This is a genomic window from Pseudomonas sp. Ors-4-3C (assembly GCF_055755035.1).
This window is the reverse complement of the sequence record NZ_CM146900.1, coordinates 291948-407290: the sequence shown is the minus strand read 5'-3', so window position 1 is coordinate 407290 and position 115343 is coordinate 291948. Positions and strand designations below refer to the sequence as shown.

102 protein-coding genes and 1 tRNA gene (2 of these 103 cut by a window edge) are annotated in these 115343 nt (G+C 57.9%); 58 read left to right on the top strand and 45 right to left on the bottom strand.

The window, feature by feature from the left end; genetic code table 11:
* From rimM to ffh, 3 genes are all read right to left on the bottom strand, one after another.
* On the bottom strand, positions 1-507 hold the 5' portion of the coding sequence (gene rimM / locus ACVHNU_RS01820) for a ribosome maturation factor RimM (RefSeq protein ID WP_003221979.1). Its footprint begins 30 nt before the window's first position; 507 of the gene's 537 nt are visible here — the first part of the coding sequence; the start codon lies at positions 505-507; the stop codon falls past the left edge of the window.
* Between the two features lie 5 nt (positions 508-512).
* Positions 513-764, bottom strand: coding sequence for a 30S ribosomal protein S16 (rpsP, locus tag ACVHNU_RS01815; RefSeq protein ID WP_003185073.1), 252 nt, complete (start codon positions 762-764; stop codon positions 513-515).
* 261 nt (positions 765-1025) lie between these two features.
* A complete protein-coding gene (gene ffh, locus ACVHNU_RS01810; RefSeq protein ID WP_003221977.1) occupies positions 1026-2402 on the bottom strand; it encodes a signal recognition particle protein in 1377 nt (458 codons plus the stop codon).
* A gap of 195 nt (positions 2403-2597) precedes the next feature.
* Between ffh and ACVHNU_RS01805 the strand changes: the two genes are divergently transcribed.
* From ACVHNU_RS01805 to ACVHNU_RS01795, 3 genes are all read left to right on the top strand, one after another.
* On the top strand, positions 2598-3410 hold the full coding sequence (locus ACVHNU_RS01805; RefSeq protein ID WP_045122309.1) for a cytochrome C assembly family protein: 813 nt from the start codon (positions 2598-2600) through the stop codon (positions 3408-3410).
* 12 nt (positions 3411-3422) lie between these two features.
* Positions 3423-4655, top strand: a complete 1233-nt coding sequence (locus ACVHNU_RS01800) for a transporter associated domain-containing protein (protein WP_473018884.1) — start codon at positions 3423-3425, stop codon at positions 4653-4655.
* Positions 4656-5019: 364 nt separating this feature from the next.
* Positions 5020-6336, top strand: coding sequence for an MFS transporter (locus tag ACVHNU_RS01795; protein ID WP_473018883.1), 1317 nt, complete (start codon positions 5020-5022; stop codon positions 6334-6336).
* A 105-nt stretch (positions 6337-6441) separates the two neighbouring features.
* Here ACVHNU_RS01795 and purT read toward each other — a convergent pair whose 3' ends face one another.
* From purT to ACVHNU_RS01770, 5 genes are all read right to left on the bottom strand, one after another.
* Complete coding sequence (gene purT / locus ACVHNU_RS01790; RefSeq protein WP_003221968.1) at positions 6442-7623, bottom strand: formate-dependent phosphoribosylglycinamide formyltransferase; 1182 nt, start codon at positions 7621-7623, stop codon at positions 6442-6444.
* Positions 7624-7722: 99 nt separating this feature from the next.
* A complete protein-coding gene (locus ACVHNU_RS01785) occupies positions 7723-8190 on the bottom strand; it encodes a hypothetical protein (protein WP_003221966.1) in 468 nt (155 codons plus the stop codon).
* 165 nt (positions 8191-8355) lie between these two features.
* A complete protein-coding gene (locus ACVHNU_RS01780; RefSeq protein WP_473018882.1) occupies positions 8356-8571 on the bottom strand; it encodes a DUF1289 domain-containing protein in 216 nt (71 codons plus the stop codon).
* Positions 8568-9092 (bottom strand): gamma carbonic anhydrase family protein, encoded by a 525-nt coding sequence (locus ACVHNU_RS01775; protein WP_003221962.1) that lies wholly within the window; start codon positions 9090-9092, stop codon positions 8568-8570. Before ACVHNU_RS01775 ends, ACVHNU_RS01780 begins: the two co-directional genes overlap by 4 nt.
* 45 nt (positions 9093-9137) lie before the next feature.
* Positions 9138-9737: a CoA pyrophosphatase gene (locus ACVHNU_RS01770; RefSeq protein WP_003221960.1), complete on the bottom strand. Its 600-nt coding sequence runs from the start codon at positions 9735-9737 to the stop codon at positions 9138-9140.
* A gap of 146 nt (positions 9738-9883) precedes the next feature.
* On the opposite strand from ACVHNU_RS01770, the gene ACVHNU_RS01765 reads away from it, so the two are divergent.
* From ACVHNU_RS01765 to nagE, 7 genes are all read left to right on the top strand, one after another.
* Positions 9884-10435 carry an NUDIX hydrolase gene (locus ACVHNU_RS01765; protein ID WP_400499027.1) on the top strand — a complete coding sequence of 184 codons (552 nt, stop codon included), beginning with the start codon at positions 9884-9886 and terminating at the stop codon, positions 10433-10435.
* Between the two features lie 48 nt (positions 10436-10483).
* Positions 10484-10999, top strand: coding sequence for a L,D-transpeptidase family protein (locus ACVHNU_RS01760; protein ID WP_003221956.1), 516 nt, complete (start codon positions 10484-10486; stop codon positions 10997-10999).
* A gap of 283 nt (positions 11000-11282) precedes the next feature.
* Positions 11283-12014, top strand: a complete 732-nt coding sequence (locus ACVHNU_RS01755) for a GntR family transcriptional regulator (protein ID WP_045122308.1) — start codon at positions 11283-11285, stop codon at positions 12012-12014.
* A 32-nt stretch (positions 12015-12046) separates the two neighbouring features.
* Positions 12047-13153, top strand: a complete 1107-nt coding sequence (gene nagA, locus ACVHNU_RS01750; protein ID WP_473018881.1) for an N-acetylglucosamine-6-phosphate deacetylase — start codon at positions 12047-12049, stop codon at positions 13151-13153.
* On the top strand, positions 13146-14156 hold the full coding sequence (locus ACVHNU_RS01745; RefSeq protein WP_473020046.1) for an SIS domain-containing protein: 1011 nt from the start codon (positions 13146-13148) through the stop codon (positions 14154-14156). The genes nagA and ACVHNU_RS01745 overlap by 8 nt, the downstream gene beginning before the upstream one ends.
* 34 nt (positions 14157-14190) lie before the next feature.
* On the top strand, positions 14191-16704 hold the full coding sequence (ptsP, locus tag ACVHNU_RS01740) for a phosphoenolpyruvate--protein phosphotransferase (RefSeq protein ID WP_473018880.1): 2514 nt from the start codon (positions 14191-14193) through the stop codon (positions 16702-16704).
* Positions 16705-16739: 35 nt separating this feature from the next.
* Entirely contained in the window at positions 16740-18455 is a 1716-nt protein-coding gene (nagE, locus tag ACVHNU_RS01735; RefSeq protein WP_473018879.1) for an N-acetylglucosamine-specific PTS transporter subunit IIBC, read from the top strand.
* Positions 18456-18577: 122 nt separating this feature from the next.
* On the opposite strand, the gene ACVHNU_RS01730 is transcribed toward nagE, so the two are convergent.
* The 3 genes from ACVHNU_RS01730 to purL all read right to left on the bottom strand — a co-directional run bounded on the left by ACVHNU_RS01730 (position 18578) and on the right by purL (position 24685).
* The gene (locus tag ACVHNU_RS01730; RefSeq protein ID WP_210558946.1) at positions 18578-18940 is read right to left on the bottom strand and encodes a DUF6124 family protein; all 363 of its coding nucleotides are present in this window, start codon (positions 18938-18940) and stop codon (positions 18578-18580) included.
* A 1531-nt stretch (positions 18941-20471) separates the two neighbouring features.
* Positions 20472-20783 carry a YqfO family protein gene (locus tag ACVHNU_RS01725; protein WP_047601396.1) on the bottom strand — a complete coding sequence of 104 codons (312 nt, stop codon included), beginning with the start codon at positions 20781-20783 and terminating at the stop codon, positions 20472-20474.
* A gap of 5 nt (positions 20784-20788) precedes the next feature.
* A complete protein-coding gene (purL, locus tag ACVHNU_RS01720; RefSeq protein WP_473018878.1) occupies positions 20789-24685 on the bottom strand; it encodes a phosphoribosylformylglycinamidine synthase in 3897 nt (1298 codons plus the stop codon).
* A gap of 285 nt (positions 24686-24970) precedes the next feature.
* On the opposite strand from purL, the gene mltF reads away from it, so the two are divergent.
* Positions 24971-26431: a membrane-bound lytic murein transglycosylase MltF gene (gene mltF / locus ACVHNU_RS01715; RefSeq protein ID WP_080593223.1), complete on the top strand. Its 1461-nt coding sequence runs from the start codon at positions 24971-24973 to the stop codon at positions 26429-26431.
* 127 nt (positions 26432-26558) lie between these two features.
* Here the strand turns inward: mltF and pdxJ are convergent, their stop codons facing one another.
* The 8 genes from pdxJ to lptF all read right to left on the bottom strand — a co-directional run bounded on the left by pdxJ (position 26559) and on the right by lptF (position 34977).
* On the bottom strand, positions 26559-27302 hold the full coding sequence (gene pdxJ, locus ACVHNU_RS01710) for a pyridoxine 5'-phosphate synthase (RefSeq protein ID WP_003221938.1): 744 nt from the start codon (positions 27300-27302) through the stop codon (positions 26559-26561).
* A gap of 39 nt (positions 27303-27341) precedes the next feature.
* On the bottom strand, positions 27342-28031 hold the full coding sequence (gene recO, locus ACVHNU_RS01705; RefSeq protein ID WP_103484915.1) for a DNA repair protein RecO: 690 nt from the start codon (positions 28029-28031) through the stop codon (positions 27342-27344).
* Between the two features lie 169 nt (positions 28032-28200).
* Entirely contained in the window at positions 28201-29103 is a 903-nt protein-coding gene (era, locus tag ACVHNU_RS01700) for a GTPase Era (RefSeq protein WP_003221935.1), read from the bottom strand.
* Positions 29096-29785 (bottom strand): ribonuclease III, encoded by a 690-nt coding sequence (gene rnc, locus ACVHNU_RS01695; protein ID WP_024011703.1) that lies wholly within the window; start codon positions 29783-29785, stop codon positions 29096-29098. The genes era and rnc overlap by 8 nt, the downstream gene beginning before the upstream one ends.
* 183 nt (positions 29786-29968) lie before the next feature.
* Entirely contained in the window at positions 29969-30823 is an 855-nt protein-coding gene (gene lepB / locus ACVHNU_RS01690) for a signal peptidase I (RefSeq protein WP_003221931.1), read from the bottom strand.
* Positions 30824-30832: 9 nt separating this feature from the next.
* On the bottom strand, positions 30833-32629 hold the full coding sequence (gene lepA, locus ACVHNU_RS01685) for a translation elongation factor 4 (RefSeq protein WP_003221926.1): 1797 nt from the start codon (positions 32627-32629) through the stop codon (positions 30833-30835).
* A gap of 172 nt (positions 32630-32801) precedes the next feature.
* A complete protein-coding gene (lptG, locus tag ACVHNU_RS01680; RefSeq protein WP_003221924.1) occupies positions 32802-33863 on the bottom strand; it encodes an LPS export ABC transporter permease LptG in 1062 nt (353 codons plus the stop codon).
* Positions 33856-34977: an LPS export ABC transporter permease LptF gene (gene lptF, locus ACVHNU_RS01675; RefSeq protein ID WP_003221922.1), complete on the bottom strand. Its 1122-nt coding sequence runs from the start codon at positions 34975-34977 to the stop codon at positions 33856-33858. The genes lptG and lptF overlap by 8 nt, the downstream gene beginning before the upstream one ends.
* 308 nt (positions 34978-35285) lie before the next feature.
* Here lptF and ACVHNU_RS01670 point away from each other — a divergent pair, with 308 nt between their 5' ends.
* The 5 genes from ACVHNU_RS01670 (at position 35286) to rlmF (ending at position 42037) form a co-directional block, all read left to right on the top strand.
* Positions 35286-36776, top strand: coding sequence for a leucyl aminopeptidase (locus ACVHNU_RS01670; RefSeq protein ID WP_473018877.1), 1491 nt, complete (start codon positions 35286-35288; stop codon positions 36774-36776).
* Positions 36777-36836: 60 nt separating this feature from the next.
* Positions 36837-37265 carry a DNA polymerase III subunit chi gene (locus ACVHNU_RS01665; protein ID WP_226500582.1) on the top strand — a complete coding sequence of 143 codons (429 nt, stop codon included), beginning with the start codon at positions 36837-36839 and terminating at the stop codon, positions 37263-37265.
* An 8-nt stretch (positions 37266-37273) separates the two neighbouring features.
* Positions 37274-37669 carry a hypothetical protein gene (locus tag ACVHNU_RS01660; protein ID WP_003221916.1) on the top strand — a complete coding sequence of 132 codons (396 nt, stop codon included), beginning with the start codon at positions 37274-37276 and terminating at the stop codon, positions 37667-37669.
* A 267-nt stretch (positions 37670-37936) separates the two neighbouring features.
* On the top strand, positions 37937-40783 hold the full coding sequence (locus ACVHNU_RS01655) for a valine--tRNA ligase (RefSeq protein WP_007965170.1): 2847 nt from the start codon (positions 37937-37939) through the stop codon (positions 40781-40783).
* A gap of 234 nt (positions 40784-41017) precedes the next feature.
* A complete protein-coding gene (rlmF, locus tag ACVHNU_RS01650) occupies positions 41018-42037 on the top strand; it encodes a 23S rRNA (adenine(1618)-N(6))-methyltransferase RlmF (RefSeq protein ID WP_103519983.1) in 1020 nt (339 codons plus the stop codon).
* A 186-nt stretch (positions 42038-42223) separates the two neighbouring features.
* Here the strand turns inward: rlmF and ACVHNU_RS01645 are convergent, their stop codons facing one another.
* The gene (locus ACVHNU_RS01645) at positions 42224-42505 is read right to left on the bottom strand and encodes an HU family DNA-binding protein (RefSeq protein ID WP_003221909.1); all 282 of its coding nucleotides are present in this window, start codon (positions 42503-42505) and stop codon (positions 42224-42226) included.
* Between the two features lie 395 nt (positions 42506-42900).
* Here ACVHNU_RS01645 and yejK point away from each other — a divergent pair, with 395 nt between their 5' ends.
* Both yejK and ACVHNU_RS01635 read left to right on the top strand, forming a co-directional pair.
* On the top strand, positions 42901-43905 hold the full coding sequence (gene yejK, locus ACVHNU_RS01640) for a nucleoid-associated protein YejK (protein ID WP_003221908.1): 1005 nt from the start codon (positions 42901-42903) through the stop codon (positions 43903-43905).
* Positions 43905-44255 carry a glutaredoxin family protein gene (locus ACVHNU_RS01635; protein ID WP_473018876.1) on the top strand — a complete coding sequence of 117 codons (351 nt, stop codon included), beginning with the start codon at positions 43905-43907 and terminating at the stop codon, positions 44253-44255. Before yejK ends, ACVHNU_RS01635 begins: the two co-directional genes overlap by 1 nt.
* A gap of 143 nt (positions 44256-44398) precedes the next feature.
* Here ACVHNU_RS01635 and ACVHNU_RS01630 read toward each other — a convergent pair whose 3' ends face one another.
* On the bottom strand, positions 44399-45334 hold the full coding sequence (locus ACVHNU_RS01630) for a glutathione S-transferase family protein (RefSeq protein ID WP_103484918.1): 936 nt from the start codon (positions 45332-45334) through the stop codon (positions 44399-44401).
* Positions 45335-45566: 232 nt separating this feature from the next.
* Here ACVHNU_RS01630 and ACVHNU_RS01625 point away from each other — a divergent pair, with 232 nt between their 5' ends.
* The 8 genes from ACVHNU_RS01625 (at position 45567) to ACVHNU_RS01590 (ending at position 53439) form a co-directional block, all read left to right on the top strand.
* Positions 45567-46718, top strand: coding sequence for a tyrosine-type recombinase/integrase (locus tag ACVHNU_RS01625; RefSeq protein WP_473018875.1), 1152 nt, complete (start codon positions 45567-45569; stop codon positions 46716-46718).
* A complete protein-coding gene (locus ACVHNU_RS01620; protein WP_473018874.1) occupies positions 46715-48382 on the top strand; it encodes a hypothetical protein in 1668 nt (555 codons plus the stop codon). The genes ACVHNU_RS01625 and ACVHNU_RS01620 overlap by 4 nt, the downstream gene beginning before the upstream one ends.
* A complete protein-coding gene (locus ACVHNU_RS01615; RefSeq protein ID WP_473018873.1) occupies positions 48379-50262 on the top strand; it encodes a site-specific integrase in 1884 nt (627 codons plus the stop codon). Before ACVHNU_RS01620 ends, ACVHNU_RS01615 begins: the two co-directional genes overlap by 4 nt.
* Positions 50259-50687 carry a TetR family transcriptional regulator gene (locus ACVHNU_RS01610; protein ID WP_108592621.1) on the top strand — a complete coding sequence of 143 codons (429 nt, stop codon included), beginning with the start codon at positions 50259-50261 and terminating at the stop codon, positions 50685-50687. The genes ACVHNU_RS01615 and ACVHNU_RS01610 overlap by 4 nt, the downstream gene beginning before the upstream one ends.
* Positions 50688-50921: 234 nt before the next feature.
* Complete coding sequence (locus ACVHNU_RS01605; protein WP_473018872.1) at positions 50922-51473, top strand: TnsA endonuclease N-terminal domain-containing protein; 552 nt, start codon at positions 50922-50924, stop codon at positions 51471-51473.
* Positions 51470-51784, top strand: a complete 315-nt coding sequence (locus ACVHNU_RS01600; protein WP_473018871.1) for a hypothetical protein — start codon at positions 51470-51472, stop codon at positions 51782-51784. Before ACVHNU_RS01605 ends, ACVHNU_RS01600 begins: the two co-directional genes overlap by 4 nt.
* A 154-nt stretch (positions 51785-51938) precedes the next feature.
* Positions 51939-52739 (top strand): alpha/beta fold hydrolase, encoded by an 801-nt coding sequence (locus tag ACVHNU_RS01595; RefSeq protein ID WP_108592731.1) that lies wholly within the window; start codon positions 51939-51941, stop codon positions 52737-52739.
* Between the two features lie 436 nt (positions 52740-53175).
* Positions 53176-53439, top strand: coding sequence for a DUF1652 domain-containing protein (locus ACVHNU_RS01590; RefSeq protein ID WP_108592730.1), 264 nt, complete (start codon positions 53176-53178; stop codon positions 53437-53439).
* A gap of 47 nt (positions 53440-53486) precedes the next feature.
* Here the strand turns inward: ACVHNU_RS01590 and ACVHNU_RS01585 are convergent, their stop codons facing one another.
* Positions 53487-53927, bottom strand: a complete 441-nt coding sequence (locus ACVHNU_RS01585; protein WP_473018870.1) for a low affinity iron permease family protein — start codon at positions 53925-53927, stop codon at positions 53487-53489.
* A 336-nt stretch (positions 53928-54263) separates the two neighbouring features.
* On the opposite strand from ACVHNU_RS01585, the gene ACVHNU_RS01580 reads away from it, so the two are divergent.
* The 4 genes from ACVHNU_RS01580 to ACVHNU_RS01565 all read left to right on the top strand — a co-directional run bounded on the left by ACVHNU_RS01580 (position 54264) and on the right by ACVHNU_RS01565 (position 57701).
* On the top strand, positions 54264-55148 hold the full coding sequence (locus ACVHNU_RS01580) for a manganese catalase family protein (RefSeq protein ID WP_034139796.1): 885 nt from the start codon (positions 54264-54266) through the stop codon (positions 55146-55148).
* Between the two features lie 234 nt (positions 55149-55382).
* The gene (locus ACVHNU_RS01575) at positions 55383-56312 is read left to right on the top strand and encodes a ZIP family metal transporter (RefSeq protein WP_473018869.1); all 930 of its coding nucleotides are present in this window, start codon (positions 55383-55385) and stop codon (positions 56310-56312) included.
* Between the two features lie 146 nt (positions 56313-56458).
* Positions 56459-56959: a YciE/YciF ferroxidase family protein gene (locus ACVHNU_RS01570; RefSeq protein WP_034139794.1), complete on the top strand. Its 501-nt coding sequence runs from the start codon at positions 56459-56461 to the stop codon at positions 56957-56959.
* A 205-nt stretch (positions 56960-57164) separates the two neighbouring features.
* The gene (locus tag ACVHNU_RS01565) at positions 57165-57701 is read left to right on the top strand and encodes a hypothetical protein (RefSeq protein WP_034139914.1); all 537 of its coding nucleotides are present in this window, start codon (positions 57165-57167) and stop codon (positions 57699-57701) included.
* 22 nt (positions 57702-57723) lie between these two features.
* Here the strand turns inward: ACVHNU_RS01565 and ACVHNU_RS01560 are convergent, their stop codons facing one another.
* Positions 57724-57972, bottom strand: a complete 249-nt coding sequence (locus tag ACVHNU_RS01560) for a hypothetical protein (protein WP_187601152.1) — start codon at positions 57970-57972, stop codon at positions 57724-57726.
* Positions 57969-58226: a DUF6555 family protein gene (locus ACVHNU_RS01555; RefSeq protein WP_034139792.1), complete on the bottom strand. Its 258-nt coding sequence runs from the start codon at positions 58224-58226 to the stop codon at positions 57969-57971. The genes ACVHNU_RS01560 and ACVHNU_RS01555 overlap by 4 nt, the downstream gene beginning before the upstream one ends.
* 197 nt (positions 58227-58423) lie before the next feature.
* Between ACVHNU_RS01555 and ACVHNU_RS01550 the strand changes: the two genes are divergently transcribed.
* Positions 58424-58675: a hypothetical protein gene (locus tag ACVHNU_RS01550; protein WP_473018868.1), complete on the top strand. Its 252-nt coding sequence runs from the start codon at positions 58424-58426 to the stop codon at positions 58673-58675.
* Between the two features lie 287 nt (positions 58676-58962).
* Here the strand turns inward: ACVHNU_RS01550 and ACVHNU_RS01545 are convergent, their stop codons facing one another.
* Positions 58963-59373, bottom strand: coding sequence for a response regulator (locus ACVHNU_RS01545; RefSeq protein WP_473018867.1), 411 nt, complete (start codon positions 59371-59373; stop codon positions 58963-58965).
* 334 nt (positions 59374-59707) lie between these two features.
* Between ACVHNU_RS01545 and ACVHNU_RS01540 the strand changes: the two genes are divergently transcribed.
* From ACVHNU_RS01540 to cydB, 3 genes are all read left to right on the top strand, one after another.
* Complete coding sequence (locus ACVHNU_RS01540; protein ID WP_473018866.1) at positions 59708-61285, top strand: sensor domain-containing diguanylate cyclase; 1578 nt, start codon at positions 59708-59710, stop codon at positions 61283-61285.
* Between the two features lie 281 nt (positions 61286-61566).
* On the top strand, positions 61567-62943 hold the full coding sequence (locus ACVHNU_RS01535) for a cytochrome ubiquinol oxidase subunit I (protein WP_473018865.1): 1377 nt from the start codon (positions 61567-61569) through the stop codon (positions 62941-62943).
* A 12-nt stretch (positions 62944-62955) separates the two neighbouring features.
* Positions 62956-63957: a cytochrome d ubiquinol oxidase subunit II gene (cydB, locus tag ACVHNU_RS01530; RefSeq protein ID WP_473018864.1), complete on the top strand. Its 1002-nt coding sequence runs from the start codon at positions 62956-62958 to the stop codon at positions 63955-63957.
* Between the two features lie 14 nt (positions 63958-63971).
* On the opposite strand, the gene ACVHNU_RS01525 is transcribed toward cydB, so the two are convergent.
* A complete protein-coding gene (locus tag ACVHNU_RS01525) occupies positions 63972-65144 on the bottom strand; it encodes a PAS domain-containing sensor histidine kinase (RefSeq protein ID WP_473018863.1) in 1173 nt (390 codons plus the stop codon).
* The gene (locus ACVHNU_RS01520; RefSeq protein ID WP_034139786.1) at positions 65134-65949 is read right to left on the bottom strand and encodes an alpha/beta fold hydrolase; all 816 of its coding nucleotides are present in this window, start codon (positions 65947-65949) and stop codon (positions 65134-65136) included. Before ACVHNU_RS01520 ends, ACVHNU_RS01525 begins: the two co-directional genes overlap by 11 nt.
* Positions 65950-66382: 433 nt before the next feature.
* On the opposite strand from ACVHNU_RS01520, the gene ACVHNU_RS01515 reads away from it, so the two are divergent.
* A complete protein-coding gene (locus ACVHNU_RS01515) occupies positions 66383-67609 on the top strand; it encodes a zinc-dependent alcohol dehydrogenase (protein WP_187601156.1) in 1227 nt (408 codons plus the stop codon).
* A gap of 135 nt (positions 67610-67744) precedes the next feature.
* Here the strand turns inward: ACVHNU_RS01515 and ACVHNU_RS01510 are convergent, their stop codons facing one another.
* Both ACVHNU_RS01510 and ACVHNU_RS01505 read right to left on the bottom strand, forming a co-directional pair.
* Entirely contained in the window at positions 67745-67897 is a 153-nt protein-coding gene (locus ACVHNU_RS01510; RefSeq protein ID WP_473018862.1) for a hypothetical protein, read from the bottom strand.
* A 405-nt stretch (positions 67898-68302) separates the two neighbouring features.
* On the bottom strand, positions 68303-69130 hold the full coding sequence (locus tag ACVHNU_RS01505; RefSeq protein WP_473018861.1) for a hypothetical protein: 828 nt from the start codon (positions 69128-69130) through the stop codon (positions 68303-68305).
* 503 nt (positions 69131-69633) lie between these two features.
* Between ACVHNU_RS01505 and ACVHNU_RS01500 the strand changes: the two genes are divergently transcribed.
* The 5 genes from ACVHNU_RS01500 (at position 69634) to ACVHNU_RS01480 (ending at position 75824) form a co-directional block, all read left to right on the top strand.
* Positions 69634-69849, top strand: coding sequence for a hypothetical protein (locus ACVHNU_RS01500; RefSeq protein ID WP_473018860.1), 216 nt, complete (start codon positions 69634-69636; stop codon positions 69847-69849).
* Between the two features lie 400 nt (positions 69850-70249).
* Positions 70250-73612, top strand: a complete 3363-nt coding sequence (locus tag ACVHNU_RS01495; RefSeq protein ID WP_473018859.1) for a histidine kinase — start codon at positions 70250-70252, stop codon at positions 73610-73612.
* Positions 73560-74000: a response regulator gene (locus ACVHNU_RS01490; protein WP_108592616.1), complete on the top strand. Its 441-nt coding sequence runs from the start codon at positions 73560-73562 to the stop codon at positions 73998-74000. Before ACVHNU_RS01495 ends, ACVHNU_RS01490 begins: the two co-directional genes overlap by 53 nt.
* Position 74001: 1 nt before the next feature.
* Entirely contained in the window at positions 74002-75177 is a 1176-nt protein-coding gene (locus ACVHNU_RS01485; protein WP_473018858.1) for an alpha/beta hydrolase, read from the top strand.
* A gap of 158 nt (positions 75178-75335) precedes the next feature.
* A complete protein-coding gene (locus tag ACVHNU_RS01480) occupies positions 75336-75824 on the top strand; it encodes a hypothetical protein (protein ID WP_108592614.1) in 489 nt (162 codons plus the stop codon).
* A 315-nt stretch (positions 75825-76139) separates the two neighbouring features.
* Here ACVHNU_RS01480 and ACVHNU_RS01475 read toward each other — a convergent pair whose 3' ends face one another.
* From ACVHNU_RS01475 to ACVHNU_RS01440, 8 genes are all read right to left on the bottom strand, one after another.
* Complete coding sequence (locus ACVHNU_RS01475) at positions 76140-76442, bottom strand: GIY-YIG nuclease family protein (RefSeq protein WP_003221903.1); 303 nt, start codon at positions 76440-76442, stop codon at positions 76140-76142.
* 39 nt (positions 76443-76481) lie between these two features.
* On the bottom strand, positions 76482-76952 hold the full coding sequence (locus tag ACVHNU_RS01470; protein WP_003221901.1) for a nuclear transport factor 2 family protein: 471 nt from the start codon (positions 76950-76952) through the stop codon (positions 76482-76484).
* A 236-nt stretch (positions 76953-77188) separates the two neighbouring features.
* Positions 77189-78475, bottom strand: coding sequence for a CynX/NimT family MFS transporter (locus tag ACVHNU_RS01465; protein WP_003221898.1), 1287 nt, complete (start codon positions 78473-78475; stop codon positions 77189-77191).
* Complete coding sequence (locus ACVHNU_RS01460) at positions 78465-79124, bottom strand: FadR/GntR family transcriptional regulator (RefSeq protein WP_338800873.1); 660 nt, start codon at positions 79122-79124, stop codon at positions 78465-78467. Before ACVHNU_RS01460 ends, ACVHNU_RS01465 begins: the two co-directional genes overlap by 11 nt.
* A 136-nt stretch (positions 79125-79260) precedes the next feature.
* Complete coding sequence (locus ACVHNU_RS01455) at positions 79261-80025, bottom strand: amino acid ABC transporter ATP-binding protein (RefSeq protein WP_003221897.1); 765 nt, start codon at positions 80023-80025, stop codon at positions 79261-79263.
* 13 nt (positions 80026-80038) lie between these two features.
* Positions 80039-81136, bottom strand: a complete 1098-nt coding sequence (locus tag ACVHNU_RS01450) for an amino acid ABC transporter permease (protein WP_003221895.1) — start codon at positions 81134-81136, stop codon at positions 80039-80041.
* A 10-nt stretch (positions 81137-81146) separates the two neighbouring features.
* On the bottom strand, positions 81147-82328 hold the full coding sequence (locus ACVHNU_RS01445; protein ID WP_103484922.1) for an amino acid ABC transporter permease: 1182 nt from the start codon (positions 82326-82328) through the stop codon (positions 81147-81149).
* Positions 82329-82393: 65 nt separating this feature from the next.
* A complete protein-coding gene (locus tag ACVHNU_RS01440; RefSeq protein ID WP_047292688.1) occupies positions 82394-83425 on the bottom strand; it encodes an amino acid ABC transporter substrate-binding protein in 1032 nt (343 codons plus the stop codon).
* Positions 83426-83893: 468 nt separating this feature from the next.
* Here ACVHNU_RS01440 and ACVHNU_RS01435 point away from each other — a divergent pair, with 468 nt between their 5' ends.
* The 5 genes from ACVHNU_RS01435 to ACVHNU_RS01415 all read left to right on the top strand — a co-directional run bounded on the left by ACVHNU_RS01435 (position 83894) and on the right by ACVHNU_RS01415 (position 89197).
* Positions 83894-84550 carry an alpha/beta hydrolase gene (locus ACVHNU_RS01435; RefSeq protein ID WP_473018857.1) on the top strand — a complete coding sequence of 219 codons (657 nt, stop codon included), beginning with the start codon at positions 83894-83896 and terminating at the stop codon, positions 84548-84550.
* Positions 84551-84646: 96 nt separating this feature from the next.
* The gene (gene rhlB / locus ACVHNU_RS01430; protein ID WP_473018856.1) at positions 84647-86119 is read left to right on the top strand and encodes an ATP-dependent RNA helicase RhlB; all 1473 of its coding nucleotides are present in this window, start codon (positions 84647-84649) and stop codon (positions 86117-86119) included.
* A gap of 137 nt (positions 86120-86256) precedes the next feature.
* Positions 86257-87201, top strand: a complete 945-nt coding sequence (locus tag ACVHNU_RS01425) for an ornithine cyclodeaminase family protein (RefSeq protein ID WP_473018855.1) — start codon at positions 86257-86259, stop codon at positions 87199-87201.
* A gap of 149 nt (positions 87202-87350) precedes the next feature.
* Positions 87351-88478 carry an NAD(P)/FAD-dependent oxidoreductase gene (locus ACVHNU_RS01420; protein WP_473018854.1) on the top strand — a complete coding sequence of 376 codons (1128 nt, stop codon included), beginning with the start codon at positions 87351-87353 and terminating at the stop codon, positions 88476-88478.
* A 92-nt stretch (positions 88479-88570) separates the two neighbouring features.
* The gene (locus ACVHNU_RS01415; protein ID WP_003221883.1) at positions 88571-89197 is read left to right on the top strand and encodes a helix-turn-helix transcriptional regulator; all 627 of its coding nucleotides are present in this window, start codon (positions 88571-88573) and stop codon (positions 89195-89197) included.
* A gap of 109 nt (positions 89198-89306) precedes the next feature.
* Here ACVHNU_RS01415 and ACVHNU_RS01410 read toward each other — a convergent pair whose 3' ends face one another.
* From ACVHNU_RS01410 to ACVHNU_RS01385, 6 genes are all read right to left on the bottom strand, one after another.
* Entirely contained in the window at positions 89307-90083 is a 777-nt protein-coding gene (locus ACVHNU_RS01410; RefSeq protein ID WP_201135742.1) for an ABC transporter substrate-binding protein, read from the bottom strand.
* A gap of 270 nt (positions 90084-90353) precedes the next feature.
* Positions 90354-90806, bottom strand: a complete 453-nt coding sequence (gene moaE, locus ACVHNU_RS01405; RefSeq protein ID WP_103484926.1) for a molybdopterin synthase catalytic subunit MoaE — start codon at positions 90804-90806, stop codon at positions 90354-90356.
* Between the two features lie 3 nt (positions 90807-90809).
* Positions 90810-91052, bottom strand: coding sequence for a molybdopterin converting factor subunit 1 (moaD, locus tag ACVHNU_RS01400; RefSeq protein ID WP_003221876.1), 243 nt, complete (start codon positions 91050-91052; stop codon positions 90810-90812).
* Positions 91049-91522, bottom strand: a complete 474-nt coding sequence (moaC, locus tag ACVHNU_RS01395) for a cyclic pyranopterin monophosphate synthase MoaC (RefSeq protein WP_095138249.1) — start codon at positions 91520-91522, stop codon at positions 91049-91051. The genes moaD and moaC overlap by 4 nt, the downstream gene beginning before the upstream one ends.
* A 236-nt stretch (positions 91523-91758) precedes the next feature.
* Positions 91759-93153 (bottom strand): PhoH family protein, encoded by a 1395-nt coding sequence (locus ACVHNU_RS01390; RefSeq protein WP_003221872.1) that lies wholly within the window; start codon positions 93151-93153, stop codon positions 91759-91761.
* 337 nt (positions 93154-93490) lie between these two features.
* The gene (locus tag ACVHNU_RS01385) at positions 93491-94567 is read right to left on the bottom strand and encodes a polysaccharide deacetylase family protein (RefSeq protein ID WP_400507140.1); all 1077 of its coding nucleotides are present in this window, start codon (positions 94565-94567) and stop codon (positions 93491-93493) included.
* Between the two features lie 313 nt (positions 94568-94880).
* On the opposite strand from ACVHNU_RS01385, the gene yaaA reads away from it, so the two are divergent.
* Positions 94881-95660 carry a peroxide stress protein YaaA gene (gene yaaA, locus ACVHNU_RS01380; RefSeq protein ID WP_003221868.1) on the top strand — a complete coding sequence of 260 codons (780 nt, stop codon included), beginning with the start codon at positions 94881-94883 and terminating at the stop codon, positions 95658-95660.
* A gap of 811 nt (positions 95661-96471) precedes the next feature.
* Complete coding sequence (locus tag ACVHNU_RS01375; RefSeq protein ID WP_003221866.1) at positions 96472-97788, top strand: nucleotide sugar dehydrogenase; 1317 nt, start codon at positions 96472-96474, stop codon at positions 97786-97788.
* Positions 97789-97796: 8 nt separating this feature from the next.
* On the opposite strand, the gene ACVHNU_RS01370 is transcribed toward ACVHNU_RS01375, so the two are convergent.
* A tRNA-Leu gene (locus ACVHNU_RS01370) sits at positions 97797-97862 on the bottom strand.
* Positions 97863-97895: 33 nt separating this feature from the next.
* On the opposite strand from ACVHNU_RS01370, the gene alg8 reads away from it, so the two are divergent.
* The 11 genes from alg8 (at position 97896) to ACVHNU_RS01315 (ending at position 113057) form a co-directional block, all read left to right on the top strand.
* Positions 97896-99377, top strand: coding sequence for a mannuronan synthase (alg8, locus tag ACVHNU_RS01365; protein ID WP_207198942.1), 1482 nt, complete (start codon positions 97896-97898; stop codon positions 99375-99377).
* Positions 99378-99413: 36 nt separating this feature from the next.
* A complete protein-coding gene (locus tag ACVHNU_RS01360; protein WP_003221862.1) occupies positions 99414-100583 on the top strand; it encodes an alginate biosynthesis protein Alg44 in 1170 nt (389 codons plus the stop codon).
* A gap of 15 nt (positions 100584-100598) precedes the next feature.
* A complete protein-coding gene (gene algK, locus ACVHNU_RS01355) occupies positions 100599-102104 on the top strand; it encodes an alginate biosynthesis TPR repeat lipoprotein AlgK (RefSeq protein ID WP_473018853.1) in 1506 nt (501 codons plus the stop codon).
* A complete protein-coding gene (locus ACVHNU_RS01350) occupies positions 102101-103582 on the top strand; it encodes an alginate export family protein (RefSeq protein WP_003221858.1) in 1482 nt (493 codons plus the stop codon). The genes algK and ACVHNU_RS01350 overlap by 4 nt, the downstream gene beginning before the upstream one ends.
* 26 nt (positions 103583-103608) lie before the next feature.
* A complete protein-coding gene (gene algG / locus ACVHNU_RS01345) occupies positions 103609-105180 on the top strand; it encodes a mannuronan 5-epimerase AlgG (RefSeq protein ID WP_103484933.1) in 1572 nt (523 codons plus the stop codon).
* Positions 105181-105190: 10 nt separating this feature from the next.
* Positions 105191-106642, top strand: coding sequence for an alginate O-acetyltransferase (locus tag ACVHNU_RS01340; protein ID WP_003221844.1), 1452 nt, complete (start codon positions 105191-105193; stop codon positions 106640-106642).
* A gap of 8 nt (positions 106643-106650) precedes the next feature.
* On the top strand, positions 106651-107775 hold the full coding sequence (locus tag ACVHNU_RS01335) for a mannuronate-specific alginate lyase (RefSeq protein ID WP_103484932.1): 1125 nt from the start codon (positions 106651-106653) through the stop codon (positions 107773-107775).
* Between the two features lie 194 nt (positions 107776-107969).
* A complete protein-coding gene (locus tag ACVHNU_RS01330; protein ID WP_473018852.1) occupies positions 107970-109535 on the top strand; it encodes an MBOAT family O-acyltransferase in 1566 nt (521 codons plus the stop codon).
* A 10-nt stretch (positions 109536-109545) separates the two neighbouring features.
* Positions 109546-110718, top strand: a complete 1173-nt coding sequence (locus ACVHNU_RS01325; RefSeq protein WP_473018851.1) for an alginate O-acetyltransferase — start codon at positions 109546-109548, stop codon at positions 110716-110718.
* A 15-nt stretch (positions 110719-110733) separates the two neighbouring features.
* Positions 110734-111390: an alginate O-acetyltransferase AlgF gene (locus tag ACVHNU_RS01320; RefSeq protein WP_473018850.1), complete on the top strand. Its 657-nt coding sequence runs from the start codon at positions 110734-110736 to the stop codon at positions 111388-111390.
* A gap of 215 nt (positions 111391-111605) precedes the next feature.
* Complete coding sequence (locus ACVHNU_RS01315) at positions 111606-113057, top strand: mannose-1-phosphate guanylyltransferase/mannose-6-phosphate isomerase (protein ID WP_003221833.1); 1452 nt, start codon at positions 111606-111608, stop codon at positions 113055-113057.
* 109 nt (positions 113058-113166) lie between these two features.
* Here the strand turns inward: ACVHNU_RS01315 and ACVHNU_RS01310 are convergent, their stop codons facing one another.
* Positions 113167-115343: the 3' portion of an RHS repeat domain-containing protein gene (locus tag ACVHNU_RS01310; RefSeq protein ID WP_473018849.1), read on the bottom strand. The gene runs 547 nt beyond the window's last position; only the last 2177 of its 2724 coding nucleotides appear in the window; its start codon lies beyond the right edge, outside the window; its stop codon occupies positions 113167-113169.

Genomic DNA, 115343 nt, shown 5'->3' with positions numbered 1-115343 from the left:
CACGCCTGCATCCAGGTCGATGGCCAGCACGCATTGCTCTGTATAGGGCAACAACCGCTCGCGATCATCCAGGCTGCCCGCGCAGGGCTTGACCACCAATACATCGTTCGCGCCGGTCTCCAACAGGTGATCAACCTTGCCGAACAATTGCTCGTCCTGGTTGATGACGCTCAGACCCTGCAACTGGTACCAGTAGTACTCGTCGCCTGTCAGGTTGGGCAAAAGGCTTCGCGAGATGCAGATCTCATAACCGCTCAGAAGACGGGCTTCATCGCGATCGTCGAGGCCTTTGAGCTTGGCAACCAGATCCTTTTGAGTGGATCGGCCGCTGACCAGCTCGACCTGTTTCACCACGCCTTCGCGCCGAAGCGTCCAGTTGCGGTAGTCCAACAGGTTTTCAATCGGATCGGTAAAGGAAAAGACCTTCACCTCGCCGCGAACGCCGTGAACCGAAAAAATCTTGCCGACAACGATCAGGTCATCAGCTTTTTCTGGCGTCGCGCTCATACTGCTCAGGCTGCAGCCTTGGCAGATTCCTTCAGCAACTGAGCAACACGCTCAGAAGGCTGTGCACCAACGCTCAGCCAGTAGGCTACGCGCTCTTGGTTCACGGACAGACGGATTTCCTGACCACGGGCAACAGGGTTGAAGAAGCCAACCTGTTCTTTGTGGGAGCCGTCACGCGGGTTACGCGAGTCGGTTACGGTCAGGTGGTAAAACGGGCGCTTTTTGGAGCCGCCAAGGGCAAGACGGATTGTTAGCATGTGAACATCGTTCCTGTAGTCGGTGCTGCAAATCTAAATGCACAGCGGGCATGGGTGCCCGAAAGGCCGCATATTCTAAGGAATATCCGGACTTTTGCAAATGACTTTTTCCGGCGCCTATGGCATGCCGTGCGGATTTGCATATAGAGCCGTCGATGAAAACGGCCAGTCAGCTCCCGCCGAGTGCGGGTTTGCTGTTGATCCTGCGTCCTTGCAGGGTCTGCGCCGGTGCGACGACCGGCGAAGTCTTAGTGTCCTGAATCACATTTTCGGCATGCCGCCGCCGGGCAACATACCGCCCATGCCGCGCATCATTTTCGCCATTCCGCCTTTGGCGGTGAATTTCTTCATCATCTTCTGCATCTGCTTGTGCTGCTTGATCAAGCGGCCGATGTCCTGCACCTGAGTGCCGGAACCCATGGCGATCCGGCGTTTGCGCGAACCGCTGATCAGCTCAGGGTCGCGGCGCTCGGCCGGGGTCATGGAGTTGATGATGGCTTCCATCTGCTTGAACTGCTTCTCTGCCGCGTTCTGGGCATTGCCCATCTGCGACAGGTTGACGCCGCCGATGCTCGGAAGTTTGTCCATGAGCCCGCCGAGGCCGCCCATGTTCTTCATCTGTTGCAGCTGATCGCGGAAGTCTTCGAGGTCGAAGCCCTTGCCCTTCTTCAGCTTCTTGGCCAGTTTGTCGGCCTTGTCCTTGTCGAGGGTCGCTTCAGCCTGTTCGATCAGGCTGAGCACGTCGCCCATGCCGAGGATCCGCGAAGCGATACGCTCAGGGTGGAACGGATCGAGCGCTTCGCTCTTCTCGCCCATACCGATGAACTTGATCGGCTTGCCGGTGATCGCACGTACCGACAGCGCGGCACCGCCACGGGCATCGCCGTCGACCTTGGTCAGGATCACACCGGTCAGCGGCAGCGCATCACCGAAGGCCTTGGCCGTGTTGGCCGCGTCCTGACCGGTCATGGCGTCGACCACGAACAGGGTTTCAACCGGGTTGATCGCGGCGTGCAGCGCCTTGATCTCGCCCATCATCTCTTCGTCGATGTGCAGACGACCGGCGGTATCGACGATGACCACGTCGATGAATTTCAGTTTTGCTTCTTTAATAGCAGCGGTCGCGATGTCGACCGGCTTCTGGCTCAGATCGGACGGGAAGAACGTCACGCCGATGTCGTTGGCCAGGGTTTCCAGCTGTTTGATAGCCGCAGGACGGTAGATGTCCGCCGACACGACCATCACCGACTTCTTCTTGCGCTCCTTGAGGAAGCGCGCGAGTTTGCCGGCGGTGGTGGTTTTACCGGCACCCTGCAGACCTGCCATCAGAATGACGGCGGGCGGCACGGCGCTCAGGTTCAAGTCTTCGTTGGCCGCGCCCATCAGGCTTTCGAGTTCGGCCTGGACGATCTTCACGAACGCCTGGCCCGGCGTCAGGCTGCGCGACACCTCGGTGCCGACAGCGCGCTCCTTGACCGAATTGACGAAGTCCTTGACCACCGGCAGGGCGACGTCGGCTTCGAGCAACGCCATGCGCACTTCGCGCAGGGTGTCTTTGATATTGTCTTCAGTCAGCTTCGCCTTGCCGGTGACATGGCGCAGCGTCTGCGAGAGACGGTCGGTTAAGTTTTCAAACATTGCGCGATCCTTTCAGGCCCTGTGTAGACCGGGATAATGGCGGCCCAGACCGGATTCAACATGTGCTCGGCGAGCCTGCGGCGTGGGCAGGTCGCGGATTATAGCGAAGACTGCGTCGGGCGGACACCTCGCACTTTCGTGGTGTGGCGGTTCTATGCCAAACTCAGCGCCTTTCGGGCCTGCCTAACAGGATTTATGCTCCCCTTGTCACCCAGTTTGCTGACCACGCTCGCCGCCGCTCTCCTTTATGCCGCTGCGACCCTTTATCAGGGCACCCGCCTGGCCTCCGGCGCCAAGGCGAACAAGCGCCTGCTGGTTACGCTCGGCATCTTCGCCGTGCTCGCCCACAGCGCCAGCCTGCTCACTCACCTGCTGACGCCGATCGGCCTGGGCCTGGACTTCTTCAGCGCCGCCAGCCTGATTGCCGCGGCCGTCATCGCTCTGACGCTGCTGGCCTGCTCGCGGATCCCTGTGGAAAACCTTTTGGTGCTGCTGTTTCCGCTCGGCGCGGCCACGGTGTTGCTGGCGCAGTTCGCCCCGGCCGGCACGGTGCAGATCATCGACGAAGAGCCGGGCATCCTCGCCCACATCCTGCTGTCGATCCTCGCCTACGGCATGTTCACCATCGCGGTGTTCCAGGCCTTGTTGCTGCTGGTGCAGGATCACCAGCTCAAGCACAAGCACCCGTCGGGCCTGATCAAGAACTTCCCGCCGCTGCAAACCATGGAAAGCCTGTTGTTCGGCTTCCTCTGGGCTGGCTGGACGCTGCTGTCGCTGTCGCTGATCTCCGGCTGGCTGTTCGTCGAGAACCTGTTCGCCCAGCATCTGGTGCACAAGACCTTGCTGGCGTGCCTGGCCTGGATCGTGTTCAGCGTGCTGCTGTGGGGCCGCAATCGCCTCGGCTGGCGTGGCCACAAGGCGATTCGCTGGACCCTCGCCGGTTTCTGCCTGCTGATGTTGGCGTATTTCGGCAGCAAACTGGTTCGTGAATACATCCTGCACATCTGACGGGCGGCATAAATGGACGGTTTGCCCATAGGGCCGATGCTCGCGGTATTTGTCCTGCTGATTTTATGGTCGGGGCTGTTTACTGCCGTCGAAGTCGCTCAGCAGCACCTGCTGGCGCAACGCACGGCCTCGCGTGCCAGCGACAAGCCGCTGGCGAAGCTGAGCTTTCCGCTCGATAGTCTGATCCTGTGCAACACCCTGTGCCGAGCGCTCGCGGTGATCATCGCCACACTGTTGGCGATCTTTCTTTGCGAAGGGAACGGCCCTTGGGCTGCCTGCCTGGGCGCCGGCGCCGTGCTGCTGGTGTTTGCCGATTACTTTCCGCGCAGCGTAGCCCAGCGTTATCCCGATGCGGTGCTGTCGTTCGGCAATACCCTGCTGACCGTTCCACTGAAAATCCTTTACCCGCTGGCCTGGCTGCTGAGCAGCCTCAGCGGTTGGCTGCTGCGCCCCTTCGCGCGCAAGCCCCAAGTGGTCCAGCAGAGCGAAGACGAAGATCCCGCTGAGCACAACGACGACCCGGAACACCCGTCTCGCACACACCCGGTTTCGGGAATCCACGCGCTGGACAACATCACGGTCAACGACATTCTGGTGCCGCGCAGCGATGTCGACGGTATCAACCTTGACGACTCGATCGAAGAGATCATCGAACTACTGCGCCAGAACAAGCGCACACGCCTGCCGGTGTTCCACAGCGACATCAACCAGGTCGAAGCGGTGCTCAACACCCGGCAGATCCGCCATCTGCTCAACGATGGCAACCTGACCCGCGAAGCGCTGCTGGCCGCCAGCTACGAACCGTATTTCGTCCCGGAAAGCACCCCGTTGCAACTGCAACTGCTGAACTTCCACAAGCAGCAGCGCCGGCTGGGCATGGTGGTGGACGAGTACGGCGAAGTGCTGGGCATCGTGACTCTGGAAGACATTCTCGAAGAGATCGTCGGCGAATTCGAAAGCGAGCACAGCCTCGACAACCCGCACATCCATCCGCAGCCCGACGGGCGCATGGTGATCGACGGTACCGCGTCGATCCGCGAGTTGAACAAATGCCTGGGCTGGCATTTGCCGAGCGACGGGCCGAAGACCCTTAACGGCCTGGTGACCGAAGCACTGGAGACCATTCCCGACAGCGCGGTGTGCCTCAAGATCGGCCGCTATCGGCTGGAAATTCTCGAGACCGAAGACAACCGGGTGAGCAAGGTGTTGATCTGGCATACGACCTCGGTGCCCGCCAAGATCTAAGCGCTGTTGTGGCGAGGGAGCTTGCTCCCGCTGGGTTGCGAAGCAGCCCTGGCTTTTGATTTACCCACAGATTCATGCGGCCGCTGCGCGCCCGAGCGGGAGCAAGCTCCCTCGCCACAGAAAGCCCAACGGCTGCGATCCTTTGCTCTTGTTTGATTGTTAGCCCCCTTCCTATAATCGAACCGCTTACCCAAGCGCCGCCGAGCCCTGTGCTTACCCCGCACGCCAACGGTTTCGGTAATTTTCCGCACCACCCCGACGACTGTTCCTACTCGAAACAGCGCTCGCGCCTGATCCCACATCCCTGGGTGTTCGACCATAATAATTCGCTCCAACGGAGCTCATGACTGTCAGGGATCACCGCATGACGACCAGTACCGCTTACAGCGACACCGCGCCTGCCCAACCGACCAACTCCGCCACCCGCGTGGCGACGGCGAGTTTCATCGGCACCGCCATCGAGTTCTACGACTTCTACGTCTACGCCACTGCCGCCGCACTGGTGATCGGGCCGGTGTTCTTTCCGCAGACGTCCGGCACCGCGCAGATGCTTTCGGCGTTTCTCACCTTCGGCATCGCCTTCCTCGCCCGCCCGCTGGGATCGGCGCTGTTCGGCCATTTCGGTGACCGCATCGGGCGCAAATCGACACTGGTCGCCTCGCTACTTCTGATGGGCGTGTGCACCACGCTGATCGGCGTGCTGCCGGGTTACGACAGCATTGGCGCCTGGGCACCGATTCTGCTGTGCGTGCTGCGTTTCGGTCAGGGGTTGGGACTGGGTGGCGAATGGGGTGGCGCGGCGTTGCTGGCCACGGAGAATGCGCCCAAGGGAAAACGGGCGTGGTTCGGCATGTTTCCGCAGCTTGGCCCGTCGATTGGGTTTCTCGCGGCCAACGGGCTGTTCCTGACCCTGGCCATGACCCTCAATGACGAGCAGTTCCGCAGCTGGGGCTGGAGGATTCCGTTTCTGCTCAGTGCGGTACTGGTGATGGTCGGCCTGTACGTGCGCCTGAAACTCCACGAAACCCCGGTGTTCGCCCACGCCATTGCCCGTCAGGAACGAGTGAAAGTGCCGCTGGTCGAGCTGTTCAGCCAGTACTGGGCGCCAACCCTGCTCGGCGCGGCGGCGATGGTCGTGTGTTATGCGCTGTTTTACATCTCGACGGTGTTTTCCCTGAGCTACGGCGTATCCACACTGGGTTACAGCCGTGAGACGTTCCTTGGACTATTGTGTTTTGCCGTGCTGTTCATGGCCGCGGCAACGCCATTGTCCGCCTGGGCCAGCGACCGTTACGGGCGCAAACCGGTGCTGATCGTCGGTGGTGTGCTGGCGATCCTGTCCGGATTCCTGATGGAGCCGCTGCTGACGCAAGGTTCGACCTGGGGTGTGGCGCTGTTCCTGTGCATCGAGCTGTTCTTGATGGGCGTGACGTTTGCCCCGATGGGCGCGCTGTTGCCGGAACTGTTTCCGACGCACGTGCGCTATACCGGCGCATCGGCGGCCTACAACCTGGGCGGCATCGTCGGCGCCTCGGCCGCCCCGTTCTTCGCGCAGAAACTGGTGGCGATGGGCGGTTTGAGTTATGTCGGCGGGTATGTGTCGGCGGCAGCGGTTCTCAGCTTGATTGCTGTGCTGTGCCTGAAGGAAACGCGCAATAACGATCTGAATCAGGTTGCCTGACAGAAGATCAAAAGCTTCGCGAGCAAGCCCGCTCCCACAATTGGTTTTGTGTACGCCACAGATCCAATGTGGGAGCGGGCTTGCTCGCGAATGCCGCGCCTCGGTTTACAGTTCTACAACAACAGCCTGAGCAGCCCGGGTCGCCTTGGCACGCGCAGCTTCGATCGACTCATCCCGCGCCAACGCCACGCCCATCCGGCGCTGACCATTGACTTCAGGCTTGCCGAACAGACGCAATGCCGTATCCGGCTCGCTCAATGCAGCGCCCAGGTTGGCGAACGCGGTCTGGGTCGACTGACCTTCCACCAGAATTACTGCCGAAGCCGAAGGGCCGAACTGACGGATCAGTGGCACCGGCAGACCGAGAATGGCGCGCGCGTGCAGCGCGAACTGCGACAGATCCTGAGAAATCAGGGTCACCAGACCAGTGTCATGCGGGCGCGGCGAGACTTCGCTGAACCACACCTGATCGCCCTTGATGAACAGTTCGACGCCGAACAGACCGCGACCGCCCAAAGCCTCGGTCACAGCCTTGGCCACGCGCTCGGACTCAGCCAGGGCAATCGGGCTCATGGCCTGCGGCTGCCACGACTCCTGATAGTCGCCCTTCTCCTGACGGTGACCGACTGGTGCGCAGAACGTAGTGCCGCCGATGTGGCGCACGGTCAGCAGAGTGATTTCGTAGTCGAAATCGATGAAGCCTTCGATGATCACCCGACCTTTGCCGGCGCGACCACCCTCTTGTGCGTAATCCCAGGCTTTCTGCACGTCATCGGCGCTGCGCAGCAGGCTTTGACCTTTGCCCGACGAGCTCATGACCGGTTTGACCACGCACGGGAAACCCAGGTCCTGAACGGCTTTGCTGTAGTCCTCGAAGGTGTCGGCAAAGTGGTACGGCGAGGTCGGCAGGTCCAGCTCTTCAGCGGCCAGACGACGGATGCCTTCGCGGTTCATGGTCAGTTGCGCGGCGCGCGCGGTCGGGATCACAGTGAAGCCTTCGGCTTCCAGTTCGACCAGCGTGGCGGTGGCGATGGCTTCGATTTCCGGCACGATGAAGTGCGGCTTCTCGGCTTCGATGACGGCACGCAAGGCCGCGCCGTCGAGCATGTTGATCACGTGGCTGCGGTGCGCAACCTGCATGGCCGGCGCGTTGGCGTAACGGTCGACGGCAATCACTTCAACGCCCAGGCGTTGCAGCTCGATCACCACTTCCTTGCCCAACTCACCACAGCCACACAGCAATACGCGGGTCGCGGTTGGCGACAATGGAGTTCCGATACGGGTCATCTCAGGTCCTCAAAGAAGCGGATCATCGAGGAAAGCAACGCCAGACGCGCTTTCCATGGGGAGAAAGCGCGGCATTTTACATGAACCGGAGGGTTTGGCTTAGCTGGCGACAGCCTGTTTGCGCTCGCGCCAGGCCATGATCAGCCAAACGGCAGTGACGCCAGCGAACTTCGAGACCAATGCGGTGATGATCACCGGTGGCGTCATCAGGTCGATCATGCCGAAAAAGATGAAGGTATCGAGGGGAATGCTCAGTGCCGAACTGATCCACAAGCGGTCACGCAACGGGCGTTTGGTGACGCTGAACACCAGCCAGTCGATGCACTCGGAGATCGCGAACGCGGTGGCGCTGGCCAGGGCGATCGACGGATCAGAGGTGACGTAGGACAGCACCAGCGCCGCCAGCATCGCCACGATGGCGCCGTGGCCGAAACGGGTTTGCACCATGTCGCGCAACACGAACACCAACCCGCCCCAAGCCGACCAGATGATGTCCAGGTGCGGCGCGGTGGAGAAAGCGAAGTTGATCAGCACGACGCTGCTGATGTAGGCGATGAGGAAAATCATGGGGGCGACCTGTCAAATTGGCGCACAGGTTACTTCAGGCTTTGAGTTGGGCCAATAAGAAGTAGCGACTGTTCTGGCCTCTTCGCGAGCAAGCCCGCTCCCACAGTTGATCGAAGGTGAACACAAATCCAATGTGGGAGCGCGCTTGCTCGCGAAGGCGGTTTGTCAGACGCCAGATTTCCCGGGGATCATCCACACTAACCCGCTCGCCTTCGCCCGCTCATGGCACAACCCGAGCACCGCCCGCCGCTCATCGTTGGTCATCCGCCCCCAGCGTGTGATCTCCGCGACCGTACGCTGGCAGCCGGTGCAAATATCGTCCTCATCCAGTGCGCAGATATTCACGCAAGGCGAGGCAACGGGTCTTTCAGGCGTGTTCATTCTTCCTGCTCGACCAGGTCACGCGCATAGCGCTGCGAGTTGTGCACATAGTGCGCGGCGCTGGCTTCGAGCATTTTCTTCTGCGGCTCGGTGAGTTCACGCACTACCTTGCCCGGCGAGCCCATCACCAGCGAGCCATCGGGAATTTCCTTGCCTTCGCCGATCAGCGAATTGGCGCCGATGATGCAGTTCTTGCCGATTTTCGCGCCGTTGAGGATCACCGCGTTGATGCCGATCAGGCTGTAGTCGCCGACGGTGCAGCCATGCAGCATGGCGTTGTGACCGATGGTCACGCCAGTGCCGATGGTCAGCGGATAGCCCATATCGGTGTGCATCACGGTGCCATCCTGAACATTGCTGTTCTTGCCGATCAGGATCAGTTCGTTGTCACCGCGCAGCACGGCGTTGAACCAGACGTTGGCGCCCTCTTCGAGTTTGACCTTGCCCACCAGCACGGCATTGGGCGCGACCCAGCTCTGTGGATGGGTGTCGACGCGGGCGTCGCCCAGGCGGTATTTCATCTTGTTTTCCTCAGGGCTCACGAACGGGCCATTCGAGCGATGGCTTCAGGTATTGATAAAACTTTTGGGCGGGTGATGCAGGCTGATCTGTTCGTCATAGAGCAGATTGATCAGCTCGACGATCATGATAGCCGTCAACCCCCAGATCTTGAACTCGCCGTACCGATAACTCGGCACGTACCAGCTGCGACCCTGATAGTCGATACGATGCGTGTGTTCGCGCGGGTCTTTGCGGAAGAACTCCAGCGGCACGTTGAATACTGCGGCAATCTCGGCATCGTTGGCCTGGTATTCGACAAAGTCCGGGATCACCCCGACATACGGCGTAACCTTGATGCCATGCAGGGAGATCAGCGGGCTGAGCGGGCCGATGACCTCGACCAGCCCCGGTGGCAGGCCGATTTCTTCCTCGGCTTCGCGCAGGGCGGTAAAAATCAGGTCGGGGTCTTCCGGGTCACGGCGTCCGCCGGGGAAGGCGACTTCGCCGCCATGGGTCGAAAGGCCGCTGGCGCGCAGGGTCAGTACCAGCTCGGGCTCGTCACTGCGGGTGATCGGCACCAGAACAGCGGCCTCGGGGAAACGTTTATCGGTCTCCAGCGTGCGCGGTGTGTGGTTGCTTACCCTATGCAGTAGCTCGTCCAGCATGAGTGTTCTCGATCTGTGCCTTACCCTGCATCATGCACCAATCATGGCAGCCGCCCAAGCCCCTCGCCCGGCCATGTCGCGAAACGACAACTTGCCGACCGGCACCGCTGCACGCCAAGATAGGCGCAGCATTCAGGAACCCCAGCATGAAATTTTGCAGCCAGTGCGGCAACCCGGTGACCCAGCGCATTCCCGAAGGCGATTCGCGGCTGCGATTTGTCTGTGACAGCTGTCAGACCATTCACTATCAAAACCCCAATATCGTCGCCGGTTGCGTCGCGACCTGGGGCAGCCAAGTGTTGCTCTGCCGCCGCGCCATCGAGCCCCGTCTCGGCTACTGGACGCTACCCGCCGGTTTCATGGAAAACGGCGAGACCATCGAGCAGGCCGCGATCCGCGAAACCGCCGAGGAAGCCTGCGCCCGGGTGCGCAACCTGAGCATCTATACGCTGATCGATGTGCCACACATCAGCCAGGTGCACGTGTTCTTCCGTGCCGAACTGGTCGATCTGGACTTTGCCGCCGGCCCCGAGAGCCTCGAAGTGCAACTATTCGACGAAGCCGACATCCCGTGGGACGAGCTGGCTTTTCGCACGGTGGGGCGTACTTTAGAATGCTTCTTCGCTGATCGCCGCCGCGAGACCTATCCGGTTCGCTCCGAATCGATTCCGCCGCTGGCCCAGCCCGCCATCACCTGAAAACATCTATAAATAAAATATCTGCATCACTCCTGGGGAATCGTTTCAATGCGCTGGTTGCTTGCCCTGCTCTGCCTGTCGTTCGTCACCGTGTCCCAAGCGTCATTCGTGACCACCGTGACGCCATCGAATAGCCCCCGGATCGACAAAATACTGGTGTTCAAATCGGCGCATCAACTGCAATTGATCTCCGACGGCAAGCCACTCAAGACCTATCGCATCTCCCTGGGCAAGGGCGCGAAGAAAGGTCCGAAACTGATTGAGGGCGACAAACGCACCCCGGAAGGTCTGTACTGGATCGACTGGCGCAAGGTCAGCGAAAAATTCAACCTGGCGATGCACATTTCCTACCCGAACATCAGCGATTCGGCCCGCGCTCGCCGCGAAGGCGTCGAGCCTGGCGGGATGATCATGATCCACGGCACGCCCGACACCGAGGACACGCCCGAAGACCTGTTCCACACCCTGGACTGGACCGACGGTTGCATCGCCATGCGCAACATGGACATGCGTGAAGTCTGGGGCCTGGTGCCGGACGGCACGATGATCGAAATCCGCCCTTGACGCCCCACCACTGGTCACCTGAAAAAAAATAAATCAAAAGATCGCAGCCTGCGGCAGCTCCTACAGGGTTGATACCACTTCCCACTGTAGGAGCTGCCGCAGGCTGCGATCTTTTGCTTTCTGCATTCCACCTCTAATACCACTTCAATACATCACACCCGAGACCCGCCATTTCATTGGCCTACAGGCCAATTCCCTGCGTTGACATGGTATTCAAGTGGTATTAATTTCCGCCCCACAAGCGAGCAACAACAATCCTATACTCGCGTCGGAAATGACCTACATGAACGACCTCCAGGCCCTACGCCCAGATGACTCCCAGCCGACACCGCTGTACCTGCAGCTGGCGCGTAATCTGGAATCGGCGATCCATTCCGGGCAGTGGAAGGCCGAGCAGGCGATGCCTTCCGAGCGCAACCTCAGCGAGCAACTGGGTATCTCCCGGGTCACCGCCCGCAAGGCGCTGGAAGTGCTGCTGGATCAAGGTCTGATCCGCCGCCTGCAAGGTTCCGGCACCTTCATCACGCCCCGTCTGGAACAACCACTGTCGCGCCTCTCGGGCTTCAGCGAAATGCTCCGCCTCAAGGGTTTCGTGCCCAGCTCGCAGTGGCTGGAGCGCGAAATCACCCTGCCGACTCACGAAGAACTGATCCGCCTGAGCCTGTCGCCGAACGACAAGGTGGCGCGCATGAAACGCCTGCGCAAGGCCGACGACACCGTGATGGCCATCGAGATGAGCACCCTGCCCGCCTCGATCATGCCCAAGCCGCAATTGGTCGGCGATTCGCTCTACGAATACCTCGACGGCATCGGCAAACCGATCGTCCGCGCCCTGCAGCACATCCAGGCGATCAACGCCTCGGACGAGTTTGCCGCGCTGGTCGGCATCGCCCCCGGTACCGCCATGCTACTGATGACCCGGGTCGGCTATCTGGAAGACAACACGCCGATCGAAGTCACCGACACCTATTGCCGCAACGACTACTACGACTTTGTTGCAGAGCTGCGCCGCTAACCGGGCGAAGCCGTCAAACAGCGAGAACCGAAATGTCCGAAGACAACATCCTCACCGCTCACGGCTGGGTTCGCGGCCGGCTGATCCACGAACACGGCAAAGTCGTGTCGATCGAAGGCGTGCCCTGCGATCCAGCCGACAATGACTTGCCCTACCTGCTGCCGGGTTTCATCGACCTGCACGTCCACGGCGGTGGCGGCAAAGACATCATGGAAGGCGCCAGCGCCTTCGAAACCATCACCCGCACCCACGTGCGCTTCGGCACCACTTCGCTGCTGGCCACCACCATGACCGCGCCGAGCGCCGAGATCTCCAGCGTGCTGAAAGAGGTCGGCGAGTTCTGCGAACAGCGTCCGCAAGGCGCCGCCCGGGTACTCGGTGTGCATCTCGAAGGCCCGTACATCAACCCCGGCAAACTCGGCGCGCAACCGAACTTCGCCCACACCGCGTTGATGGCCGAAGTCGAGGAATACCTGGCGCTGGCGCCGATCCGGGTGATCACCATCGCTCCGGAAATCGCCGGCCACGACGTGTTGATCCGCGAACTCAGCAGCCGCGGCATTCGCATGCAGATCGGCCACACCCTCGGCAGTTACGAGGAAGGCGTCGCCGCTCTGGAGGCTGGCGCGACCAGTTTTACTCACTTGTACAACGCCATGAGCCCGCTGCATCACCGCGAGCCGGGCATCGTCGGCGCCGCGTTGGCTCACGCCAAATTCGCCGAGCTGATCCCGGATCTGCTGCACGTGCACCCCGGCGCGATCCGCGTGGCCCTGCGATCGATCCCATGCCTGTATTGCGTCACCGATTCGACCGCGGCCGCCGGCATGCCCGACGGTGAATACAAGCTCGGCAGCCACACCGTGACCAAATGCCTGGGCGGCGTGCGCCTGCCCGATGGCACGTTGGCCGGCAGCACCCTGACCATGGATCAGGCCCTGCGCAACCTGGTGAAGATCGGTTTGCCGATCAGCGAGGCCTCGCAGCGTCTGTCGCAATTTCCCGCCGACTACCTCGGCATCACTGAACGCGGGCGCCTGCAACCAGGAGCCTGGGCCGACTGCGTGCGGCTGGATCGCTCACTCACACTGACCGCCGTCATGGTCGAAGGAGAAGACATTGACTTCAAAAATGCTTGAAGAGGCGCTGTCCTCGTTCGAGGCCGTGCAAGCCCAACTGCTACAGCTCGACCCGCAAATGATCGAGATCGCCGGGCGCCTGCGCCGCCAGCCGCCGCAAGTGGCGATGACCGTCGCGCGCGGCAGCTCCGACCACGCGGCGAGCTACTTCGCTTACCTGACCATGCAGCAACTGGGTGTGCCGGTGGCGTCGTTGCCGATGTCGGTGGTGACCATGCAGCAGGCGCCGCTGAAGGTCAGCGGTCAGGTGGCGTTCGCCTTTTCGCAATCGGGGCAAAGCCCGGATCTGGTCAACAGCCTGCGTCTGTTGCGCAAGCGTGGCGCTCTGAGCGTATCGATGGTCAACGCTGCCGATTCGCCGTTGGAAGCCGCATGTGAATTCAGCCTGCCGCTGCTCGCCGGTACCGAAAGCAGCGTCGCCGCGACCAAGAGTTTTATCGCCACCCTGAGCGCCAGTGCCCGCCTGATCGCGCACTGGAAAGAAGACAGCGAACTGCTGGAAGCGCACAACGCCCTGCCCGAAGGCCTGCGCGAAGCGGCGCAGCAGGACTGGAGCGCAGCCATCGAGGCCTTGCGTGGTTGCGAACGCCTGATGGTCATCGGCCGTGGTGCCGGTTTTGCCATCGCCCAAGAGGCCGCGCTGAAATTCAAGGAAACCTCGGCGATCCAGGCCGAAGCGTTCAGCAGCGCCGAAGTCCGTCACGGCCCGATGGCACTGATCGACGAGCATTACCCGCTGCTGGTGTTCGCCCCGCGCGGTGCCGAACAGGCCGGTCTGATCAGCCTTGCGGCAGAGATGCGTCAACGCGGCGCCCGTGTGCTGCTGGCGGCGCCGGACGACATCCTCGAACGCGACCTGACCCTGAGCCGCGCCGAACACCCGGCCCTTGATCCGATTCTGGCGATCCAGAGCTTCTACGTGATGGCCGCCAACCTGGCCGTGGCCCGAGGCATGGACCCGGATCAGCCGCGCCACCTGAGCAAAGTGACGCGTACGCACTAAGTCCGAATGACTGCACACCTGATGAGACCGAGCCATGCACAACAACAATAAAGAGCTGACCCTCAGCGCCCCGCTCAGCGGCCCGGTGCTCACGCTCGCCAAAGTCCCGGACGCGGTGTTCGCCAGTGGCGCGATGGGCGACGGTATCGCCATCGATCCGCTGAACGACACCCTGTATTCGCCCTGCGCCGGGGTAATCATCCACGTCGCCCGCACCGGCCACGCACTGACCGTGCGTGCCGACAACGGCGCGGAAATCCTCCTGCACCTGGGCCTCGACACCGTTGAACTGAACGGCGAAGGCTTCTCGATGCTGGTCAAGGAAGGTACGCGGGTCAGCAACGGCCAACCGTTGTTGCGCTACGACCTGGACAAGGTCGGCCAGCAGTGCAAGAGCCTGGTCAGCCTGCTGATCCTGACCAACAGCCAGGACTTCCAGGTGCGCCCGATCACGCTCAAACCGGTAAAGGTCGGCGATCCGTTGCTGCACATCGTTGCGCGCAACAGTTCGGTGGCAAATGCTGAAACGCTGGACGGACCCGAGGTTCACGGTCATGTGCTGGTGGCGCATCGCGGCGGCTTGCATGCACGCCCGGCCGCACTGATTCGGCAGACCGCACAAGGCTTCAAGAGCCAGTCGCAGCTGCACTTCGCTGGTAAGTCGGCGCCGTGCAACAGCCTGATCGGGCTGATGGGACTGGCGGTTGGCGAGCAGGATGAAGTGCAAGTCAGCTGTCAGGGGCCGGACGCCGAAGCCGCGCTGCAAGCCTTGCTCAATGCATTGGCGACTGCCCTGCCCGAAGACCACCACGCCGCAGCACCGGTCAGCGCCGCACCGCGCAAACGTCCGGCCGAAGCCGGTGTGCTGCACGGTGTGTGCGCGGCACCGGGACTGGTCGGCGGGCCGCTGTTTCGCTTGAGCGCGATCAGCCTGCCAGTCGATCCCGGCCATCATGATTCAACCGAACAACTACAACGCCTCGACACCGCCCTCAATCAAGTGCGCAGCGAAATCGACGGCACCCTGGCCGAAGCCAAGAGGTACAAGAATGCCGACGAAGAAGCGATCTTCGCCGCGCACCTGGCACTGCTCGAAGACCCGGCCCTGCTCGACGCTGCGCAGCATGCTATCGACCAAGGCACGGCGGCGACTCACGCCTGGAGCCAGTCGATCGACGTGCAGTGCGAAGTCCTGCAACACACCGGCAGTGCACTGCTGGCCGAACGCGCCAACGACCTGCGCGACCTCAAGCAACGCGTCCTGCGCGCCCTGCTCGGTGAAGCCTGGCATTACGACGTGCCGCCCGGCGCCATCGTCGCTGCGCATGAACTGACGCCGTCGGATCTGCTGCAACTCAGCGCGCAGGGGGTCGCCGGGTTGTGCATGGCCGAGGGTGGCGCGACGTCGCATGTCGCGATTCTGGCGCGCGGCAAAGGCCTGCCATGCCTGGTGGCGTTGGGCGCCGCTCTGCTCGATCAGCTGCAAGGTCAGTCGGTGGTGCTGGATGCCGATGGCGGCCGCCTCGAACTGACGCCGAACGCCGAACGCCTGGCCGAAGTTCAGCAAGCGCAAATCGACCGTCAGCAACGCCGCGACGCGCAACAAGCCAAAGCTCATCTGCCCGCCGAAACCCGCAATGGCGTGGCGATCGAAGTGGTCGCCAACGTGGCCTCCAGCCATGAGGCAGCGGACGCCTTTGCCAACGGCGCCGATGGCGTCGGCCTGCTGCGCACCGAGTTTCTGTTCGTCGACCGGCAGACCGCGCCAGACATCGAAGAGCAGCGCGCCGCCTATCAAGCTGTGCTCGATGCCATGGGTGAGCACTCGGTGATCATCCGTACCATCGACGTCGGCGGCGACAAGCAACTCGACTATCTGCCGCTGCCCGCCGAAGCCAACCCGGTGCTCGGCCTGCGCGGCATTCGTCTGGCTCAGGCCCGTCCGGAAATCCTCGACCAACAACTGCGCGCATTGCTGCAAGTCAGCCCGCTGCGCCGTTGCCGGATCCTGTTGCCGATGGTCACCGAAGTCGACGAACTGCTGCACATCCGCCAGCGGGTCGATGCGCTGTGCCTGGAACTGGGTATCAGCCAGCACCCGGAAATCGGCGTGATGATCGAAGTCCCCGCCGCCGCGCTGCAAGCCGAACAACTGGCCGAGCACGCCGACTTCCTGTCGATCGGCACCAACGATCTGTCGCAATACACCTTGGCGATGGACCGCGACCACGCAGGTTTGGCCGCTCGCGTCGATGCCCTGCACCCGGCGCTGCTGCGACTGATCGCCATGACCTGCGCAGGTGCGGCGGTGCACAAGCGCTGGGTCGGCGTGTGCGGTGCCCTCGCCTCCGACCCACTGGCGACGCCGGTGTTGATCGGCCTTGGTGTGACCGAGTTGTCGGTGAGCCCGGTGCAGATCGGTGAAATCAAGGATCGCGTGCGCCAGTTGCACGAGGCCGAATGCCAACGCCTCAGCCTCGACCTGTTGAAACTGAACAGCGCCGCTGCGGTTCGTCACGCCTGCCACCAGCATTGGCCTCTGCACTAACAACAAGCTCTCTATAAAGAGCAGGGAGAACCACCATGTACCAACTCTTCATCGAAGGCCTGCAACGCCTCGGCCGTGCGCTGATGCTGCCGATCGCGATCCTGCCGATTGCCGGCCTGCTGCTGCGTCTGGGTGACACCGACCTGCTGAACATCGCGATCATCCACGATGCCGGGCAAGTGATCTTCGCCAACCTGGCAATGATCTTCGCCATCGGCATCGCGGTCGGGTTCGCCAAGGACAACAACGGCACCGCCGGCCTCGCCGGGGTGATCGGTTACCTGGTGATGATCTCCACCCTCAAAGTGCTCGACCCGAGCATCAACATGGGCATGCTCGCCGGGATCGTCAGCGGCCTGATGGCCGGCGCGCTGTACAACCGCTTCAAAGACATCAAGCTGCCGGAGTACCTGGCGTTCTTCGGTGGCCGACGTTTTGTACCGATCGTCACCGGTTTCGCCGCCGTCGCGCTGGGCGTAGTGTTCGGCTACATCTGGCCGCCGATCCAGCACGGCATCAACAGCTTCGGCACCTTGATGATGGAAAGCGGCAGCTTCGGCGCCTTCGTCTTCGGCGTGTTCAACCGCCTGCTGATCGTCACCGGCCTGCACCACATCCTCAACAACATGGCGTGGTTCGTGTTCGGCAACTTCACCGATCCGACTACCGGCGCACTGGTCACCGGCGACCTGTCACGCTACTTCGCTGGCGATCCAAAGGGCGGCCAGTTCATGACCGGCATGTTCCCGATGATGATCTTCGGCCTGCCCGCCGCGTGCCTGGCGATGTACCGCAATGCGCTGCCGGAGCGGCGCAAGGTGATGGGCGGGATATTCCTGTCGATGGCCCTGACCTCGTTTTTGACCGGCGTGACCGAGCCAATCGAATTCGCCTTCATGTTTTTGGCACCGCTGCTGTATCTGCTGCATGCGCTGCTGACCGGTTTGTCGATGGCGATCACCAATGCGCTGAACATCCACCTCGGCTTCACCTTCTCCGGCGGCTTCATCGACATGGTGCTGGGTTGGGGGCGCTCGACCAATGGCTGGCTGGTGATTCCGGTCGGGCTGGCGTACGCCGTGGTGTATTACGCGGTGTTTGATTTCTGTATCCGCCGCTTCAATTTAAAAACGCCGGGGCGTGAGGATGTTGCGGCGGCTGACCAGGCTGTTCTCACCGAGAACGAGCGCGCGGCGGCTTACATCAAGGCACTCGGTGGTGCGGAGAATCTGGTGACTGTCGGTGCCTGCACTACCCGGTTGCGTCTGGAAATGGTTGATCGCAACAAGGCTTCCGACGCTGATTTGAAGGCACTGGGTGCGATGGCCGTGGTACGCCCGGGCAAGGGCGGCAGCTTGCAGGTGGTGGTTGGGCCATTGGCCGACAGCATCGCCGACGAAATCCGCCTCGCCATGCCGGCGCTGGGGCGTGCGTTGGTGGCAGCGCCTGCGGTGGTGGTCGAGGAATCGAAAGCCGTATTGGTCACAGCACCGGAAGCCCAACAATGGCTGACTGCCTTGGGCGGTAGCGAGAATGTGCTGCAACTGGACTGCATCGCCCTGACCCGTATTCGCCTGCAACTGGCCGATGGTAAAGCGTTGTCCGAGGCGCAGTTGAAAGAGTTGGGTTGCCAGGGTGTCAGCCCGTTGGAAGGTGGGGTCTGGCATTTGTTGATTGGCGAGAAAGCGGCGAGTTTGAGTGGGGCGATTGAGGCGTTGGTTAATCGGAGTGAGGTCAGCGCCAAGGTTTGATTCGCCGGCGTCTGGGCGGCCTTCTTCGCGAGCAAGCCCGCTCCCACATTGACCTGTGTACGCCGGTCAAATGTGGGAGCGGGCTTGCTCGCGAAGAACGATAACGCGGTGATCCTGAGAGATCAGGTCTGTGGATCGACTCGGTCCAGCGCCCGGTTTACCGCCAGTTCGGCGAGCATGATGATTTGCTGGATCGCCAGAGCGGTGCTGCGTTGCAGGCCGCTGAGTTCGTTGGCGAAGTTGCTGGCCATGGCACTGGCAGAGGCCAACGATTCGTAGGCGTGGGCTAGCAGGGTTTCGGTGTCGACGTTGGGGTGGACGAGGAACATCGTGCTGGGTTGTCGGGGTTTGGCGGGTTGCGGGGTGAAGTAGAAATCGACAGCGCGCTTGATGGCTTCACGGTCTTTGGCCAGGTCTTCGACCCGGATGGCGTCGACGGGTGGCGTTGTAGCTTCGTGGGGTGGGTCGGGGATCAGTTTGTCCATCGAACAAGTCCTTTTAAGTGTTGCAGCCACTTGCTCCCGATCTCACTCGGAGAAGAGGTGGCAGCCATGTACGGAGTGAGATTACCGGTAAGGACCCCAAATCCGGCCGGACCGAAGTCCGCCCGTACATAGCCGCCATAAGGAATTGCTGACAGCGAAAGCTGACCGCAATTATGGGGGCACTTGTCTGGGGATCCAAATCGGGTATCTCACCTCCCGGTCGCTGAATTGGCAGCGACAAGCAAAGCCTAGAGACCGGGCGTCCGAGGGACAACCTGAAAACCTTGTGGGAAGGTTCTGGTTATTTGACACAGATTTAAACAGGACCAATCTCCTTGGTGACCGGACTAACCCCATCGCCAGCAGGCTGGCTCCCACAATTTCAACCCGGTTTATTCAGATAGAAATTGGTCGGCTATCAGGCCGCCATCGCTGGCAAGCCAGGCTCCCACAGGGGTTGAGTACATCTGCAATGGATCAGTGAGCTGGCAGGACGCCTTCGCGAGCAATCCCGCTCCCACAATTTCAACCCGGTGTATTCAGGTAGAGATTGGTCGGCTGTCAGGCCGCCATCGCTGGCAAGCCAGGCTCCCACAGGGGTTGAGTACATCTGCAATGGATCAGTGAGCTATCAGGACGCCTTCGCGAGCAAGCCCGCTCCCACAATTTCAACCCGGTTTATTCAGATAGAAATTGGTCGGCTGTCAGGCCGCCATCGCTGGCAAGCCAGGCTCCCACAGGGGTTGAGTACATCTGCAATGGATCCGTCAGTTGGCAGGACGCCTTCGCGAGCAAGCCCGCTCCCACAATTTCAACCCGGTTTATTCAGATAGAAATTGGTCGGCTGTCAGGCCGCCATCGCTGGTGAGCCAGGCTCCCACAGGGGTTGAGTACATCTGCAATGGATCAGTGAGCTGGCAGGACGCCTTCGCGAGCAAGCCCGCTCCCACAGTTTGAACCCGGTGTATTCAGGTAGAGATTGGTCGGCTGTCAGGCCACCATCGCCAGCAAGCTGGCTCCTACAATTTAGCAAGCGCACACCCCATGCGGCGAAGCCGCCCCACTCCAGGATGAGCGCAAGCTCGGCTGCAGCTCTTGATCTTGATCCACGGGCGACGTCGGAAGGCTGAGTGGAGGGATTGATCCGGGGGTGGGAGCGCAGCGACCGTTTGGCGAAGCCAAACACAGCGAGAGGAGGTGCAGCGAAGCAAACCGTAGGCGCTGCCCCCGGATCAATCCCGCAGCGAAGGGACCCCGAGCCCCAGCGAGCGGGCCGAACGCAGGAGCAAGCGTTTTTGGTTACTTTTGAGGCGTTTGTCAAAAGTGACCCGCCGTAAGGGCGGAACCCTAAGCAGCCGTGACCGCAGCAATGGATATGTACCCGGTCAGCCAGAACATCATTGCCCGACCCAACGCTTTCGCGAGCAAGCTCGCTCCCACAGTTGAATGAAGTCGCCAACCAAATCGCAGCCAACAAAAAACCCGCAGACAATCACTCATCTGCGGGTTTCCCGTTCCAGCGGAAGGAAGATCAGAAATCCTCCAACCGCCACACCTCATAAGCCGGCGTCTCGTAAGGGTGACTCAACTTCAAAGCCGCCACCACATCACGAATCAACGCGTCACAAACGACAAGCTCAACCTTCCACTCCTCAACCCGCTCAACCTGCCCCGCCTCGCCAATAAACGGCTGACTGCCGTCCAACGGTCGAAACTGACCCAAGCCAAGCACCTGCCAAGCACAGTGGTCATAGTCCCCGATCCGCCCACCACCGGCAGCGAATACAGCGTCCTTGACCACCTCGACATGGCTGTCGGGAACAAAAAACCCGAGCTTGTACACGACGCTTAGTTCACCCAGACGCGAGCATTACGGAACATGCGCATCCAAGGAGCATCCTCGGTCCAGTCTTCCGAACGCCACGAGTTCTGCACCGCACGGAACACACGCTCCGGGTGCGGCATCATGATCGTCACACGACCGTCGCGGCTGGTGAGACCGGTAATCCCGCGCGGCGAACCGTTCGGGTTGGCCGGGTAGGCTTCGGTGACCTTGCCGTGGTTGTCGACGAAACGCATCGCCACGCAACCGGACAGATCGGCTTCCAGCAACGCCTCTTCGCTTTCGAATTCGGCATGGCCTTCACCGTGAGCGATGGCGATCGGCATGCGCGAACCGGCCATGCCCTGCAGGAAGATCGAGTTCGACTCCTGGATCTGCACCATCGCCACACGCGCTTCGAACTGCTCGGAGCGGTTGCGCACGAAGTGCGGCCAGAACTCGCTGCCCGGGATCAGCTCGTGCAGGTTGGACATCATCTGGCAACCGTTGCACACGCCGAGGGTGAAGCTGTCGTTACGCTCGAAGAACCCCTGGAACGCATCGCGGGCACGGCTGTTGAACAGGGCCGACTTGGCCCAGCCTTCACCGGCGCCGAGGACGTCGCCGTAGGAGAAACCACCGCAGGCCACCAGACCTTTGAACTCGTTCAGGTCGACACGGCCGGCCAGAATGTCGCTCATGTGCACGTCGATCGCGTTGAAACCGGCGCGGTCGAATGCTGCCGCCATTTCCACCTGACCGTTGACGCCCTGCTCACGCAGCACGGCAACCTGTGGGCGGATGCCCTTCTTGATGTAAGGCGCGGCGATGTCCTGGTTGACGTCGTAGCTCAGCTTGACGCTCAGGCCCGGGTTGTCTTCTTCCAGCAGCGCGTCGAACTCTTGCTCGGCGCAGTCGGCGTTGTCGCGCAGACGCTGGATCTGGTAGCTGGTCTCGGCCCACTGACGTTGCAGCAGACGACGCTGGCCTTCGAACACGGTGTCACCGTTGAAGGTGATGTTGATCTGGCCATTGTTCATCGGCTGACCGATCACCGACACGCAGTCACCCAGACCGGCCGCGCTGAACTGCGCGAGGATGTCCGGCGTGGCGTCCTGACGAACCTGGATCACTGCACCCAGTTCTTCGTTGAACAGGATCGCAGCGATTTCGGCCGAGTTTTCGGCAACGCTGTCCAGGTTCAGGCTCAGACCGCAGTGGCCGGCGAACGCCATTTCCACCACGGAGGTCAGCAGACCACCGTCGGAACGGTCGTGGTAAGCCAGCAGGTGACCGTCGGCGTTGAGGCCCTGGATCACCGCGAAGAAGGCTTTCAGGTCTTCGGCGTCATCGACGTCCGGAGCCTGCTTGCCGAGCTTGCCGTGAACCTGAGCAAGGATCGAAGCACCCATACGGTTCTGACCACGACCGAGGTCGATCAGGATCAGGTCGGTGGTGCCCTTGTCCATGCGCAGTTCCGGGGTCAGGGTCTGACGGATGTCAGCCACTGGGGCGAAACCGGTCACGATCAGCGACATCGGCGAGGTCACGGTTTTTTCTTCACCGTTGTCATTCCAGCGGGTGGCCATGGACATCGAGTCCTTGCCGACCGGGATGGTGATGCCCAGCTCAGGGCACAGTTCCATGCCGACCGCTTTCACGGTGTCGTACAGACGCGCGTCTTCGCCCGGGTGGCCGGCAGCGGACATCCAGTTCGCCGACAGTTTGATGTCGGAGATCTTGTTGATGCGCGAGGCGGCAATGTTGGTCAGGGTTTCGCCGATGGCCATGCGGCCCGACGCCGGAGCGTCCAGCAACGCCAGCGGAGTCCGCTCGCCCATCGCCATCGCTTCACCGGTGTAGACGTCGAAACTGGTGGCGGTAACTGCGACATCGGCCACCGGAACCTGCCATGGGCCAACCATCTGGTCACGGGCCACGAGGCCGGTGATGGTGCGGTCGCCGATGGTGATCAGGAAGCTTTTGCTCGCCACGGCCGGGTGATGCAGGACGCGCTCGATGGACTCGGTGATGTCGAGGTTCGACGGATCGAAATCATCGCCCAGCTCGGCTTCGCGAACCACCGAACGGTGCATGCGCGGGGCCTTGCCCAGCAACACTTCCAGCGGCATGTCCACTGGGTTGTTGCCGAAGTGGCTGTCAGTCACGGTCAGTTGCGGCTCGGCAGTGGCTTCGCCGACCACGGCGAACGGGCAACGCTCGCGTTCGCAGATCGCCTTGAAGCGCTCGAAGTCGGCCGGACCGACCGCCAGAACGTAACGTTCCTGGGATTCGTTGGACCAGATTTCGTGCGGGGCCATGCCCGGTTCGTCGTTGGGAATGTTGCGCAGTTCGAAACGGCCACCGCGGTCGCCGTCGTTGACCAGTTCCGGGAAGGCGTTGGACAGACCGCCCGCGCCCACGTCGTGGATGAAGCTGATCGGGTTCTTGTCGCCCAGTTGCCAGCAACGGTCGATGACTTCCTGGCAGCGACGTTCCATCTCAGGGTTTTCACGCTGTACGGAAGCGAAGTCGAGATCCGCCGAGCTGGTGCCGGTGGCCATCGAGGAAGCGGCACCGCCGCCCAGACCGATGAGCATGGCCGGGCCGCCAAGCACGATCAGCTTGGAGCCGACCAGAATCTCGCCTTTCTTGACGTGTTCTTCACGGATGTTGCCCATGCCGCCGGCGAGCATGATCGGCTTGTGGTAGCCACGAACTTCGTCACCGTGCGGGGTGGTGATCGACTGTTCGAAGGTACGGAAGTAGCCGGTCAGGGCCGGACGCCCGAATTCGTTGTTGAACGCGGCGCCGCCCAGCGGGCCTTCGATCATGATGTCCAGCGCGGTAACGATGCGCTCAGGCTTGCCATACGGCACTTCCCACGGCTGTTCGAAGCCCGGGATCTGCAGGTTGGATACGGTGAAACCGGTCAGACCAGCCTTCGGTTTGGCGCCACGACCGGTTGCACCTTCGTCGCGGATCTCGCCACCGGAACCAGTGGACGCGCCCGGGAACGGGGCAATCGCGGTCGGGTGGTTGTGGGTTTCGACCTTCATCAGAATGTGCACCGGCTCCTGCACCGCGCCGTACTGGCGGGTTTCCGGATCCGGGAAGAAGCGACCGGCGACGTTGCCGACGATCACCGAGGCGTTGTCCTTATAAGCGGACAGCACGCCTTCGCTGTGCATCTGATAGGTGTTCTTGATCATGCCGAACAGGCTTTTTTCCTGGCTCTCGCCGTCAATATCCCAACTGGCGTTGAAGATCTTGTGGCGGCAGTGCTCGGAGTTGGCCTGGGCGAACATCATCAGTTCGATGTCGTGCGGGTTGCGCTTGAGACCGTTGAAGGCGTTGACCAGATAGTCGATCTCGTCTTCGGCCAGGGCCAGACCGAGTTCGGTGTTGGCTTTTTCCAGCGCGGCGCGACCGCCGCCGAGGATGTCGATCGCGGTCAGCGGCTTCGGCTCGGCGTGGCTGAACAGACCGGCGGCCTGTTCCAGGTTGCCCAGAACGATCTGGGTCATGCGGTCATGCAGCACGTCGGCGATTTGCTGGGCTTCGGTGTCGCTGAACTGGCCGGCCACGTAGAACGCGATGCCGCGCTCCAGGCGCTGGATCTTGCTCAGGCCGCAGTTGCGGGCGATGTCGCTGGCCTTGCTCGACCATGGCGAGATGGTGCCGAAACGCGGCAACACCAGAAACAGACGACCGGTCGGCTCTTGTACCGGAACGCTTGGGCCGTACTTCAGAAGGCGCGCAAGCACCTGCTGTTCGTCGCCGGTCAGGACGCCGGTGACTTCGGCGAAGTGAGCGAATTCAGCATACAGGCCACTGACAGCTGGAACCTTCTGGCTCAGTTGCTCAAGGAGTTTGCTGTGGCGAAAGGCAGAAAGGGCAGGAGCGCCGCGCAGGATCAACATCTTCGGGACAGCCTCGGGAAGGGGTGTGCTTTGAGGCCGTGCATTCTAGCCTAAACCGCCCTCAACATCACCCGAAACGCTACGCACGGTTGCACTCGGATATCAATCTGTGTTTCTGCCTTTGAAGTCAAATTTCGAGGGTGTGCGGGCAGCGCTTATTTTTTCTGTCACAAAATGCCGTTCAGCCCCATTCCTGCGGGGTTTCGTGCGGTTTTGTGATCTCTAGCAGACAAGCCCTTCACTGTCGAGATATGGCGCCCGCAGCCGTTTGCGTATACTGCGCAGATGTTTTTCCCAACGGCTTTGCGTCCGCGGTACGCCAAATGGCTGATCGCAACCGGACTCTTCCTGATGCTCGGTGGTTGTGTTGATAAACCCAACACACTCGAGCGCGTAAAGGAGGATGGTGTGCTGCGGGTGATTACCCGTAACAGCCCCGCCACCTACTTTCAGGATCGCAGCGGTGAAACCGGCTTCGAATACGAGCTGGTGAAGCGCTTCGCCGACGATTTGGGGGTCGAGCTGAAGATCGAGACCGCCGACAACCTCGATGACCTGTTCAACCAGATCGGCAAGCCGAACGGCCCGGTGCTGGCCGCCGCCGGCCTGGTCAGCAGCGAGGAGCGCAAGAAACAGGTGCGTTTCTCCCACTCCTACCTCGAAGTGACCCCGCAGATCATCTATCGCAACGGCCAGTCGCGTCCTACCGACCCGGCTGATCTGGTCGGCAAGAAGATCATGGTGCTCAAGGGCAGCACCCACGCCGAACAGCTGGCCGAGTTGAAAAAGAAATTTCCCGGCATCGAATACGAAGAGTCCGACGCCGTTGAAGTGGTCGACCTGTTGCGCATGGTCGATGAAGGCCAGATTGACCTGACGCTGGTCGACTCCAACGAAGTGGCGATGAACCAGGTGTACTTCACTAACATCCGCGTGGCCTTCGACCTCGGCGATGCGCGCAGCCAGAGCTGGGCGGTGGCCGCCGGCGAAGACAACAGCCTGCTCAACGAGATCAACGCCTACCTCGACAAAGTGCAGAAGAACGGCACCCTGCAGCGCCTGAAAGACCGCTATTACGGCCACGTCGATGTCCTCGGCTACATGGGCGCCACCACCTTCGCCCAGCACCTGCAGCAACGTCTGCCCAAATACGAACAGCACTTCAAGACCTACGCCAAGAAAGAGAAAGTCGACTGGCGCCTGCTCGCGGCTATCGGTTATCAGGAATCGCTGTGGCAACCGGCGGTCACGTCGAAAACCGGCGTGCGCGGCCTGATGATGCTGACCCAGAACACCGCTCAGGCCATGGGCGTATCGAACCGCCTCGATCCCAAGCAAAGCATCATGGGTGGCGCCAAGTACCTGGCCTACATGAAGGATCAGCTCGACGAGTCGATTCAGGAGCCGGACCGCACCTGGTTCGCGCTGGCGGCGTACAACGTCGGCAGCGGTCACCTCGATGACGCACGCAAACTGGCGTCCCGCGAAGGCCTGAACCCGGACAAGTGGCTGGACGTGAAGAAGATGCTGCCGCGCCTGTCGCAGAAGCAGTGGTACAGCAAGACCCGCTATGGCTACGCCCGGGGCGGCGAACCGGTGCATTTCGTGGCGAACATTCGTCGCTACTACGACATCCTGACCTGGGTGACCCAGCCGCAGCTTGAAGGCGATCAGGTTGCAGAGGGCAATCTGCATGTGCCCGGTATCGACAAGACCAAGCCGGCGCAGGAGCCTGCGCCGCTCTAATCAGCCCCCTGAATCCCCTGTGGGAGCGGGCTTGCTCGCGAATGCGGTGTATCAGTCAAAGAATATGTCGACTGACACACCGCATTCGCGAGCAAGCCCGCTCCCACATTGGGTTCTGGGTTGTTGATTAGTGCTTGGCGGCCGCCAGGATCAGCGCCTTCATCTCGGACACTGCCGACTTGAACCCCACAAACAACGCATGCGCCACCAGCGCATGGCCGATGTTCAGTTCGTTGATGCCCTTGATCGCCGCCACGGCTTCGACGTTGTGGTAATGCAGGCCATGCCCGGCATTGACGATCAGGCCCTGCGCCAGACCAAACGCCACGCCGTCCGCCACGCGTTTCAACTCTTCAGCCACTTCGGTCGGGGTTTCGGCGTCGGCGTAGCGCCCGGTGTGCAGCTCGATGGCCGGCGCACCGATGCGCTTCGACGCGGCGATCTGGCGTTCGTCGGCATCGATGAACAGCGACACTTCGCTGCCGATCTTCGACAGGCGCTCGACCGCTGCCCTGATGCGTTCCTCCTGCCCCGCTACGTCCAGGCCGCCTTCAGTGGTCAGCTCCTGACGGGTTTCCGGCACCAGGCAGATGTGCGCCGGACGGATGCGCTCGGCGAACGCCATCATTTCTTCGGTGACGCCCATTTCAAAGTTCATGCGAGTCTGCAGCACATCCTTGAGCAGCAGCACGTCGCGCTCCTGAATGTGCCGGCGGTCTTCGCGCAGGTGCACGGTGATGCCGTCGGCGCCCGCCTCTTCCGCGTCCAGCGCAGCCTTGACCGGATCCGGGTAGCGCGTGCCACGGGCCTGACGCAGGGTGGCGACGTGGTCGATGTTCACGCCAAGAAGAATGCGATTGCTGGTGGTCACGGATGCGCTCCTGAAGGGAAAGATTCGGCGCACAGCATATCAGGGCTTGCGAAAGAGCTCGCGGCTGACGAGGGGGCGACCGCCCAGATGAACGGCCAGTGCCTGACGCATCAGACGCTTGGCTGCCGACAGTGCGCCGGGGGCGGACCAATCGGCTTCAGCCATGGCCAGTAATTCAACGCCGTTGAACAAGCCCGGTTGCAGCAGGTAGACCCGCTCAAGCCCGGCATCCACTTGCAGGCGATAGAGACCGTCCGGCGCGACCGGTTCGCTGTGGATATCGGTGTTCAGGGAGAAGCCGTAACCGAGATCGTCCAGCAGGCGCCATTCGAAGGAGCGCAACAACGGCTCCAGCGGGCGACCTTCGGCGAGCGCCAACAGCGTGGCAGCGTAGTGATCGAACACCGCCGGGTGCGGGTCTTCGGCGGGCAGCAGGCGGATCAGCAGTTCATTGAGATAGAGGCCGCTGAACAGCGCCTCGCCGACCATCCAGGTCGCATTACCGGCACTTTCCATGCGCCCGACATTCTTCAGCTCACCCTTGCCACGAAACTCGACTTCCAGCGGCACGAACGGTCGCGCCAGTGTCCCGGCCTTGCCCCGCGCACTGCGCAGCACCGCCCGCAGCCGACCTTGCGGCGTGAGGAAGTCGACCAGCGCGCTGGTTTCGCGGTAGGCGCGCGAATGCAGGACGTAGGCGAGTTGGGCGGGAGGCGGGGTTTGCGACATGAAGTTCTCGATGAAGAAACGCGGTTTTGCACACAACCCAAAAACTACTGTGGGAGCGGGCTTGCTCGCGAATGCGGTGAATCAGTCAAAGTATATGTCGACTGACACTGCGCATTCGCGAGCAAGCCCGCTCCCACAGGGGGTTCTCTGAAGGATCAGAAAACCGCTATTACAAGTCGCCGTAACCCAGCGAACGCAGTGCACGCTCGTCGTCGGACCAGCCGCCCTTCACCTTGACCCACAGGTTGAGCATGATCTTGGAGTCGAACAGCAGCTCCATGTCCTTGCGCGCTTCGGTGCCGATGCGTTTGATGCGCTCGCCCTTGTCGCCAATGATGATCTTCTTCTGGCCGTCACGCTCGACGAGGATCAGCGCATGGATGTGCAGGGTCTTGCCCTGCTGCTTGAACTCTTCGATCTCGACGGTGATCTGGTACGGCAGCTCGGCACCCATCTGGCGCATGATTTTCTCGCGCACCAGTTCGGCGGCGAGGAAACGGCTGCTGCGGTCGGTGATCTGGTCTTCCGGGAAGAAGTGATCGTTCTCCGGCAGATGATCGGCGATGACCTTTTCCAGCGCGTCGAGGTTGTGCCCGTGCTGCGCGGAAATCGGGATGATCTGCGCGTTCGGCAGCTGCTCCTGCAACCACGACAGGTGCGGCATCAGCTCGGCCTTGTCTTCGATGCGGTCGGTCTTGTTCAGCGCGACGATCAGCGGGCCGGTCACGTACTGCACGCGCTCCAGCACCATCTGGTCTTCTTCGGTCCACTTGGTGCGGTCGACCACGAAGATCACCACGTCGACGTCTTTCAACGCCGCCGAAGCGGTCTTGTTCATGTAGCGGTTCAGGGCCTTTTCGCCACCCTTGTGCATGCCGGGGGTGTCGACATAGATCGCCTGCACGTCACCCTCGGTCTTGATCCCGAGCATGTTGTGGCGAGTGGTCTGCGGCTTGCGCGAGGTGATTGCGAGCTTCTGGCCGAGGATGTGGTTGAGCAGCGTCGACTTACCGACGTTGGGACGGCCGACGATGGCAACGTAGCCACAGCGAGTTGCGTTTGTATCAGTCATTGCCATTCTCCACGCCCAGGGCAATCAGTGCTGCGGCGGCCGCTACCTGTTCGGCAATACGACGGCTCACACCCTGACCCCGGCTTTTTTCATTCAATAAGACAACTTCGCACTCGACGAAGAAGGTACGGCAGTGCGGCTCACCCTGGATGTCCACCACTTCGTAGCGTGGCAGTTCGCAACCGCGCGATTGCAGGTGTTCCTGCAGACGGGTCTTGGGATCCTTGTTGGTGTCGACCAGCGTCAGACCTTCGAACTCGCCGGCCAGCCAGGCCAGTACGCGCTCGCGGGCGACATCCATGCCGGCATCGAGGTAGATCGCACCGATCAGCGCTTCGAGGGCATCGGCCAGAATCGATTCGCGACGGAAGCCACCGCTTTTCAGTTCGCCCGAACCCAGACGCAGGTAATCGCCCAGGTCGAAACCACGGGCCAGCACGGCCAGTGTCTCACCCTTCACCAAGCGTGCGCGCAAACGCGACAACTGGCCTTCGCGGGCCAGCGGGAAGCGATCGAACAGCGCTTCGCCGGCGACGAAATTGAGGATGGCATCGCCGAGGAATTCCAGGCGTTCATTGTTACGCCCGGCAAAGCTGCGGTGCGTGAGGGCCAGCAGCATCAGCTCCTGATCCTTGAAGGTGTAACCGAGCTGGCGCTCGAGACGGCTTAGAGAAACGCTCACGGTTTACCCACGCTGAGTTCGTGGCTGGATTCCACCGCCATCGCCGGGGTACGGCGCAGGCCTGGGACAATTAACGCTGTGTTCAAAAATTACATCCTGAATATCGTGGCTTCATGCCCTGGTGCCGATTTGTGTCGACTCCAGAAATGCATTCGGTGCTGTGGTCAACAGCGCCGTATTTGATTACTTGATCAGGCCAACCCGCGAGAAATTCGGCAGGTGGCTGAGTTTCGGTTCCGGCCAGCTCATCCAGACAGCGAAGGCTTTGCCGACGATATTCTGGTCGGGAACCATGCCCAGCAGATCCTTGGGAATGTTCGGGTCATCCCAGTAGCGACTGTCGTTGGAGTTGTCGCGGTTGTCGCCCATCATGAAGTAGTGCCCGGCCGGCACGGTCCAGGTATGGTCCGGCGTAGCGCGGTAGCGGCTCATTTCCTTGCGGATCAGGTGCTCGGCGGCGCCGAGTTTTTCCTTGTAGAGTTCCGCGCTGCCCAGCGTGCCCGGCTCGGAGCCGACCAGTTGCTCGGCAATCGACTCGCCATTGACGAACAGACGCTTGTCGGCGGTGTAACGCACCGTGTCGCCCGGCAGGCCGACTACACGCTTAATGTAGTTGACGTTAGGGTCGCTCGGATAGCGGAACACCATCACATCGCCACGCTGTGGATCACCGACTTCGATGACTTTCTTGTCGATCACCGGCAGGCGGATCCCGTAAGAAAACTTGTTCACCAGAATGAAGTCGCCGACGTCCAGAGTCGGTTTCATCGAGCCGGACGGGATCTGGAACGGTTCCACCAGGAACGAACGCAGCACCAGCACGATGAACAGCACCGGAAAGAACGACTTGCCGTATTCAACCAGCAACGGCTCTTTGTTCAGCTTCTCGACCACCACGGGCTCGGGCTGGCTGACACTGCCTTGATAAGAGGCAATGGCAGCACGCCGACGCGGCGCCAGGAACAGCAGATCGAGCAACGCCAACAGGCCGCAGACGAACACGGCGATGACCAGCAACAGCGGGAAATTTAGTGACATAGGACCTGACTATTCCAACCTGAGCACGGCAAGGAAGGCTTCTTGTGGAATTTCCACGTTGCCGACCTGCTTCATGCGTTTCTTACCGGCCTTTTGCTTTTCAAGCAGCTTTTTCTTACGGCTTACGTCACCGCCGTAGCATTTGGCCAATACGTTCTTTCTGAGTGCCTTGACGGTGGTTCGGGCGACGATCTGACCGCCAATGGCAGCCTGGATGGCCACGTCGAACATCTGACGAGGAATCAGTTCTTTCATCTTCTCGGTCAACTGGCGACCTTTGAAGTGCGAATTGTCACGGTGCACGATCAACGCCAGGGCGTCGACCTTGTCACCGTTGATCAGCACGTCCAGTTTCACCAGATTAGCCGATTGGTAACGATCGAAATGGTAATCCAGCGAAGCATAGCCGCGACTGGTGGATTTGAGGCGGTCGAAGAAGTCCAGGACCACTTCGTTCATCGGCAAGTCATAAGTGACCTGCACCTGATTGCCGAGGAACAGCATGTCGACCTGTACGCCGCGTTTCTCGATGCACAGGGTGATGACGTTACCCAGGTGCTCCTGCGGAACCAGGATGTTGGCACGCACGATTGGCTCGCGCATGTCTTCGATCGCCGACACATCCGGAAGCTTGGATGGGTTGTCGACGTAAATCGTTTCACCGGTTTTCAGCACCAGCTCGAAAATTACCGTTGGCGCGGTGGTGATCAGGTCCAGGTCGTATTCGCGCTCGAGGCGCTCCTGGATGATCTCCATGTGCAGCATGCCGAGGAAGCCGCAACGGAAGCCGAAGCCCAGTGCATCCGAACTTTCCGGGGTGTACTGCAGCGACGAGTCGTTCAGGGTCAGTTTCTGCAGCGCTTCGCGGAAGTCCTCGAAGTCGTCGGAGCTGACCGGGAACAGACCGGCGTAAACCTGTGGCTGGATGCGTTTGAAGCCGGGCAGCACCGGGACATCCGGAGTCGAGCTCAGGGTCAGGGTGTCACCGACCGGCGCACCGTGAATGTCCTTGATGCTGGCGATGATGAAGCCCACTTCGCCGGCCTTGAGGTCAGCGGTGGCGGTGTGTTTCGGATTGAACACACCGACGCTGTCGACCAGGTGGATCTTGCCGGTGGATTTCACCAGGATCTTGTCGCCCTTCTTCACGCGGCCATGACGCACGCGCACCAGGGAGACAACGCCCAGGTAGTTGTCGAACCAGGAGTCGATGATCAACGCTTGCAGCGGATCTTCGATGTTGCCGGTCGGCGCAGGAATGGTCGCGACCAGACGCTCGAGCACTTCGTCGACACCCAGGCCGGTTTTGGCGCTGCAGGTGACGGCGTCGGTGGCGTCGATGCCGATGATCTTCTCGATCTCGTCCTTGACGCGATCCGGCTCGGCCTGTGGCAGGTCGATCTTGTTCAGCACCGGCATGACCTCGAGGCCCTGCTCGATCGCGGTGTAGCAGTTGGCCACGGACTGGGCTTCAACACCCTGACCGGCATCGACCACCAGCAACGCACCTTCACACGCCGCCAGGGAACGGCTGACTTCGTAGGTGAAGTCGACGTGGCCCGGGGTGTCAATGAAGTTCAGCTGGTAGGTGACGCCATCTTTGGCTTTGTAGTAGAGGGTAACGCTGTGGGCCTTGATGGTGATCCCGCGTTCGCGCTCCAGATCCATGGAATCCAGTACCTGGGCTTCCATTTCACGCTCGGCCAGGCCACCGCACATCTGGATGAAACGGTCAGCCAGCGTCGACTTGCCATGGTCAATGTGGGCGATGATGGAGAAATTGCGGATATGACTCAAATCACTCACGGATCAACACTCAAAAAGGCTGCAGGCTTGGCCCGCCGAAAAATAGCCGGGAATTGTACCTGATACACGGCGCAAGCGTCACGTTCGCCTGTCACCCGGATTGCATACGAAAACGCCCCGATCTGTCGACCGAGGCGTTTTCGCGATTAAAGCATTGGCAACAACGCGGCCATCAACCGGCCCGTCGCAGCAACCAGACGCCTGCCAGCGCACAGACCGTGGCCGGCACCAGCACCGCGAACAGCGGCGAGAAACCGAACACCAGGCTCGATGGACCGAGCAAATCCTGGACGATGCGGAAGGTGAAGCCCACCAGTACACCGGTGAACACCCGCTGACCGAGGGTGACCGAGCGCAACGGACCGAAAATGAAGGAAATCGCCATCAGCACCAGTGCGGCGGTGACCAGCGGCTGCAACACCTTGACCCAAAATGCCAGCCAGTAACGACCGTTGCTCAGGCCCTGATCCGCCAGATAGTGGATATAGCCCCACAGACCGGAAATGGACAGTGCTTCAGGCGCCATCACCACCGTGTTGAGCAATTGCGGACTCAGCGACACGTCCCACTCCTCGCTCGGCGCGTTCACCACTTCGGTACTGCGTTCGTGGAAAACCGTGGTAGCTACGTCGGTGAGCAGCCAGCGCTTGCCGTCGAAATCCGCACGTTTGGCGAAACTGGAGCTCAGCAGGTGGCGTTCTTTGTCGAAGTGATAGCGGGTCACGCCATACAACAGGCCATTGGGTTGCACGGCGTTGATATGGATGAACTCCTCACCCTGACGGTGCCACATGCCGTGCTTGGCGCTTTGCGCGTCGCCGCTGCCTTGCGCCAGCGAGCGATTGGCCTGGGCCATGCTTTCGGTGGCCGGGGCCACGTACTCGCCAATCAGCACGCCGGCCAGCATCAGCACCAGCATTGGCTTCATGACCGCCCAGACGATGCGCCCGATGGACACACCCGCCGCACGCATGACCGTCAGCTCACTGCTGCTGGCCAGACTGCCGAGGCCGATCAGACAGCCGATCAGCGCGGCCATCGGCAGCATTTCATACAAGCGACGTGGCGCGGTGAGGATGACGAAGCTCAGCACATCGGTCAGCGTATAGGTATCGCTGACGTCGCCCATCTCGTCGATGAAAGCGAACAGTGTCGCCAGACCCAGAATGATCGCCAGCACGGCGATGATCGCCATGAACACACTGCTGCCGATGTAGCGGTCGAGTTTAACCACGGGCCACCTCCAGCGCAGCGCTGCGACGGCTGGCCAGTTTCAGGCGCATGGGCTCCCAGTACAACAGGCCGAGACCGATGACCAGGAAGATCCCGTGCACCCACCACAAGCCGAGGCCCGACGGGATCTTGCCTTTTTCGAGGGCGCCGCGGGCGGCAATCAGGATGGTCAGGTAAGCCATATAAAGAAGAATCGCCGGCAGCAGCTTCAGGAAACGGCCCTGACGCGGATTGACCCGCGACAGCGGCACCGCCATCAGAGTCACGATGAATACCAGCAACGGCAGCGAAAGGCGCCATTGCAGTTCGGCCTTGGAGCGTACGTCGTCATTGCTCAGCAGGGTCGAAGTGGGGATCGCATCACGGTCGGTGACTTCGTCACTGGCATCAGGTTTGGGCAGCAATACGCCGTAGGTGTCGTATTTGATCGCACGATAATCGGCCTGGCCCGGACTGCCGTCATAGCGATAGCCATTGTGCAGGATCAGGTAGCGGTTGCCGTCCGGACGGATTTCCTGACGGCCCTTCTCGGCCACCAGCACGGAAATCCCTCGGTCTTTCTGATCGGAACCGAGGTTCTTCTGCGAGATGAACACGCCGCTGAGGTTGACGCGATCATCAGTCAGCGTTTCGGTGTAGGTCACCCGGGTGCCGTCACGCAACTCCTGAAAACGGCCAGGCTCTAGGGTATCGAACTCGGTCAGGGCGTCCTGCTTGTTCAGCAACAGCTGAAACTGGGTGGCGCCCTGCGGGGCCAGGCTCAGGCTCAGCCACGCGACCACCAGTGCCACCAGCGTTGCCGGGAACAGGGTCATGCGCAGCAGACGCTGCTGACTCATGCCGGTGGCGGAGAGCACGGTCATTTCGCTTTCGAGGTACAACCGGCCGTAAGCCAGCAGGATCCCGAGAAACAGCCCCAATGGCAGGATCAGTTGCATGAAACCCGGCAGACGGTAACCCATGATCAGGAACAGCGATCCCGGATCGAGTTGGCCCGCAGCGGCCTGGGCAAGGTATTTGATGAAGCGACCGCTCATGATGATGACCAGCAGCACGGCGCTGACGGCGCTCAGGGTCAACATCACTTCACGGGACAGATAACGGAAGACGATCAAACCAGACACTCCAGGGTTGTCAGGCTAAGGCGGCCAAACAAGCAAACGTTTCGAGCGGCCCGCAAGGCAGAGCCGTCGAAAAAAGATGCGGCATTATCCTGTGATTGAGGGCGCCTGTCACTGCGCACACTCACCCAAGCGTGTAATCGGTTGAAGATCGTGCCGCCGAGGGTTGTCAGGCGCAGGGAGCGAGGTTCAAACTGCCGCCTTTGTCGCAGGCACTGGCCTGCGTCTCTTCTATCTATAAGCAGGCGACTGCGGACACCGTCGAACGCCTGTGTGTTGACCATTCATTCAGGGATCCGGACATGGAACTGGTTGTAAAAAGCGTTAGCCCAGAAACGTTGAAAACCGCCACCCTGGTGGTTGCCGTCGGCGAAGGCCGCAAACTCGGCGTGGCCGCCAGACAGGTCGACGAGCTGAGCGGCGGCGCGATCAGCGCCGTACTCAAGCGTGGCGATCTGGCCGGCAAGGTCGGTCAAAGCCTGCTGCTGCACAGCCTGCCGAACCTCAAGGCCGAGCGCGTGCTGCTGGTCGGCGTGGGCAAGGATGAAGAACTGGGCGACCGTCCGTTCCGCAAAATCGTTGCCGGCATCCTCAATACCCTGAAAGGTCTGGGCGGCAGCGACGCCGTACTGGCTCTGGATGAAATCATCGTCAAAAACCGCGACAGCTACGGCAAGACCCGTCTGCTGGCGGAAACCCTGGTGGACGGCGAATACACTTTCGACCAGTTCAAGAGCCAGAAAGCCGAACCGCGCGCCCTGAAGAAAATCACCCTGCTGACCATCAAGGCTGCCCAGGCTGAAGTGCAGCGCGCCGTGACCCACGCCACCGCGATCGCCAACGGCATGGCCTTCACCCGCACGTTGGGCAACCTGCCGCCGAACATCTGCCACCCGACGTTCCTTGGCGAGCAAGCCAAGAACCTCGGCAAAGAGTTCAAGGATCTGAAAGTCGAAGTCCTCGACGAGAAGAAGATCAAAGCACTCGGCATGGGTTCGTTCTACGCCGTCGGCCAGGGCAGCGCCCAGCCGCCGCGCCTGATCGTCATGCAATACAACGGTGGCAAGAAGTCCGAGAAGCCTTACGCGCTGGTCGGTAAAGGCATCACCTTCGACACCGGCGGCATCAGCCTCAAGCCGGGCGCCGGCATGGACGAGATGAAATACGACATGGGCGGCGCCGCCAGCGTGTTCGGCACCCTGCGTGCGGTGCTCGAGCTGAAGCTGCCGATCAACCTGGTGTGCATCCTCGCCTGCGCCGAAAACATGCCAAGCGGCACTGCTTCGCGTCCGGGCGACATCGTCACCACCATGAGCGGCCAGACCGTGGAAATCCTCAACACCGACGCCGAAGGCCGTCTGGTGCTGTGCGACGCCCTGACCTACTCCGAGCGCTTCAAGCCGCAAGCCGTGATCGACATCGCCACCCTGACCGGCGCCTGCGTCGTGGCACTGGGTGCACACACTTCCGGCCTGCTGGGCAACAACGACGAACTGATCGAGCAACTGCTCAGCGCCGGCAAGGCTGCTGACGACCGCGCCTGGCAGCTGCCGCTGTTCGACGAATACCAGGAGCAACTGGACAGCCCGTTCGCCGACATCGCCAACATTGGCGGGCCGAAGGCCGGCACCATCACCGCTGCGTGCTTCCTGTCGCGCTTCACCAAGAACCTCAACTGGGCGCACCTGGACATCGCGGGCACCGCGTGGACCAGCGGCGGCAAGGACAAGGGCGCCACCGGTCGTCCGGTGCCGCTGCTGACTCAATACCTGCTGGACCGCGCCAAAGCCTGAAACCGATGAACCTGGGCGGCGTCACTTTACGGTGACGCTGCTCAAGGCTCAGGAACCGCAATGACCAAAGTCGACTTCTATATCCTGCCCAGCGCCGACCCTTCGGCTCGTCTGGACTTTGCCTGCAAGCTCACCGAGAAAGCCTGGCGCATGGGTCATCGCATCTACCTGCATTGCAGCGATGCTGCCCAGCGTGACGATCTCGATGCGCGCCTGTGGGCGTTCAAGGGCGAAACGTTCGTGCCCCACGGCCCTGCCGAGAGCGAACCGGACGGTTTGATCGTGCTGGGAGTGGGCGCTGACTGCGGCGCGCATCAGGACCTGCTGGTCAACCTCGACCTGAAAGTCCCGGCCTTCGCCAGCCAATTCGCCCGCGTGGCGGAAGTGGTGGTGGAAGATCCGGTGATTCGCGCGGCGGCACGGGAGAGTTTCCGTTTCTACCGCGAACAGGGCTATCCTCTGCAAGATCACCGTTTACAGCGACTCTGAGTACGCCGATGGACACTCCAAAACCGCTGCAAAAGCCTGCGCACCTGCTGGACGATCTCGAATCGATCCGCCAGTTGCTCGGCGATGACAACCTGCAACCGCCACTGCTGACCGACACGGTCGATGACGGTGAACAGGAACAGATTCCGATGTTGTTCGAGGCCGTCGACACCGCGCCGCCCGCCATCGAACCGCCCCAGGCTCCGGCCCCGGCGCCTGCTGCCAAACCGGCAGCACCTGTGGATAAAGGCCCGGACGCCCTGCTGCACCTGGACAGCGAACTGCGCGCCGCCGCGCAATTGATCATGCAGGACGTGATCGACGACTTCGCGCCGCACATCGAAACCGAAATCAAACGCCGCCTCGAGGCGCGGATGGAGCGGTTGCTGAGCCAATACGAATAACCCGGCCTTCGGTATTTTTTGTGGCGAGGGAGCTTGCTCCCGCTGGGGTGCGAAGCGCCCCCAAAACCATTCAACAGTGTTTTGTCCGCGAAGCCTGCGTGGCAGTTTTTACGACTGCTGCGCAGCCGAGCGGGAGCAAGCTCCCTCGCCACAGAGTTCGCGATCACATTTAGATCTCCACCCGGCCCGCCCCGCTCGCCCTCGGCCCCATGCCCCGCTATACTTCCCGGCTTTTCCTGAATAAATGCCAATAGGGTCCCGCCGCGCATGGATAAGACCTACCAGCCGCACGCCATTGAAACTTCCTGGTACAACACCTGGGAGTCCGAGAACTATTTCGCACCGCAAGGCGCGGGCGATTCCTACACCATCATGATCCCGCCGCCGAACGTCACCGGCAGCCTGCACATGGGTCACGGTTTCAACAACGCGATCATGGACGCCCTGATCCGTTTCCGCCGCATGCAGGGTCGCAACACCCTGTGGCAGCCGGGCACCGACCACGCCGGTATCGCCACGCAGATGCTGGTCGAGCGTCAACTGGAAGCCACCGGCCAGAACCGTCACGACCTGGGCCGCGAGAAATTCCTCGAGAAAGTCTGGGAGTGGAAGGATCAGTCCGGCGGCAACATCAGCCGACAGATCCGCCGCCTCGGCTCGTCCGTGGACTGGAGCCGCGAGCGCTTCACCATGGACGACGGTCTCTCGGAAGCGGTTAAAGAAGCCTTCGTGCGCCTGCACGAAGACGGTCTGATCTATCGCGGCAAGCGTCTGGTCAACTGGGACACCAAGCTGCACACGGCGATTTCCGACCTCGAAGTGGAAAACCACGACGAGAAAGGTTTCCTGTGGAACCTCAAGTACCCGCTGGCCGACGGCGCGAAAACCGCTGAAGGCAACGATTTCCTGATCGTCGCGACCACCCGTCCGGAAACCATGCTCGGCGACTCCGCCGTCGCGGTTAACCCGAACGACGAACGCTACAAAGCCCTGATCGGCAAGTTTGTCGAGCTGCCACTGGTTGGCCGCCGCATCCCGATCATCGCCGACGATTACTGCGATCCAGAATTCGGCACCGGTTGCGTGAAGATCACCCCGGCGCACGATTTCAACGACTACGAAGTCGGCAAGCGCCACAACCTGCCGCTGCTGAACATCTTCGACAAGAACGCCAACGTGCTGCCCGCCGCCCAGGTGTTCAACCTCGACGGCACGCTGAACGACAGCATCGACGGCAAGATCCCGGCGGAATACGCCGGTCTCGAGCGTTTCGAAGCGCGCAAGCAGATCGTCGCTGCGTTCGACGCCGCCGGCCTGCTGGTCAGCGTCGACGATCACAACCTGAAAGTGCCGAAAGGCGACCGCTCCGGCACCGTCATCGAGCCGTGGCTGACCGACCAGTGGTACGTTTCCACCAAGCCGCTGGCTGAGCCGGCTATTGCCGCCGTTGAAGACGGCCGTATCCAGTTCGTGCCGAAGCAGTACGAAAACATGTACTTCTCGTGGATGCGCGACATCCAGGACTGGTGCATCAGCCGTCAGCTGTGGTGGGGCCATCGGATTCCGGCCTGGTACGACGAGTCGGGCAAGGTCTACGTCGGTCGCGACGAAGCCGAAGTGCGTGCCAAGCACAACCTAGGCCCGGACGTTGCGCTGCAACAGGACAACGACGTGCTCGACACTTGGTTCAGCTCGGGTCTGTGGACCTTCTCCACCCTCGGCTGGCCGGAAAAAACCGAATTCCTGAAGAAATTCCACTCCACCGACGTGCTGGTCACCGGTTTCGACATCATTTTCTTCTGGGTTGCCCGGATGATCATGCTGACGATGCACCTGATCAAGAACGAGGACGGCACCCCGCAGGTGCCGTTCAAGACCGTTTACGTGCACGGTCTGGTGCGTGATGGCCAGGGCCAGAAGATGTCCAAGTCCAAGGGCAACGTCCTGGACCCGCTGGACATCATCGACGGTATCGAGCTGGAAGCCCTGGTGCAGAAACGCACCTCCGGCATGATGCAGCCGAAACTGGCGAAGAAGATCGAGAAGCAGACCCGCGACGAGTTCGCCGACGGCATCGCCAGTTACGGCACCGACGCCCTGCGCTTCACCTTCTGCTCGCTGGCGTCCACCGGTCGCGACATCAAGTTCGACATGGGCCGCGTCGAAGGCTATCGCAATTTCTGCAACAAGATCTGGAACGCCGCGCGTTATGTTCTGGACAAGGGCGAAGACTGCGGCCAGAACGGCGAAGCCTACGAGCTGTCGCTGGCGGATCGCTGGATCATCTCGCAGCTGCAACGCACCGAAGCCGAAGTGACCCGTCAACTGGATCAATTCCGTTTCGACCTCGCCGCGCAAGCGCTGTACGAGTTCATCTGGAACCAGTACTGCGACTGGTACCTGGAACTGTCCAAGCCAGTGCTGTGGGACGAGAACGCCCCGGTCGAGCGTCAGCGCGGCACCCGTCGCACGCTGGTGCGCGTCCTGGAAGTGGCGCTGCGTCTGGCGCACCCGTTCATGCCGTTCATCACTGAAGAAATCTGGCAGCGCATCGCGCCGCTGGCCGGTATTCAGGGCAAGACGATCATGCTGCAACCTTGGCCGGTGGCCAACGAGGAGCGCATCGATCCGGCCGCCGAAGACGACATCGAATGGCTCAAGGGTCTGATGCTCGGCACACGCAACATCCGTGGCGAGATGAACATTGGCCCGGGCAAACCGCTGCCGATCTACCTGAAGAACGTCAGCGCTGAAGATCAGCGTCGTCTGACCGAGAACGAAGCACTGTTGAAGAAGCTGGCGCGTCTGGAATCGATCACCGTTCTGGCCGCTGGCGAAGAAGCGCCGCTGTCCGCCACCGCGCTGGTCGGCGAGATGGAAGTGCTGGTGCCGATGGCCGGTCTGATCGACAAGGGCGCCGAACTGGCGCGTCTGGACAAGGAAATCCTGCGTCTGCAGGGCGAAGTTCAGCGCGTTGGTGGCAAGCTGTCGAACGCCGGTTTCGTTGACAAGGCCCCGGCCGAAGTCATCGAGAAGGAACGCGCCAAGCTGGCCGAGGCTGAACAAGCCCTGGGCAAACTGGCCGAGCAGCACGCGCGGATTTCCAGCCTGTAACGGCAAGCCGCAATGAAAGAGGGAGGCCCGCAACGGCCTCCCTTTTTTATTCAAGAATCGCTACAAATTTCCTGTGGGAGCGGGCTTGCTCGCGAATGCGGTGTGTCATTCAACCTATGTGTTGGCGGACACGCCGCTTTCGCGAGCAAGCCCGCTCCCACAGTTTGAACGGTGTTGCCTTTAGATGTGGGACAATACCCGCCACTTTCAGCCATACCCGAATCGATCACACCCATGAACGCCCCCCGCACCCCCAAACCTGCGCGCAAGAAGCCTGATGCCGCGACCCCGACCAAAGCCGTTGAGTCGCGTGAAAAGGCCAGCCTGCACCCGCGCAATCGCCACCAGGGTCGCTATGACTTCCCGGCGCTGATCAAGACCACGCCGGAACTGGCGAAGTTCGTGATCACCAACCCGTACGGCAAGGAAAGCATCGACTTCGCCAGCCCCGATGCGGTGCGTGTGTTCAACCGGGCGCTGCTCAAGTCCTTCTACGGCATCGAGCATTGGGACATTCCCGCGGATTACCTGTGTCCACCGGTCCCGGGCCGTGCCGATTACGTGCACTTCCTCGCTGACTTGCTGGCGAGCATGAACGACGGCAAGGTCCCGCGCGGCGCGATCGTCAATGTGCTGGACATCGGCATGGGCGCCAACTGCGTTTATCCGCTGATCGGCAACAGCGAATACCGCTGGCACTTCCTCGGTTCGGAAATCGACCCGACGGCCGTGGCCGCCGCCCGAGCCATCGTCCAGTCCAACGACCTGAACAAGGTCATCAAGCTGCGCCAGCAGGAAAACCGCAAGCACATCCTGATTGGTCTGCTGGAGCCGGGCGAGCGCTTTGACCTGACCATGTGCAACCCGCCGTTCCACGCTTCGATGGAGGAAGCGACCAAGGGCAGCGAGCGCAAATGGCGCGCACTGGGCAAGGCCGATCCGAAACGCAAGCTGCCAGTGCTGAACTTCGGTGGTCAGTCCGCCGAGCTGTGGTGTGAGGGCGGTGAAGCGCGTTTCGTGACGCAACTGATCGCCGAGAGCGCGAACTTCCAGCACAAGGTGCTGTGGTTCAGCACCCTGGTGTCGAAAGCCTCGAACCTGCCCGCCATCGAAACCGCGCTGAAAAAGGCCGGCGTGCTGGAAAGCCAGGTGGTGGAGATGTCGCAAGGGCAGAAGCAGAGCCGCTTTGTGGCGTGGACCTTCCAGACCAAGTCGGAGCAGCAGATCTGGCGTCGCGAGCGCTGGGTTCGCTGACACTGAGCTACTTGTGGGAGCGGGCTTGCTCGCGAAAGCGGTGGATCAGTCAATAAACATGTCGACTGACACTCCGCTTTCGCGAGCAAGCCCGCTCCCACATTTGATTTATGGTGTCAGTAAAAAACGGACACAAAAAAACCGTGCCCGGATCGCTCCGGTGCACGGTTTTTTTATCGCTGCGTCTTACTTGTTCACAGCGTCGGTCAGGCCTTTGGCCACAACCAGCTTGATCACTTTCTTGGCAGGGATTTCGATGGCAGCGCCAGTCGAAGGGTTACGGCCAGTGCGGGCAGGACGCTCGGTCACTTTCAGCTTGCCGATACCTGGCAAGGTGATTTCGCCGCCGTTTTCCAGCTGATCGGCAACGATTTGGCCCAGTTGGTCCAGAGCGTTACGCGCGGTGGTTTTCGGCGCGTCGATAGCTTCAGCGATGTCGGCGATCAGTTGGTCTTTAGTAAGAGCCATGTAGTGTTCCTTCCCTATCAAATTCATATGGATTGCAGAGTGCAGTGTCAGCCATCGAGCCCGATCTTCTGGATCTGGCACCCTCGGCGATAACCACGACGAGTCGGGTTATAGATGCCGAAATCAGGGTTTGGTTCGACCTGACAAATGCTGATTGCACGCTTAACGCAGTGACTTCGCGTAAGACCGGGCAAAACTAGCACAGAGACGGGGAAATATCCGCCTCTAGCTACCCATTTGGTCAGGTTTATTGCTCTAAATCGGTAAAAAACTGCATAAGGACCGCCACCCGCCCCGGATTTGCCCTTCACCCCGCGCCAAAACCAGTGGTTGCGGTACACTGGGCGCTTTTTCGGGGGAGCCTGCCCTCCTCCCTTCCACCAGCCGAGAAGCCCATGCCGATCCGTCATTGCATCGTCCACCTGATCGACAAAAAACCCGACGGCACGCCCGCAGTTCTGCACGCCCGTGACTCTGAACTGGCTGAGTCCGCGGCCATCGAGAACATGCTCGCCGACCTCAACGAGAGCTACAACGCCAAACAGGGCAAAGCCTGGGGCCTGTTCCATCCGGAATCCGGCGCGTTCCCGTTCAGCGGCTGGCTGAAGGAATACATGGACGGTGGCAAGGATTTCGCCGCGTTCAGCAAAGTCGCGGTCGAGCATCTGCAGAAGTTGATGGAAGAGTCGAACCTGTCGGTCGGCGGCCACGTGCTGTTCGCCCACTATCAGCAAGGCATGACCGACTACCTGGCGATCGCCCTGCTGCACCACAGTGAAGGCGTGGCGGTGACCGATGAGCTGGACGTGACCCCGTCACGTCACCTCGACCTCGGCCAGTTGCACCTGGCGGCGCGGATCAACGTGTCCGAGTGGCAGAACAACAAGCAGTCCAAGCAGTACATCTCGTTCATCAAGGGCAAGAACGGCAAGAAGGTTTCGGAATACTTCCGCGACTTCATCGGCTGCCAGGAAGGCGTCGATGGCCCGGGTGAGACGCGCACCCTGCTCAAAGCCTTCAGTGACTTCGTCGAGAGCGAAGACTTGCCGGAAGACTCCGCCCGCGAAAAAACCAAGACCCTGGTCGATTACGCCAGCAGCCAGGCCAAGCTCGGCGAGCCGATGGGCCTGGAAGAGCTGTCGGAGCTGATCGACGAAGAACGCCCGAAAGCCTTTTACGACCACATCCGCAATAAGGACTACGGTCTGTCGCCGGAGATTCCGGCGGACAAACGCACCCTTAACCAGTTCCGCCGCTTCACCGGCCGCGCCGAAGGCCTGTCGATCAGCTTTGAAGCGCACCTGCTGGGTTCGAAGATCGAGTACGACGAAGAGGCCGGCACCCTGATCATCAAGGGCCTGCCGACCTCGCTCACTGATCAGCTCAAGCGTCGCAACTGATGCTCGGTAATGTGCTGAAGAAGGTCGCACTGGTTCTGCTGGTGGTCGTGGTCTATCAGAACTGGGGCAAGATCGAGCGGGTGTTCAACCCGTCGCAAATGGTCTCGGAGCAGGTTCGTGCCAACGCCAGCGTCGTGCTGTATTCCACCGACTGGTGCGGCTACTGCAGGCAGACCAAGCGTTTTCTCGACAGCAAAGGGATTGCGTTCCAGGAGTTCGACATCGAGAAGGATGCCGAGGCGCGCAAGGCGTATGAAGCGCTGGGTGGACGCGGGATTCCGTTGATTGATGTGAATGGCACGTTGATTCGCGGGTTTGACCCGGACGAGATCCTCGCTGCCCTGAAATAACGCACACACCTGTGGCGAGGGAGCTTGCTCCCGCTGGGCTGCGAAGCGGCCCCCGCTTTTCAGAGCGAGCGCGCGTTCGCATATTTTGCGACTGCTACGCAGTCGAGCGGGAGCAAGCTCCCTCGCCACAGGGTCGGTCGCAGTTACTTGGCTTCGATGCGGAAACCAAAGCGCGGGAAGTGCACATGCACCACGCCGCCACGCGGGTCTTCGCGGCGCAGGATCAGCTCTTCGCGGCCGGCAAACAGCAACTCGCCCACCACCGGATCAACCCCGTAGTCTGTGGCGGCAATCGCCACCTGCTGCCCGGCCTTGAAGCCGTTCGGATCTTCAAACCGCTCATCCGGCAACGCCGCCGGCGTCGAACTGCGCGCGACTTCCAGCGCCTCCTCGGCCGTCATCTCACTCGCCGCACCATGACCAAAGCCCAACACGCGCCCCAGCCACGCAGCGACGGCCGGATACTCGTCCACCAACGGCGCAGTGACATGCGTCGCCTTGAGGAACCACAGCGGATGCGCCAGGGCGAAGTCGGCAATCGACGGCTCACCGAACAGGAAGTCGCCCTGCTCACGCTGCAACTGCTGCTCCAGCCGCGCCATGAGCGTTGGCCACTGATGCTTGGCCTGCTCGGCCGACAGCCGCGTGGCGCTGCCGCCACTGAACAGCCCGGCACGGTCAGCGATAAAGGCCTTGATCGCTTCCGGCGGCAACTTGCCGAAACGCACGGCGACCGATTCCGGCTGGAACACCAGACTGACCGCGTGCTGGAACACCACCGAATCCGCCCATGCTGCGAAGCTGGCACTGGTCATTTCCTGACCTTCAGGGAAGAACGCCGGCAGGGCTTTTTCCTGCTCCAGACGACGGGCGATCAACGACGTGTCGCAATAGATATCGGCACCGATCTGCAGCACCGGGGTTTTGCGGTAGCCGCCAGTCAGCGCGGTCAGATCCGGCTTGGGCATCACCGGCGAGATATGCACCGAACGCCAGGACAAGCCTTTGAAGCCCAGCAGCAGGCGGGCCTTTTCGGCAAATGGAGAGGTCGGGTAATGATGCAGAATCAACTCGGACATGCTCGGCTCCGCCGCACAAAAAGTGAGTCAGCAGCTTAGCGTGCATTTGGATAGCAGCCTACAGATCTGGCTGATGATCTGACACCTTGCAGGCGTTAAATTCGCACTATATTTGGTTTTACAGCTGATCGGCTCGCAGCCTCAGATGGCGATTTACGGATGATGAGATGGCGCTGAGTCCGTTAAAGCACACTAAAAAGACCTGAGTTTGGGTCATTGCGGGGGTTTGCGGATGGAGCTTGTAACATCAAAGAACAATTTAGTAATCGCAGGGCAACCATACGAGGGCTTCCCTATTCTTCTTTGGAGCTCGATGGAGAGTTGCGTTCCGGTAAATAAATTCTTTCGCCACTACTTGCTCCGCGGCGCAATAGGGTCTAAGCGTTCGTGGATTAGCATCGGGCGCGCTCTTTACGATTTCTTCAGTTTTCTTCAAGCGCATGAATTGGACTGGCGCGATGTTGATCGTGGCGAGGCGAAGAGCTTAGTGGCAGCCTACCGAGACTATTGCCTGATGACGTGCAAATTAGCACGCAACACCACTCGTCAGCGTCTGACTTATATCTGCAAATTCTACGAATACGCCCTAAAAGAGGGATGGGTGAAACGACTTCCCTTTGCTCATGAAGAGCGCACCGTAAAACGTAAACCAGGCTTCTTAGCGCATCTCGATATTAATGGTGGAAGGGTTATGGCGAATAACGTGATGCCCCGAACTGATAGGACTCTGCCCAAGTTCCTTATTATATCTGAAATACAATCACTCCTGGCCGCAACGGAAAATATACATCACCGAATGATGATGCGACTGGCTCTACATACTGGCCTGCGCCGTGAAGAAATCGCCTCCTTCCCGCTCGCCTATGTCTTCGACCCAGACAAGGCGAAACGAACCGAGCGCAACATTCGAGTTAGGCTCGATCCGTTCGATGGCAGCGGCATGGTGACCAAAGGTAGTAAGTCACGAACTATTTTCGTCAGCAGGCAGTTCATGGGCGAACTCTACCGCTATATGACGAAGATGCGCGGTGAGCGCTCATTAACAAACAACCGCTCGCCGCAATCGCTGTTCCTCAACCAATGTGGGAAATCCTATAGCGCCGACGGCAAGAGCCTCAACCGGATAATCAAAATTTGCGGAAAACGTGCTGGAATTAACGTCCATATGCACATGCTCCGGCATTCCTACGCAACCCATACCTTAGTCAGCCTCCAGCGTAACCCCGCGAGCGGTCTAGAGCCACTGGTATTTGTTCAACGCCAACTTGGCCACAGTTCAATTCAAACGACCATGGTTTACCTTCACTTAATAAACGAAATGGCAGACGAGGCAGTGTTGGCGTATGACGATGAACTGAACGCGTTGGCGGAGGCTCTACAATGAGCAAACGCAAAATTTTTACTAAGACAGACATCGATGTCCCTGAAATCGATCACACCCACGATTTGAAAGGGAATGTGGTTATTTTGTCCGAAGTAGTACCTCCTAACAACACCCGAGTCCTATTCGGGCGAAACGCCTCAAGTCGTCGTAGTTTTGATTTTGCTCGTTGGTATGGCGTTGGCATTGACCCTATTACCTACGCATGCCAACGCCAGGTTGAGCGCTTCTTATTTGGCCAAGATGGCGCTCCCACAAGAAGCAGCGTGGCCAACATCTGTCACGCGGGGCTAAACAAATTCCTTGAATTTTGCGCACTACGCAGTAGGGCTTTTTGCCGTGATTTGGCCTTGTCCGACGTCAATCGAAATTTGATTGACGGTTTTCTCGGTCACTTGGCACTACAAACTGTGGTAGTTAATACACAGAGAACTTATTACACAAAAACAAAGTCGGTGTTGGTAGCCTTGGGACAGCGCGGGCTAATACCTCTGGTCATCTCCGGTGATGATGCAACGTTTCCGCGTAGCCCCTTTCCTAACAGCAATCGCACAGCGAACGGCGAAAGTGCACTCAGCAAACGTGAGCGGCAAGAATTTATCGTTGCATTACAGCAGGCTATAAAACCCATATGGAACGAAGATGTTACAGTAACCGGAGAACTCTTAGCGTACGCGCTTCTCATCGTGGCGCTGTTCACAGGACGCAATACCACGCCATTATTGGAAATGGACCGTCTCTGCCTGCGTCCACATCCTAAAGCTAATATGGTCTTCCTAACTCTATGGAAACGACGTGGCTATAACACTAGCAAGGTGGCTCTCCGCACCGCGTCATCCGAACGAACTTTGGAGTTCACACCTAGCATTAGAACTAATGTAGAGCAATTAATTCGCCGAGTGATTGCTCTAACTGAATCGCTCAATGAAGAAGCTCCCAACGACCTTAAAGGCCGAGTATGGCTGTATCGAAGTCGGCGTGATAAGCAGGTCACTGCGTTGATTGAAGAGGTTTTGAGAGCCTCGATTATTCGACTTGTAAGAGAGCACAATCTAAAAAATGCCGATGGAAACCCATTGCACGTCAATATCTCGCGCCTGCGTAAGACGTTTGCCAACCGCATTTACGAGATAGCCAACGGCGATTTAGCAATTACCGCCGCCAGCCTCGGCAATACTCCTCAGGTGACAGATCAAAGTTATTTATCGATCGGCGAAAATGCTCGCTGTAACTGGAAATTCATGGGCGAGATACTTGTTCAGGAGTTGCTAACGGGAAGCATCGGCGCCACCTACAAAGAGACTCCTATGGGGCGCTGTACAGATCCCGTGGAAGGTCAATATGCACCAAAGCGCGAAGGCGCAACCTGCATGAATTTCATGAATTGCCTGCGTTGTAAACATTACGCAGTAACAGGTGAAGACTTATACAAGTTATTCAGCTTCTATTTTCGCGTCCTGGCGGAGCGATCACGCATGGAGAAGCGACGCTGGGCGAGAGAGTACGCACATATACCCCGTTTGATTGATCACTACATCGTGGCTGAGGGACTTCGGCGTGGCACTTTCAATACAGTGGCCGTGGAGGCAGCCCGTGAGCGCGCGCGAATCTCGCCGCATCCATTCTGGTCGGTTGATCTAATCGATAGTCTGGAGGTGTTTGCATGAACGACGACATGTTGGCGAAACCCTGGCAAAACCTTGCTATCCAGCCGGAAGATGTGCGCGAAACCCCAAAATCCGATCTCGATGCCCTAATCATCAGCGCGATTCAAGTCGATGGGGATTGGGTCATCCTTAGTCGTTATGAGGATGACATTTGGCAGCTAACCGGATTTACCACCAATGTGACTATCAACAGAACACGTCTTAACTTTAAGACCCTGCCTCCGGCGTTTCGGGCATTAATGAAGGCGATTCTTTACCGTTATCTGCGGCGCGGACGCCGAAGTGCAGATAAGCCGAAAGGCAATATGGTTAGACAACTTTTCAACGACGCAAGGCCATTTCTTCGTTACTTGGAGCAGCAGGGAATCGAACATTTTGGAGCGGTGCCCACCCTTATATGCGCATCCTATGTGAATGCCAGCAAAGCGCAGTTTCAAACAAGAGGATCCACATGTAAGCCCCTATCGGCGCGTGCGCTTCAAGCACGTTTCGTCGCAGTTGAGGCGCTCTATGAACTAAGCCAGTACACAAACGACAGGATGCTGGAACACCCATGGCCCGATACCTCCGCGAAACAAATTGCGGGGCTTATCGGTAGTTCACAGGGAGGCTTGACCCCTCTAATTCCAGACGATGTGTTCTGCACTCTATTCAAGCGGGCCTACGAAAAAATTGAGAATGGCAAGCAGCTGCTTGAACTCCGTGACACGCTTTATGAGGTCGCGTTACGACGACAATCACAATCAATCGCGTCCATCAATCAAGCTAAGAACCGCCGTCTAAAGATACTGGGTTGGGAAGGTGGCCTAAGGTCATTGAACAGAGCGCTGATCGATCTGCGAACGGCATGCTACATAGTTCTGGCTAGTACATCAGGCTGCCGCCAACATGAGTTGACGAATCTCCAACTCGGGGCCTCCCACCGCACTCAAGACGATGATGGCAATATCTATCACTGGATGCGATCACGGTCGGAAAAAACATATGTCGGAATCCATAACTGGATGATACCGGAAGCCGCTGTGCGCGCGTTGCGCATGATGGAGCGATGGTGCGCACCTTATCAGACCGCTATCGTAACCGAAATTCTGCAGAGGCGGCGTGCAAACCCTCGTGACCCGCAAATAACCGAGGCACAAAAGCATCGCCATGCGCTCTTTCTTAGTGAACATCACAGCTTGGGCAATCAAGTGAGAACGCTAACAAATGTGGCCCTAGGGATGAATCTCAAAAAATTTGCCAAGGATTGCGGACTGAGCTGGGATCTCGCTAGCCACCAATTTCGCCGCAAATTCGCCAACTACGCTGCGCACAGCCGCTTCGGCGACTTACGTTACCTCAAAGAGCATTTCGCGCACTGGACACTGGACATGACCTTGGGCTATGCCTATGACGACAGTTGCGGACAACAGTTAGATCTTGAGCTTTACGCAGACGTCCAAGCTGAGATCGAGGATATAAAACTAGGCGTCGTAAACAACTGGCTAGAAAATACCACCCTAGCGGGAAACTACGGCCGCTCTATAGTGCAATGGCGTCGAGAGCCGAAAAATCTATTGATTTATAAGGATCGCGCCTCAATGGTGAAGTCCATTGCCGAGAGCACCGCGATTCGAAGCAACGGCCACGCTTATTGCACCGCGGACAATGACGGATGCATAGGCAATACTCTTGAGCGAACACGATGTGCGAACTGCAACAACGCCGTAATCGAGCCACGTCATGCAGTAATTTATCAGCGACTCTACGATGATCTTAAAGAGCTGCTGCATTGTCAGAATATTGGTGAGAGCGGGCGCCTCCGAGTTGAGCGCGACCTAAATCGCTGCCGTGACGTGCTCATTCATCTGGGAATAAAACCGGAATTATTAATTATATGAAACCCAAAACTTATTCCGCAAAACACAAACAGGCAGAGGATCGCGAGAAAGATCTTAAACTCGCCCTCCTGCGTATTCGAAAGGGCCGTTCGCGTATTAATGAAACCAAGGTAACTATTGCCGCAGTTGCTCGCGAGGCAGGAGTATCCGCAGCTTTGATCCACAACTATTATCCAGGCATCGCCGAAGCCATTCGTGAAGCCCAGAGCAACACCAGTGAATCTATGCAAAATGTAAAGCAGCGAGACCTGATTGCTGAACGCGAGAAATCCGCCAACTACCGCAATGAGATTAAAGAATTGCGGACGAAGGTCGCTCTTCTCGCATCCATAAATGAAGTTTTATTGGACGAGAATCGCGCCCTTAAAGAAAAGATGACGGACCTTACAGTTGTAAATCTAAAACTTAGAAGCACCTCTACTTGACTCCTGTGACATTCGGGAATAGATGCAACGCACTTACGCTGTGCTCCGCATTCTGTCGTATGATTCGCCCAAATATTACGCAACTCAAACATGCTAATAGGTGCAACTGGCCGCATTATGGATAGCAATAGCTGCAACCAGCCTCGGTTCTCAGTTGCGAGGCGCATAAAATCTACGACGCGTAGCCTTTCCGGAGTGTTTGCTTTTCGCGGACAAGGCGTTGCCTTCGAGTCCATGTTGGAGCGTGACTTCCTCAGTCGGATGGATTTCAGGAAGGATGTTCTGACTGTGGTCTCGCAGCCGGTTCAACTGGATTTCGTTGCTCGCAGCGGCCGATCCTATACTTATACCCCGGATTATCTGGTTCATTTCCATTCTCACACCCATCTGCGCCCCATGCTCGTGGAGGTCAAACCGGCAGAGAACTGGCGTGAGAACTGGCGCGACCTGCTACCAAAATGGAAGGCAGCGTTGCGTTATGCGAAGGAGCGAGGTTGGCGCTTCCATACCTATGACGAATCGCGGATCAGAGGCCAATCACTGAAGAACATCCAGTACTTAGAACGATTCAAGAACGCGGATTACGCGGATCAGGATCTGGACGCCATCATTCGCACGGTCGCTTTCAAGGGCATTGCATCAATCAGCTATCTCGTGGCGCTGCACTTTCAAGGCGCTGAAGCTCTGGGCAAATCGCATATCTTTCATCTCATTGCGACCCGTCAGTTGGATTGCGATATTTCCGGGCCTCTGAGCGATTCGTTAGAAGTCATGGTGGCCGAATGAATGACTTCGTTAGTGAACAGCCTAAGAGAGGCAAGATTGCCCGGTCTTTCGTAAATATCGCGCCCGGCCAGGTTGCTTGCTATCAGAAAGAGACCTTCCGGATTAGCCAGATATTAGATTTCCAATCCGTGCTGGCGATCAATGTCGAAACCGGGCAACCGAAGGTGGCTCAAATCGGCGAGCTCAAGCCGTTTCTTGGAGACAAGGTAAGAGGGCCCTACGCAGATTACGATTTAGAGGATATCGGTGCTGAGGAATGGGCCATCGCCATTGCAGAGCCCTTCCACAATTCGACTATTGGAGCTTTGTGATTACCTTGAGTCTCAAATACAGCGAGGATCGTGTGCGAGAGGGACTTGCAACTGGACTTCCTTCAAGCCGGGGGCATGCGCGGGATCAGTGTTTCCGCTCCATACACGGACTGCATACAGTGATCCGTCAGGATGGGGGCAACAAGGGAGCATCATGACAACTCAGAAATTATCCATTTACGATTTGCAGTTAAACGTTTCAATCCGTGGCCAGGGTTCACCGCTGCTTCTGCTCAACGGCATGGGTGGCTTAATCCGTGCGTTCGACCCTCTGCGAAATGAACTGACCGACTACACGACCATCACGTTGGACGTTCCCGGCATCGGCAAATCGCAGACGCCGCGTTGGCCAATGCGTCTGCCGCGTTATGCCGACACGATCGCTCAGATGCTCAAGCAATTGGGGTTCGACCAGGTCGATGTATTCGGCGTGAGTTGGGGCGGTGCTTTGGCACAGGAATTCGCTCTACGTTATCCAAGCATGGTGCGTCGCTTGATACTCGCTGCGACCTCGGCCGGCCCAGCAATGTTGGTAAAACCCGCTGATATCTTGGATTTTTTTAGCATGGCTAAAAGCGCCAAACCGCATAAGCAAAAGGACCGGCGCAATTCGACAAAGGCGCTTATGCATTTCGGGGTTGCGAATGGGATGCTCTCGGTTAATCCCCAAACCTATTACCGTCAATTCACGGCATTGGTCGGCTGGACGAGCCTGTTACGTCTGTTCCGCCTTCGCCAGCGGACGCTAATTATCGCCGGCGATCGCGATCCGCTGGTGCGGCTTTATAACGGGCACATTTTGCGTCACGGCATTCGCCGTGCCGAACTGCATGTTCTGCGTGGCGAGGGTCATTTCTTCGTGTTGACCAGTGCTAAGCAAACCGCCGAAGTCATACGCGAATTCCTTGAGCGACCGCACGACGATAAAAAGCCCGCGATCGCCAACCTCACCTAACTGGCCACGTGAGCAATCAGCTTCAGTAGACCTCTTCGTAATTGCCCGCTCCCTCCGTTTTATACATCTCTGCAAACAACAGATTCTCGCAATCAATTTGGGCCGGTCTACAGGAATCACGCGTTTCGCTCGATTTGCTTGAGTTCCTTGCGTCGGCATCCTCAAGCCTTTCATTTGGGTAACCTAGACTTCATCAGTAAGGTGCTGACCCCACCTGACTACGGGTACGTAGGCGCGTTTACATCCAACGGGTTAACTGACGCTCGATTAAATACCGTGAAAATGTGAACCAGTCATTCGTTTCGGCCTTGAAAGCCAAACTTTTGTCGCCAGAAATGTATCGTCTTGATCGCAATGGCTCGAAGGGATCCTAGGGTCTGCAACTGCCACTCAACACTACATGTCTTGCTTCGGGATACGACACTGGAGGAAATGGATGATTTCAACCCTGGAGCTGCGCAGGATCATTGAAGAGAGCTTTCGACCGCTGGAGTGCCAATGCACTTTAGTGACTGGAAATTCACTACAGGTCCGAGTGACTGATCCCGCGACGGGCAGAGTCGATCTGCTTGTCACTGGGATTTCGACGAATACATTGGTCAGTCCTCGAGCCATCTCAGAGCTGATCGCTGAGCTTCGGTACGACCTGGCGACAAACAAACAAAAAAACCTGACAGGTATCGCTGCTACCCGTCGATAGTTGGAGGTGCCGAGGGCTTAGCCAATCCTAAGCCCTCATCGCGTCTGTTAGGGCATTCGCGTTTCCGCCGGAGGCAGCGCGGCGGGCGTTTGGATGTCCTGCGTTACGGATGCAGTTTCCGTGCACTCAAGATTCACCTCTTCCTCTTCTCCCATCGTGCTGTAACGCTTGCGTAACTCACGCAGCTCCTTGGTATCCAGATGATCCAATGACATGAAGGCGTTCTGCGCGTCCTTTGTTGCTCGGATCAGTTCATCGAGTTTCAGGTGCAAGATGTCGTTATCCCTGTTCTGTGTGTTCTGGATGAGGAACACCATCAGGAAGGTGATGATCGTTGTTGACGTGTTGATGATCAGTTGCCAGGTGTCGTTGTAGTGAAAATACGGACCCGTTAATGCCCAAGCGATGATCAGCAGAATAGCTATCAGAAAGGTTTTCGAGCTGCCGGCCCAGTTCGAGAGTGCTTGGCAAAACTTTGCGAATTTCATGACCATAAATCCAAGTGGGAGATGCCATTCGACCACGCAAACTCTCTGAAATTCTTTGTTACATATGTCTTCTCTCTCCTCGCAATTCCTCCATCGGAAACGCTCCTAACTCTGATAGCGGTTGAGCTGACTGATCACGCAAAAGTTTGCGAAGCTTCCGAGGAAGGCCGACGACTGGCGATTAAAGTCTCAAAAAAAGTCATTCCGCGCCGCTTGTCGCCGTGACTGAAAACAAATTGCAATTACTCACACGGAATTCGCTTCAGATGTCTGTGAGCTCGCATTCGATCTTTCTCGAATGAGCATCGAGCCTCGTCTGACCTGAGGAGATTTGTCATGTTTCTACATAACAAGCGACTTCAATACACCGTGCGTGTCGCCGAGCCCAATCCAGGCTTGGCCAATCTATTACTTGAGCAATTTGGGGGCGCACAGGGAGAGCTCGCGGCGGCTTCGCGATACTTCACCCAAGCGCTGGCCGAGGATGATCCGGGCCGTAAAGACCTGCTGATGGACATCGCGACCGAGGAGCTAAGCCACCTCGAAATCGTTGGCTCCATCATCGTTATGTTGAACAAGGGTGCCAAAGGCCGAATGGCCGAAGGCGTTGAAGAAGAAGGTGAGTTGTACCGGGCCATCAATGGTGCGGGCAACGATTCGCACATCACCAGCTTGCTGTATGGCGCCGGCGCACCGCTGACCAACTCCGCCGGCGTGCCTTGGTCGGCAGCCTATGTCGATACGATCGGTGAGCCGACGGCCGACTTCCGCTCCAACATTGCTGCGGAGGCCCGCGCAAAAATCGTCTATGAGCGGCTGATGAACGTGACGGACGATCCTGGCGTTAAAGAAGCATTGGGCTTCCTCATGACCCGCGAAATCGCCCACCAACTGTCCTTCGAAAAAGCACTCCACGCAATCCAGCCGAACTTCCCGCAGGGCAAGCTCCCCGGTATGCCGGAGTTCACCAACGTGTACTTCAACATGTCGCAGGGGGAAGGCAGCACCCGTGGTCCGTGGAACCAGGGCGACGACTGGGAGTACGTGGAAAACCCCGCGCCTGCCGTGGATGGCGGTGACGGTACCGCCAGTGTCCAGCTTAGCGCTGAAGAAGAGGAACTGCTGCTGGATATGAAGGCACGAACCATGTCCGACCCGGACAGCAATCCCATCACCGGCGCCGATCTTGGCGCGGGTGTTCAGGGTGAGCCGAACGCTTGATGACCAATACCGCACGCTACAACGGCGTGCGGTTTCTTTATCCATGCAATCCGAGGTACACGGCATGAATTCGAATACCGGCGTTTTCAACAATGACCTGGCGCAGTCCTTGTCCGATCGCTTCAACGCAACCGCTGCATCCTTTGATCGGACCGCTATGCGGATCGCCCAGACGTTGCGTCACTCGACCGCCAACGCCACAGGGAAACATCCAGCCGGACGATAGGAGGCGACATGTCACTTTCCTCATCGTCTGCGAGACCCTCACTGCGCAATTGGTTGGGCATGGCATCCAGTGGCGGTTGGCCTGGGGTGCTGTTTTGGTCGACGCTCTTGCTGGTCACTGGTTTGCTGTTGTTCAGTGGTTACTCGGCGCTGGTAGGGGCTGAAAAGGAAAATCTGCGTCTGGCGGCATTAGGAGGGTTGTCTGGATTCGCCGCGACCGCCCTGGGCGCTGTGGTGGCGATCATCCTTCGCGATATTGCCTCGCGTACCCAAGACATCATGCTGGGGTTCGCCGCGGGCATGATGCTGGCAGCGAGCTCTTTCTCGTTAATTTTTCCGGGCATTGAGGCCGCTCAGGCACTGTGTGGAAACCAGCTACTGGCCGCCTGTGTTGTGGTGTTTGGACTGGCTCTGGGTGTGGCATTGATGATCGGTCTAGATCGTTTCGTGCCTCACGAGCATCAGGAAAGCGGCAGGCGCGGACCGGACTCTCAACGGTTCAATCGGGTGTGGTTGTTTGTCCTGGCCATCACCCTGCACAACCTGCCGGAGGGCATGGCCATCGGCGTCAGCTTTGCCAATGGCGATATGAAAGTGGGCCTGCCGCTGACGACGGCCATCGCCATTCAAGACATCCCGGAGGGGCTCGCCGTTGCGCTGGCTTTGCGTGTCACCGGTATCTCTGCTTGGCGGGCGGCGTTGATCGCCATCGGTTCCGGTTTGATGGAACCCTTGGGCTCAGTGGTCGGACTTGGCGTATCGAGTGGTTTCGCCTTGGGTTATCCAATTGCCTTAGGTCTCGCAGCCGGCGCGATGATCTTTGTGGTGTCCCACGAAGTCATTCCTGAAACACACCGTAACGGCCACGAGACACCTGCGACCCTCGGTCTGATGTTGGGATTCGGGGTGATGATGTTCCTCGATACCGCACTGGGCTAATGGGATGAACACTTCATCCGGGAAGCGAAAAAATCTTGGAACGCCTCTTGAAAGAGCTTGGTCAGTTTTCATGATCACCACGATGGCGGACGAGCAATCCTCATCACGCCTCGGGTAAACATCCATTGACCAGAAGGAAGTTAGAAATGGCTAGGAAAACTGTTGAAGACTTGTTCATCCATGAACTCTCCGATGTTTACAGCGCCGAGAAACAGATCACTAAAGCGTTGCCGCGCCTAGCGCGGGCGGCGACCAATCCGCTGCTTGCCGAAGCCTTCACCTCGCACCTTGAAGAAACACAGGGCCAAATCGAACGTATCGATCAGTTGGTCGAGCTGACTGGACTGAAGCTCAAACGCATGAAGTGCGTTGCGATGGAGGGCCTGGTCGAGGAGTCCAAAGAGCTACTGGACGAAATCGACAAAGGTGCGGTGCTGGATGCAGCACTGATCGGCGCTGCGCAAAAGGTCGAGCACTACGAAATCGCCAGTTACGGCACGCTGATCGCGATGGCCAAGCACCTGAAACTCGACGATGCCGCTGCATTGCTGGAGGCCACCCTGGCTGAGGAGAAAGGCGCCGACGAGAAGCTGTCGAAGATCGCGGAGCAAGGCGGTAACCAGGCTGCGACCCTTGAGAAAAAATAAAGATTCAAATTGAGGCGGTAAGAACGCCACGGCGACTTTCGTTACCGTGGCGTTCTTTTAGCCAAGCTGACCGCGCCTTATCCAAGCCGGATACCTTATGGAACTCCGGTGCAGCGGTTGCGCTGCTTCTGGACCTTTATGGGCCATCCCACTGGAACACAAAAATAGATGATCATCGTTGCAGGTCATTTCTGAGGTAAACGCGTTGCCAAGAATCCTGACTTCACCGACCAGCGAGGCCGAGTTGACCGAACACAACGCCAAGATGTTCGGATCGCCCAAAGAACGGTTGGAATTTTATCGTCGCGAAATTCATTACGAGACCTCGATCCTGGCCAACCGGACTGACGCCTATCTGGCGGCGCAATCCTTTCTGGTCATCGCGTTCGCGTCCTGCATGGGGAATCTCAACCCTGAGTGGGGCAAGCTCTTCACGCTGATCGTGCCTCCCTTTCTCGCGCTGTTGGGATTACTCAGCACGCTCAACGCATGGCCCGGCATTCGGGCGGCCTACGACATCATCGATCATTGGTACTACAAGCAGAGCGAGCTATTGAGGAGCGAGCCGGTGATGGGCATGGCTTACGATGAATCACCGCTGTTTTGCGAGCGAGAGTCCACCCATAAGGGGTACCGAAAGGCGCTGTTGTTCTCGGTGCGCACCCCTTGGATTTTTGCGACGTTCTGGATCCTGCTGGGTTTCTGGTCGGTGCTCATCCAGCTCACGAAGCCGTTCGGTTAACCTTGAGGACCCATGTACATGCTCACGTCCCCGGAGAATTTATGAGTTGACCGCGAATGCGCAGGAGATCCTGCTGCGCTTCGATACGCTTAGCATCGGCCTGCGCTTTCGCTTCAGTAAAGCGCTCCCAGGACACTGCACTGGTAGAGTCGCCCTCAAGCATGCTGTAGGCATGCGCCTCCAGCCGGTCCGCCTCGAGGAAAAGAGCTGCATTTCGCGCTAGCTCATCGTCGGCCGATGATACCGCTGATTGCGTTGTGTCTTGGGTCATATTGAAACTGCCTCCGTCCACGCTACTTTGGTGGTTTCCCGCCATCTAACATCTGTCACGCCGAACCTCTCAGCCATAGGCTTGCTGAACACCTTGAGCGGAGCCTTCCCCGGTTTTGGGATAGGCGCCAAATCCGCGTCGCAACATGCCCAATGCCAAGCATCCGCGTTTCGCATTTTGGGCGATCGAATGACGAACGACTTTGGCTTCCCGTGAAGCCGATATTCAATGACGTACAGATCAGTGCGATTCATGAGGCCCTCCTTTTGCTCATATGCAAAGGAGCAATGCGCTGCCGAAAAATTCCAAAAAAATATGTAGGGCTGTGGCTGTCAGTACACCTCGGTGCAAAGCGCTCCCCATCGAGAGGTATTTGTCCTCTGGTCGGCTCCTCTGAACTGTCTCCAAAGCAGTTGGCTCAACTGGCAAACCATGTCGCAGAGTCATCACCATGAACAACTGCAAAATCCTTTTCTCTCCAGAGCAAGAGGCCAAGCTACGTGCCTACGATCGCTGGCATAGCGCAATGGATGATTGCACGCTGCGAATGGACTGCCCGGATGCTTACCATGACGAACTTTTGCGTCTAGCTGATGAAATGGATCGGTTGGGCGTCGTGACCTGGCAGGAATGGCGTGAGCTGCGTATTGAGGCCGATCAGGCTTATCTTCGTGCCGTCGCTGGCGCTGACTACCATGATTGAGTCGATATCAATTCTGGCTAAACATCTGCCACGTTCAATCGCTTGATCGCAGGCGTGCGCCCAGCACATTGTTCTCGATCGACTACTGAAAGCGGCGGTCGAGGCCGTCCACCGACTCCGCTCCTAGCAATCAGGCCTTCGCAAAATTGCCCGCTGGCAGCGTCGACACCTGGTCAATACAAAGACAAAGAAATAACACCTTTGTAGCACTACCTACCGCGATGGGAGATCGGTGTAAAGCCACTGAAGTAGCTCGGCAATCCGCGCGATCGCCGAAGCGCTGCGAGTCAGTTTTTACGCAACGGATAGCCTGGCTGTAAAACCGCTGCCACCGCCACGACAAAGTCATCCAATGACCACGGCTTTTGCAGGTATTGGGTCGAACGGGGGATAGTTGAGGGCTCCAGCAAATAGCCAGAGATCAGGATGGATCCCGTGGAAGGCCATTTGCCCTCCACCATCTCGATAAATTCAGCACCCTGAATCTGTCCCGGTAATGCATGATCCACCACCACCAGAGGGCACGGCACATGCGCCTCAAGCAAATATGTCAAAGCATCGTCAGCTGTCTCAAAGGCTAGGGACTGGGCGCCGATTTCCTTCAGGATATCGCCCATGAGCATACGAAGCGTCGGATCGTCTTCAATCACGATGACTTTGCCAGAAATTGGCAGTAGACCTTCCCAAGTGAGCTTCAATCTCCGGATCCTTAACGTCTGGCGAGTTCAAAAGAATTTCACGTCCGTCAGTGTAGTACCGGAACTGAATCGTCCAGGAATTAATACCCACCGGTCGACCGCCGCGGCATTGGAGACTTAGATCTACGACATGTTCCCGCATGAGAAAAAATCAGCGTGTCCCAATTCGCCTGAGGCCTAGAACTTTTAATCCATGGGACCTTGATGCCCTCCCTTGCCAGTTCACCCGATTTTCTTGGAGTATGGTCGAATGGCGTCAGGCGCCTGCGGGTGCACATTGAGTCAAAACGAGCTAAGGGAATGTCTCGCCGCTCAATATTATAAAGGGCAAATTATGCCTCATGAGTCTTTCGCAGCTGGTCTTGCAAAAGTTAAGGAAGCAGAGCTCACCACGTCTGAGCACGGGGTGACGAAAGACAAGGTTCGCGCAGCGATCGGCTTTCTCCTGGCAGTTTGCCTTTCGCTAGTGGTGGTTGCCATCTGGGAGGGCTGGAGTTCGCGTGAGTACCGGTTGCACGACAAGGAAGTGTCAATGGCCAACCTCGCGCAAACCCTGGCGTCACAAGCTCAGGCATCCATCAAACAAGCCGACACCGTGCTGTTCAGCTTGGTCGATCGAATTGAAACGGAAGGAATGAGCTCTGAGCATTTACCTCCTCTAAGACGTCTGCTCAACGCGCAACGAAATGAGCTGCCACAGTTACATGGGTTATTTATCTATGACCAGAACGGAGCTTGGATAGCGGACTCGAGCGGCATCCTGCCGCCGAACGCAAATAACTCCGATCGTGAGTATTTTATCTACCATCGCGATCATCCTGACCGAGGCCCGCATGTAGGGCTGTCCATCAAAAGTCGCTCAACGGGCGATTGGGTCCTGCCAGTTTCGCGCCGGATCAATAACCCTGATGGCAGTTTTGCCGGCGTGGCATTGTCAACCATCTATCTTGATCATTTTCTCAAGCTCTACAACAGCATCGATATTGGCAGCAATGGCGTCATCAACCTGATTTCCTCCGACGCCAGAATCATCATCCGACGCCCCTTTAACGATGCGATCATTGGCAGCAGCGTTGCGGACGGCCCGCTATTCACCCAGTTGCTACCAAAGGGGCCATCTGGAACGGCCACGGTCAGATCATACGTAGATGGTGTAGAACGCGTCGTCGGGTTTCGACGGGTCAGTGGGTATCCTCTCGTGGTGTTTTCAGCCATGAATAAAGAGGAGGTATTGGAAAGCTGGCGGCAGGAAACATTGATGAGCTCCGCCATCGTAATTTTGCTGATGAGCGTTTTGGGTGGGATCGGCTATCGCTTCATCCGGTTGATGAAACAACAGAACCGAATTCAAAACGAATTACTGGGCGCTCAAGACAAGCTGCTTGATGTGAATCGAACCCTCGAACTGCTCGCCTTGGAAGACGCACTGACCGGGCTCGCAAACCGTCGCCAGTTCGACTTGTTCACGCAGGCTGAGATGGGAAGGGCCAAACGTGGTCACACCACCCTGGCCTTGCTGATGATCGACGTCGATCACTTCAAGCGTTTCAATGATCGGTATGGCCACTTGGTCGGTGACGAGTGTCTACGCAGGCTGAGTGGGATCATCCTTGAAAACATTAAGAGACCAGGTGATCTCGCTGCACGATTTGGCGGCGAGGAATTCGCAGTTGTTTTGCCGGCAACCGATTACGTTGGGGCTTTTATCGTCGCGCAAAAGATCCGCAACGCAGTAGAACAAGCCCAGATTGCACACAAAGACAGCGAGCAGGGGATAGTGACGGTCAGCATCGGTGTAAGCGCCTGTAGCCCAAGAACTGAGGACACCCCGGACGATCTGATTGGTGCTGCTGATAAAGCGCTCTACATTGCCAAGACCAGCGGCCGAAACATGAGCGTGATCGCTGACTGAAAGGCGAACAAGCGAGCGCAAAAAACACTTCAAGCGTGCACCCTGAAAAGCATCCTCGGTATCTGCTCGCCACAGGCACCACAGCAGTGCTCCTCGCCCGCCTACAAAACGACAAATGGGTGCGCTATCACTGTTGGTAGGCGCAACTATGATGAATAGGTCGGCTCGACATTGAGTGGAAACGTTCCAATTCTCGAGTGAGAAAGCGAAACGCCATAGCGGCAAGCGCTCACAGAAGTGTTGAGCAACCTAATCGTCTGATCACAAGCCGGGAGTCATACGTGGAAGCCCTCGACTCAGTCCTCACGGCGGCGCGTGCCCAGTTCGCGATCACCATCAGTTTTCACATCGTGCTGGCGGCGTTCACCATCGGTCTGTCGAATTTTCTACTGGTACTCGAGGCGTTGTGGCTCAAGACCGGTCGCGAAGTCTATCTGGATGTCTATCACTACTTGCTCAAGATATTCGCCCTGAATGTGGCGGTGGGTACGGCGTCAGGGCTGATTCTGGAATATCAGTTTGGGCTGAACTGGTCGCGTCTGGTGGTACAGGCGGGCGATATTCTTGGACCGTTGATGTTCTACGAAGTGTTGGCGGCGTTTTTCCTCGAGGCCGGGTTCTTGGGCATCATGCTTTTCGGATTGAAGAAGGTCGGCCCACGACTGCATTTCTTCGCCACTGGTGCCGTAGCCATGGGTTCGTTGATCAGCGCATTTTGGATACTGTCGGCCAACTCCTGGATGCACACACCCGCAGGCTATTCGATGACAAGGGAAGGGCGCTTTCTGGCCGAAGACTGGTGGGCGATCATTTTCAATCCCTCGTTCCCCTATCGCCTGGCGCATATGACATTGGCCGCGCTGCTGGGTTCGGCAACGCTGGTGGCCGGCGCCAGTGCCTGGCAGTTGCTCAAAACCTCGCACAATCCCCGCGCACGCCTGCAATTGTCCATGGCCTTATGGACGGTCGTGGCTCTAACTCCCGCGCAAATTGTGGTCGGCGACCTACATGGCGAACACACTTTGAAGGTTCAACCGCAGAAGGTAGCCGCCATTGAAGGTTCGTGGACGCGTCCACCCGCAGGTGCGGGTGAACCGCTGCGCCTATTCGGCTGGCCGGATATGTCCGAAAGACGCAATCACTGGGAAGTGGCTATTCCGCGGATCGGCTCGCTTTACCTTCGTCACGACCTGAGCGGCACCATCGCCGCACTGGACGAGTTCGCGCCTGAGGACATTCCGCCGGTGCCGCCAGTATTTTTCGCATTTCGCCTGATGGTCGGGCTGGGGTTGATGATGTTGGCGCAAGGCATCGCCAGCCTCGTTCTTCGCTTTCGTAAGCGTCTGTACATTGCACGCGGGTGGTTATGGAGCTGTGTGCTGATGGCCCCAACGGGATTTGTAGCGATGCTCAGTGGTTGGATCGTCACTGAGGTCGGGCGTCAGCCCTTTACCGTCTACGGGCTACTGCGCACGGCCGACAGCGTGTCACGGTTCTCACGCGAGCAGGTGGTGACTTCTACGTGGGGAATTCTGCTGTTCTATCTGCTGGTATTCGGCATCGGCTTGTGGGTGCTGATGCGTTTGCTACGTGAGCCACCGCGCCGTGGGGAGCCGGGTCCGCAACCAACATTGCCTGACGAAACTGGACGGTCTTGAGGAAACGAGTCGATGGACACTGACTGGCTGACCCTGTTGTGTGCAGCAGCTCTGGCATTCTCGGTGATGAACTATGTGTTGCTCGACGGAACCGATCTGGGTGTCGGCATACTGCTGGGCCTGACGCATAGCAGCCGCAATCGACGCGCCATGGCTGTGACCATCCTGCCGATTTGGGATGCCAACGAAACCTGGCTCGTTCTCGGTGGCGGCGGGCTTCTGGCTTTGTTTCCGCTGGCCTACGCCATTCTGCTCCCCGCGCTGTACGTGCCATTTATCGCCATGTTTCTGGCATTGATACTGCGTGCAATGGCGCTTGAATTTCGTGATCACGCGCCCAGCGAGCGCGTTAAACGGCTGATCGACGGCGTGTTGCTGTGTGGCTCCCTGTGCACGGGACTGATTCAAGGTATTGTGCTCGGCACCCTGGTCAAAGGCGTCCCCCATCTGGGCAGTCAGTACAGTGGCGATGGCCGCGAGTGGCTCGAACCCTTTCCGCTATTTTGCGGCCTCGTACTCGTGCTGGGCTATACTTGGCTGGGCGCTTGCTGGCTGTATTGGCGAACCGTTGATGAACTGCAGCACCGTTCTGCGCGTCAGGCGAAGCAGCTGGCTTGGGGCACGGCAGGGCTTCTGCTGGTTTTAGTCGCTTGGACCACCACCTTGCACGATCAGTACTCGCAGCGGCTGACGGCGCCGGTGGTGTGGGTACCCGCGGTTTTGATTCTGATGGCTTTGCTGGTGGTATTCCGATCAGGGTTTCGCAGTCGTTTTGACTGGGTACCGCTGTTCTGCGCCCTGGGTGTATTCGTACTGGCGTTCGCCTTGATGCTCGTCGCGCTTTACCCGCTGATCATTCCCCCGGGTCTGACGCTGCAAGCCGCCACCTCAAAGCCCAATAGCCAGGTCTTCATGCTCGTCGGCTTTGCCGTGTTGATACCGGTGACGTTGATCTACAACACTCATGGATTCAGAGTCTTCAGCGGCAAGGTACGTGTGGGAACAAAAAGCTGAAAAATTGCGGGTTTCTAAGACTGAATTTGTGGAAAAAAGACTTCAAACGTTGTGCCTTCTTCGGTATTGGAACGCACCATGACGTTCCCTCCATGGGACCTGGCGATTTCCCTCACGATGAACAATCCAAGCCCTACGCTGCGCGCGTTACGGTCGTTGGTGCCGCGGATCATGGGTTCGAATAGAGTCGCCATCAATGACTCAGGGATAATCGCGCCCTGGTTGCGAACGGACACAATGGTTTGATGCTCTTCAAAAGATGAAGTGATGATGATCGGCTGCTTCAAATCTCCATATGCAACGCTGTTAGCAACCAGGTTGCCAATAACTTGCTGTACCCGATCTGCATCAATGTATGCGATACCCGATCCATTGCATTGATGCTGCAAATTTGCAGCGGGAAAAGCGACGCGCAATTCATCGACACTCAGGCTGACTAAAGTATGCAGATCAACCGGGGCCGGCGTTACTGCTATTCCTCGGCCGACCCGGGCCAAGGTAAAGTCCAACAGATCGGCAATCATTCGTTCAGCGCGGCCAGCTGACTGGCTGATATGGCCGAGCATTTTGAATTGCTTAGCAGACAGTTCGTCTCGGGTTAACATGTCAGACGCCATTTTTATCGCAGTCAGCGGTGTTTTCAGGTCATGGCTGACGATAGCAACCATCTGCTCGGCGAATGAGGCACGACGTTCGGCCTTTTCGTAGGCTATTTTCAACTCGCTTTGAGCAAGCTGAAGCGCAGTTTCCGCAACGGTTTTCTCGTGCAGTAGACCTTCGGCGACTTTTCGGGAGCTGAGTAGTTCGCGCTCATATTTGTCGCGATCGCTTATCGTGAATAGTGCCAGTTCAAAAAAAGCACCATCGGCATTTTCGCGCCTTACACCGTTAAGCAGCATTGTGACGCAATGTTTGTCCTTGTGGACCAGATCGAGCTTCACCTCGGCTACTGAGCCTTGCATACGCATCAGCGGCGCCCAATGGGTTTGGTGAAATATACGGCCGCCTATTGTCAACAGGTCTTGGAAACGCCGCCCGATCAAAGAGCAGGCGTCGAAGCCGATCCAACAGCAAAATGTCAGGTTGGCGAGCAAAATCGTCCCGTCCTCTTGCGTAACCACGAGGCCGCAAGGCGCGCCTTCAAATAGTGTCTGCGAGTCGGGACCTGGCGGTGCGTCAGTCGACATCCGCACCTGCCCTCAGCGTCAGGAAGCTGTCCATGGCTTCCGAACAGGCACTCGGTGCGCTCATGTGTGGGCAATGACCAACGTTAGCCACCAAGCTGAGTGTGCTGTTGGGAAGTACAGCATGCAGATATTCACCTACGGCGATGGGAGCGATGAAATCGTCGGTGGATTGCAGAATCAAGGTTGGTGTGACCAATCCCGCAACGTCCTTGCGATTGTCTGACATGAACGTCACGCGTGCGAATTGCTTGGCGATCTCAGGGTCGGTACGGCAGAAGCTATTGGTCAGTTCTTCTCCCAGTGCAGGTTGCCCGGGCGCGCCCATGATTACCGGTGCCATATTGCTGGACCAGCCAAGGTAGTTGCTGTCCAGCGTGTCGAGCAAGGACTGGATGTCTTCGAGTTTGAATCCCCCCACATAGTCATCGGAGTCAATGTAGCAGGGTGAAGGGCCAATCATCACATGCGCCGCAATTTTTCCAGGGCATAGGCGGTCCAGTAGGACACCTATCATGGCGCTAACAGAGTGGCCGACCAGAATTACTTCACCAGTGGCAAAATGATCGACGATTTCGCCCAGATCATGGGCGTATCCCATCAAGGAACTGTATTTTTCCCGATCATACGCGCCGATATCTGACTGCCCCGACCCGACAAGGTCATAAAGGACAATCTTAAAACGAGACGTGAAGTGGTCGACCAAATAGCGCCACATGCTCTGGTCACAGCCAAAACCGTGGGAAAAGATCAGTGTCGAAGGACCTTCACCCATCACTTTTATGTTGTTGCGGTATCGCAGGTTCATGCGCGTCATCCCGAGAGTATCTAAGGTGTTTTGGCATTTTCGGCATTGTAGATAGCGCGGGTTGCGGTCACGCAGACCATTACAATAGCTACCTGTTAAGAGAGTATTCAGAAAACACGTGCTGCGATCTATCAGTACTATGGGGTCGGATGGCGGGGGAGGTGATTTTTATTCAGTATGTTAAGCGTATGATTTTGGCAGCCTCTGCGGCTTTTGGTTCAAATCATGCCGGGTGGAATCCATGCGATGAAAGTCACCACCCGGTGGATGTCTATGTCGAATGATCGGATTACCGTTTAAATCGGACTTGCGTCCTGAATTCCTTCGTTATCGTCCGCTGATCTGACTTTAAGAAAGCTTACTGAACTCCAGTGTGCCCGAGTCCTTCGGTATGAAGACCAACGTCTTTTATTGAACGTACGAGGACATCACCATGCGAGCAATGACCTATCACGGCGCCCATGACGTCAGAGTCGAGAGCGTGCCGGATCCGGTACTAGAAGCGCCGGACGACATTATTCTGCGCGTCACCGCCACAGCCATCTGTGGTTCTGATTTGCACCTGTATCGCGGCAAGATTCCCACCGTCGAGCATGGCGATATCTTCGGTCACGAGTTCATGGGCATCGTCGAGGAGACCGGTTCTGGCGTGACTGCGGTCCAGCGCGGTGATCGGGTGGTGATTCCGTTTGTCATCGCCTGTGGTGATTGTTTCTTTTGCCAACAGGAGCTTTACGCCGCGTGTGAGACGACGAATACCGGCCCGGGCGCGGCGATGAACAAAAAACGGATTCCGCCGCCGGCGGCACTGTTCGGTTATAGCCGAATGTATGGCGGCATTCCGGGAGGTCAGGCTGAACTGGTTAGGGTGCCTAAAGCCAACACTGGGCCATTTAAGGTTCCAGGCACGCTGGCGGATGAGAAGGTGCTGTTTCTCTCCGATATCCTGCCAACCGCCTGGCAGGCGGTTCTCAATGCAAATATCGGTCAAGGTTCAAGTGTGGCCATCTACGGCGCTGGCCCGGTGGGACTGCTGAGCGCCGCCTGCGCCCGCATGCTCGGTGCTGAGCGCATCTTCATGGTCGATCATCATGCGTATCGCCTTGAGTATGCGCAGCGTACTTACGGTGTTATCCCGATCAACTTTGATGACGATGATGATCCGGCCGACACCATCATCCGGCAGACTCCGGGTAGCAGGGGGGTGGACGGGGTGATCGACGCCGTGGGGTTCGAAGCCAAGGGCAGCACCACCGAAACAGTACTCGCCACTCTCAAGCTGGAAGGCAGTAGCGGCAAAGCACTGCGCCAGTGCATCGCCGCGGTACGGCGCGGCGGCGTGGTGAGTGTGCCCGGCGTGTACTCAGGGTTCATTCACGGTTTTCTATTCGGCGATGCGTTCGACAAGGGCCTGACGTTCAAAATGGGTCAGACTCATGTGCAGCGGTTCTTGCCTGAGCTGTTGGAACACATTGAGACGGGTCGGTTGCAACCCGAGGCCATCATCACCCACAGGATGTCGCTGGAACAGGCAGCGGAAGGTTACCGGATCTTCGACAAGAAACAGGAAAACTGTCGCAAGGTTATCCTGACACCTGGCAGCAGCGACGTACCACTGGCTGACGTGAATGAGACTCCGCCAATGGTCCCAGTCGCCTAACGGTGACCCTTATCCTGCTGGCCGCAGATAGTGCCAAAACTTAAGCCGTGACTGTTGGAGTGAAGCCTGTCCTCACCATTGGATGACAGGCTTCATACTTGCAGCAGGCTACCGTCGCCATAAACCAGAATAGCCCTAGGTTCCTTGGCCCATGCCTTCAACTGCCCGCCGATAATTCGCCGTCGCTTTCTCAATCATCGCTCTGCGCTCCTCTTTGGTGATGAACCCCTCTTCGCAATACTCCTCGGCAAGGCGCAGTAATTCATCGTATTGCTCAGGAGCGCTCATTCGAATTTCAGGATGAGTGAATAGTCGCTGCTAGGTTTCCAGTGCCTGTGCTTTTCTGTCTTCATACATGACATGACCCTCCAAGTATGGACGGTAGAAAGGTCTGCACGTTTACGGTTCAATACCGGTGACGAGTGGGTGGCTAGAGTTTAAAACGCCGAGCCGCACGAGAGTCTGTTGAGAAACACCCGCAATACTTGGCTTTGAAGCATAAACACTTAAAGATCCGCATCACATGTGAGTTGCATCAATTTCCAATCAGTTGCATTTATTGTCAAATGTCACAACTCCCTTCAACCACGCATGGAAATACCTTTTGCATACGAACTACCATTTTTGAAGCACCACGGAAACCTTAAAGACAGTTTGGAGTTTCATACAGCAGGCATAGTCCTGAGACAGACATTACCCCCAGAAACCACTCTCAATCTTAACCAAGTTTTCAAAAACCTCCAATTCATAACCAGATATCACCGCTACACGTGGGGGTAAACCACCATATTTTATTGAAGGCTTGCTCAACCAGCGATCCGCTAGCTCTCGATTGCCGAACACATGCATAGTGCGCCTTAAAAGCGAGCTTTCAATTTCATTTATAACTTTTGGATTACAACCTAAAACCACAATGGCTGCTTGAACATAAAGTGAAAAATAATCATAGAAAGAAGGGCAATATTTATCTGAGACTGATTGCACTAATTGCGATTGAAATTTCCCACAAAAAAGTGTTGCGGGAAACTCTCCCCCCTGGATAAGAATTAGCGCCGAATACAAACTTGCTAAAACCCATCCCAAAGGAATATCTTTCAGCCGCTCATTAAGCAAAATATAAATATAAGCAGCTCGCTGTAGCGGGCAGATTATACTTCGCGACCTTACTATATAAAACTTTATCGCATCTTTTACCTCAACTTTACCGCCAACCAAAAACCCATCCAAATATTTATAAATTTCCGCCTCACCATTAAATCTCAAAACCTTTAAATATAGTCTTTTTACCTCCTCTACAAAATCATCTCCACCCCTCCCCTCAAGTGCGTTAGCCGACATTCTTAAAAAGTTGGAGGGACCCCAACAAAAACTAAAGTCTCCCTCCTCAGCCAAAGAGGAATAACCTCTAGGATCTACAGCCTTATCGATCCATAAACCTCCTACCTCAATACTAATTTCGCGCAGAACTTCCAATCTGCGTGTAACCATCGAAACTGAAAAAAATCCGAACTCATACTTCACACATCACCTCCTTGCTAAAGCAAAGAAAAGCAACAAAATCCAAAATATATTAAATCCAATTTTAATATTGAAAATCAATACACAGTATACGTAAACCTGTAGCCTTTTCAAAAAACATCCAAAATAGTCAATTCACAGTTCCTTTAACTGATATTCCGTTAATTCGATTGGACGTGCGCACTCCGTCCATGACACAAGTCTGCATCGTATTTTTCTGCATCTAGGCCCTGCGGCTAACACCCTGGAGTCCAAAGAAACCTTCCAATTCACTTCAAGCAATAGTCAGTACGCTCAGCGTACTCATGCACGGTACATCCACGACTGAGTGAGACACTGCTCCAGCTGGGGCAACCAATTGTTTTTTATAGACATTATTAAAATAACTCAAAACCTCCGCCATAGATGCGTCGTTTGACGTGATGCAAATTCGAAAATAATTTGCTCTAATCTGGTGAAATCGGACTCGGATTGCCCCCCTCCTCAGCCTGAATGGAATCGATAGCATGCACAGCGAATACTCACTGACCGACGTTTTAGAAAGGATTTATCACAATCAACTCGCACTAGAAGCGGCTCTCATGGAACTAACCCTATGGGTGGAGCAACGAGAGCCAGGAGACGTCGGTGAGAACGTGCGGGCATCACTTGAGACCATTGGTGAAAATGCAGGCTATATCAAGCAAGGATTGGCACGTCTAAAGGCCCTAGAATCGCGCTAATCACCTGCTGCAACCGTTATCTTGACATGCACTGGGAGTACCACGAGGCATAGGTGTTCAAAACCCTAGTAACTCATATCACGCTATCGTCACCCAGCTTTGTAGGTTATGCGTTACGCCTTTGTGGTAAGGAACCTATGGACAAGGCACAGTCCGCAGTTCAGATCTCAGATCAGGATCTACTGCTGCCATTGGCCACACCCGACGCTCAAGCCACAACATCAATGTGCCATCAAGGCGATTTGGGTGTAATCTAAGAGTAGGCGTGATTGCTGCAATGGATACCAAACTGAGATCTGCATTTGCAGAAGTTCAGAAAAGAAAAATTCACTATCGACAAAAATTTTGTCTTAAGTATACATTCTTCACAACTTGTATATGATCTAGGGACGCTTATAAATTGGCTAAGAAAAAAGTTAAAATAAAATCCCGCACAAGGATATCAAGCGACCCTAACATCTACATGAGGCGGCATGGCGAAACAATGGCTAACGTTGGGTACAGAATTGTAACTCAACTCAAAAAACTTAGTGACGCCCGCAGACTTGATCAGATTCTAGAGCTCGCCAAGAACAAACAACTGCCATCGATGTTAGTCCCAATTTACGAAAGTAAGAATCACTACCACATAGTAAGTGTCAAAAATTTTGTTTCTCAAGAGAACTATATTTATTGGGCTTTAGGCTTATTTCATAGATGCGCTACACAACTTAAAAGCTTTAACGAAGCACGCATTAACTTTAATGCTGAACTGCTAGCGGGAAATGCAAATAACGCACTGGACCACCTGAATACAGTTGACTCCATTAGTATCAGTTGGTGGGCAATAGAAAACAAAGTACACATTTTAAAAGAATTAAACAGGGAATCTGTTAAAGAGTACATCCAAAACATCAAAGATAGCTTTCCCAACCATGATGTCTCCAGCAGAATTAAAGAAATTCTGCTCATGTCCGAAAGCAGTTCTATTGGAGTTTTTGCGGGAATTTTAGATTCACAACTCAATGAGTACCGAGCCTCGGGCATTCAAAGCGCCATAGAATATGGCGCTGTTATTTCGTGCATGCAACTACCTATCTCGTTCGACCCAGATAGAAGGCTGACGCTAGATCAACTATACCTTTACCGGATGGAATCAGTAATTGATCAATATATACTTTTCAAAACAATAATATCAGAAATTTATTTAAAAGATGGCACTATTGACACATTCCTTATAGAAAAGATTCGACAACTTGCTGATTTTCTCGATGATGGAGAACTCAAAAGGCTAGTAGATAATAGTTCAACTTCAGACGACCAACTGCATCCAAAAATACTTAAAATAGTGGATGACTACACTCACGGTGCTTACGACAATGTAATCAATTCAGTAGTCGATCTTGTAAATCAAAGATCACAGCTACCTGTTGGACTAATAGAGATTTTTGCGAGATCAAAGCTTTACAACAATGACCGCTCCGAGAAAACCTTATACGATCATCTATCTAATAGCTTTGCAAGCATCCTTATGCTTGAACCGAATAGCGATGAGCGGATTGAATATCTACATAAGATGTGCGTTAAATTCCGAAATGAATTGTGGTCAAAGTCGTTAATGTTCCATCTTTCGTGCGTACTAGAGGAGATTGTTGATAGCTCCGTGATAGAGCTGAGTAGAAAGGATACACGCGCGCTAGGACCTTTCAATACGCCTAAAGCAAATTCTCAGAATCACACGCTACAAGTGGTACTTGACTCACGCGCAGACCAAATTCCTATTGAAAGGACAATCAGGCACCAACACGACGCGCATTCAGTCAAAGACCTAGATCGCACGCAGTTCCCAATTTTATCAGACTTCCTTAAGGTTCAGTCGAGACAATATAAAAACACCAAGAGTTGGATGAAGCTCATAAACTTCGCCATCGACAACTATTTTTTAAACAAATTTTCCTTTTATCATCTCCCTATGAATGTCATCTGCAGAGAGGTTTCTGACTTAGAAAAATCTGACAATGCGACTATGATCTCATGCCTGATAATACTGGACATTTACGGCAAAGAGATAAATGGAGCATACGATGAGATAAAGTCCGAGTTATTCGTTGACCTATTAGATGCGAACAGCACGCACAAACCGACTGACTTATTCCATAAAAATAACATAGACAAGAACGAAGCTTACTACCTAAGAAATATTTGCATATCATCTCAGCTAGACAATGTCGGCGCTTACAAAAATAATGATGAAGTCATTCATGAACGAGTGGCCATATTAGACAAATTAATTCTAACTTTCCCCAGCGATAGTGAAGAACTCAAATTGGAGAAGGACAAAGTCCTTGAAACTTTATTCTCGGACAAACTGAGAGCAAAAATTGAAACTGGTAAACTTTTTGTAGATGTACAAGCGCTAGAGACGCACAGAAAACAATCATACAAAACTCTTTTTGAACAAGCGAAGTCTATAGAAGGGGGCACGGTACTTGACCCTATAAACCTAAAAGAAGATATCAACAGACACTCTGCTGATATTCTAGAAATCACAGCTGACAATTCTGGCCTGCCCAGGGCAGTTACGTCCAACGAAAAAACAAGCATTTTATATAAGATATTTAACAATACCGCCAGAGACTTTGCCTTAAATGAAAATTACGGTCTTGATAAATATCTCAGTGCAGAAATCAGACACACTGTATTCATTACACAACTTAGAGCATGCTTCGAAAAAGCACACTTGATTACGGTGGAAAAAAACGGCGAATACTTGCCCAATATTTTTTGGGATGACAAATACTCCTACTTATCAACGCCTATCAAGGATGAAGTTGATCAGCATTTTAAAGATTTCTCAAGAAACATAGATACAATACTTAAGAAAACAAACAATTTTTTCAGAGTAACAGTTGATGGCTTCGGAATCGACGAATATATCTTTGATTTCTCGGCGTACTATCACCGCCTAGTCGAGATCTCTAAGCTAATTGATGCGCACAGTAACTTTGAAAGCTTCTTTAATGCTTTGATTGACTTTATGTGGGAGCTGTCTGCTGAGCATGCAAAAAAGGCGCAAACGTTAATTAATGATACTCTTCACCCACAAATACTTAATGAAATACAGCTCCTTGAAAACAACATAACCTTTACCAAGGCTGGCGCCCCTATGGGCGAATTGATGCAAGAGATTAAGAATTGCAGATCCAACTTCAGCAAAGAAATAGAATTAGTTCTTAATTGGTTTCGATTCGTAGGAGCAGACGGAGCAAACACTCTTGAAAAATTGGCAGTAGTCGTTGACGCATCGGTGACTTCTTTTAAATCAATTTACAGCCATAAAGGAGCACAAATTAATTTCAACCAACCGAGAAAAGAACTTACCTTAAACTATCGCGAAAGCCGATCACTTTTTATTGCACTATTCACTGCAATTGAAAACGCAGTAAAGTATCGTAAATCAAACTCTATTGTGAGTATCGACTGCTACTCTGAGGAAAATAAGGAAATCATACAAATAACAAACCTTATAGAGCCGGAAACATTTGGTGATAGAAATGAGTTCATGACCAAACACAGGTCGACCTGGAACGAAAAAAACTCTAATCTAAGTAGAGAAGAAGGTGGTAGTGGACTTTATAAAATATACAACCTCCTTCACAATTCCTCCTCAGGATTTTCGTTCGATATCAATATAGATGACAATAAATTCTACGCAGTAGTGGAGCTGAATCATGAAAGTTTTAATAATAGAAGACAACCACCTGAAGAGAGAAAAGATATTTGATTATCTTACACAAGAGTTTGAAGTCGAGATATCTGAGGCAGCCTCTTATAACAGCGGCCTTGCCATTGCTACTGAGCGACAGTTCGATTTTATAGTCTTAGATATGAGCATGCCGACATTTGACCGGACAGATACAGATAGGGGCGGCCGTTTTAGGACTTTGGCAGGAAAAGACATCGTCACTAGATTAAAGAAACTTAATCGCCTGAGTCCCTTTGCTGTACTAACAGGCTATACAGACTTTAGTGACGAAACAAAAAACCTTAACATTGATGAAATCAATGACTTACTAGCAGTTATGGGTGAACATTATAAAGGGATAGTTTTTTTTGATTCAACAAACTCAGTGTGGAAAGAAAAGCTTTCAGGGATCATAGAGCGCTTATAAATTGATAAAAATTTTGATTGTTGACGACAGCGAAACAAGAGTTGAATTGATCGTAGACTCCATAGAAAAGGCCCATCCTCCAGGCTCGCTCTATATTAAAGTCTGCGAATCTTCGGATTTGGCACGTCAAGCGCTACTTGAACATTTCGACCTTCTTGTACTAGACGTTCTGTTACCGAAAAAGCTCAAAGGCACCCCATCGGCGGTGAATAGTACAAAGCTTCTCTCAGACATATGCGATCCAAATAAAAAGTATATTCGACCGTCTCTAACAGTAGGACTCACCGCGGATATCGAGTACCTACAAAAGCATCAAGGAGAGTTTCAAAAGAACGCCATAGTTGTTTTAGATGGTTCAGTATCTAACATTGATTGGCTGGATACTTTAGGGGAGCAGATACAAAGCCTTATAGGTGCCAAAAGAAAAATTGTTCGTCACGAAGTAGACAGACTGTTAATTACAATTCATGGCATCAGAACTTTCGGAAAATGGCAAGAAGCTTTGGGCAGTTCAATGCAAGCCTATTCCAGGGATTTTGAGTTTGTAGATGTAAAATATGGATTTTATGACATTGTTTCTTTTGCGATACCATATTTAAGAAATCGAAAAGCAAAGCAAGCATCACAACAGGTAATATCGGCTTTAGAAGCCAATCCAGGCAAACATGTATATATCGTCGCTCATAGCTTTGGTACATATGTCTTGCTGGAAGCGCTAAAAAAAATTAAAACGGCCGAAGTAGTAAAGTGCGTCATAATGTGCGGGAGCCCCCTACCTCATGATACTGACATTAGCCCCATATTAAGATGTTCAAAAATAACTATAAATGAATGCGGTATTAACGATGCAGTTCTATTATCTTCTAGGTTGCTTCTCTGGGGCACGGGAGACGCTGGCAGAGTGGGATTCAGAACTCAACACTCACGGAAGTTTATGAATCGTTACTATAAAGGCGGACATTCTTTATATTTTGAAGACTATGAAAATTCTTCGTTCTACAATAGATTTTGGACGGAAACGTTGACATTGGACGTTGCGCCTATACCTCACGATGATCGTAACCACTACTTTGGCCACGACCTTGTTGACCTTGCTGTAAAGATAATCACCATAATAAAACCACTCTTTTATATTGGCGGCGCAGCTGCGATAATTTACGCTTTAACTATGCGATAAAACTTTAGACCAATTAAACAACATATCGCCATCAAATACCACATGTACTCCACTATCGATGGCGAGAGAATCAAAAGAGACGTTGATGTTAAATTTTCCACATACTCGCCCATATAAATAACTTACAAATATTTCCAAACCAACCATGGATATGCAAGATGCTTAAGATACCATCGCTTGATTCAAACACTATTTGCGCTCAAATAAAGCTTGCAGAAGATATGCTATTGGTAACTCAAATGGAGCTCAAAAATGTGCGACATCAAATGATTGAAGCCAAGGCGGATGAGCTGAGAGCCAAAGCTTTAATCGAATTTCTGGGGCGTACTGATGAACGTAAAAACAACTTGTATCCGTTTAGTTCATTTCGAGACAACTACATGTCCGCGGGTTTCGGCGGAATTAAAGTCGAAGAGTTAGACGAACACATGGATTACCTTAACCTAGTTATTTCCAATGCTCGCTCGAAAGAAAATGAAGCGCAGAGCCTAGAAAATTTGGAGATCTTGCTTAAAAAGGATATCGACCAATTGAGAACAGTCGCTAGCGTAGGTTTCAGGAATTACTATAACTATCTGGCAGTGAAAGACATTTGGTGGGGACAAAGTGCGCTGTGTAATCCTCATAAATACTCCCGGGCGACCTGAGATATTTCCGTCTTAGCGAAGGTGTACTTCCGGTCTAGAACTGTGACAAAGGCACACCATTCAGTTCAGTCTTTGCGGAGTCCGTTTGCGGTCTCCAACTCCTTCGCGCAAGTCATGGAGGTAGATCATTCGGGGCTGAGCGTCGTACCAAATCAATATGTCGGTGAGTTTTGTAGAACCACTCATCCACATTGGAAAGATTTAATATTTCATCCTTCACAAAAATCAAAAAATATCAGCCTATTCAACCTTTTGATTTACCTAATTAAATTGACAACTAACTGTTAACAAGGCACCAGAACTGATGGGAACCGATCAGTCAGATTGATAAGACGCGACAAGGCATTCCTTGGCGCTCTTGCGCAGCTTCTTGATCAAGCGTTCCTGACGCAACGCATCGCTCTTGTCGCGGCAACGTTCGGTGTAGACCAGCGCCATCGCCGGGCTGGACAGGAAGAAGCGCGCGCCCTTGCCGCTCTGATGCTTGGCGAAGCGGCGCACCGGGTCGTCGCTGATCCCGCAATACAGCGAACCGTTGGCCGCGCGCACGAGGTAGACGAACCAGGACTTGCTCACTGGCTCGACGACATCAAGTGGTTTTTCGCTGAGGCTGGTCACTTCGGGATCTGGACGTGTAGGAAACAGGCCGCGATCTTATCAGCGACCGGCCTGAAATGCCTTCAGCCCTTTCAGCGCCTGCGCACGGACGGCGTTGCGCACCAGCGGCGTCCAGCCCAGCAGCAAGCCTTTGAAACCCAACGCCTGCCGCGACCAGCGCCATAGGTCGAAGTGGTCGTGGTGCTCGCAGATCTTGCCGTCACGAAAGACGAAGCGCGCCTGAATATCGTTGATCACCACGTTGCCGGTCTGGCTGAACAGGTAAGTCGCCACCCAGTGCGCGCCGCCACTGCGCTCGTCGGCGCGGACATTGTCGAAAGTCAGGGAGAAGTCCTTGGCGCGGGTGGTGAGCATGCGCCACATGTCGCCGGCATCGCGCCCGCGCAGTTCACCGAAGGCCGGATCGCTGAACACCACATCGTCGGTGTAGCAGGCGGCCATGGCCTCGGCGTCGAGGCGCTGGAAGGCCTGGTAGAAGCGGGTGATCAGGGCGGCGTGGGCTTCGCTCATGGGCAAACTCCAGGAAATGGACAGATTGCCAGCACGATAAGCTGCAAATCGAAGAAACACTATCGGCATTCGCAGAGCGAATACCACGCAAGATTTAAAGCACCGCAAAAACTGTGGGAGCGAGCTTGCTCGCGAAGAGGCCGGCACATTCAACATGATCTGTGCCTGAACCACCGTCTTCGCGAGCAGGCTCGCTCCCACATGGGATATCACTGGCCCCAAAAAAGGGCTACGTGTCAGATTTTTTCGCTTTGCACTTGCACGTACAGCGAGCGGCCGGCACCCAGCCCGGCAATGATCGCCCCGGTGCCGATGATGCCGAAAATCCAGCCCACCGCATTCCAGCCGCCGGTCCAGTCATGCACCACGCCGACCGCGAACGGTCCCATCGAAGCCAGCGTATAACCGAAGCCCTGGGACATGCTCGACAGGTTCGCCGCGACGTGCGAATCCCGTGAGCGCAGCACGATCAAGGTCAGCGCCAGGCTGAACGTACCGCCCTGCCCCAGGCCCAGCAGAATCGCCCAGCCCCACAGGCCTTCAATCGGCGCATAGAGGCAACCGAACAGACCACCGAGGGTCAGCGCCATCACCACCACGATCGCCAGCCGCTGATCCTTGCCACGGGTCGCCAGCCACGGCGCCGCCAGCGAACTGGCGAGCTGGATGATCACCGAGCCGGACAGCACCAGCCCGGCCTGGGTCGGGGTCAGCCCGCGGCCGATCAGGATCGACGGCAACCAGCCGAACACGATGTACGCCAGCGACGATTGCAGGCCCATGTACAAGGTCACTTGCCAGGCCAGCGGATCGCGCAACAGCCCACGCACCCGATAGGCGACGTGGTGCGCGCCGTGTTTCTGCCCGACTTGCGGCAGCCAGAACAGCGCCGCCACCAGCGCCGGGATCACCCAGAAACCCAGGCCCAGCGCCCAGCTGTGGTCGAAGTGCTCGCTCAACGGCACGGTCGAACCCGCGGCCATTGCCGCACCAAGGCACAGGGCCATGGTGTAGACGCCGGTCATGGTTCCGGCGTGTTTGGCGAAGTCGCGTTTGACGATGCCCGGCAGCAGTACACCGATGATGCCGATGCTCGCGCCACCGAGAACACTGCCGGCGAACAGGCCGATCTCACCGAAGTTGCTGCGCACAATGATGCCGGCGGCCAGGGTCAGCAGAATCCCCAGCACCACCCGCTCAGCGCCGAAACGCCGCGCCAGTATCGGCGCCAGCGGTGCGAACAGGCCCAGGCACAGCACCGGCAACGTGGTCAGCAGACCGGCCTGCGCAGCAGACAGCCCGAGGCTTTTCGACACTTCGCTGAGCAGCGGCGCCATGCTCGACAGCGCCGGGCGCAGGTTCAGCGCCACCAGAATCAGCCCCAGCAGCAACAGCCACGGGCGGCGCACCAGCGGATGGCTTTGCTGCACCTGTTCGTCGTCGGCCTCGGCGTCGATCAGCAGCTCTTCGAGTTCTGCCGTGCGCTTGGGGGTTGAGAGGTTGTTCTCGGTTTCAAGGTTCATTGATCAACTGCCTCGATATGGCTTTGGCCCGTTCCGGGTCGCGTTGTTCGACGGCATCGAGCAACTCGATGTGCAGGTCGAACACTTCCTGACGGCGCGGGACGATGTTCAGCGTCTGGCGCAATTGCGCGCCGACGATGCTGGAGAAATAGCGATACAACTCGCTGAGGGTGGGGTTGTGCGCGGCGTCCACCAGACGGCGGTGGAACACCAGATCGCAGGAAATGTAAGTGTCGAGATCGCCGTGGTAGTGGCTGCCGCTGGTGCCGAGCGCTTCGCGCAGTGCCACCAGATCTTCATCGGTGCGGCGCAACGCGGCCAGGCCAATCGCCTCGACTTCGAGGATGTGCCGGGTTTCGCGCGCCTGCTCCAGCGAGCAACGGGACAACGCCTTGAGCGTGTCCATCGGATCGACCACTGCGCGCAGATAACTGCCGTCGCCCTGACGGATTTCGATCAACCCGGAAAACGCCAGCACGCGCATGGCTTCGCGCACGGTGTTGCGGCTGATGCCCAACTCGCTGCACAGCTCCGGCTCGGTCGGCAGCCGTGCGCCGACCTGCCACACGCCATCGGTGATGCGCTGGCGCAGCTGATCCAGGGCCTGATCGACCAGGGATCGCTTGATCAAAGGTGAGATGTCTGTCATGAAATTCGCCCTTTCATCCAATCATAGGATGAATTTCCTGACATGGTAGTCAGGCAACCGAATCGGCACAAGGGGCAAATCGCGGGCAAAAATAAACCCGGAACAGGTCCGGGTTTATTTCATTGCCTGAATTAGATCAATGCAGGATCTGGCTCAGGAACAGTTTGGTACGGTCATTCTGCGGGTTGTCGAAGAAGTCGTTCGGTGCTGCCTGCTCGACGATTTCGCCCTTGTCCATGAAGATCACGCGGTTGGCCACGGTGCGGGCGAAGCCCATTTCGTGGGTCACGCAGAGCATGGTCATGCCGTCCTCGGCGAGGCCGATCATGGTGTCCAGCACCTCTTTGACCATCTCCGGGTCGAGGGCCGAGGTCGGTTCGTCGAACAGCATGATTTTCGGTTTCATGCACAGTGCGCGAGCAATCGCCACGCGCTGTTGCTGACCGCCGGACAGTTGCCCCGGGAATTTATGCGCCTGCTCCGGAATGCGTACGCGCTCCAGATAATGCATGGCGATTTCCTCGGCCTTGCGCTTGGGCATCTTGCGCACCCACATCGGCGCCAGCGTGCAGTTCTGCAGGATGGTCAGGTGCGGGAACAGGTTGAAGTGCTGGAACACCATGCCGACTTCGCGGCGGATCGCTTCGATCTGCTTGAGGTCGTTGGTCAGTTCCACGCCGTCGACGACGATGCGCCCCTGCTGGTGCTCTTCCAGACGATTGAGGCAGCGGATGGTGGTCGACTTGCCGGAACCCGACGGGCCGCACAGGACGATACGCTCACCCTGTTTGACGTTGAGGTTGATGTCTTTCAGCACGTGGAACTGGCCGTACCACTTGTTCACGCCCTGCATCTGAATAATGCCTTCAGGGCCCACAGGCTTTTTGATTGCTTCGCTCATTTACCGAGAACTCCTAACGCTTGTGGCCAGTGTCGAGCTTGCGTTCCAGATGCATGGAATAGCGCGACATACCAAAACAGAAAATCCAGAACACCAGGGCGGCGAACACGTAGCCTTCGGTGGCCATGCCCAGCCATTTCGGATCGGCAGCGGCTTGTTTGACGCTGTTGAGCAGGTCGAACAGGCCGATGATGATCACCAGGCTGGTGTCCTTGAACAGCGCAATAAACGTGTTGACGATGCCCGGAATCACCAGCTTCAGGGCTTGCGGCAGAATCACCAGGCCCATCGCGCGCCAGTAACCGAGGCCCATCGCCGCAGCCGCTTCGTACTGACCTTTAGGGATCGCTTGCAGACCGCCACGCACCACTTCGGCAACGTAGGCCGACTGGAACAGGATCACCCCGATCAGCGCCCGCAGCAGCTTGTCGAAGTTCATGCCTTCGGGCAGGAACAGCGGCAGCATCACCGAGGACATGAACAGCACCGTGATCAACGGCACGCCGCGCCAGAACTCGATGAAGGTCACGCAGACCACGCGAATCGCCGGCATGTTCGAGCGACGGCCCAGCGCCAGAATGATCCCCAGCGGCAAAGCGCCGGCGATACCCACGGTGGCAATGACCAGCGTCAGCATCAGGCCACCCCACTGGCTGGTCGCCACGGTGTCGAGGCCGAACACGCCGCCATGCAGCAGGCACCACGCGACGATCGGGTAGATCACCAGGAAGCTCAGGCCGTACACGGCTTTGTGCGCCACGCGCTTGATAAACAGTGGTGCCACGCCGATCACCGCCAGCCACACGGTCAGGTCGACGCGCCAGCGCAGTTCCGCCGGGTAGTAGCCGTACATGAACTGGCCGAAACGCTGCTGAATGAACACCCAGCAGGCGCCGTCCTTGGTGCAGTCGGCGCGGGTGGTGCCGACCCAGTTGGCATCGAGGATCGCCCAACTGAGGATCGGTGGGACCACCAGGTAGATCAGGTAGAACGCGAACAGGGTCAGCAGGGTGTTGAGCCAGCTGGAGAACATGTTGGCGCGTATCCATGCCATCGGGCCGAAGACCTTGGCCGGCGGTGGCATGTCGGGTTTGAAAGTATGGGTTGTCATGCGCGTTTCCTCACCGCTCGATCAGCGCAATGCGCTTGTTGTACCAGTTCATCAGCAGGGAAATGCTGATACTGATCGCCAGGTACACGCTCATGGTGATGGCAATGACTTCGATCGCCTGACCGGTCTGGTTGAGCACGGTGCCGGCGAACAGCGAAACCATTTCCGGATAACCGATACCGGCGGCCAGCGACGAGTTCTTCGCCAGGTTCAGGTATTGGCTGGTCAGCGGCGGAATGATCACTCGCAAGGCTTGCGGAATGATCACCTTGCGCAGGGTCGGGCCGTTGCGCAGGCCGAGCGAACGCGCCGCTTCGGTCTGGCCATGGCTGACCGACTTGATCCCCGAACGGACGATTTCCGCGATGAACGCGGCGGTGTACACGGTCAGCGCCAGGGTCAACGCGAGCAGTTCCGGGATCAGCACCCAGCCACCGACGAAGTTGAAGCCCTTGAGTTGCGGCATTTCCCAGTGCAGCGGCGCGCCGAAGATCAGTGCGCACAGGGTCGGGAGCACCAGCAGGATCGCCACGCCGGTCCAGAATTTGTGGAACGGTACGCCGGTGTCTTCGAAACGCTTGTTGGCCCAGCGGCACATCAGCACGATGGCGACAATCGCCAGCACCACACTGATGACGAACGCCCAGAAGCCGTCAGCCATTTGCGCGGCCGGCATGTTCAGGCCCCGGCTGCTGACGAAGAAGGTGTCGCCGAAGTTATGGCTGTTACGCGGTCCCGGCATGGTCAGGAACACCGCGAAGTACCAGAACAGAATCTGCAGCAGCGGCGGAATGTTGCGGAACACTTCCACATACACGGTCGCCAGTTTGCTGATGATCCAGTTCGGCGACAGCCGCGCCACACCGATGATGAAGCCCAGCAGGGTCGCCAGGATCACGCCGATGACGGTCACCAGAAGGGTGTTGAGCAAACCGATCACGAACACCCGGGCATAGCTGTCCGCTTCGGTGTAGGAAATCAGGTGTTGAGCGATGCCGAACCCGGCACTGCGCTCCAGAAAGCCGAAACCGGAAGTGATGCCCCGGTGCTGCAGGTTGGTCTGGGTGTTGTCGAACAGATACCAGCCCATGGCGACCACCGCCACGACGGTGATGATCTGAAACAGCCACGCACGCACTCGCGGATCGCTGAGGCTGAACCTCTGCTTTGGTGCGCCGATTGAATTTTGCATGAAGTGCCCCGGAAGAAATGGAACAGAACATCACCCGGCGGTTGGCCCGCCGGGTGATAGAACCATTAGCGCACTGGTGGTGCGTACTGAATGCCGCCGTTGGTCCACAGCGCGTTCAGGCCACGGTCGATTTCCAGCGGAGTGCTCTTGCCGAGGTTTTTCTCGAAGATTTCACCGTAGTTACCGACCTGCGAAACGATTTTCACAACCCAGTCCTTCGGCAGTTTCAGGTCCTTGCCGTATTCACCGTCAGCACCCAGCAGACGAGCGACGTCCGGGTTCTTGGTGGATTTGGCTTCTTCCAATACGTTTTTCGACGTCACGCCGGCTTCTTCAGCGTTCAGCAGCGCATAGCCAACCCAGCGAACGATCGCCAGCCACTCGTCGTCGCCATTACGCACGACCGGGCCCAGCGGTTCTTTGGAGATGGTTTCCGGCAGTACCACGTAGTCTTTTGGCGAAGCCAGTTTGCTGCGCTGTGCGTACAGCTGCGACTTGTCGGAGGTCAGCACGTCGCAACGACCGGATTCCAGCGACTTGGCGCTTTCATCGGAGGTGTCGAAAGTGATCGGGGTGTACTTCAGGCCGTTGGCACGGAAGTAGTCGGACACGTTCAGTTCGGTGGTGGTACCGGCCTGGATGCAGATGGTTGCACCGTCCAGTTCCTTGGCACTCTTCACGCCCAGCTTGTTGTTGGCCAGGAAGCCCACGCCGTCGTAGTAAGTGATGAAGCCCGGGAATTTCAGGCCCATGCCGGCGTCACGCGAGCTGGTCATGGTGGTGTTGCGCGAGAGCAGGTCGATTTCGCCGGACTGCAGCGCGGTGAAGCGCTCCTTGGCGTTCAACTGGCTGAACTTGACCTTGTTGGCGTCGCCGAATACCGCAGCGGCCACAGCGCGGCAAACGTCAGCGTCGATCCCGAGGATCTTGCCCGAAGCGTCCGGCACCGAGAAACCCGGCAGACCGTCGCTCACGCCACATTGCACGAAACCTTTCTTCTGCACGGCATCCAGGGTTGCACCCGCCTGAGCGAACCCGCTGACGCCGAGTACTGCTGCAGCAGTCACGACCGCCAGAGTGGATTTCAACATCTTCATTCAAACCTCCAGTTTTGCTCTTGTTGTGTCGGAGCTTGAGTCCAGTCGCACCCTTTTGAGGCGTTGTTGACCCGTGTTGGCTTTTTTTGGGGTCAACCGACGTAAGACCTTCGCTATGAGTCTAGTAGGAGAAAATCCACATCATGGACAACTCACTTCTCACCAGTCGGCCGAACGGGCTGTAGCCCTTCCACGTTCGCTTTGCCCGTAGCGGCCATTGGCGAACATCCATCACCGGATTCTTTGCAATCCCGTCGCAAGTCGTACACTGATAGTGTTACCGCCACACGCGAGATCGGTTGCACGCTGAGAGCCATAGCAAAGCCCGTACCACACCGCTTGCTGAAGCGATTGTGCGACAGGTCAAGAGCAAAACTTGTAGCCTTGCGACATCTTGTTAACTGATCGACCGGGCGCGCACGCAAATCACGCACTTATTGAGAGCGCCCGCACATTTTTGGAGCAGCCATGACCGAGCCCCTGATTCTTGAACCCGTAAAGCCCGCAGACGCCTGCGTTATCTGGCTGCACGGCCTCGGCGCTGACCGCTATGATTTCCTGCCGGTCGCCGAAGCGCTGCAGGAAAGCCTGCTGACGACCCGCTTCGTCTTGCCGCAAGCGCCGACCCTGCCCGTCACCATCAATGGCGGTTACGCGATGCCGAGCTGGTACGACATAAAGGCCATGAGCCCGGCGCGGTCGATTGACCGTGAGCAGTTGGAAGCGTCAGCGGATCGCATCATTGAATTGATCGAAAAGGAGCGCGCCAGCGGAATAGACGCTTCGCGGATTTTTCTCGCCGGGTTTTCCCAGGGGGGCGCCGTGGTGCTGCACACCGCTTATATAAAGTGGCAAGGTCCTTTGGGTGGCGTACTTGCCCTCTCCACCTATGCCCCGACCTTTACCGACGAGATGGAGCTGTCAGCCAGTCAGCAACGCATTCCCGCCCTTTGCTTGCACGGCCAACGCGATGGCGTGGTACTCAACGCCATGGGCCGCAGTGCTTACGAGCATTTAAACAAGCATGGTGTCACCGTGACATGGCAGGAATACCCAATGGAGCACGAAGTGTTACCCGAAGAAATTCGCGACATCGGCGCCTGGCTGAGTGAGCGCCTGCGCTGATTCGGCCGCTTGCCGGACCGCTTTGATCATCCCACTACGCCGCGCCCGTTTCTTGCATTACACTGGCCGGCGTACATTCCTTAACCAATTGATGAGATGACCGTGCTCGAAGCACTCAAGAAAATGTTCGGTAAAAGCGAGGCTGAGCAGCTCGCGCCAGTTCCCAGTGCGCCGTCGCACGCCCCCGGCCCTCGCAGCGATGCGCCCAAGGTTGAACGTCCGGCACCGGTAGCGACACCCGAGCCCGAGCCGCAACCCGCTATCGCCGCCGAACCGGTCCGCGCCGAAGCAGCGAAACCGGCCAGACCGCGCCGCGAACCGAAGCCCAAGGCACCGGTCATTCCCTGGAAACTCGAAGACTTCGTCGTCGCCCCCCAGGAAGGCAAGACCCGCTTCCACGATTTCAAACTCGCGCCGGAACTGATGCACGCCATCCAGGATCTGGGCTTTCCATACTGCACGCCGATCCAGGCGCAGGTGCTGGGTTTCACCCTCGCCGGCAAAGATGCCATCGGCCGCGCGCAGACCGGCACCGGCAAGACCGCCGCGTTCCTGATCTCGATCATCACTCAGTTGTTGCAGACGCCACCGCCGAAAGAACGCTACATGGGCGAACCTCGTGCGCTGATCATCGCGCCGACCCGTGAGCTGGTGGTGCAGATCGCCAAGGACGCCGCTGACCTGACCAAGTACACCGGCCTCAACGTGATGACGTTCGTTGGCGGCATGGATTTCGACAAGCAGCTCAAGCACCTCGAAGCGCGCCACTGCGACATTCTCGTCGCCACCCCCGGCCGTCTGCTCGACTTCAACCAGCGCGGCGACGTGCACCTGGACATGGTCGAAGTGATGGTGCTGGACGAAGCCGACCGCATGCTCGACATGGGTTTCATCCCGCAAGTGCGGCAGATCATTCGCCAGACCCCGCCGAAAAGCGAACGCCAGACCCTGCTGTTCTCCGCGACCTTCACCGAAGACGTGATGAACCTGGCCAAGCAATGGACCACCGATCCGGCAATCGTCGAAATCGAAATCACCAACGTGGCCAACGAAAACGTCGAGCAGCACATCTATGCGGTGGCCGCGGCTGACAAGTACAAACTGCTCTACAACCTGGTCAACGATAACGGCTGGGAACGCGTGATCGTCTTCGCCAACCGCAAGGATGAAGTGCGCCGCATCGAAGAACGCCTGGTGCGCGACGGCATCAACGCCGCGCAACTGTCCGGCGACGTGCCGCAGCACAAGCGCATCAAGACCCTGGAAGGCTTCCGCGAAGGCAAGATCCGCGTGCTGGTGGCCACCGATGTCGCCGGTCGCGGCATCCACATCGACGGCATCAGCCACGTGATCAACTTCACCCTGCCGGAAGTCCCGGACGACTACGTGCACCGCATCGGCCGCACCGGTCGCGCGGGCGCTGACGGCGTGTCGATCAGCTTCGCCGGCGAAGACGACTCCTACCAGTTGCCGTCGATCGAAGAAAAACTAGGACGCAAGATCAGCTGCGAAACACCGCCGACGCACCTGTTGCGCGCAGTGGAACGCAAGCGTCCGCAGCCGCAGTAAGCGACCTGTAACGCCAAAAGCGCAGCCGGCAACGGACTGCGCTTTTTTTTGTCCGGCGTTTTCAACAGGCGCTTGCGATAGACAACTAAAAGTCCATAATGGACAAATTAGTTTATATCCAGACCGCGGAGCCTGACATGTCCAGTACACCCTACGTGATCGACCACACCCAGGCCCGCGAGCTGCTGGCGCGCATCGACGTGCCGCAGATCCTGCGCAAACTGTTCCGCGACCTCGCCGCCGGCCACGCCGTGCAACCGGCGCAGCAATTGGTGGAGTTTCCACAGGGCGCCGGCGACTTCATCAATTATCTGGGGGTGCTGGCCGAGGACGGCGTGTACGGGGTCAAGACCTCGCCCTACATCGTCCGCGAGCAAGGGCCACTGGTGACGGCGTGGACGCTGCTGATGTCGATGCACAGCGGCCAGCCGTTGCTGTTGTGCGATGCCGGCGAGCTGACCACCGCGCGTACCGCCGCGACCACGGCGGTGGCGGTCGATGCCCTCGCCCCGCTGAATGCCACGCGACTGGCGATCATCGGCAGCGGCAAGGTCGCTCAGGCGCATCTGCATTACGTGAAAGGCCTGCGCGACTGGCAGAACATCAGTGTGTATTCGCCGAGCCTGTCTGAGGATGCGCACACCCAGGCACTGCTGAAAGAAATTTTCCCGGGGCTGAAGATTGCCGACAGCCGCGAAACCGCCCTCGACGATGCGGACGTGATCATGCTCTGCACCTCGTCCGCCGGGCCGGTGATCGAACCCGCAGCGTTGGCCAAACCGGCGCTGATCACCTCGATCAGCACCAACGCGCCACGCGCCCATGAGGTGCCGCCGCAGAGCCTGGGCGACATGCAGGTGTTCTGCGACTATCGTCTGACCACGCCGGGGTCGGCCGGTGAAATGTTGATCGCCAGTGAACAACATGGCTGGAGCAAGGACTTGATCGTCGGCGACCTCGCCGACCTGCTCAGCGAGAAAGTGCCGCGCCCCGGTTACGACCGTCACGTATTTTTCCGTTCAATCGGCCTGGGTCTGGAAGACATTGCGCTGGCCAATGCGGTTTATCACTTGACCAACTAACACCACAAAACCCCTGTGGGAGCGGGCTTGCTCGCGAAGAGGCCGTGTCAAGCAACGTATTGGCCGAATGACACACCGCCTTCGCGAGCAAGCCCGCTCCCACAGGGGATCAGCCTATTTCCCAATATTGCGAGCCACTGGAGATTTACATGAGCCAGGCAGACTTCATCATCATCGGCGGCGGGATTGCCGGCGCTTCCACCGGGTTCTGGCTGTCGCCCCACGCCAAAGTGATCGTGCTCGAACGTGAATCGCATCCGGCCTACCACTCCACCGGGCGCTCTGCCGCGTTGTACTCCGCGGCCTACGGCACGCCGCAGGTGCGAGCATTGACGCTGGCCAGCCGTGAGTTTTTCGACCATCCGCCGAGCGGCTTCTGCGAGCATCCATTGCTCACGCCGCGCGGTGAAATGACCGTGGATTTCAGCGGTGATGCCGCCGAGCTGCACAACCAGTACCTCAGCGCCAAGGCCACGGTGCCGGAGATGCAACTGCTCAGCGCCGACGAAGCCTGCGCCCGTCTGCCGATTTTGCGTCGAGAAAAAGTCCACGGCGCGATCTACGATCCGACCGCCACCGACATCGACACCGACGCGGTACATCAGGGTTACCTGCGCGGTATCCGCCGCAACAACGGCGAAGTGCACACCGATTGCGAGGTGCTGGGCCTGACACGTGACGCCGATGGCCTCTGGCAGGTGCAAACCAACGGCCAGACCTTCAGCGCTCCGGTCATCATCAACGCCGCCGGCGCCTGGGCCGACAAGATCGGCGCACTGGCTGGCGCGCAAGCGCTGGGCCTGCAACCTAAACGCCGCGCGGCGTTCATTTTCGCCGGCCCCGAGGGCGTGGACATTCATCACTGGCCGATGCTGGTCAGCCTTGACGAATCGTTCTACATGAAGCCCGACGCCGGGATGTTCCTCGGCTCGCCGGCCAACGCCGATCCGGTCGAACCCCACGACGTGCAGCCGGAAGAACTGGACATCGCCATGGGCATCTACCAGATCGAAGAAGCCACGACCCTGACCATCCGCCGTCCGACCCGCACCTGGGCCGGACTGCGCAGCTTTGTCCCCGACGGCGATCTGCTCAGCGGTTTCGATCCACAGGTACCGGGGTTGTTCTGGGTCGCGGCTCAGGGCGGTTACGGCATCCAGACTTCACCGGCCATGGGCCAGGCCAGTGCGGCATTGGTGCGTGGGCAGGCGTTGCCGGAGCATCTGCGTCAGTTCGGCCTGAGCAGCGCCATGCTCTCACCCTCACGGCTGCGCTGAAGGCCCCTGCGGATGACGCGCCCAACGGATTGCGGCACACTCGCAGCGCCCCCGTGCACGGGGGCGCTGACGCCGCCTGGAGCTCCACAATCATGACTGCCCCCGAATTCGATCCGGCCCTGGATAACTTCCGTGCCATCGCCGACGCCATCGCCACGCTGTTCTTTCCCCACGCCGAAGTGGTGCTGCACGACCTGCGCACGCAGAAGGTCGATTACATCGCCAACAACCTGTCCAAGCGCGAGATCGGTGACGATTCGTCGCTTGAAGACATGCTCAGCGAGGAGGTCAGCGAGCGCAACATCGGCCCGTACGAAAAGCTCAATTGGGACGGCCAGAAGATTCGCAGCCTGAGCACCGTGCTGCGCGACCGCGACGAGCGGCCGCTGGCGGTGCTGTGCATCAACCTGAATATTTCGCTGTTCGAGAATGCCAAGGCTGCGCTGGACCTGTTCCTGTCGCCAAGCAAACTGATCCCGCAGCCGGATTCACTGTTCCGCGATGACTGGCAGGAACGCATCAACACCTTCCTCCACGCCTGGCTGCGCGAGCGGCAGTTGAGCCTGAATCTGCTGACCCGCGATCACAAGCGCGAACTGGTGCTGGCCCTGCACGCCGAAGGCGCGTTCAAGGGCAAGAGTGCCTCGAACTATGTGGCCAATGTGCTGAACATGGGGCGGGCGACGGTGTACAAGCATTTGAAGGAATTGAAGGGCTAGAGATTTTCATCGGTAGTTCCGGCCTCTTCGCGAGCAAGCTCGCTCCCACAGGGATTTGTGAATGCCATAAATCTAATGTGGGAGCGAGCTTGCTCGCGAAAGCGGTAGATCAGTCGCCGTAAATGTCGGACTTGAAATACTTCTGGGAAATCTTCTGATACTCGCCACTCGCACGAATCCCGTCGATGGCCGTGTTCAACTCGCTGACCAACTCGGTATTGCCCTTGCGCACCGCGATCCCCGCGCCCTCGCCCACGTACTTCGGATCCTTCAGCTCCGGCCCGACAAACGCATAACCCTTGCCGCGCGGCATCGACAGGAAATCATTCAACGGAATGGTGTCAGCGAAAATCGCGTCGAGCCGCCCGGCCGCCAGGTCCATGTAGATTTCTTCGTTATTGCCGTAGCGTTTGACGTTGATGCCTTTGGGCTCAAACACCTCGGTGGCATAACGGTCGGTGGTGGTGGCGCGCTGCACACCGACGGTCTTGCCCTTGAGGCTGGCGTACTGATCATCGACCGTGGCGCCGTCCTTCATCACCAGTCGCGAGGAAGTGAAGTAGTACTTGTGGGTGAAATCCACCGACTTCTTGCGGTCTTCGTTGATGGTCATCGACGACAAGGCCATGTCGATTTTCTTCACTTTCAGCGAAGGAATCAGACCATCGAACTCACCCTCGACCCACACACACTTGACCTTCATCTGCGCGCACAGGGCGTTGCCGATGTCGTAGTCGAAACCGACGATCTCGCCCTTGTCGGTCTTCGAGGCGAACGGTGGATAAGCGGCCTCGATGCCGATGCGCAAGGTTTTCTCGGCAGCGAATGAGCTGGTGCACGCCAACAAGCTCAGGGCCAGACCGGTGATCAGGGGGAGTTTCTTCATGTTCGTTTTCTCGCGGGTTGTTGTTGGTTTGGCAAGACAGAAGAAAAGAGCTGGAACGGTTCTTGTACTTGTAAATCCATACTGGACTTTAACGTACACATCGTCAATCAGGCAGCAGAGATTGATCCGCCTCGCTATCCGATGCGGTGTCATTCAGTCTGGGGCGATGCTGATGGCCTCTTCGCGAGCAAGCCCGCTCCCACATTGGAAATGCGTTCTCCTGTGGGAGCGGGCTTGCTCGCGAAGACGGACTTGAAGGCGCTGTAAAAACTACTTCTTCCAGCGATCTGCAGCGGCATGATCACTGTCACGCCCTTCCACCCAGCGTGGGCCATCGCTGGTGGTTTCTTTCTTCCAGAACGGCGCGCGGGTTTTCAGGTAGTCCATGACAAAGGCACAGGCGTCGAACGCCGCCTGGCGATGGGCACTGGCCGCACCGACAAACACGATCGGCTCGCCCGGTTCCAGCGCGCCGATGCGGTGCAGCACTTCGAGCTTCAGCAGCGGCCAGCGCTGTTCGGCCTCGACGGCGATCTTGCCAAGGGCTTTTTCGGTCATGCCCGGATAATGCTCGAGGAACATCCCGGCCACATCCAGCCCGTCATTGAAGTCGCGCACGTAGCCGACAAAACTCACCACCGCGCCGACACCGACATTCGCCGCGTGCATCGCGTTGACTTCAGCGCCGGGATCGAACGCCGTGGACTGCACCCGAATCGCCATGCCTCAGCCTCCGGTCACAGTGGGGAAAAACGCCACTTCGTCACCGTCGCTCACCGGCTCGTCGAGCTGACACAGATCTTCGTTGCGTGCGCACATCAGGTTCTGTTCGCTCAACACCTCGGCGCCCTCGCGTTGCGCGAGCAGCGCACGCACATCGTCGACGGTGGCGAAATCGCCTTCGACCGCGACCGAGTCCACACCCAGCGCTTCACGGTAACGGGCGAAAAATTTCACGGTCAGGTTCATGGCTGCTCCGCCTGGAAATGCCCGCTCTTGCCGCCGACCTTCTCCAGCAGACGTACGCTTTCGATGACCATGCCGCGGTCCACCGCTTTGCACATGTCGTAAATGGTCAGCGCCGCGACGCTGGCAGCGGTCAGCGCTTCCATCTCGACGCCGGTCTGCCCGGACAGTTTGCAGCGGGCGACGATGCGCACGCTGTCGTCACCTTCAGCGCTGAGTTCGACCTTGACCCCGGTCAGCATCAGCGGATGGCACAACGGGATCAGATCGCTGGTTTTCTTCGCTGCCTGAATGCCGGCAATGCGCGCCACGGCAAACACGTCGCCCTTGGGATGGCCGCCGCTGACGATCATCTGCAGGGTTTCAGGGAGCATGCGCACCAGCGCCTGGGCGGTCGCCTCACGGAACGTCACGGCTTTTTCGGTGACGTCGACCATGTTGGCGCGACCTTGGGAATCGAGATGAGTCAGCACGGGATTACTCCTGATCAGGAGCGTGGATTGTAAACCTGCGGGTCAAATTTCCGCATCACTGATTATGAATTCACCACTGTCCCCTGTGGGAGCGGACTTGCTCGCGAAAACGGTGTATCAGGCACACATTTGGTGGCTGACACACCGCTTTCGCGAGCAAGCCCGCTCCCACATTGGGTGATGCGTTCATCCATAAAAAACGGGCGGCTGTCAGGCCGCCCGTTTTCTGGTGGAGGTTACAGATGCGATTCGGCGTATTCGGCCAGAATCGAGCGTGGCACCCCTTGCAGGGTGATGTGCACACCGTTGGGGAAATCCTTGAAGCGTTCGGTCAAGTACGTCAGCCCGGAGCTGGTCGCGGACAGGTAAGGGGTGTCGATCTGTGCCAGGTTGCCCAGGCACACCACTTTGGAACCGGCGCCGGCCCGGGTGATGATGGTTTTCATCTGGTGCGGCGTGAGGTTCTGACATTCGTCGATCAGGATCAGGCTCTGCTGGAAGCTGCGACCGCGAATGTAGTTGAGCGATTTGAACTGCAACGGCACTTTGCTGAGGATGTAGTCGACGCTGCCATGGGTGTTTTCGTCATCCATGTGCAAGGCTTCGAGGTTGTCGGTGATGGCGCCCAGCCAAGGCTCCATTTTTTCCGCTTCGGTGCCCGGCAGGAAGCCGATTTCCTGGTCCAGGCCCTGCACGCTGCGGGTTGCGATGATCCGGCGATAGCGCTTGCTGACCATGGTCTGCTCGATGGCCGCGGCCAGCGCCAGGATGGTTTTACCGGAACCGGCGGCGCCCGACAGGTTGACCAGGTGAATGTCCGGATCCAGCAACGCATACAGCGCCAGGCTCTGGTAGATGTCACGTGGCTTGAGGCCCCAGGCTTCCTGATGCAGCAGCGGTTCCTGGTGCAGGTCGAGGATCAGCAGCCTGTCTTCCTGGATTTCCTTGATCCAGCCGACAAAGCCTTGTTCGTCAATGATGAACTCGTTGATGTGCACCGCCGGCAGGTTGTCGATCAGCTGTACCTGATGCCAGGTGCGGCCGTGATCCTGACGGGTTTCAACCTTGCTCACGCGGTCCCAGAAGGAGCCGGTCATGTTGTGGTAGCCGTTGGGCAGCAGGGACACGTCATCGACCAGTTGGTCGGTGCTGTAGTCCTCGGCCGCGATCCCGCAGGCGCGCGCCTTGAGGCGCATGTTGATGTCTTTGGTGACCAGCACAACGGCCTTCTTCGGATCACGGGTGTGCAGGTCGATCAGTTGGTTGATGATTTTGTTGTCGTTCAGATGCTCCGGCAGAATCAGGTTCGACTCGGCCTGTTTGCTCATCAGAATTGACAGCAAGCCCTTCGGCCCGCCCTTGCCGCGCTGAATCGGCACACCCAGCTCGACGTCCTCGGGGGAGGCATCGCCCAGGGTCTTGTCGATCAGCCGGATCGCCTGGCGGCATTCGGCAGCAACGCTGTGATGGCCGCTCTTGAGCTTGTCCAGCTCTTCGAGCACGGTCATCGGGATCGCGACGTGGTGTTCTTCGAAATTCAGCAGGGCATTTGGATCGTGAATCAATACGTTGGTATCGAGTACATAAAGGATTGGCTGGTTGGAAGAAGGGCTACGTCCGTGATCATCCATACTCGGTCACCTTTGTGGGAGCCATTCGACGCAATACCTGGGCGGTGCTGCGCCTCGAAGTGACTGCCGAACTCATCCACGAGGGCCTGGATGAACTGCACACAAAAGGAGTCTTGGAAGACGCCACCTGTGTTGCAGGTTTCGGCGGTCTGTCTTCGTAATACTCCAAAACCCATGACATAAAAAAGCACTTTGACGGTTTTTTTAAGTTTATTTTGCAGAGTGACGAAAAGCCCTTGGCGGACTGTCCAGACCCCGCTAAAGTCGGAAGTCCGCCTGCATCGAATTCTCTAGAAAAATCGCCCCAAGCCCAATGTTTCCGGGCTTTCTCCGTTTGTCAGCGAAACCCGTCCTGACAGTCCTCAAAGCCGATGCCGCTTTGCGCAGTTTGCGTGATCAGCCAAGGCAACGCGGTCTTCACCGCATCCTGCTTCATGTTGAAATTGATCACCCCGTGGCGCCACAGCAGCATCAGGGTCAGCACCCGCTGCGCACTCGGCGCGCCCTTGAGCTTGCCTGCACCGTCCTGGGCATCGATGTCCCACAGCGCCACTTGCAGGCCCTGATTGCGGAAGAAGCTGCCGGCATCACTGCGGCGCTGACCTTCCGGTGGACGGAACAGCGGTACGTAGTTCTCCGGCAACTTGTTCTTTACCAGATCGGCGCTGCGGCGCACCGAGTCCTGCCAGTCCTGCCAGTGGCTGTGGGAGCGGAACTCCCAGCCCTGAACACCGACGCATTGCTTCGAGAACTCCGATTGCAGGTTGCTCACCGAGCGATCGGCCAGCCGCGCCTGCACATCCTTGCCCAACAGGAAGAATGTGCCGCTGAGGTTGGATTTGCGCAGGTAGTCGGCGATCCAGTCGGTGTTGTCCGGCTGCAGATTGGCGGCGCTGTCGAAACTCAGCAGAAACAGCCGATCGTGCATCTCGTCGCCGTTGCGCTCGTAGTCGCCAAAGTGATCGACTTCGCTGCTGGTCTGCGGCGACAGCGCGGCCTTGCGCATCAGCTCGTCCAGGTACTGCAGATGAAACAAGCGGCTCGGCTCGGCCCACTTGGTGTAATAGCTATCATCGCTGACCACAAACTTGGCGGCCTGCTCGCGCAGGGTCGGCAGGTCTTCGACGAGGAAGCAGAACGAGGCGTCCTGATCGCAGCTCTGCTGGGCGAAGTTGTAGTTGGCCAACAGACGTTCCCAGAGCCGCTGACGCAGGCTGCTGATCGCGTCGACATTGACCGTACGCAGCCCCAGACGCTGGGCCAGCGCGGCTTCGTCCAGCGCTTCGGTGCCGAGCAGGCCACGGGCGAACATGAGGATTTCTGCGCGCGAAGCAACGTCGAACAGCGTCGGGCTGCTCAGTTGTTCGGGCCAGGTGCTGCGATCCAGCGTCGCCACATCACCCGGTGCCGCCATGGCCCCGAAGCTCAACAGCCACGCGGTGAATAAAAGAACAATACGCAAAGGGGTGTCTCCATAACCAAACCCGCGCGGCACTATAGCTGATCCCGCGCGATTCCCCTCAGCCACTCCGATTCCCTGTGGGAGGGGGCTTGCTCCCGAATGCGGTGTGTCATTCAGCAAATATGGCGACTGACACGGCCTCTTCGGGAGCAAGCCCCCTCCCACAGGGAAATGTGGCGAGCCGTCGATCACCTATGGGCTTGATAGCTGGAGTCCACTCGGCCAACCCCCTAGAATCGCCCCCACGATTAAAGGAGACGACTTCATGCTGATGGTGATTTCCCCCGCCAAGACCCTCGATTACGAAACACCGCCGGCGACCCAGCGCTTCACCCAGCCGCAATACCTCGACCATTCCCAGGAGCTGATCCAGCAACTGCGCGAACTGAGTCCGGCACAGATCAGCGAACTGATGCACGTGTCCGACAAGATCGGCGGCCTGAATGCCGCGCGTTTCGGCAGCTGGACGCCCGCCTTCACCCCGGAAAACGCCAAGCAGGCCCTGCTCGCATTCAAAGGTGACGTGTACACCGGCCTCGATGCGCAATCGTTCAGCGAAGCCCAGTTCGACTATGCGCAAAAGCATCTGCGCATGCTCTCCGGCCTCTATGGCCTGTTGCGTCCGCTGGATTTGATGCAACCGTATCGTCTGGAAATGGGCACCAAACTGGCCAATGCCCGTGGCAAGGATCTGTACGCGTTCTGGGGCACGCGCATCAGCGAATGGCTCAACGAAGCGCTGGCCGAACAAGGCGACGACGTGCTGCTGAACCTGGCGTCCAACGAGTACTTCTCGGCAGTCAAGCGCAGTGCCCTGAACGCGCGGATCATCAATACCGAGTTCAAGGATCTGAAGAACGGCCAGTACAAGATCATCAGCTTCTACGCGAAAAAGGCCCGAGGCCTGATGAGCCGTTTCGTGATTCAGGAGCAGATCAACGATCCGGCCGCCCTGAAACAGTTCGATGTGCAGGGTTATCGCTACAGCGCCGAGCAGTCGAAACCGGACAATCTGGTGTTTCTGCGCGACCACGCTCCGGAATAAAGCATGCCCATTGCACGACTCTTTCTATAAAGAGTCGTGCAGCTCGCACGACGTCAAAAATCCCTCACCACATTTCGCCGTTTTATTGGCGCCATAAAATCGTTCCCTCCAATTCTAATTTTAGTTTCACTCGACAGCCGCTCTTTTTTTCAGTAGTGGCACGTAAATTTTTTTACGGTAGTGGCACAAAACTATCTAGCTCGATTACGCACCGATTAACAAAGGCCCAAATCGAAAGTGCTATCAAATTGAGACCAGTGCCATCTTTGGCAATATTTCAAAAAATTTCAGATTTCGCGATGAGTGGATAGGAACTATGTCCAAATGCATAGCTCATACCACCGGTAACGATTCTCACCGAGTTTGTACGAGATAACTTACGCAGAGCGGAGAACCATGTAACCAAGTTGTCACAGCAACTTGCCTAGATGGTTCACTCATCTGATCAACTAACGATGGATAGGTGAAACGCACCATAAACATCCTCTACACGGCCAAGGCTGCGCCCCTGTAAATGTGCTCGCCTGAGCACCCAACCGCTTGATCTACGGGCCTTACGCCCGACATCAGGTGGACTAGACACATGCACAAGCATCTTCCGAAAAGAAGATCAGCTGCATAACAGGGCAAGTCATAACAACTAAGGCCTAGTTGCGCACATCTTGAGTGCACTTATTTAGACACTCGGAACTTAGTATGCCTGCACACGGCATTGTGGCGCCTGTTTGCCGCACTTTCGAGTGCACTATGACCGCTGAACACCATTAACTCCGGCCATCTAATGGCTTGATAAAACACAGAGGTAATTGCGATGCGCATCAGCATATTTGGTTTGGGTTACGTTGGCGCAGTGTGTGCCGGTTGCCTGTCTGCACGGGGCCACGACGTGGTTGGCGTCGATGTTGCCAAAGACAAGATCGACATGATCAACGCCGGCAAATCGCCGATTGTTGAACCGGGTCTGGGCGAACTGCTGGCGCAAGGTATCGAGACCGGTCGTCTGCGCGGTACGACCAACTTCGCCGAGGCGATTCGTGACACCGACCTGTCGATGATCTGCGTCGGTACGCCGAGCAAGAAGAACGGCGACCTGGAACTGAACTACATCGAAGCGGTATGCCGCGAGATCGGTTTCGTGCTGCGGGAAAAAACCACCCGCCACACCATCGTGGTGCGCAGCACCGTGCTGCCGGGCACCGTCGCCAACGTGGTGATCCCGATCCTCGAAGACTGCTCGGGCAAAAAGGCCGGCGTCGACTTCGGCGTGGCGGTCAACCCGGAATTCCTGCGTGAATCCACCGCGATCAAGGACTACGACCTGCCACCGATGACCGTCATCGGCGAGTTCGACAAAGCCTCGGGCGACGTTCTGCAATCGCTGTACGAAGAACTCGACGCGCCGATCATCCGCAAGGACATCGCTGTCGCCGAAATGATCAAGTACACCTGCAACGTCTGGCACGCGACCAAGGTCACCTTCGCCAACGAGATCGGCAACATCGCCAAAGCGGTCGGCGTCGATGGTCGTGAAGTGATGGACGTGGTCTGCCAGGACAAGACCCTCAACCTGTCCCAGTACTACATGCGCCCGGGCTTCGCCTTCGGCGGCTCGTGCCTGCCCAAAGACGTGCGCGCCCTGACCTACCGTGCCGGTTCGCTGGACGTCGAAGCGCCGCTGCTCAACTCGCTGATGCGCAGCAACGAATCGCAAGTGCAGAACGCCTTCGACATCGTTGAAAGCCACGACAAACGCAAAGTCGCCCTGCTCGGCCTGAGTTTCAAGGCCGGTACCGACGACCTGCGCGAAAGTCCGCTGGTGGAACTGGCCGAGATGCTGATCGGCAAGGGCTACGACCTGAGCATCTACGACAGCAACGTCGAGTACGCCCGTGTTCACGGCGCGAACAAGGACTACATCGAATCGAAGATCCCGCACGTGTCGTCCCTGCTCAATTCGGACTTCGATTCGGTGATCGACAACTCCGACGTGATCATCCTCGGCAACCGCGACGAGAAATTCCGCGCGCTGGCTCAGGAAGCACCGCAAGGCAAACAGGTCATCGACCTGGTCGGCTTCATGGCCAAAGCCACCAACGCCGGTACGCGCACCGAAGGTATCTGCTGGTAAGTCAGCCTTCCGGCCGGGGGGATTTGAACCCCCGGCCGGTTCTTCGCCTGCCTTAACCCCATCGGGCCACCCGACAGGCTCGCCCGAGATAGAGACGGATGCAGATTATGCACAGGCTAAAGCACGGCCTACTTCAGGCCGCCGGTTGGCTGTTTTACCTCAGTTTGTTATTGGGCCTGGCCTTGATGCTGCCCACGTCCACATTCGACTCCGAGTCGAAGGACTTCATTTTCCTGATTGGCGCCGTGGGTATCTGGCGCTACTCGATGGGTGCAACGCACTTTGTGCGCGGCATGATTTTTCTCTACATCGTCTACCCGCATCTGCGCCGCAAAGTGCGCAAGCTGGGTAAAGCGGCGGACCCGTCGCATGTGTTTCTGATGGTCACCAGTTTCCGTATCGACGCGCTGACCACCGCGCAGGTCTACAGCTCGGTGATCCGCGAAGCCATCGACTGCGAACTGCCGACCACCGTGGTCTGCTCGATCGTCGAAATGTCCGATGAGCTGCTGGTGAAAGCGCTGTGGGCGCGGATGAATCCGCCAGAGCGCGTGAAGCTCGACTTCGTGCGCATTCCCGGCACCGGCAAACGTGATGGCCTGGCCTACGGTTTCCGCGCGATCTCCCGTCACCTGCCAGACGACCGCGCCGTAGTGGCCGTGATCGACGGCGACACCGTGCTCGGCGAAGGCACCGTGCGCAAGACCGTGCCGTGGTTCCAGCTGTTCGGCAATGTCGGCGGCCTGACCACCAACGAATTCTGCGAAGTACGTGGCGGCTACATCATGAGCGAATGGCACAAGCTGCGTTTCGCCCAGCGTCACATCAACATGTGCTCGATGGCCCTGTCCAAGCGCGTGCTGACCATGACCGGGCGCATGTCGGTATTCCGCGCCACCGTGGTCACCGATCCGGAGTTCATCGCCGACGTCGAAAGCGACTCGCTGCAACACTGGCGCCTGGGCCGTTTCAAGTTTCTCACCGGCGACGACAAGTCGAGCTGGTTCAGCCTGATGCGCCTGGGTTACGACACCTTTTACGTGCCGGACGCCGCGATCAACACCGTTGAGCACCCGCCGGAAAAGAGCTTCATCAAGGCCAGCCGCAAACTGATGTTCCGCTGGTACGGCAACAACCTGCGCCAGAACTCGCGAGCACTGGGCCTGGGTGTGAAACGCCTCGGCGCCTTCACCTCGGTGGTGCTGTTCGACCAGCGTGTATCGATGTGGACGTCCTTGCTCGGCCTGACCGTGGCGATCATCGCCAGCTTCAAGTACGGCGGCGCGTTCATCCTCGCCTACCTGCTGTGGATCGGCATCACCCGGCTGATTCTGACCCTGTTGCTGTCGTGCTCCGGTCACCGGATCGGCCCGGCTTACCCGGCGATTCTCTATTACAACCAGATCGTCGGTGCGCTGGTGAAGATCTACGTGTTCTTCCGCCTCGACCAGCAATCCTGGACGCGCCAACCCACTTCCCTGACCCGTGATCTCGCCAGCTTTCAACGTTGGTTCAACACCTGGTCGTCTCGGACCATGACCTTCTCCGCCGGCAGCATTTTCGTCGCCGTGCTGCTGATGATGGTCTGACCGCCCCCTTATTGAATTAACAAGGAAATCGCCCCTATGAATACCGCCGTCAACGCCAACGTAGTGCATGAATCCGAAGCCCAGCGTCAGCACGCCCGCGTAAAAATCCCGGCCAAACTGCGCTTTTTCGGCCACGACCGGACGCCGCTCGAAGCGCGGGTCCTCGACCTTTCCGCCGGTGGTCTGGCATTCAACGCCGGGCAGATGCCGCTGACCGTGGGTGAGGTGCACAAGGCACGCCTGCAATTCGTCATCGACAACCTCGGCCTGGCCATGGACGTCGAGCTGCAGATCCGCTCCTACGACCGCCAGACCGGCCGCGCCGGTTGCCAGTTCCAGAACCTTGAGCCGCAGGACATTTCCACTCTGCGCCACCTGATCACTTCGCACCTGGCCGGCGACATCGTCAGCATGGGTGAAGTGCTGGCGACCCTGCAGCGCGACAACTTCACCAAGGCGCGCAAGGTCAAGGACGGCGGCAGCGGCATGACCCCGTTCGGGCGTCTGAAAGCCGTGACCTTCAGCGCCGGCATCTTCGCCATCGGCCTGGTGGCGTTCGGTTTCGTGTTCAAGTCGGTGTACGGCATGTACTTCGTCAGCCATGCGCAAGCAGGTCTGGTCAGCGTGCCGGGAATGAACATCACCATGCCGCGTGACGGCACCGTGCAGAGTCTGGTCAAGTCCGACGGCGTCGCCGCCAAAGGCGCCCCGCTGGCGACCTTCAGCACCAGCATGCTCGACGTGCTCAAGGGCCATCTGGACGAAGACCAGTTGCAACCGGCCAAAGTTGAAGAACTGTTCGGCAAGCAAATGACCGGCACCCTGACCTCGCCGTGCGATTGCACTGTGGCCCAGCAACTGGTGGCTGACGGTCAGTACGCGAGCAAGGGCGACGTGATCTTCACCCTGGTGCCGCGCAACACCCAGGCTACCGTCGATGCACGCTTCTCCTATCGCCAGTTCGGCGACGTGCGCCCGGGTACGCCAGTGAGCTTCCAGATCGCCGGCGAAGACCAGACCCGCACCGGCAAGATCGTCAGCAGCACCAGCCTGAAAAGCGCCGACCTGTCCTCCGACATCCGCGTGCAGATCCAGCCGGACGAACCGCTGGACAGCAGCTTCGCCGGCCGCCCGGTGGAAGTGAACAGCGACCGTGGCCCGAACCTGAACTGGCTGATCGACAAAGCCATGGCTGCCGGTCTTTAAGTCGAGGACATGCCTGTGACGATTCCTACTCTTTTGAACACGCCGCAGCCCTTGTGGGAGCGGGCTTGCTCGCGAATGCGGTTCAACATTCAAAATCAGTGTGGGCTGACACACCGCCTTCGCGAGCAAGCCCGCTCCCACATGGGGCCACTATGCGCAGTTGCATTGGCCGTCAGTCTGGCCGGTTGCGCCGGCCTGCCCGACCAGCGTCTGGCCAACGAAGCGCTCAAGCGTGGCGACACCGCCACTGCCGCGCAGAACTACCGCGCACTGGCAGACCTGGGTTACAGCGAGGCGCAAGTCGGTCTCGCCGATATCCAGGTCGACAGCCGCGACCCCGAGCAGATCAAGCAGGCCGAGGCGACCTATCGTGCCGCCGCCGACGTGTCGCCACGGGCCCAGGCCCGTCTCGGTCGCCTGCTGGTAGCCAAACCGGGTTCGACCGAAGCCGAGCACCACGAAGCCGAAAGCCTGCTGAAAAAAGCCGCTGCCAATGGCGAAGGCAATACGTTGATCCCGCTGGCGATGCTCTACCTGCAATTTCCGCACAGCTTCCCGAATATCAACGCGCAGCAACAGATCGATCAGTGGCGCAAATCCGGTTACCCGGAAGCGGGTCTGGCGCAGGTGCTGCTGTATCGCACTCAAGGTACTTACGACCAGCATCTGGATGACGTGGAAAAGATCTGCAAAGCCGCGCTCAACACCACCGACATCTGCTACGTCGAACTGGCCACGGTCTATCAGAAACGTGCCCAGCCTGAGCAACAGGCCGAGCTGATCAAGCAGATGCAGGCCGCTTACCGCCGTGGCAGCGTCAGCGCGCAGCGCGTCGATTCGGTGGCCCGTGTGCTGGCCGATGCGACCCTCGGCAAGACTGACGAGAAGACCGCGCAGTCGCTGCTCGAACCGATCGCCCCGGGCTACCCGGCATCGTGGGTGACCCTCGCGCAATTGCTGTACGACTTCCCGGAACTGGGCGATGTCGATCAGATGATGCAGTACCTCGACAACGGCCGCGCCGCCGATCAGCCGCGCGCCGAACTGTTGCTGGGCAAGCTCTACTACGAAGGCAAACTGGTGCCGGCCGACGCCAAAGTCGCCGAAGAACACTTCCAGAAGGCCGTCGGCCGCGAAGTCGCCGCCGACTACTACCTCGGCCAGATCTATCGCCGTGGTTACCTGGGCAAGGTCTATCCACAGAAGGCCCTCGACCATCTGCTGACCGCGGCGCGCAACGGCCAGAACAGCGCCGATTTCGCCATCGCCCAACTGTTTTCCCAAGGCAAGGGCACCAAACCCGACCCGCTCAACGCCTATGTCTTCAGCCAACTGGCCAAGGCGCAGAACACTCCGCAAGCCGATGAACTGGCGACCACCCTCGCAGCGCAATTGCCGCCCGAGCGTCTGGCCGAAGCCCAGCGCCTGCTGCAACAGGAACAGGCCAGCCGTGGCGCCCTGAACCAGAACACGCTGCAACTGCACGCCCTGCAAGAAGAAGACGGCGAGGAAGCCCTATGAAGTTGAATCCCTTTGTGAAGGCCGGCATTGGCCTCACGTTCGCGCTGATCTGGTCTTGCCCGACACTGGCCGCGATCACTGAAACCAAGAACTTCGGCCTGGAAGTGAAAATCACCGGCCAGTCCGAAGACGACCGCGACCTCGGCACTGCGCCGGGTGGCGACGTCAACGGTGTGGGCCTGGACCTGCGTCCATGGATCTACGGCGAAAGCGGCGCGTGGAGCGCCTACGCCATGGGTCAGGCCGTGACCTCGACCGACATCATCGAAACCGACACCCTGCAGCAAGCCGACGGTGCCGAAACCACCGACAACAGTGATCGCAAGACCAAGAAGAACTACCTGGCGATGCGCGAATTCTGGGTCGGCTACAGCGGCCTGACGCCGTACCCCGGCGAGATGCTCAAGCTCGGTCGCCAGCGCCTGCGCAATGACGACGGGCAATGGCGCGACACCAACATCGAAGCGCTGAACTGGACCTTCGACACCACCCTGTTGCGCGCCAACGTCGGTGTTGCCGAACGCTTCAGCGAATACCGCACCGACCTCAAAGAACTCGCGCCGAAAGACAAGGATCGCCTGCACGCCTACGCCGATGCCGCCTACCAGTGGACACCGGGCAACTGGGTCGGCATTCGCGGCCACCACACCCACGATGACGGCAAGCTCGATTACGCCGAACCGGGCGTGCCCCGCGACACCCTCGACAAAACCCAGAACGGCGACATCAGCTGGCTCGGCCTGACCGCCGACAGCGACGCCTACAACTGGCGCAACACCAACACCGTCAACTACTGGGGCAGCATCACTGGCATGAGCGGCGACCTCGATTCGGTCAACCCGCTGAACGCCGATGGCAGCCGTCCGGCGCAAGCCAAGCGCAGTGATGACATCAACGGCTGGGCCACCGACCTTGGCGTGCGTCTGCGCCTCGATCCGCAGTGGCAGGTCGGTGCGGCCTACGCCCGCGCCAGCGCCGATTACCAACAGAACGGTCTGGAAAGCAACCGCTCCAACTACACTGGTACCCGCTCGCGCGTGCACCGTTTCGGCGAAGCGTTCCGTGGCGAAATGAACAACATGCAGACCGCCACCCTGTTCGGTTCGTGGATGCTCAACGACCAGTACGACGCCAGCCTGATCTACCACAAGTTCTGGCGCGTGGACGGTAACAAGCCGGTGGGTAGCAACGGCATCAACGCCGTGGAAAACAACACCGACGACGTCACCGGCGCGATCCTCTCCAGCACCTCGCTGCCGCTGCAGGATGGCAACAAGGACCTGGGTCAGGAAATGGATCTGGTGGTGACCAAGTACTTCAAGCAGGGCCTGTTGCCGGCGGCGTTGAGCCAGTCGATCGACGAACCTTCGGCGCTGGTGCGTTTCCGTGGCGGCGTGTTCAAGCCCGGTGATGCCTATGGCAGCCAGGTCGATTCGTACATGCACCGCGCGTTCATCGACGTGATCTGGCGCTTCTGATGCAAACCGCCAAGGGAGTGCCCGACATGCACCATGCAAGGAAAGGCTCGCTCAGCCTGTTGGCCGGCGCCATGCTGCTGGCCTCCGCTGGCGCCTTCGCCACGGTGGAACCGGCCAAGCCTGTGACCACCACCAAAGAGCTGCAACAAGCCAAGACCTACACCGTCAGCAGCGCGCCGACCGAGGCGCTGGAACTGGCCAAGCCGACACTGCCCGACCTGTCCGGCTTCACCGCCGAAGCGGCTGCCGCGAAGATCAATCGCAGCAAACCGGGCAAGATCAGCGTGCGCCGGATGATGCAGGAAGACGCGCTGAAGGACTTCATCGGCGGCGACAACAAGATGGCCGAGTGGGTGGTGCGTCAGCACGGTATCCCGCAGGCAATCTTCGTCGACGACGGTTACCTGAACCTCAAGGATCTGGCGCAGAAACTGCCCAAGCAGTACTTCAGCGAGACCGCGCCGGGCGTGTACCTGGCGAAGCTGCCGATCGTGGTCGGCCGCAAAGGCATCCTCGAAATCGACGGCCAGACCCAGGAGTTGCGCCTGTCGCAAGAGGCCGGTTCGTTCCTGGTCAACGACGGTCAGTTGTTCGTGCGTGACACCAAAGTCACCGGTTGGCGCGAGAAGGACAACGGCCCGGCAACCTTCCGTTCGCCGAAGGAATTCCGTCCGTTCCTGCTGGCCTGGGGCGGCACCGAGACCTACATCGTCAACAGCAAGATGGCCAGTTTCGGCTACGCCAACAGTAAGTCGTACGGGGTGAGTATTTCCCAGTACACGCCGAACATGGCCAAGGTGCTCAAGCGTCCCGAGCCGACCGGCTGGATCGTCGGCTCCGAGTTCTCCGACATGTGGTACGGCTTCTACTGCTACGAGACCCGCGACTTCGTGGTCAAGGGCAACACCTACAAGGACAACATCGTCTACGGCATCGACCCGCACGACCGTTCCCACGGTCTGATCATTGCCGAGAACACCGTCCACGGCACGAAGAAGAAGCACGGCATCATCATTTCCCGTGAAGTGAACGACAGCTTCATCTTCAACAACAAGAGCTACGACAACCACCTCTCGGGCCTGGTGATCGACCGTAACAGCGTCAACAACATCATCGCCTACAACGAGATCTACAAGAACCACACGGACGGCATCACCCTCTACGAGTCCGCCGACAACCTGCTGTGGGGCAACAAGGTCATCAGCAACAAACGTCACGGCATCCGCATTCGTAACAGCGTGAACATCCGCCTCTACGAAAACGTCGCCATGGCCAACGGGCTGACCGGCGTCTACGGCCACATCAAGGACCTGACCGACACCGACCGTGACATCAAGCTCGACCCGTTCGACGCGCAAGTCTCGCTGATCGTGGTCGGCGGTGAACTGGCGGCCAACGGCAGCGGCCCGATGGCCATCGACTCGCCGTTGAGCGTCGAGCTGTATCGCGTATCGATGCTGGCGCCGACCAAATCCAGCGGCATCAGCTTCAACGGCATCCTCGGCGAGCGCCAGGATGAAATTCTCGACCTGCTGGTGCGCCAGCAGAAAGCCGTGCTGATCGACCCTGTCGAACGCCAGACCGAAATGCGGGACTGAGGATAATTTTATGCACCCACACTTGATCAAATTACTCAGCCTGTCGGCCCTGACCGTGGGCATTCTGGCGGCCAGCAATGCGGCTCGTGCAGACGAGACCGCAGCACCGAAGTTCACCGCCGAACCGTGCTGCAACCTGTGCCCGGCCGCGCATGACGCGAAGAACTACACCACGCGTTATCAGCAGAACTTCACCACGCTGGTGCAGGCGCAGGGCGACTGGTTGTTCCGTACGCAGGAAGATTTGCGCACCGAGTTCAACACCACCCCGGCCGGCTACAAACGCCTGCAACAGCTGCACGATGCGTTCAAGGCCAAAGGCGTCGAACTGGTGATCGTCTATCAGCCGACCCGTGGCCTGGTGAACCGCAACAAGCTCAACCCGCAGGAAAAAGCCGCGTTCGATTATGAGAAAGCGCTGGGCAACTACAAGACCATGCTCGGGCGTTTCGCGCAGATGGGTTACGTGGTGCCTGACCTGTCGCCGCTGACCAACGAATCGCTGCCGGACACCCTGCCCGCTCACGATTTCTACTTCCGCGGCGACCAGCACTGGACGCCATACGGCGCTCAGCGCACGGCGAAAATCGTCGCCGAGAAGGTCAAGCAGATCCCGGCCTTCGCCGACATTCCCAAGCGTGAATTCGAGACCAAGCGCACCGGGCGCATGGGCAAGACCGGCACCCTGCACAACATGGCCGGGCAACTGTGCGGCACCAGTTACGCGATCCAGTACATGGACCAGTTCACCACCGAGCCGAAAGGCGAGGCCGGTGACGGCGACCTGTTCGGTGATTCCGGCAACCCGCAAATCACCCTCGTGGGCACCTCGCACAGCGGCAAGAACTACAACTTCGCCGGCTTCCTCGAAGAAGCCATCGGCGCCGATATTCTCAACGTCGCCTTCCCCGGCGGCGGTCTCGAAGGTTCGATGCTGCAGTACCTCGGTAGCGACGAATTCCAGAAGACCCCGCCGAAGATTCTGATCTGGGAATTCTCGCCGCTGTACCGCCTCGACCAAGAGACCATCTACCGCCAGATGATGTCGCTGCTCGATAACGGCTGCGAAGGCAAAGACACGCAAATGTCCGCCAGCACCACGCTCAAGCCCGGCGGCAAACAGGAACTGCTGGTCAACAGCAAGAACCTGAATCTGCAGAACAGCAGTCATCAGGTCGACATCCGCTTCGCCGACACCTCGGTGAAAACCCTGCAAGCCACCCTCTGGTACATGAACGGTCGCCACGAGGACATCAAGATCGAGAAACCGGAAACCTCCGACACCGACGGTCGTTTCGCCTTTGAGCTGCGCACGGACGAAGACTGGGCCTCGCAAAATCTGCTGGCCGTCGAAGTCCAGGGCCCGGAAGCGGGTACCGCGCCGCAAAAAGTCGAAGCGAAAATCTGCAAACGCAACGTATTCCCGGGCGCTGGGCCACAAACCGCTCAGGTCGGGCAATGAGGTCTGCTATGCGAAATCGAACGATCAAACACTTGCTTGCACCATCCCTGCTGACCCTGGCGATGTTCGCCGGGGCCACTCAGGCCGCCGCGCCACTGCGTCCGCCGCAGGGCTACTTCGCCCCTGTGGATAAATTCAAGAGCGGCGACAAGAGCGAAGGCTGCGACGCGATGCCCGCGCCGTACACCGGGCCGCTGCAATTTCGCAGCAAATACGAAGGCTCGGACAAGGCCCGCGCAACGCTGAACGTGCAGTCGGAAAAAGCCTTCCGCGACACCACCAAGGACATCACCACGCTGGAGCGCGGCACCGCCAAACGGGTGATGCAGTTCATGCGCGACGGGCGCCCGGAACAGCTCGACTGCACCCTCAACTGGTTGACTGCGTGGGCCAAGGCCGATGCGTTGATGTCGAAAGACTTCAACCACACCGGCAAGTCGATGCGCAAATGGGCGCTGGGCAGCATGGCCTCTTCGTACATTCGCCTGAAGTTCTCCGACTCGCATCCACTGGCCGAACATCAGCAAGAGGCGCAGTTGATCGAGGCGTGGTTCAGCAAGATGGCCGATCAGGTGGTCAGCGATTGGGACAACCTGCCGCTGGAAAAAACCAACAACCACTCGTACTGGGCGGCCTGGTCGGTGATGGCGACTTCGATCGCCACCAACCGTCGCGACCTGTTTGATTGGGCAGTGAAGGAATACAAGGTCGGGGTCAATCAGGTCGATGCCGACGGCTTCCTGCCCAACGAACTCAAGCGCCAGCAACGCGCCCTCGCCTATCACAACTACGCCCTGCCGCCACTGGCGATGATCGCCAGTTTCGCTCAGGTCAACGGTGTCGATCTGCGTCAGGAAAACAACAGCGCGCTGAAGCGTCTGGGTGACCGGGTGCTGGCCGGGGTGAAAGACCCTGACCAATTCGAGAAGAAGAACGGCAAAGAGCAGGACATGACCGACTTGAAAGAGGACATGAAATTCGCCTGGCTCGAACCGTTCTGCACCCTCTACACCTGCCCGCCGGATGTGATCGAGAAGAAGCACGGCATGCAACCGTTCAAGACCTTCCGCCTCGGCGGCGACCTGACCAAGGTCTACGACCCGTCGCATGAGAAGGGCAACAAGGGTTCGTAAGAATGAATGCAATCCCCTGTGGGAGCGGGCTTGCTCGCGAATGCGGTCTGACATTCAAAAAAAATGTTGACTGACACACCGCTTTCGCGAGCAAGCCCGCTCCCACAGTGAAGTGATGTCGCCCCCTGAATTTTCATGGGGGGTTTGGGGGGGCTTTGGCCCTTGACTGTTGGTTCAAACATGGAGAGATCGGGATGGTATTTTCATCCAACGTGTTCCTGTTTCTGTTCTTGCCGATCTTTCTCGGCTTGTACTACTTGAGCGGGCAACGCTATCGCAACCTGTTGCTGCTGATCGCCAGCTACGTGTTCTACGCATGGTGGCGGGTGGACTTCCTGGCGCTGTTCGCCGGCGTCACCCTGTGGAATTACTGGATCGGCCTGAAAGTCGGTGCTGCCGGCGTGCGTACCAAACCGGCACAGCGCTGGCTGCTGCTCGGCGTCGCGGTCGACCTGTGCATCCTCGGCTACTTCAAGTACGCCAACTTCGGCGTGGACAGCATCAACGCGATCATGACCTCGTTCGGTCTGGAACCGTTCATCCTGACCCACGTGCTGCTGCCGATCGGTATCTCGTTCTACATCTTCGAGTCGATCAGCTACATCATCGACGTGTATCGCGGCGACACCCCGGCCACCCGCAACCTGATCGACTTCGCGGCGTTCGTGGCGATCTTCCCGCACCTGATTGCCGGCCCGGTCCTGCGTTTTCGCGACCTCGCCGACCAGTTCAACAACCGCACCCACACCCTCGACAAGTTCTCCGAAGGTTGCACGCGGTTCATGCAGGGTTTTATCAAGAAAGTCTTCATCGCTGACACCCTCGCCGTGGTCGCCGACCACTGCTTCGCCCTGCAAAACCCGACTACCGGGGATGCCTGGCTTGGCGCGCTGGCGTACACCGCGCAGCTGTATTTCGACTTCTCCGGCTACAGCGACATGGCCATTGGTCTGGGCCTGATGATGGGTTTCCGCTTCATGGAAAACTTCAAGCAGCCTTACATCAGCCAGTCGATCACCGAGTTCTGGCGCCGCTGGCACATCAGCCTGTCGACCTGGCTGCGTGACTACCTGTACATCACCCTCGGCGGTAACCGTAAAGGCACGCTGATGACCTATCGCAACCTGTTCCTGACCATGCTGCTGGGTGGTCTGTGGCACGGCGCGAACATCACTTACATCGTCTGGGGCGCCTGGCACGGCATGTGGCTGGCGATCGAAAAGATGCTCGGCATCAACACCGCGCCGCGCAGCCTCAACCCGATCCGCTGGGCGCTGACCTTCCTGCTGGTGGTGATGGGCTGGGTGATCTTCCGTGCGGAAAACCTGCACGTTGCCGGGCGCATGTACGGCGCGATGTTCAGCTTCAGCGACTGGTCGCTGTCGGAACTCAACCGCGCCAGCCTCACCGGCCTGCAAGTGGCAACTCTGGTGGTGGCGTACGCAACCCTGGCGTTCTTCGGTCTGCGTGATCTGTACACCAACCAGCCTCCGGTGAAGAGCAAACCTGAAGTCAACGTCGAGGCCAACGGCCCTGCCACCGCGACCCCGGGCATGATCAAAGCCGCGCCTGGCGAAAACCCGGCGAGCATCCATGAGCCTGGCTACACCGTCGGCGTCGAAGCCCAGGTGCAACCGGCTTACTGGACGGCGGACTGGTCGCGCTACGTGATGCGCGGGCTGATCCTGCTGCTGTTCATCGCCTCGATTCTCAAACTCTCGGCGCAAAGCTTCTCGCCGTTCCTTTACTTCCAGTTCTGAGGGATCTGACATGACCCGCTCATTACGTATCGTCTACATCGCGCTGTTTCTGCTGACCCTGCTGGTGCTCGGTCTGTGGTCGGTGCGCAGCTTCTTCGGCTTCAGCACCAATGCCGATGCGACCGTGCTCAACGGTCGCTGGACCAAAGCCGTGGAAACCCACTACGACGACCAGTTTCCGATCAAGCGTCTGGGCACCAACCTCTGGGCGGCGCTGGATTTCAAACTGTTCAACGAAGGTCGTCCGGGCGTGGTGCTCGGTCGCGATCAGTGGCTGTACAGCGACGAGGAATTCAACCCGATCGTCAACGAAGAACTGAACCTGCAAGGCAACTACGCGCTGGTCGAAGGCGTGCGCCAGACCCTCAAGGCCAAAGGCGTAAAACTGGTGATGGCGATCGTCCCGGCCAAGGTGCGCCTGTACCCGGAACACCTGGGTGAAGTGAAACCGGCGAGCATCCACGCCAACCTCTATCAGGACTTCCATGCCCGTGTCGCGGCAGACAAGATCCTCGCCCCGGACTTGCTCGGCCCGCTGCAACAGGCCAAGCAGAACGGTCAGCAAGTGTTCCTGCGCACCGACACCCACTGGACGCCTGAAGGCGCCGAGATCGCTGCCAACACCCTGGCGAAAACCATCGCCGACAAGTTCCCGCTCAGCGGCGAGCCGCAGCGCTTTGTCACCACGCCAGCGGAGAAGGTCACGCACAAGGGCGACCTGCGTCTGTTCCTGCCGCTGGATCCGCTGTTTGAAAACCTGATGCCGGCGCAAGAGCCGCTGCAGAAGCGCAACACCGTGGCCGCCGAGCAACCTGCCGGTGACGACGCGCTGTTCGCCAGCAGCGAAGTACCGGTCGCACTGATCGGCACCAGCTACAGCGCCAACCCCAACTGGAACTTCGTCGGTGCGCTGAAACAAGCGCTGCACAGCGACGTCGTCAACTACGCCGAAGACGGCCACGGCCCGATCCTGCCGATGCTCAGCTACCTGAAAAGCGATGACTTCAAGAACAGCCCGCCACAGGTGCTGATCTGGGAGTTTCCTGAACGATATCTGCCTGTGAACAACGAAATCGGCGACGCCGACCCGCAGTGGGTCGCAGAGCTCAAACAAGCCGGTGCTCGCCAACAAAACGTAGCTGTAAACACTAAATCCGAGACGCCCGACCGGGCGCAAAACTGAAAGAGAGGTAACACCATGACTTTCACGACTACTCCTCGTCGTCTCGCAAAACGCATTGCACTGGTTGCCGGTCTCAGCGTGCTGTCGGTCCAGGCTTTCGCCGGTGGCGACGCCGCGCTGTACGGCCCGACCGCACCGAAAGGCTCGACTTTCGTGCGGGTCTACAACGCCAGCAACGCCGAAGTCAGCGCCACTGTCGGCAGCACCAATCTGAGCGACGTTGCGCCACTGACCAGCAGCGACTTCAGCTTCATGCCGGGCGGCGATTACAGCGCCAAGGTCGGCAGCCAGACCTTGCCGGTGAAACTTGCCGGTGACCACTACTACACCCTGGTCAACAACGCGTCCGGCGCGCCGCAACTGATCGAAGAACCACCGTTCAAGAACAAGCAGAAATCCCTGGTGCGCGTGCAGAACCTCAGCGACAAGCCGCTGACCCTGAAGACCGCCGACGGCAAGACCGACGTGGTGCCGAACGTGGCCGCCAAGGGCCGTGGCGAACGTGAAATCAACCCGGTGAAAGTCAGCCTGGCGCTGTACGAAGGCGACAAGAAAGTCGGCGACGTGAAACCGGTCGCCCTGGAGCGCGGTGAAGCAGCGGTGCTGTACGTCACCGGTTCCGGCAGCAGCCTGTCGCCAGTCTGGGTGAAACGCCCGGTGTCGACCCGCTAATTATTTTCCAGACTGCCCCCGCGCCCACTGTGGGAGCGGGCTTGCTCGCGAAAGCGGTCTGACATTCAACAGCTATGTCGACTGATACACCGCCTTCGGGAGCAAGCCCCCTCCCACCCTGCGACCGGGTTGTCAGTTCGGATACGAGACAAAAACAAGAGTGAAACGACACAGCGTTCGTGCCTCTAACCAATCGATTTTATGGAGTAAACAATATGATTCCGGTGATCTTGTCAGGTGGTAGCGGTTCACGTCTTTGGCCGCTTTCGCGCAAGCAATTCCCTAAACAATTCCTCGCCCTGACCGGTGAACACACGCTGTTCCAGCAAACCCTGGAGCGTCTGGTGTTCGAAGGCATGGACACACCCATCGTGGTCTGCAACAAGGATCACCGCTTCATCGTCAACGAACAGTTGGCCAACCGTAATCTCGAATGCCAACGCATCCTGATGGAACCGTTCGGCCGCAACACCGCGCCAGCCGTGGCGCTGACCGCGATGATGCTGGTCAACGAAGGGCGTGACGAACTGATGCTGGTGCTGCCGGCCGACCACGTGCTGGAAGACCAGAAAGCCCTGCAACGCGCATTGGCCCTGGCCACCGTCGCCGCCGAAAACGGCGAAATGGTGCTGTTCGGCGTGCCGGCGACCAAACCGGAAACCGGCTACGGCTACATCAAATCCACCGGCGATTCGCTGCTGCCCGAAGGCGTCAGCCGCGTCTCGCACTTCGTCGAAAAACCTGACGTCAAACGCGCCACCGAATATGTCGAATCCGGCGGCTACTACTGGAATAGCGGCATGTTCCTGTTCCGCGCCAGCCGCTTCCTCGAAGAGCTGAAAAAGCACGATCCGGACATCTACGACACCTGCCTGCTGACCCTCGAGCGCAGCCAGCAGGACGCCGACACCGTCACGCTGGACGAAGCCACTTTCGCCTGCTGCCCGGACAACTCCATCGACTACTCGGTGATGGAAAAAACCCAGCGCGCCTGCGTGGTGCCGCTGAGCGCCGGCTGGAGCGATGTCGGTTGCTGGTCGTCGCTGTGGGAAGTCAACGAGAAGGATGCCAACGGCAACGTCAGCAAAGGCGACGTGGTGATCCAGGACAGCAAAAACTGCATGATCCACGGCAACGGCAAACTGGTGTCGGTGATCGGTCTGGAAAACATCGTCGTGGTCGAAACCAAGGACGCGATGATGATCGCCCACAAGGACAAGGTTCAGGGCGTCAAGCAGATGGTCAACACCCTCAACGAGCAGGGCCGCAGCGAAACCCAGAACCATTGCGAGGTCTATCGTCCGTGGGGCTCCTACGACTCGGTGGACATGGGCGGGCGTTTCCAGGTCAAGCACATCTCGGTCAAACCGGGCGCGTGCCTGTCGCTGCAGATGCACCACCACCGCGCCGAACACTGGATCGTGGTCAGCGGCACCGCCGAAGTGACCTGCGATGACAACGTGTTCCTGCTCTGCGAAAACCAGTCGACCTACATCCCGATCGCCTCGGTGCACCGCCTGCGCAACCCGGGCAAGATCCCGCTGGAAATCATCGAAGTGCAATCGGGCAGCTACCTCGGCGAAGACGATATCGAGCGTTTCGAGGACATCTACGGTCGTTCCACCCCGATCGAACGCGGCGTTTCGGTGAAGACCATCGCGCAGTGATCACCCCGCAATAAGAAGCCCCCGTCCAGCCCGCTGCGTCCCCATCCGCAGTGGGTTGGGCGGGGGCTTTTTTGGCCTGTTCACATTCCTCCAACGCTTGTTCTGATAATTAACGGGGTAACATTTTTGCTTTTATCACGTATCTATGTGCCGTCCCGAATCGTGCGGTGTTATCCATGTAGGACCTTCCTTTTGGAATGTGTTGCACGGAAACTACTTTAACTTTGTTATACATTGGAAACGTTACTTCTCCCTCGGATGCATACAACCCCTCAGAAACACCTGCATGTCCAGGTTCCACCTCAAAGTGCCACATTATGGATTTACCGGACACGTAGCCCATGCCTGGGTCTTTGGATGTTGACATTATCAACTTAGAGCGGATGTTTACATTCAGTATGCTTTCTGTAGCATCGTCTCCGACGCTCTCTACAAACTCGGCAAGCCATGGGTAGCTATTCAATATGGCTGTTGTGTCTCCTCGGAAAAGCTCCTTTACATCCGCACGATGATAACTTGGCCATTCTTCATCTATTTTCCCTAAAACACCCTGAACTTCCAAAGCTTTGTCATTATCGATATTCCTGGCGGGAGGAGTCATATTTCGTCCAACTTCCCGCCATACATCTACAAACTGCGTTATATCGTCAATTGAACTGTAGTGCTCAATATTGAGCTTCTGAAGAGCAATTGTGAATGAAGAATAATAAGGATATTCACCCCCTTGTTGTTTATACAATGCCGGATCTTCTTTAATGACCCATTTTTTAGTGGTCAATGGTCGGGAGGCTGCTCCCGGTAAAGGGGGAGGTATGCCTGAGACAGGTGGCGGCGGGGGTGGCAATGCTGGCGGTCCTGGAGGACCGGATTGCTCTGGAAGCTGCGGCCTGCGTCCATCTGCATCGATCAACGTACCGGGGTTATTTCTGACCATCCGGTACAGGTTCAAACCATCCACTTCCCCCGCCGGGTCCGGACTGCTCCATTTTTGCAACCAGGAGATGTAGTAGCGGTGACCGTAGTAATCAAGTCCGGTCGCATCACGCTCCTTGCCTGAATAACGGACGAATTTGTAGCTGAGTTCGCCGTTCTGCCAAGCGCTGGTACCGAACGGGTGATACTTCTCCCGACCAATCAACGTACCGTCACCGGCAGTTTCCAGACTAACCGAACCCAAGTGATCGATATGTTGGTATCGCCATCGATTGTTGACTCCCGAAGGCGGCGGGCTCTCCCAATGCTGTACTCGAGCGTTGTCGGTAACGATGATCTGCAACCGTTCGCCGGTACCGTTATCGGTGCGCAACTCCAGCCCGGGCAAATAGCGTACGTCGGCAATCAGGCTTCGGACGCCAGTTCGCAACGAACGGACCTTGCGTACCCGCTGGCTGCCACCATCGTACAGATAGACCTCATGATCATTGATACCTGAGGCACGCTCCACCGGACAGACCGTTTGCAGTTGATTGCGCAGGTTCCAGTTCAGTACCCGCCCTGACTCCAGCGTCAGCAGGTTGCCTCTGCGGTCGTAGGCAGCTTCGATTTCTGCCTCACCGGGAATGACGTCCACGTAAGGCAAAGAGCGGTTGCTATAACGCGCCGGCTGCAGTTTGCGCCCGTGGCTTTGTGCACCGACATGAATCAGGTTGCACAGGTTGCCGCCGGGATCATATTCGTAAGTCTGTTGATAGTTGCTGACCGCCCCCGGATCGATGCGGCCCATCGATTGCGGGCCACGATTGACTGCGCCGGCCTCCCAACCGGACGCCTTGGTCAACTGGTAAAGACTGTCGTAGACAAAGCGACTGACCGGGTCGATGCGCTGGTTGGCGAAGTAACGGATCGGCAGTGACTTGTCTTCGATACTCAGGACATTGCCTACCCGGTCGTATCCATAACTCAAATGTTGCAGCACAAGACCATCAGCGTCTTCAGTCCGCTGAACCAACAGGCGATTGTCTTCGGGGCTATACGTCCGGGTGGTTTGTACACCGTTGCCGGCGGTTTCCTGCGTGACATTGCCTTGCGCGTTGTAGTGGATGTCCCTGACCAGGGTCTGCTCGGTTTCCCCCTTCAACTGCAAGCGGCGCTCGCGCAAGTGGCCATCGACGGTCAGCGCGAATGTATGCCGGTTTTCTCGGGCATCCGTCTGTTCCAGCACATCCCCCAGCGCACCATGGCGCCAGCGCGATGTCGCACCGGCGCCTGGCTCCAGCAGCCGCTGACGATCCGCCTCCGACTTAGGCCAGTCAGGTGCCAACGGATCCTGAGTGAAGTGGCGGGTGT

What these genes read in the sequence shown, in the direction of transcription:
- ACVHNU_RS01765 (WP_400499027.1), top strand. Translation starts at nt 9,884, where the DNA reads ATGAAATTTTGCAGCCAGTGCGGCAACCCGGTGACCCAGCGCATTCCC.
- algG (WP_103484933.1), top strand. Translation starts at nt 103,609, where the DNA reads ATGCACCATGCAAGGAAAGGCTCGCTCAGCCTGTTGGCCGGCGCCATG.
- ACVHNU_RS01755 (WP_045122308.1), top strand. Translation starts at nt 11,283, where the DNA reads ATGAACGACCTCCAGGCCCTACGCCCAGATGACTCCCAGCCGACACCG.
- ACVHNU_RS01450 (WP_003221895.1), bottom strand. Translation starts at nt 81,136, where the DNA reads ATGACAACCCATACTTTCAAACCCGACATGCCACCGCCGGCCAAGGTC.
- ACVHNU_RS01555 (WP_034139792.1), bottom strand. Translation starts at nt 58,226, where the DNA reads ATGAATCGCACTGATCTGTACGTCATTGAATATCGGCTTCACGGGAAG.
- ACVHNU_RS01320 (WP_473018850.1), top strand. Translation starts at nt 110,734, where the DNA reads ATGACTTTCACGACTACTCCTCGTCGTCTCGCAAAACGCATTGCACTG.
- ACVHNU_RS01455 (WP_003221897.1), bottom strand. Translation starts at nt 80,025, where the DNA reads ATGAGCGAAGCAATCAAAAAGCCTGTGGGCCCTGAAGGCATTATTCAG.
- ACVHNU_RS01420 (WP_473018854.1), top strand. Translation starts at nt 87,351, where the DNA reads ATGAGCCAGGCAGACTTCATCATCATCGGCGGCGGGATTGCCGGCGCT.
- ACVHNU_RS01665 (WP_226500582.1), top strand. Translation starts at nt 36,837, where the DNA reads ATGACCAAAGTCGACTTCTATATCCTGCCCAGCGCCGACCCTTCGGCT.
- moaD (WP_003221876.1), bottom strand. Translation starts at nt 91,052, where the DNA reads ATGAACCTGACCGTGAAATTTTTCGCCCGTTACCGTGAAGCGCTGGGT.
- ACVHNU_RS01465 (WP_003221898.1), bottom strand. Translation starts at nt 78,475, where the DNA reads ATGAACCTTGAAACCGAGAACAACCTCTCAACCCCCAAGCGCACGGCA.
- purL (WP_473018878.1), bottom strand. Translation starts at nt 24,685, where the DNA reads ATGTTGATCCTGCGCGGCGCTCCTGCCCTTTCTGCCTTTCGCCACAGC.
- recO (WP_103484915.1), bottom strand. Translation starts at nt 28,031, where the DNA reads ATGTCGCAAACCCCGCCTCCCGCCCAACTCGCCTACGTCCTGCATTCG.
- rlmF (WP_103519983.1), top strand. Translation starts at nt 41,018, where the DNA reads ATGAACGCCCCCCGCACCCCCAAACCTGCGCGCAAGAAGCCTGATGCC.
- ACVHNU_RS01460 (WP_338800873.1), bottom strand. Translation starts at nt 79,124, where the DNA reads ATGACAGACATCTCACCTTTGATCAAGCGATCCCTGGTCGATCAGGCC.
- purT (WP_003221968.1), bottom strand. Translation starts at nt 7,623, where the DNA reads ATGACCCGTATCGGAACTCCATTGTCGCCAACCGCGACCCGCGTATTG.
- ACVHNU_RS01340 (WP_003221844.1), top strand. Translation starts at nt 105,191, where the DNA reads ATGCACCCACACTTGATCAAATTACTCAGCCTGTCGGCCCTGACCGTG.
- ACVHNU_RS01510 (WP_473018862.1), bottom strand. Translation starts at nt 67,897, where the DNA reads ATGAGCGCTCCTGAGCAATACGATGAATTACTGCGCCTTGCCGAGGAG.
- ACVHNU_RS01775 (WP_003221962.1), bottom strand. Translation starts at nt 9,092, where the DNA reads ATGAAATACCGCCTGGGCGACGCCCGCGTCGACACCCATCCACAGAGC.
- ACVHNU_RS01800 (WP_473018884.1), top strand. Translation starts at nt 3,423, where the DNA reads ATGGACGGTTTGCCCATAGGGCCGATGCTCGCGGTATTTGTCCTGCTG.
- ACVHNU_RS01595 (WP_108592731.1), top strand. Translation starts at nt 51,939, where the DNA reads ATGACAACTCAGAAATTATCCATTTACGATTTGCAGTTAAACGTTTCA.
- ACVHNU_RS01575 (WP_473018869.1), top strand. Translation starts at nt 55,383, where the DNA reads ATGTCACTTTCCTCATCGTCTGCGAGACCCTCACTGCGCAATTGGTTG.
- ACVHNU_RS01335 (WP_103484932.1), top strand. Translation starts at nt 106,651, where the DNA reads ATGCGAAATCGAACGATCAAACACTTGCTTGCACCATCCCTGCTGACC.
- ACVHNU_RS01515 (WP_187601156.1), top strand. Translation starts at nt 66,383, where the DNA reads ATGCGAGCAATGACCTATCACGGCGCCCATGACGTCAGAGTCGAGAGC.
- ACVHNU_RS01795 (WP_473018883.1), top strand. Translation starts at nt 5,020, where the DNA reads ATGACGACCAGTACCGCTTACAGCGACACCGCGCCTGCCCAACCGACC.
- ACVHNU_RS01315 (WP_003221833.1), top strand. Translation starts at nt 111,606, where the DNA reads ATGATTCCGGTGATCTTGTCAGGTGGTAGCGGTTCACGTCTTTGGCCG.
- lepB (WP_003221931.1), bottom strand. Translation starts at nt 30,823, where the DNA reads ATGTCACTAAATTTCCCGCTGTTGCTGGTCATCGCCGTGTTCGTCTGC.
- ACVHNU_RS01330 (WP_473018852.1), top strand. Translation starts at nt 107,970, where the DNA reads ATGGTATTTTCATCCAACGTGTTCCTGTTTCTGTTCTTGCCGATCTTT.
- ACVHNU_RS01425 (WP_473018855.1), top strand. Translation starts at nt 86,257, where the DNA reads ATGTCCAGTACACCCTACGTGATCGACCACACCCAGGCCCGCGAGCTG.
- ACVHNU_RS01760 (WP_003221956.1), top strand. Translation starts at nt 10,484, where the DNA reads ATGCGCTGGTTGCTTGCCCTGCTCTGCCTGTCGTTCGTCACCGTGTCC.
- ACVHNU_RS01805 (WP_045122309.1), top strand. Translation starts at nt 2,598, where the DNA reads ATGCTCCCCTTGTCACCCAGTTTGCTGACCACGCTCGCCGCCGCTCTC.
- moaE (WP_103484926.1), bottom strand. Translation starts at nt 90,806, where the DNA reads ATGGCGATTCGGGTGCAGTCCACGGCGTTCGATCCCGGCGCTGAAGTC.
- ACVHNU_RS01635 (WP_473018876.1), top strand. Translation starts at nt 43,905, where the DNA reads ATGCTCGGTAATGTGCTGAAGAAGGTCGCACTGGTTCTGCTGGTGGTC.
- ACVHNU_RS01480 (WP_108592614.1), top strand. Translation starts at nt 75,336, where the DNA reads ATGCTTAAGATACCATCGCTTGATTCAAACACTATTTGCGCTCAAATA.
- ACVHNU_RS01615 (WP_473018873.1), top strand. Translation starts at nt 48,379, where the DNA reads ATGAACGACGACATGTTGGCGAAACCCTGGCAAAACCTTGCTATCCAG.
- ptsP (WP_473018880.1), top strand. Translation starts at nt 14,191, where the DNA reads ATGCACAACAACAATAAAGAGCTGACCCTCAGCGCCCCGCTCAGCGGC.
- ACVHNU_RS01585 (WP_473018870.1), bottom strand. Translation starts at nt 53,927, where the DNA reads ATGAAATTCGCAAAGTTTTGCCAAGCACTCTCGAACTGGGCCGGCAGC.
- ACVHNU_RS01785 (WP_003221966.1), bottom strand. Translation starts at nt 8,190, where the DNA reads ATGATTTTCCTCATCGCCTACATCAGCAGCGTCGTGCTGATCAACTTC.
- ACVHNU_RS01620 (WP_473018874.1), top strand. Translation starts at nt 46,715, where the DNA reads ATGAGCAAACGCAAAATTTTTACTAAGACAGACATCGATGTCCCTGAA.
- cydB (WP_473018864.1), top strand. Translation starts at nt 62,956, where the DNA reads ATGGACACTGACTGGCTGACCCTGTTGTGTGCAGCAGCTCTGGCATTC.
- rpsP (WP_003185073.1), bottom strand. Translation starts at nt 764, where the DNA reads ATGCTAACAATCCGTCTTGCCCTTGGCGGCTCCAAAAAGCGCCCGTTT.
- ACVHNU_RS01560 (WP_187601152.1), bottom strand. Translation starts at nt 57,972, where the DNA reads ATGACCCAAGACACAACGCAATCAGCGGTATCATCGGCCGACGATGAG.
- ACVHNU_RS01440 (WP_047292688.1), bottom strand. Translation starts at nt 83,425, where the DNA reads ATGAAGATGTTGAAATCCACTCTGGCGGTCGTGACTGCTGCAGCAGTA.
- ACVHNU_RS01730 (WP_210558946.1), bottom strand. Translation starts at nt 18,940, where the DNA reads ATGGACAAACTGATCCCCGACCCACCCCACGAAGCTACAACGCCACCC.
- ACVHNU_RS01385 (WP_400507140.1), bottom strand. Translation starts at nt 94,567, where the DNA reads ATGGCGGCACCGGGTGATGTGGCGACGCTGGATCGCAGCACCTGGCCC.
- yaaA (WP_003221868.1), top strand. Translation starts at nt 94,881, where the DNA reads ATGCTGATGGTGATTTCCCCCGCCAAGACCCTCGATTACGAAACACCG.
- ACVHNU_RS01770 (WP_003221960.1), bottom strand. Translation starts at nt 9,737, where the DNA reads ATGCTGGACGAGCTACTGCATAGGGTAAGCAACCACACACCGCGCACG.
- ffh (WP_003221977.1), bottom strand. Translation starts at nt 2,402, where the DNA reads ATGTTTGAAAACTTAACCGACCGTCTCTCGCAGACGCTGCGCCATGTC.
- ACVHNU_RS01645 (WP_003221909.1), bottom strand. Translation starts at nt 42,505, where the DNA reads ATGGCTCTTACTAAAGACCAACTGATCGCCGACATCGCTGAAGCTATC.
- ACVHNU_RS01610 (WP_108592621.1), top strand. Translation starts at nt 50,259, where the DNA reads ATGAAACCCAAAACTTATTCCGCAAAACACAAACAGGCAGAGGATCGC.
- ACVHNU_RS01590 (WP_108592730.1), top strand. Translation starts at nt 53,176, where the DNA reads ATGATTTCAACCCTGGAGCTGCGCAGGATCATTGAAGAGAGCTTTCGA.
- ACVHNU_RS01655 (WP_007965170.1), top strand. Translation starts at nt 37,937, where the DNA reads ATGGATAAGACCTACCAGCCGCACGCCATTGAAACTTCCTGGTACAAC.
- ACVHNU_RS01600 (WP_473018871.1), top strand. Translation starts at nt 51,470, where the DNA reads ATGAATGACTTCGTTAGTGAACAGCCTAAGAGAGGCAAGATTGCCCGG.
- ACVHNU_RS01500 (WP_473018860.1), top strand. Translation starts at nt 69,634, where the DNA reads ATGCACAGCGAATACTCACTGACCGACGTTTTAGAAAGGATTTATCAC.
- nagE (WP_473018879.1), top strand. Translation starts at nt 16,740, where the DNA reads ATGTACCAACTCTTCATCGAAGGCCTGCAACGCCTCGGCCGTGCGCTG.
- rhlB (WP_473018856.1), top strand. Translation starts at nt 84,647, where the DNA reads ATGACCGTGCTCGAAGCACTCAAGAAAATGTTCGGTAAAAGCGAGGCT.
- ACVHNU_RS01630 (WP_103484918.1), bottom strand. Translation starts at nt 45,334, where the DNA reads ATGTCCGAGTTGATTCTGCATCATTACCCGACCTCTCCATTTGCCGAA.
- ACVHNU_RS01660 (WP_003221916.1), top strand. Translation starts at nt 37,274, where the DNA reads ATGGACACTCCAAAACCGCTGCAAAAGCCTGCGCACCTGCTGGACGAT.
- ACVHNU_RS01520 (WP_034139786.1), bottom strand. Translation starts at nt 65,949, where the DNA reads ATGAACCTGCGATACCGCAACAACATAAAAGTGATGGGTGAAGGTCCT.
- ACVHNU_RS01470 (WP_003221901.1), bottom strand. Translation starts at nt 76,952, where the DNA reads ATGAGCGAAGCCCACGCCGCCCTGATCACCCGCTTCTACCAGGCCTTC.
- nagA (WP_473018881.1), top strand. Translation starts at nt 12,047, where the DNA reads ATGTCCGAAGACAACATCCTCACCGCTCACGGCTGGGTTCGCGGCCGG.
- ACVHNU_RS01605 (WP_473018872.1), top strand. Translation starts at nt 50,922, where the DNA reads ATGTTGGAGCGTGACTTCCTCAGTCGGATGGATTTCAGGAAGGATGTT.
- ACVHNU_RS01410 (WP_201135742.1), bottom strand. Translation starts at nt 90,083, where the DNA reads ATGAAGAAACTCCCCCTGATCACCGGTCTGGCCCTGAGCTTGTTGGCG.
- ACVHNU_RS01325 (WP_473018851.1), top strand. Translation starts at nt 109,546, where the DNA reads ATGACCCGCTCATTACGTATCGTCTACATCGCGCTGTTTCTGCTGACC.
- ACVHNU_RS01670 (WP_473018877.1), top strand. Translation starts at nt 35,286, where the DNA reads ATGGAACTGGTTGTAAAAAGCGTTAGCCCAGAAACGTTGAAAACCGCC.
- ACVHNU_RS01415 (WP_003221883.1), top strand. Translation starts at nt 88,571, where the DNA reads ATGACTGCCCCCGAATTCGATCCGGCCCTGGATAACTTCCGTGCCATC.
- ACVHNU_RS01375 (WP_003221866.1), top strand. Translation starts at nt 96,472, where the DNA reads ATGCGCATCAGCATATTTGGTTTGGGTTACGTTGGCGCAGTGTGTGCC.
- ACVHNU_RS01570 (WP_034139794.1), top strand. Translation starts at nt 56,459, where the DNA reads ATGGCTAGGAAAACTGTTGAAGACTTGTTCATCCATGAACTCTCCGAT.
- ACVHNU_RS01350 (WP_003221858.1), top strand. Translation starts at nt 102,101, where the DNA reads ATGAAGTTGAATCCCTTTGTGAAGGCCGGCATTGGCCTCACGTTCGCG.
- ACVHNU_RS01525 (WP_473018863.1), bottom strand. Translation starts at nt 65,144, where the DNA reads ATGTCGACTGACGCACCGCCAGGTCCCGACTCGCAGACACTATTTGAA.
- era (WP_003221935.1), bottom strand. Translation starts at nt 29,103, where the DNA reads ATGACTGATACAAACGCAACTCGCTGTGGCTACGTTGCCATCGTCGGC.
- ACVHNU_RS01580 (WP_034139796.1), top strand. Translation starts at nt 54,264, where the DNA reads ATGTTTCTACATAACAAGCGACTTCAATACACCGTGCGTGTCGCCGAG.
- ACVHNU_RS01745 (WP_473020046.1), top strand. Translation starts at nt 13,146, where the DNA reads ATGCTTGAAGAGGCGCTGTCCTCGTTCGAGGCCGTGCAAGCCCAACTG.
- ACVHNU_RS01550 (WP_473018868.1), top strand. Translation starts at nt 58,424, where the DNA reads ATGAACAACTGCAAAATCCTTTTCTCTCCAGAGCAAGAGGCCAAGCTA.
- ACVHNU_RS01390 (WP_003221872.1), bottom strand. Translation starts at nt 93,153, where the DNA reads ATGGATGATCACGGACGTAGCCCTTCTTCCAACCAGCCAATCCTTTAT.
- ACVHNU_RS01435 (WP_473018857.1), top strand. Translation starts at nt 83,894, where the DNA reads ATGACCGAGCCCCTGATTCTTGAACCCGTAAAGCCCGCAGACGCCTGC.
- ACVHNU_RS01540 (WP_473018866.1), top strand. Translation starts at nt 59,708, where the DNA reads ATGCCTCATGAGTCTTTCGCAGCTGGTCTTGCAAAAGTTAAGGAAGCA.
- mltF (WP_080593223.1), top strand. Translation starts at nt 24,971, where the DNA reads ATGTTTTTCCCAACGGCTTTGCGTCCGCGGTACGCCAAATGGCTGATC.
- ACVHNU_RS01780 (WP_473018882.1), bottom strand. Translation starts at nt 8,571, where the DNA reads ATGAACACGCCTGAAAGACCCGTTGCCTCGCCTTGCGTGAATATCTGC.
- ACVHNU_RS01625 (WP_473018875.1), top strand. Translation starts at nt 45,567, where the DNA reads ATGGAGCTTGTAACATCAAAGAACAATTTAGTAATCGCAGGGCAACCA.
- ACVHNU_RS01360 (WP_003221862.1), top strand. Translation starts at nt 99,414, where the DNA reads ATGAATACCGCCGTCAACGCCAACGTAGTGCATGAATCCGAAGCCCAG.
- ACVHNU_RS01445 (WP_103484922.1), bottom strand. Translation starts at nt 82,328, where the DNA reads ATGCAAAATTCAATCGGCGCACCAAAGCAGAGGTTCAGCCTCAGCGAT.
- yejK (WP_003221908.1), top strand. Translation starts at nt 42,901, where the DNA reads ATGCCGATCCGTCATTGCATCGTCCACCTGATCGACAAAAAACCCGAC.
- ACVHNU_RS01490 (WP_108592616.1), top strand. Translation starts at nt 73,560, where the DNA reads ATGAAAGTTTTAATAATAGAAGACAACCACCTGAAGAGAGAAAAGATA.
- alg8 (WP_207198942.1), top strand. Translation starts at nt 97,896, where the DNA reads ATGCACAGGCTAAAGCACGGCCTACTTCAGGCCGCCGGTTGGCTGTTT.